This window comes from Butyrivibrio sp. INlla14, assembly GCF_900102515.1.
Lineage (GTDB): Bacteria > Bacillota > Clostridia > Lachnospirales > Lachnospiraceae > Butyrivibrio.
Map to the genome: position 1 here is coordinate 57672 of NZ_FMVS01000003.1, position 115343 is coordinate 173014.

Annotated in this window: 91 protein-coding genes, 2 tRNA genes, 1 pseudogene and 1 other annotated feature (2 of these 95 cut by a window edge); of the genes and pseudogenes, 20 read left to right on the forward strand and 74 right to left on the reverse strand. The window is 39.0% G+C overall.

Translation table 11 applies throughout. The features are described 5' to 3' along the window. The 3 genes from BLO53_RS01585 to BLO53_RS01595 form a co-directional block, all read right to left on the reverse strand. On the reverse strand, positions 1-589 hold the 5' portion of the coding sequence (locus BLO53_RS01585) for a sensor histidine kinase (RefSeq protein WP_242875268.1). Its footprint begins 329 nt before the window's first position; 589 of the gene's 918 nt are visible here — the first part of the coding sequence; its start codon is at positions 587-589; its stop codon lies beyond the left edge, outside the window. Then, complete coding sequence (locus BLO53_RS01590; protein ID WP_092058884.1) at positions 576-1253, reverse strand: response regulator transcription factor; 678 nt, start codon at positions 1251-1253, stop codon at positions 576-578. Before BLO53_RS01590 ends, BLO53_RS01585 begins: the two co-directional genes overlap by 14 nt. 105 nt (positions 1254-1358) lie before the next feature. Continuing rightward, positions 1359-2651, reverse strand: a complete 1293-nt coding sequence (locus tag BLO53_RS01595; RefSeq protein WP_176757113.1) for an erythromycin esterase family protein — start codon at positions 2649-2651, stop codon at positions 1359-1361. A gap of 271 nt (positions 2652-2922) precedes the next feature. Between BLO53_RS01595 and BLO53_RS19425 the strand changes: the two genes are divergently transcribed. The 3 genes from BLO53_RS19425 to BLO53_RS01610 are packed head-to-tail and all read left to right on the forward strand — an operon-like array spanning position 2923 to position 4510. Continuing rightward, a complete protein-coding gene (locus BLO53_RS19425) occupies positions 2923-3636 on the forward strand; it encodes a hypothetical protein (RefSeq protein WP_207648454.1) in 714 nt (237 codons plus the stop codon). A 9-nt stretch (positions 3637-3645) separates the two neighbouring features. After that, positions 3646-4110 (forward strand): LytTR family DNA-binding domain-containing protein, encoded by a 465-nt coding sequence (locus BLO53_RS01605; RefSeq protein WP_092058608.1) that lies wholly within the window; start codon positions 3646-3648, stop codon positions 4108-4110. Next, complete coding sequence (locus tag BLO53_RS01610; protein ID WP_092058610.1) at positions 4097-4510, forward strand: DUF6608 family protein; 414 nt, start codon at positions 4097-4099, stop codon at positions 4508-4510. Before BLO53_RS01605 ends, BLO53_RS01610 begins: the two co-directional genes overlap by 14 nt. A gap of 935 nt (positions 4511-5445) precedes the next feature. Here the strand turns inward: BLO53_RS01610 and BLO53_RS01620 are convergent. The 17 genes from BLO53_RS01620 to BLO53_RS01700 all read right to left on the reverse strand — a co-directional run bounded on the left by BLO53_RS01620 (position 5446) and on the right by BLO53_RS01700 (position 26147). Beyond that, positions 5446-5519, reverse strand: a tRNA-Pro gene (locus BLO53_RS01620). A 66-nt stretch (positions 5520-5585) separates the two neighbouring features. Further along, positions 5586-6824: an AAA family ATPase gene (locus tag BLO53_RS01625; protein WP_092058614.1), complete on the reverse strand. Its 1239-nt coding sequence runs from the start codon at positions 6822-6824 to the stop codon at positions 5586-5588. Beyond that, on the reverse strand, positions 6817-8472 hold the full coding sequence (locus tag BLO53_RS01630; RefSeq protein WP_092058616.1) for a DUF5722 domain-containing protein: 1656 nt from the start codon (positions 8470-8472) through the stop codon (positions 6817-6819). The genes BLO53_RS01625 and BLO53_RS01630 overlap by 8 nt, the downstream gene beginning before the upstream one ends. Positions 8473-8499: 27 nt before the next feature. Beyond that, a complete protein-coding gene (locus BLO53_RS01635) occupies positions 8500-9696 on the reverse strand; it encodes an FprA family A-type flavoprotein (protein ID WP_092058618.1) in 1197 nt (398 codons plus the stop codon). Between the two features lie 71 nt (positions 9697-9767). Next, positions 9768-12863 (reverse strand): ATP-binding protein, encoded by a 3096-nt coding sequence (locus BLO53_RS01640; RefSeq protein ID WP_092058620.1) that lies wholly within the window; start codon positions 12861-12863, stop codon positions 9768-9770. 12 nt (positions 12864-12875) lie between these two features. Continuing rightward, the gene (locus BLO53_RS01645; RefSeq protein WP_092058622.1) at positions 12876-14210 is read right to left on the reverse strand and encodes an ABC transporter substrate-binding protein; all 1335 of its coding nucleotides are present in this window, start codon (positions 14208-14210) and stop codon (positions 12876-12878) included. Positions 14211-14240: 30 nt separating this feature from the next. Next, the gene (locus BLO53_RS01650) at positions 14241-14747 is read right to left on the reverse strand and encodes a flavin reductase family protein (protein ID WP_176757114.1); all 507 of its coding nucleotides are present in this window, start codon (positions 14745-14747) and stop codon (positions 14241-14243) included. A 26-nt stretch (positions 14748-14773) separates the two neighbouring features. Further along, a complete protein-coding gene (locus BLO53_RS01655) occupies positions 14774-15277 on the reverse strand; it encodes a GreA/GreB family elongation factor (protein ID WP_026489497.1) in 504 nt (167 codons plus the stop codon). 73 nt (positions 15278-15350) lie between these two features. Beyond that, a complete protein-coding gene (fba, locus tag BLO53_RS01660; protein ID WP_026489496.1) occupies positions 15351-16214 on the reverse strand; it encodes a class II fructose-1,6-bisphosphate aldolase in 864 nt (287 codons plus the stop codon). A gap of 85 nt (positions 16215-16299) precedes the next feature. Next, the gene (locus BLO53_RS01665; RefSeq protein WP_092058626.1) at positions 16300-18390 is read right to left on the reverse strand and encodes an alpha-glycosidase; all 2091 of its coding nucleotides are present in this window, start codon (positions 18388-18390) and stop codon (positions 16300-16302) included. Between the two features lie 204 nt (positions 18391-18594). Next, complete coding sequence (gene ftsH, locus BLO53_RS01670) at positions 18595-20454, reverse strand: ATP-dependent zinc metalloprotease FtsH (RefSeq protein WP_092058628.1); 1860 nt, start codon at positions 20452-20454, stop codon at positions 18595-18597. Positions 20455-20480: 26 nt separating this feature from the next. Then, positions 20481-21005: a hypoxanthine phosphoribosyltransferase gene (hpt, locus tag BLO53_RS01675; RefSeq protein ID WP_026489494.1), complete on the reverse strand. Its 525-nt coding sequence runs from the start codon at positions 21003-21005 to the stop codon at positions 20481-20483. A 15-nt stretch (positions 21006-21020) separates the two neighbouring features. Further along, positions 21021-22427 carry a tRNA lysidine(34) synthetase TilS gene (gene tilS, locus BLO53_RS01680; RefSeq protein WP_092058630.1) on the reverse strand — a complete coding sequence of 469 codons (1407 nt, stop codon included), beginning with the start codon at positions 22425-22427 and terminating at the stop codon, positions 21021-21023. Positions 22428-22502: 75 nt separating this feature from the next. Then, a complete protein-coding gene (locus tag BLO53_RS01685) occupies positions 22503-22814 on the reverse strand; it encodes an FtsB family cell division protein (RefSeq protein ID WP_026489492.1) in 312 nt (103 codons plus the stop codon). A gap of 70 nt (positions 22815-22884) precedes the next feature. Then, the gene (locus BLO53_RS01690; protein ID WP_026489491.1) at positions 22885-23124 is read right to left on the reverse strand and encodes an RNA-binding S4 domain-containing protein; all 240 of its coding nucleotides are present in this window, start codon (positions 23122-23124) and stop codon (positions 22885-22887) included. A 1-nt stretch (position 23125) separates the two neighbouring features. Continuing rightward, entirely contained in the window at positions 23126-24793 is a 1668-nt protein-coding gene (locus BLO53_RS01695; RefSeq protein ID WP_092058632.1) for a PEGA domain-containing protein, read from the reverse strand. A 10-nt stretch (positions 24794-24803) separates the two neighbouring features. Continuing rightward, positions 24804-26147 (reverse strand): CCA tRNA nucleotidyltransferase, encoded by a 1344-nt coding sequence (locus tag BLO53_RS01700; RefSeq protein ID WP_092058634.1) that lies wholly within the window; start codon positions 26145-26147, stop codon positions 24804-24806. Positions 26148-26247: 100 nt separating this feature from the next. Here BLO53_RS01700 and BLO53_RS01705 point away from each other — a divergent pair, with 100 nt between their 5' ends. After that, positions 26248-27972 (forward strand): GGDEF domain-containing protein, encoded by a 1725-nt coding sequence (locus tag BLO53_RS01705; protein ID WP_092058636.1) that lies wholly within the window; start codon positions 26248-26250, stop codon positions 27970-27972. Then, positions 27965-29650 (forward strand): GGDEF domain-containing protein, encoded by a 1686-nt coding sequence (locus BLO53_RS01710; protein WP_092058638.1) that lies wholly within the window; start codon positions 27965-27967, stop codon positions 29648-29650. The genes BLO53_RS01705 and BLO53_RS01710 overlap by 8 nt, the downstream gene beginning before the upstream one ends. 77 nt (positions 29651-29727) lie before the next feature. Here the strand turns inward: BLO53_RS01710 and proS are convergent, their stop codons facing one another. Continuing rightward, complete coding sequence (gene proS / locus BLO53_RS01715; protein WP_092058640.1) at positions 29728-31158, reverse strand: proline--tRNA ligase; 1431 nt, start codon at positions 31156-31158, stop codon at positions 29728-29730. Between the two features lie 98 nt (positions 31159-31256). Then, positions 31257-31525 (reverse strand) — a binding site (T-box leader). Between the two features lie 190 nt (positions 31526-31715). On the opposite strand from proS, the gene BLO53_RS01720 reads away from it, so the two are divergent. Beyond that, a complete protein-coding gene (locus BLO53_RS01720; RefSeq protein WP_092058642.1) occupies positions 31716-32897 on the forward strand; it encodes a hypothetical protein in 1182 nt (393 codons plus the stop codon). A gap of 656 nt (positions 32898-33553) precedes the next feature. Here BLO53_RS01720 and BLO53_RS01725 read toward each other — a convergent pair. The 4 genes from BLO53_RS01725 to murI all read right to left on the reverse strand — a co-directional run bounded on the left by BLO53_RS01725 (position 33554) and on the right by murI (position 38615). Next, complete coding sequence (locus BLO53_RS01725) at positions 33554-34576, reverse strand: sugar kinase (RefSeq protein ID WP_176757115.1); 1023 nt, start codon at positions 34574-34576, stop codon at positions 33554-33556. A 146-nt stretch (positions 34577-34722) separates the two neighbouring features. Continuing rightward, positions 34723-35271 carry an anaerobic ribonucleoside-triphosphate reductase activating protein gene (gene nrdG / locus BLO53_RS01730; RefSeq protein WP_092058646.1) on the reverse strand — a complete coding sequence of 183 codons (549 nt, stop codon included), beginning with the start codon at positions 35269-35271 and terminating at the stop codon, positions 34723-34725. Between the two features lie 114 nt (positions 35272-35385). Next, positions 35386-37617, reverse strand: coding sequence for an anaerobic ribonucleoside-triphosphate reductase (nrdD, locus tag BLO53_RS01735; protein ID WP_092058648.1), 2232 nt, complete (start codon positions 37615-37617; stop codon positions 35386-35388). Between the two features lie 179 nt (positions 37618-37796). Next, entirely contained in the window at positions 37797-38615 is an 819-nt protein-coding gene (gene murI / locus BLO53_RS01740; RefSeq protein ID WP_092058650.1) for a glutamate racemase, read from the reverse strand. A gap of 49 nt (positions 38616-38664) precedes the next feature. On the opposite strand from murI, the gene BLO53_RS01745 reads away from it, so the two are divergent. After that, a complete protein-coding gene (locus tag BLO53_RS01745; RefSeq protein WP_092058652.1) occupies positions 38665-39114 on the forward strand; it encodes a hypothetical protein in 450 nt (149 codons plus the stop codon). Between the two features lie 9 nt (positions 39115-39123). Here the strand turns inward: BLO53_RS01745 and BLO53_RS01750 are convergent, their stop codons facing one another. From BLO53_RS01750 to trmB, 3 genes are read right to left on the reverse strand one after another with little or no spacing between them, the layout of a single operon-like run. Next, positions 39124-39909 carry an SH3 domain-containing protein gene (locus tag BLO53_RS01750; protein WP_092058654.1) on the reverse strand — a complete coding sequence of 262 codons (786 nt, stop codon included), beginning with the start codon at positions 39907-39909 and terminating at the stop codon, positions 39124-39126. 31 nt (positions 39910-39940) lie between these two features. Continuing rightward, positions 39941-40261 (reverse strand): thioredoxin, encoded by a 321-nt coding sequence (gene trxA / locus BLO53_RS01755; protein ID WP_026489300.1) that lies wholly within the window; start codon positions 40259-40261, stop codon positions 39941-39943. A 3-nt stretch (positions 40262-40264) separates the two neighbouring features. Next, positions 40265-40915 carry a tRNA (guanosine(46)-N7)-methyltransferase TrmB gene (trmB, locus tag BLO53_RS01760; protein WP_092058656.1) on the reverse strand — a complete coding sequence of 217 codons (651 nt, stop codon included), beginning with the start codon at positions 40913-40915 and terminating at the stop codon, positions 40265-40267. Positions 40916-40996: 81 nt separating this feature from the next. Here trmB and BLO53_RS01765 point away from each other — a divergent pair, with 81 nt between their 5' ends. Further along, positions 40997-42442: a D-alanyl-D-alanine carboxypeptidase family protein gene (locus tag BLO53_RS01765; RefSeq protein WP_242875269.1), complete on the forward strand. Its 1446-nt coding sequence runs from the start codon at positions 40997-40999 to the stop codon at positions 42440-42442. Here the strand turns inward: BLO53_RS01765 and BLO53_RS01770 are convergent. Continuing rightward, entirely contained in the window at positions 42439-43374 is a 936-nt protein-coding gene (locus BLO53_RS01770; protein ID WP_092058660.1) for a 3'-5' exonuclease, read from the reverse strand. The two genes, BLO53_RS01765 and BLO53_RS01770, sit on opposite strands and share 4 nt — an antisense overlap. A gap of 143 nt (positions 43375-43517) precedes the next feature. On the opposite strand from BLO53_RS01770, the gene BLO53_RS01775 reads away from it, so the two are divergent. Continuing rightward, complete coding sequence (locus tag BLO53_RS01775) at positions 43518-44060, forward strand: glutathione peroxidase (RefSeq protein WP_092058662.1); 543 nt, start codon at positions 43518-43520, stop codon at positions 44058-44060. 137 nt (positions 44061-44197) lie between these two features. Here the strand turns inward: BLO53_RS01775 and BLO53_RS01780 are convergent, their stop codons facing one another. From BLO53_RS01780 to BLO53_RS01865, 17 genes are all read right to left on the reverse strand, one after another. Continuing rightward, entirely contained in the window at positions 44198-45007 is an 810-nt protein-coding gene (locus tag BLO53_RS01780) for a YlmH/Sll1252 family protein (RefSeq protein WP_092058665.1), read from the reverse strand. An 82-nt stretch (positions 45008-45089) separates the two neighbouring features. After that, positions 45090-47567 carry a clostripain-related cysteine peptidase gene (locus tag BLO53_RS01785; protein WP_092058667.1) on the reverse strand — a complete coding sequence of 826 codons (2478 nt, stop codon included), beginning with the start codon at positions 47565-47567 and terminating at the stop codon, positions 45090-45092. A 162-nt stretch (positions 47568-47729) separates the two neighbouring features. Continuing rightward, positions 47730-54380: a family 43 glycosylhydrolase gene (locus BLO53_RS01790; protein ID WP_092058669.1), complete on the reverse strand. Its 6651-nt coding sequence runs from the start codon at positions 54378-54380 to the stop codon at positions 47730-47732. 254 nt (positions 54381-54634) lie between these two features. Next, positions 54635-55690, reverse strand: a complete 1056-nt coding sequence (locus tag BLO53_RS01795) for a LacI family DNA-binding transcriptional regulator (protein ID WP_092058671.1) — start codon at positions 55688-55690, stop codon at positions 54635-54637. 25 nt (positions 55691-55715) lie between these two features. After that, complete coding sequence (locus BLO53_RS01800) at positions 55716-57497, reverse strand: glycoside hydrolase (RefSeq protein WP_092058673.1); 1782 nt, start codon at positions 57495-57497, stop codon at positions 55716-55718. Positions 57498-57630: 133 nt separating this feature from the next. Further along, positions 57631-58758, reverse strand: coding sequence for an aldo/keto reductase (locus tag BLO53_RS01805; protein WP_092058674.1), 1128 nt, complete (start codon positions 58756-58758; stop codon positions 57631-57633). 139 nt (positions 58759-58897) lie between these two features. Beyond that, positions 58898-60025: an SGNH/GDSL hydrolase family protein gene (locus BLO53_RS01810; protein ID WP_092058676.1), complete on the reverse strand. Its 1128-nt coding sequence runs from the start codon at positions 60023-60025 to the stop codon at positions 58898-58900. Between the two features lie 97 nt (positions 60026-60122). Beyond that, positions 60123-61085, reverse strand: coding sequence for a hypothetical protein (locus BLO53_RS01815; protein ID WP_092058678.1), 963 nt, complete (start codon positions 61083-61085; stop codon positions 60123-60125). A gap of 97 nt (positions 61086-61182) precedes the next feature. Beyond that, on the reverse strand, positions 61183-63501 hold the full coding sequence (locus tag BLO53_RS01820) for a hypothetical protein (RefSeq protein ID WP_092058680.1): 2319 nt from the start codon (positions 63499-63501) through the stop codon (positions 61183-61185). A 689-nt stretch (positions 63502-64190) separates the two neighbouring features. Continuing rightward, on the reverse strand, positions 64191-64757 hold the full coding sequence (locus BLO53_RS01830) for a GNAT family N-acetyltransferase (RefSeq protein ID WP_092058684.1): 567 nt from the start codon (positions 64755-64757) through the stop codon (positions 64191-64193). A 17-nt stretch (positions 64758-64774) separates the two neighbouring features. Next, positions 64775-65719: an adenosine deaminase gene (locus BLO53_RS01835; RefSeq protein WP_092058686.1), complete on the reverse strand. Its 945-nt coding sequence runs from the start codon at positions 65717-65719 to the stop codon at positions 64775-64777. A gap of 65 nt (positions 65720-65784) precedes the next feature. Then, the gene (locus BLO53_RS01840) at positions 65785-66624 is read right to left on the reverse strand and encodes a S66 family peptidase (protein WP_092058688.1); all 840 of its coding nucleotides are present in this window, start codon (positions 66622-66624) and stop codon (positions 65785-65787) included. Continuing rightward, positions 66621-67433 carry a hypothetical protein gene (locus BLO53_RS01845; protein WP_092058690.1) on the reverse strand — a complete coding sequence of 271 codons (813 nt, stop codon included), beginning with the start codon at positions 67431-67433 and terminating at the stop codon, positions 66621-66623. The genes BLO53_RS01840 and BLO53_RS01845 overlap by 4 nt, the downstream gene beginning before the upstream one ends. A 15-nt stretch (positions 67434-67448) precedes the next feature. Next, positions 67449-68132, reverse strand: coding sequence for a dihydrofolate reductase family protein (locus BLO53_RS01850; RefSeq protein ID WP_092058692.1), 684 nt, complete (start codon positions 68130-68132; stop codon positions 67449-67451). Between the two features lie 40 nt (positions 68133-68172). Then, entirely contained in the window at positions 68173-69732 is a 1560-nt protein-coding gene (locus tag BLO53_RS01855) for an ATP-binding protein (RefSeq protein WP_092058694.1), read from the reverse strand. 47 nt (positions 69733-69779) lie between these two features. Continuing rightward, positions 69780-70457, reverse strand: coding sequence for a sigma-70 family RNA polymerase sigma factor (locus BLO53_RS01860; protein ID WP_092058695.1), 678 nt, complete (start codon positions 70455-70457; stop codon positions 69780-69782). After that, positions 70454-71308 (reverse strand): helix-turn-helix domain-containing protein, encoded by an 855-nt coding sequence (locus BLO53_RS01865; RefSeq protein ID WP_092058697.1) that lies wholly within the window; start codon positions 71306-71308, stop codon positions 70454-70456. Before BLO53_RS01865 ends, BLO53_RS01860 begins: the two co-directional genes overlap by 4 nt. A gap of 514 nt (positions 71309-71822) precedes the next feature. Here BLO53_RS01865 and BLO53_RS01870 point away from each other — a divergent pair. The 4 genes from BLO53_RS01870 to BLO53_RS01885 all read left to right on the forward strand — a co-directional run bounded on the left by BLO53_RS01870 (position 71823) and on the right by BLO53_RS01885 (position 76400). Beyond that, on the forward strand, positions 71823-73064 hold the full coding sequence (locus BLO53_RS01870) for a hypothetical protein (RefSeq protein WP_092058699.1): 1242 nt from the start codon (positions 71823-71825) through the stop codon (positions 73062-73064). After that, positions 73064-73696, forward strand: a complete 633-nt coding sequence (locus tag BLO53_RS01875; protein ID WP_092058701.1) for a CHC2 zinc finger domain-containing protein — start codon at positions 73064-73066, stop codon at positions 73694-73696. Before BLO53_RS01870 ends, BLO53_RS01875 begins: the two co-directional genes overlap by 1 nt. Then, complete coding sequence (locus BLO53_RS01880) at positions 73653-75008, forward strand: virulence-associated E family protein (protein ID WP_242875270.1); 1356 nt, start codon at positions 73653-73655, stop codon at positions 75006-75008. The genes BLO53_RS01875 and BLO53_RS01880 overlap by 44 nt, the downstream gene beginning before the upstream one ends. A 108-nt stretch (positions 75009-75116) precedes the next feature. Continuing rightward, a complete protein-coding gene (locus BLO53_RS01885) occupies positions 75117-76400 on the forward strand; it encodes a tyrosine-type recombinase/integrase (RefSeq protein ID WP_143003191.1) in 1284 nt (427 codons plus the stop codon). Between the two features lie 14 nt (positions 76401-76414). Here the strand turns inward: BLO53_RS01885 and BLO53_RS01890 are convergent. The 22 genes and pseudogenes from BLO53_RS01890 to rpmH form a co-directional block, all read right to left on the reverse strand. Continuing rightward, a tRNA-Arg gene (locus BLO53_RS01890) sits at positions 76415-76488 on the reverse strand. A gap of 230 nt (positions 76489-76718) precedes the next feature. After that, positions 76719-77807 carry a hypothetical protein gene (locus BLO53_RS01895; RefSeq protein ID WP_092058707.1) on the reverse strand — a complete coding sequence of 363 codons (1089 nt, stop codon included), beginning with the start codon at positions 77805-77807 and terminating at the stop codon, positions 76719-76721. Beyond that, positions 77794-80175: a PEP/pyruvate-binding domain-containing protein gene (locus tag BLO53_RS01900; RefSeq protein WP_092058709.1), complete on the reverse strand. Its 2382-nt coding sequence runs from the start codon at positions 80173-80175 to the stop codon at positions 77794-77796. Before BLO53_RS01900 ends, BLO53_RS01895 begins: the two co-directional genes overlap by 14 nt. A gap of 7 nt (positions 80176-80182) precedes the next feature. Then, positions 80183-81082 carry a UbiA family prenyltransferase gene (locus tag BLO53_RS01905; protein ID WP_092058711.1) on the reverse strand — a complete coding sequence of 300 codons (900 nt, stop codon included), beginning with the start codon at positions 81080-81082 and terminating at the stop codon, positions 80183-80185. Then, positions 81076-81939: a phosphatidylserine decarboxylase gene (locus tag BLO53_RS01910; RefSeq protein ID WP_092058713.1), complete on the reverse strand. Its 864-nt coding sequence runs from the start codon at positions 81937-81939 to the stop codon at positions 81076-81078. Before BLO53_RS01910 ends, BLO53_RS01905 begins: the two co-directional genes overlap by 7 nt. After that, positions 81936-82478 carry a CDP-alcohol phosphatidyltransferase family protein gene (locus BLO53_RS01915; RefSeq protein WP_092058715.1) on the reverse strand — a complete coding sequence of 181 codons (543 nt, stop codon included), beginning with the start codon at positions 82476-82478 and terminating at the stop codon, positions 81936-81938. Before BLO53_RS01915 ends, BLO53_RS01910 begins: the two co-directional genes overlap by 4 nt. Positions 82479-82501: 23 nt before the next feature. After that, the gene (locus BLO53_RS01920; RefSeq protein ID WP_092058717.1) at positions 82502-84316 is read right to left on the reverse strand and encodes a PEP/pyruvate-binding domain-containing protein; all 1815 of its coding nucleotides are present in this window, start codon (positions 84314-84316) and stop codon (positions 82502-82504) included. Between the two features lie 9 nt (positions 84317-84325). Continuing rightward, a complete protein-coding gene (locus BLO53_RS01925; protein ID WP_207648455.1) occupies positions 84326-84967 on the reverse strand; it encodes a CDP-archaeol synthase in 642 nt (213 codons plus the stop codon). 107 nt (positions 84968-85074) lie between these two features. Continuing rightward, on the reverse strand, positions 85075-85785 hold the full coding sequence (deoD, locus tag BLO53_RS01930; protein ID WP_026489278.1) for a purine-nucleoside phosphorylase: 711 nt from the start codon (positions 85783-85785) through the stop codon (positions 85075-85077). Between the two features lie 113 nt (positions 85786-85898). Then, positions 85899-86786: a DUF3881 family protein gene (locus BLO53_RS01935; protein ID WP_092058718.1), complete on the reverse strand. Its 888-nt coding sequence runs from the start codon at positions 86784-86786 to the stop codon at positions 85899-85901. A gap of 28 nt (positions 86787-86814) precedes the next feature. Then, on the reverse strand, positions 86815-88107 hold the full coding sequence (serS, locus tag BLO53_RS01940) for a serine--tRNA ligase (protein WP_092058720.1): 1293 nt from the start codon (positions 88105-88107) through the stop codon (positions 86815-86817). A 117-nt stretch (positions 88108-88224) separates the two neighbouring features. Then, positions 88225-88749, reverse strand: a complete 525-nt coding sequence (locus BLO53_RS01945) for a DUF4446 family protein (protein ID WP_242875271.1) — start codon at positions 88747-88749, stop codon at positions 88225-88227. Positions 88750-88767: 18 nt separating this feature from the next. Next, positions 88768-89667, reverse strand: a complete 900-nt coding sequence (locus BLO53_RS01950) for a ParB/RepB/Spo0J family partition protein (protein ID WP_026489274.1) — start codon at positions 89665-89667, stop codon at positions 88768-88770. 48 nt (positions 89668-89715) lie between these two features. Continuing rightward, positions 89716-90480: a ParA family protein gene (locus tag BLO53_RS01955; protein ID WP_092058724.1), complete on the reverse strand. Its 765-nt coding sequence runs from the start codon at positions 90478-90480 to the stop codon at positions 89716-89718. 300 nt (positions 90481-90780) lie between these two features. Beyond that, entirely contained in the window at positions 90781-91521 is a 741-nt protein-coding gene (gene rsmG / locus BLO53_RS01960) for a 16S rRNA (guanine(527)-N(7))-methyltransferase RsmG (RefSeq protein ID WP_092058726.1), read from the reverse strand. After that, positions 91508-93436 (reverse strand): annotated as a pseudogene (mnmG, locus tag BLO53_RS01965) (tRNA uridine-5-carboxymethylaminomethyl(34) synthesis enzyme MnmG); the annotation flags it as partial. The pseudogene mnmG and the gene rsmG, both read right to left, overlap by 14 nt. A 3-nt stretch (positions 93437-93439) precedes the next feature. Continuing rightward, entirely contained in the window at positions 93440-94876 is a 1437-nt protein-coding gene (gene mnmE, locus BLO53_RS01970; RefSeq protein ID WP_092058729.1) for a tRNA uridine-5-carboxymethylaminomethyl(34) synthesis GTPase MnmE, read from the reverse strand. A gap of 124 nt (positions 94877-95000) precedes the next feature. Continuing rightward, positions 95001-95777 carry an RNA-binding cell elongation regulator Jag/EloR gene (jag, locus tag BLO53_RS01975; RefSeq protein WP_092058731.1) on the reverse strand — a complete coding sequence of 259 codons (777 nt, stop codon included), beginning with the start codon at positions 95775-95777 and terminating at the stop codon, positions 95001-95003. A 15-nt stretch (positions 95778-95792) separates the two neighbouring features. Next, positions 95793-97106, reverse strand: a complete 1314-nt coding sequence (locus BLO53_RS01980) for a YidC/Oxa1 family membrane protein insertase (RefSeq protein WP_092058733.1) — start codon at positions 97104-97106, stop codon at positions 95793-95795. 20 nt (positions 97107-97126) lie between these two features. Beyond that, positions 97127-97336, reverse strand: coding sequence for a membrane protein insertion efficiency factor YidD (gene yidD, locus BLO53_RS01985; RefSeq protein ID WP_092058735.1), 210 nt, complete (start codon positions 97334-97336; stop codon positions 97127-97129). Then, on the reverse strand, positions 97333-97683 hold the full coding sequence (gene rnpA, locus BLO53_RS01990; protein WP_092058737.1) for a ribonuclease P protein component: 351 nt from the start codon (positions 97681-97683) through the stop codon (positions 97333-97335). Before rnpA ends, yidD begins: the two co-directional genes overlap by 4 nt. Positions 97684-97740: 57 nt before the next feature. Beyond that, positions 97741-97875, reverse strand: a complete 135-nt coding sequence (gene rpmH, locus BLO53_RS01995; RefSeq protein ID WP_013282343.1) for a 50S ribosomal protein L34 — start codon at positions 97873-97875, stop codon at positions 97741-97743. A gap of 571 nt (positions 97876-98446) precedes the next feature. Between rpmH and dnaA the strand changes: the two genes are divergently transcribed. From dnaA to BLO53_RS02030, 7 genes are all read left to right on the forward strand, one after another. Continuing rightward, positions 98447-99847, forward strand: a complete 1401-nt coding sequence (gene dnaA / locus BLO53_RS02000) for a chromosomal replication initiator protein DnaA (RefSeq protein WP_092058739.1) — start codon at positions 98447-98449, stop codon at positions 99845-99847. Positions 99848-100163: 316 nt separating this feature from the next. Further along, the gene (gene dnaN / locus BLO53_RS02005) at positions 100164-101273 is read left to right on the forward strand and encodes a DNA polymerase III subunit beta (protein WP_026489264.1); all 1110 of its coding nucleotides are present in this window, start codon (positions 100164-100166) and stop codon (positions 101271-101273) included. Between the two features lie 40 nt (positions 101274-101313). Beyond that, positions 101314-101529, forward strand: coding sequence for an RNA-binding S4 domain-containing protein (locus tag BLO53_RS02010; RefSeq protein WP_026489263.1), 216 nt, complete (start codon positions 101314-101316; stop codon positions 101527-101529). Next, a complete protein-coding gene (recF, locus tag BLO53_RS02015; protein WP_092058741.1) occupies positions 101526-102644 on the forward strand; it encodes a DNA replication/repair protein RecF in 1119 nt (372 codons plus the stop codon). Before BLO53_RS02010 ends, recF begins: the two co-directional genes overlap by 4 nt. 54 nt (positions 102645-102698) lie before the next feature. Continuing rightward, entirely contained in the window at positions 102699-104639 is a 1941-nt protein-coding gene (gene gyrB, locus BLO53_RS02020) for a DNA topoisomerase (ATP-hydrolyzing) subunit B (RefSeq protein WP_092058743.1), read from the forward strand. A 100-nt stretch (positions 104640-104739) separates the two neighbouring features. Next, the gene (gene gyrA / locus BLO53_RS02025; RefSeq protein WP_092058890.1) at positions 104740-107289 is read left to right on the forward strand and encodes a DNA gyrase subunit A; all 2550 of its coding nucleotides are present in this window, start codon (positions 104740-104742) and stop codon (positions 107287-107289) included. A 33-nt stretch (positions 107290-107322) separates the two neighbouring features. Further along, a complete protein-coding gene (locus BLO53_RS02030) occupies positions 107323-108774 on the forward strand; it encodes a GGDEF domain-containing protein (protein ID WP_092058745.1) in 1452 nt (483 codons plus the stop codon). A gap of 132 nt (positions 108775-108906) precedes the next feature. Here BLO53_RS02030 and trpA read toward each other — a convergent pair whose 3' ends face one another. The 6 genes from trpA to BLO53_RS02060 all read right to left on the reverse strand — a co-directional run. Beyond that, on the reverse strand, positions 108907-109674 hold the full coding sequence (trpA, locus tag BLO53_RS02035; RefSeq protein ID WP_092058747.1) for a tryptophan synthase subunit alpha: 768 nt from the start codon (positions 109672-109674) through the stop codon (positions 108907-108909). A gap of 56 nt (positions 109675-109730) precedes the next feature. Beyond that, positions 109731-110921: a tryptophan synthase subunit beta gene (trpB, locus tag BLO53_RS02040; RefSeq protein WP_092058749.1), complete on the reverse strand. Its 1191-nt coding sequence runs from the start codon at positions 110919-110921 to the stop codon at positions 109731-109733. Positions 110922-110966: 45 nt separating this feature from the next. Next, positions 110967-111617: a phosphoribosylanthranilate isomerase gene (locus BLO53_RS02045; protein ID WP_176757117.1), complete on the reverse strand. Its 651-nt coding sequence runs from the start codon at positions 111615-111617 to the stop codon at positions 110967-110969. A 29-nt stretch (positions 111618-111646) separates the two neighbouring features. After that, positions 111647-112426 (reverse strand): indole-3-glycerol phosphate synthase TrpC, encoded by a 780-nt coding sequence (trpC, locus tag BLO53_RS02050; RefSeq protein WP_092058753.1) that lies wholly within the window; start codon positions 112424-112426, stop codon positions 111647-111649. A 25-nt stretch (positions 112427-112451) separates the two neighbouring features. Continuing rightward, a complete protein-coding gene (gene trpD, locus BLO53_RS02055) occupies positions 112452-113471 on the reverse strand; it encodes an anthranilate phosphoribosyltransferase (protein ID WP_092058755.1) in 1020 nt (339 codons plus the stop codon). 598 nt (positions 113472-114069) lie between these two features. Further along, on the reverse strand, positions 114070-115343 hold the 3' portion of the coding sequence (locus tag BLO53_RS02060) for an ABC transporter ATP-binding protein (RefSeq protein ID WP_092058757.1). Its footprint extends 508 nt past the window's final position; the window shows 1274 of its 1782 coding nt (coding positions 509-1782); its start codon lies off the right edge, out of view; the stop codon is at positions 114070-114072.

Sequence of the window (115343 nt, forward strand, 5' to 3'; positions counted from 1 at the left end):
CCAGCGCAAAAGAAAACCACTTCTCGTCTGTTAGTATCTCTTTATCAAGATCTTCAAGTTCCACTGTCAGATGCTGATAAATAAAGATTGTTGAAAACTTTTTTACCACCTGTTTGATAAGGGGCTCAAGCTGGCATTTCTCGAGGACCATATCCCCTGACATGTCCTCAAATCGCAGATAATTAAGAGCCATGCTGACATAGTTTTCTATTTTAAAGAGTTCTCTTTTACAATCTCCGATAGAAGGCTCTTCGTCCTGGAAAAGGAGCTTAAGAGCTGCGATCGGAGTCTTTATCTGATGAGCCCACAGAGCAAAAAAGTCCTCTTTTTCCCGCATCTGTTCCCATCTGGTATCCCTTATATCCTCTGTTTCTTTGTCTTTAGTATTAGTATCAGAAATATCTTTCTTATTCTTTCTATAACTAATTACAGAAGCTACAACTGTAAGCAGAAAAAGAAAGCTAATTTCATAAAATAGAAATTCGCTTTCTATGTTGTATAAAACGCCTGCAATTATGAGTACCGCTGCCAGTAATGCATTGGTTACTATGAGCACTTTATTCTTTTCCCAGAATTTATTCTTCCCCAACAATGTATCCCATTCCTCTCTTGGTAGCTATGAAATCCTCAGCTCCGGCAGCATCGAGCTTTTTGCGGATTCTGGTAACGTTGACAGTTAGTGTATTATCGTCAACAAACTCATCTGCTCCCCAGAGCCTCTCCATGATTGTTTCTCTTGAAACCACTTTTCCCTGCTGCTCCATCAGGGTTTTAAGAATCAGGTATTCATTTTTGGTAAGATCCAGTCTGTTGTTCCCTACGTTTGCGGAAGTATCGTCCAGGTTTAGTCTTACATTTTTTACCTCAAGCTCATGAACTGCAATGCTCTCTCCATAACTCCTGCGAAGGATTGCCTGGATCTTGGCTGTCAGAACCTGCAGGTCAAAGGGCTTGGCAATAAAGTCATCCGCTCCCATATTCATGGCCATTACTATATTCATGTTGTCATCAGCTGATGACAGGAACACAATGGGAACCTGGGATATCTTCCTGATCTCGCTGCACCAGTAAAATCCGTTATAGGCAGGAAGTTTTAAATCCATAAGAACTATATCGGGCTGCGCTTTCTCAAATTCCCCAATGATATTCTGAAAGTCCTGAGCCTTAAATGACTTCATCTGCCAGGTTTCAAGGTGCTTGGCAACCTGCCCTGCTATTATTTCATCATCCTCAACAATAAATACTTTTCTCATACACTCGCCTTTCATCATCTAGTCTTCTTCGATTCTAATTCGAAAAACGATTGTTGTCGAGCATAGCAAAACATACATATCACTGGAAATATTTTTTTTGCACACTTAGTACTGTGGTGAAGTCGCAGAAACGCTATAGTAGTAGATCATTCCATCATAGAGGTCAGCTGGTGCCATCTCAATTCTGTAAGCAAAATGCGCAAGATAATACATATCTGATACTGCCTCTCCAAGAGTTCCCATTGATACATTAGAATGAACCAGGCCATAAAGTTCCTTGTTATCCTCAGAGGAAATGCTCTCAAAATCCAGATAAAATCTCTTATCTTCCATGTACTTGGCCTGATAAGCTATAGGATCAGCTGTAGTAAAGAAAAAGTCCTTTCTCTTATACTCATCAGAAATCATGCTTTCTACTCTTGCATTTGTTTTCCCTTTGAAAAAGTCTGTACCAAGGCTGTAGTATGCATCACCAAATTTTTCTTTAAGTAGGCCTCCCATTGTTACAGATTGCACCATACTATGTGGCTTTTTGGAAATATGTCCATCATGAGCTGCAAGCATGATCTTACCTGCTCCGATTTTCTTTTCAAGCTCAAGAATCCATGATACATTGTCAGCCATTGCCCTATCTCTTGCTGCTAATGTAGCCTTATCAGCAAACACATAGTCAACACATGTAGCAATATTATCGGCAGCTTTAGTAGCGAAAATGACATCTAAGTCCTGATCATTTGCAGCTGAAGAAGTTACCTCTTTTTTGATATCTTCAAGCTCTTCTTTAACCTTTTTAACATGATCTTCTGTCATGGACTCAGTTCTGTTCTCATCAATAAAATAGTCAATTTCTGAAGTCTCTTTGACAGTAATGTTGTTGTTCTTCATGTAGTCATATAGGTACTCTACACTCTTTTCCGGATTCTGCATGTCAAAGCCGTAAAATCTTATCTTCTTATCTTCTGAAACAGAAGCGTTATACTCTCTCATCCAATCAAGAAGATCTGCCATCTGCTGGGTGTGATATATATTAAAACTTAGATTATTAGCAATTTCTCTGGCATCACCTTCTCCGCCCTGAACAAATTCATTGGCTCTAAGGCAATCTCCGAAGTCTGCTTCAAGGCAGAACGCACTATATTCCTCTTTTTCCACAAGCATTTTGAAAACATCAAGCTTGGACTCCTGAAATTCCACGCTTCCATGTGTTGCCTCTCCAAGACCTACAATCTGCACGCTGTCAGGTATGTCTATTTCCGATACAGCTACTGCGCTTTCAACCACAGTTTTATTCTTATGCATAGCAAGGACTGTCTTATAATTTAGTCCTACAACCAGCAATGCGCTGATCACTAATACAATAATCAATGATACTTTTCCAATCTTTTTTAACACTTTCATTTTCATACTCCTTTTTAACGTGTCATCAGGAATATTTTCCCGCACGTATTATGTTGACTTAACATTTTCCGACAATGAAATGGTAACAAAAAAGGAAATGCCCTGCCTTTTATTTGCCTTACATTTCCTGTCAGTTACCTTACATTTTTGTAAGGGATTGCAACTTAAACACTCCTGATTGCAACTTAGCACCCAAATTATTGTAACTAAGACCCCTACTTGGTAATGTGTGTATATCAAATGAAACCACTACTGAAAAGGAGTTTTTACCATGAATACACAAACACTTACAAAGAAAAGAAACAGATTTTTCCAGGGACTTGATTTCCTCGGCTACTCTTTATCGACTTTTGGTGTAATCGGCTTTGAGCTTTTACTTACTTATGTTATTGAATTTAACATATACGGATACAGTGATTGGAAGAGTTATGCTCCATGGCAGAACATTCTTCACTGGATACTGACCTGCATCGTATGGGGCCTTGGCGGAATGTATGTTGTCAAAGATTGTGCTCGCAAATCAGATGTGAACCTTATCAAGGACTTTAAACAAAAAAGCCTGTTACAGGGCGCAAAAGAGATGTCTCTTTTGCAGTGGGTTCTTCTCGTTACAGGAACAGTACTCATACTAATATCTACTTGGATCGACTGGGACGGCAGCAAGGTCCTTAAAGAATATAGTAGCAAGGGAATAGTTCTTTTTACATTCCAGTATATTTACTACCTTTTCGAGGTTTTCCTCGTGCTTCTTATCATTGTTTTTGGCCAGTATGCGTTTGAAAAATGGTTTAAAAATGATAAGATTCCCTATGGAGGAATTGTAGTAGCACTTACATGGGGACTTGGCCACTGGCTCACAAAGGGATCTCTGATGACAGGAATTTATACAGCATTTGGTGGCTTCGTATTCGGTGGAGCATATCTTCTCACAAAAAGAAATCTGAAGCTTTCCTACTTATTCCTCTGCATCATGTTTATTTTATAAGGGGTTACAATGAAGTTTCTTAAGACCAAAGAGGAAAATCTTGACGAAAATTACCTAGAATTACATTACGATGAGATAGATAGTGAAACGGCCGCAGTTCTTGAAAGACTGCGGCCTGCACTTAAATACATAGAAGGAATCTCTGATGGGAAGAGGGTGACATTTCCTCTTTCTTCCATTTTTTATTTTGAAACTGTGGACCGCAAGACCTTTGGCTACACCAGTAACACCTATCTTGAGGTAAAAGAGACACTTCAGAATATCATTGATGACCATAAAGAAGCTGGATTTGTGCGCATCAGCAAGTCCTGCATAGTTAATCTCTACAAAATAAAACGCCTTCAGGGGGACCTCAATATGAGGACTCTTATATATCTCAAAAACGACGAGTGCATCGTTATGAACAGAGGCTACAGGGCAGAATTCTACCAGGCTCTTAAACACATACAGGAGAAAAAGCATGAAACTAATTAACAAAAATAATTTTATATCCATCGTCTGTGTAACCTTCACACTTATAGTATGTGGAAAACTTATCCTTGAAAAGATTACAGGCTTTGTAGATAAGAATTACACAGAGAATATATTTATGTGTCTTGGAATTTCTATTCTTGCCACATTTATTTTATCGCTCCATTATTATCTGCAGCGTTTTCCTTTTATCCCAGTGGTCATCGGACAGTACCTTGCGCTTATTGGCTTCGTCTTTTTGGGCATATGGATATTGGGACATTTTACAGAAAACTCCCCATCCGCTTACCACGACATGTTTGTCTCTGTAACTATTCCCTATGTTATTGGCGCTGTAGTTTATTACATAAGCTACTTTATGGAGATAAAGAAGGCAAATGAAGTATTCAAGAAGCTGAACTAGCGGCTCTGCAATTATAACACCTACGGTAATGAACCATCTAATTACCTCAGGCGTTATTTTTTTGTACGTAAGTTTTTATTTTATTAAATGAAGGCTCGTTAACGAGTGACTGGGGCCTTTTAGAATTGAATTTACATCTATTTTGCATTTTTTAGAAATCCGGATAAGGTAAAAAAATTCCAATACATCTAAAATTCTCTTTCTAACAAAAAAGTTGTAACAAAAAGTTGAAATCTCCGTTACTGCACCTGTTCACGCTAATACTCTTACATCTTTTTTATTTGTTTTTCACGTACAGATGTAGTTTTGCATCGAAGATGCCTGGATAAATCATTGTTCACCTTCAATTGCTACAACTTTTTTGTCGAAAGCAAAATTAAAGATGTACTGCAAAAAATTGCACTCATCTTTTTTGATGAAAATAATAATCTAGATGTACAATACAGAAATATAGCCCCCGTAAAGACCCGCAAAGGCCAAATGCCTGCATCATCATATGTTCCGAATTAAATTTATGACAGGTATCAAGTATCTGTTTCAGTTTTTCTTTCATTCCGGTCCTTTCTTCTCCAATGCTTATATGAAATACCTTCTGTTTTATGAATTCTAGACTTTTTTCAGAATTCAGACTCATTTTCCTTTTTGCTTAATATGAGTCATTAAAAATTCTACCGTGCAATGACTCATATTCTGGTTGTTTGTGTTTTGAGTCAACACATTTTGAGATTTTAATTGACCGCAATATGAAAATATAAAAAATAGGTCAAGCAAATAGCCGTAGACGATTGACTCCTAATGAAACTTTCGGATAATGAGTCAATGGTTTACCTGATTTGATATGACCGCAAGTTGCAAAATAAGAAATTGAGTCAATCATTTATCATTGCTTACAGACATTGGTAAAAAAATAGATAGAAAAAAGTTAGAACTGAGAATCGAGGCGACAAGATTCGAACTTGCGACCTCTGCGTCCCGAACGCAGCGCTCTACCAAACTGAGCCACGCCTCGATAAAGATGCTGATGCATGTTAATATGCATCAGCACTGAAAATTGTATTATTTTATCACAAGATTGTCAAATAGATGTATTTTCCTCTGTCTCATCGACAGTCTTCTCAACAGCCTGTTCTTCCGTAGTCTTGGATATTACAGACAAATCCTCCAGATCTTCCCTCAGAATTGTCATCATATCATCTCCAGTAGGATTCTCTATTCCGGAGATTCTGCGGGCCTGATTAGTTATGATTTCTTCAAAGAGATTACGGATCTCTCTGGCATTAGCAAAGTTCTCGATGTTCTCCATCTTCTTGGCTGTAATAAGAGCTCTGATCTGATGCTTAACATCCTCATCAACCTTGTAATCGTACTTGTCACAGTTCATGTAGAATATCTGCTCAAGCTCATCGATGCTATAGTCTGAGAAGTCTATATATTTGTTGAATCTGGACTTTAATCCTGGGTTAGACTCTATGAACTTCTTCATAGGCTCTGTGTATCCCGCTACGATAACAACAAAGTCATCACGGTTATCTTCCATAGCTTTTAGGATAGTATCAATTGCTTCCTGACCGAAAGCGTCGTCCTTCTGTGAAAGAGCATATGCCTCATCAATAAAAAGAACTCCACCCTTTGCCTTTTTGATCTGCTCCTGGGTTTTGATAGCTGTCTGTCCTACGTAACCAGCTACAAGTCCTGATCTGTCTACCTCTACAAGCTGTCCCTTCGAAAGAACTCCAATCTGCTTGTAAATCTTGGCTATAATTCTAGCAACTGTGGTCTTACCTGTACCAGGATTACCAGTAAACACAAGGTGTAATGATACTGGAACTGACTTAAGTCCCTGGTCCTGTCTAGCCTTCTGAACCTTAACAAAGGCCGTAAGCTCTTTTACATCATCCTTGATCTTGTCAAGTCCTATAAGCTTATCCAGAGTTTCCATTGGGTCTTCCTCTGGCTCCTGCTCCTTGGGCTCTTCTTCCTGCCTGGGCTTTATGCCGGCAATCTCCGGATCAGACTTAAGAAGATTCTTGGCTTCATCAAGAGCGCTGTTAGCGTTCTTAATTGCATCTCCAAGGGAATCAGCCGCATCTCCTATTGCTTTCTCCTGTTCGATCTTTTCAGGTGTCTTTTCTTTCTCTTTCTCTGGAGCATTCAGCTCGAATTCCTTGTCAAATACAGATCCATCAATGCTGTCAGCATTAACTTCTGATGCTGCTTTGAAAAAATCATCGTAAACGCTTCCAAGAAGGTTTTTCTGCATGTTAGTAATCTTATTAAGTGTCTCTAATTCTTTATCTAAATCTTTATTAGTCATTTAAAAACCAGCCGTTTCTGGTAAGGAACGTTCTATTTGCAACCATTGAATTAACGTCAGCCCCGATTATAGCTGAAGCCTGAGCCTTGTAAGTCTCCTGCTGTGCAGTTCCCATAGCCTTGTAGTAGTTATAAGCCATCTTGGGCGTTCCGTCAAGGTTTTTAAGCCCCTGTGCAATATGGCTCTCCATTTCGTGAGCATTATCAGTTTCCCTAAAGAGGATAAAGCTCTTGATATAAGGATTATTGGCAGCCATTGTATATGCATATACGATAGAAGCGGCCTGAGCATCCTCACCAAATTCAGAAGTATAGCCAATCTCTGTAAGAGCAACGTTGCGGACCTGTCCTGCAGGATTTAAGAACGCTGGCTGGCTTATGTAGTCAGTAAATACATAAATGTTCTCCATTGTGATGTACTTACTTGATACATTATTGCTAACGTACTGAGCCTGCTGCTTCCAAGCATATGGGTCAAACAAAGGTGCATTGTATGGATGAATAGAAACAGACCAGTCGATGTTTCCTTCTCTTACCATGTAGTAGTTGAATCTATCAAGGAAGTCCTTGGAAAGTGAACATCCAGGATTTGATTTTCTCTGCCACTCCTGATCAATAGAGTTGTAGATTCTGGCATTGGCATTAACTGCCTTGATCTCATTGTAGAAGATTCTAAATGCCTTCACATACTCGCTGACATTGAGCTCAAGATTTGTTGAGTTCATGTAGTACCACTCTGTTCTGGCATTAACCTCATTACCAATAACCCAGTTATCAACTGTACCGTAGGCACCACCTGAATATCTGTTAGCCAAAAAAGCTGCAATAGCCTTAAGATGCTGAGTTCCGCCATCTTCCTTGGTGTTCATCGCATAGCCTGGGCATACATGTGAATCCCTTGAAAGAGGATGAATAAGATCTGCTCCAGCGGCTGTCTTGTTATTTAAGATTGTAAGTGTAAGCTGGAAATTGTTGCTACGGCAGAAGCCCACAAATGCATCATATTGAGCCAGGCCTGCACTGCTGAAATAATAGTCAACACCATTGTAATTAAACAAGATTGCTCCTGGATCTGTTGCCTGGCAGACAATATCCCCCATGTAGAGGTTGTAAACCATCTGCGCAATACCAAGATCCTTGAATGTTGCTGCGTTTGCATCATTTGGAAGAATACCCTTGATGCCGTGATCATTTCTGGCAACTGTCTTGTAGGCGTTTCCCTCAGGGTTTGTGATGTAGTGCTCATCACTTACCTGAATCATTGATCCGCCGCTCTTTACAGCAACCAGGAACTTTTTAGACAGATTTGATTCTCCTGAATTATATCCAAGAGGAAAAGAAAAAGTGGCATTATTCCCCCTGTCTGCAGAAGCCACGATCTTGCCAACGGTTCCATCCTGATACACTTCATCTGAATACAAATAGAATTTGCCATCATCTGAAGCAGGGACATTTGAACAGGATACGTTAACCACAACATTGCCGCCCTGGATCACGCAGGATGTGATGCTCACAGGTCTTCCTGCTGCCTCTGATACAAGTCCTGCGCCGCCGGAAACGACAAGAGCTCCCTTTATGCCGCAAGCAATCGCTGCCGCCATAGTGACTACAGCGACTACCTTCTTAAACATACTTATACTCTTTTTCACACTCTACCTCCAAAAATAAATTTGTTATCAAGCCCCGATGATTGCATCTGCAAAGCGTTCAAGGCTCTCCTGATCATTTTTATGAAGTGCACTTTTTATTGTAAGACTCTCATCTACAATTGTCACGTTTTTAAGTGTAGAAATCTTCTCAGTCATGAGTTTAACTGTAACCGGAGCCCATGTGCCGTTCTGGGCCAGCGCAAATACTCTGTTCTGCACTCCAAGAGCATTCATATCTGATAAAAAGCTCTCCATTGGTGGATAAATTCCGTTGTTATAAGTCGGGCACATCAGTACAAGCTTTTTACAGCGCCATACTTCGCCAATAAGGTATGATACATCTGTTCCTGAAACATCAAATACCTTAATATCAGCATTTGTCTTTTCCCTGATGCATGAAGCAAGGGCCTGCGCAGCACTTGCAGTGTGTCCATATAAACTTCCGTATATAATTGCAATATCGTCAGTCTCTGGCTCATAGGTGCTCCACTTCTGGTACTTATCGATAAACCAGGCAATATCTTTTCTCCAGACTGGTCCGTGAAGAGGCAGAATCATCTGAATATCAAGTCCTGCTGCCTTCTTGAGTACTGCCTGAACCTGCATACCATATTTTCCAACAATATTTGCATAATATCTTCTTGCTGAATCCAGAAAATCTTTTTCAAAATCATACTCATCGCTAAAGATTCCGCCATCAAGTGCGCCAAAGGTTCCAAAAGCATCGGCGCTTAGAAGAGCCTTGCTAGCTGTATCATAAGCAAACATAACCTCTGGCCAATGCACCATAGGTGCGTTTACAAACTGGAAGGTATGTTTTCCAGTAGAAAGCGTATCTCCCTCTTTTACTTCTAGTTTGTTATAAGAAGCTGATTCAGGGAAGAACTGCTCCATAAAGGTAAATGTCTTGGCATTACCAACGATTGTTACCTCTGGGAAAAGACCTGCCACAAGGCTTATAAGTGAGCAGTGATCAGGTTCCATATGAAGAACCACAAGATAATCCAGCTTTCTTCCATCAAGACTGTCCTTTAAATTTTCAAGATACTGATCTGACACTGTAATATCTGCTGTGTCAAAAACAGCTGTCTTTTCATCATCAATAAAATAGCTGTTGTATGATACTCCCTCTGGTATAGGAAAAATATTTTCAAAGCGCTCAAGTCTCTTGTCGCTTCCACCAATCCAGAATATTCCGTCCGTAATCTTTTTTACGCCCTTCACAATTCCACCTCCGCCAATTTATTTTTTCAACATTATCAATATTTTCTCACATTTATGACTTAAATCAAACCTTACTTATTCTTAAATTCAAGAATTGTTTTTTCCACAACCTTTATGTCTATAGGCTTTGTTACATGTGCGTTCATTCCGGCATCAAAGGCTAGCTGTACATCATCTGCATATGCATTGGCTGTCATGGCTATAATAGGGATTCTCTGTGACCAGTCTGTACCAAGTGCCCTGATAGCTGCTGCCGCTTCATAGCCATTCATTACAGGCATCTGGATATCCATTAGGATCATGTCGTAGTCTCCCTCATTGGCTGCCTTGAACATGTCCACAACTTCCTGACCATTACATCCTCTAGTGACCTTGGCTCCGCACATATCCATAAGTTCTGTCAGGATATCCGCATTAATATCATTGTCTTCTGCTGCCAGGAATCTCATTCCTTCAAGAGGATTCTTTGCTTCTTCTTTGACTTCATTAAGCTTTGTAATATCATCAATAGCCTGTCGCAGATTAACCTTGAATACTGGTTTTTGAAGTACCTCATTACAACCAGCTTCTCTTATTTTATCCGCCAGCTTCTCATAGTTATCCACAACTGCAATGATAAGACTGTTATTTCGTTTGTCTTTTCCACGTATATTCTTTATTAGCTCAACAATATCAATATCTTCTACAGTCTCATCCACCAGAATAAGGTCATAGTTCTTATTCTCCGCAGCCATATCATCTATCATCTTTATGGCTTCGAAGCCAGAATATGCGCAATCTGCAGAAAATGCATCCTTCTCATAGGCTTTTCTGTGCTTGGCATCCTCTTCCATACCACTGTTAATAACAAGCATAGAGTGAATTCCATGGCCGCTCCAGAAATCCACATCCTTACTTTCCACAGCCTTGAGCCTTAGGTTTACTGTGAAGGTGCTTCCCTTTCCCTCCTCAGATTCAACTCTGATGGTTCCACCCATAAGTTCTACAAGGCTCTTTGTGATAGCCATTCCTAGCCCTGTTCCCTGGATTGTCTTGGTTGCACCCTTCTCCTCTCTTGAGAATGCATCAAATATCTTATCCTTATACTCTGCCTTCATTCCCATTCCATTGTCTTTTACTACAAAGGTCACATTCTGGAATCCTTCTGAAGAAGAAGCAGACTCACTTATATTAAATTCAATCTTTCCGCCTTCTTGCGTGTACTTTATAGCATTTCCAAGGATATTCATTAGGATCTCATTTATCCTCTTCTTATCTCCTATGAATATCTCATGCTGCATGGCTCCTACAGTTACCACGTACTCCTGATTCTTGGCCTTTGCCTGGAAGCTTATAACGGAGTTTATCTCCTCCAGTAATAGTCCCAGTGGAAGCTCAGCTATATCAAGGGTGGTCTTACCGCTTTCAATCTTGCTCATATCAAGAACATCATTCAGAAGTGACAAAAGATTCTGTGAAGCAAGGCTGATCTTGTGGGTATATTCTTTTACCTTATCAGGATCATCAGAATGTTTGTCAATAAGAAGGTTAAAGCCTGTAATAGCATTCATAGGTGTCCTGAAATCATGGGACATATTGGCCAAAAAGCTAGTCTTTGCCTTATTAGCAGTTTCTGCTGCGCTAAGTGCTTCCTGAAGCTGGTGATTTCTCTTGAATTCCTGAGTTCTGTCATAGAGGGCCAGAGCAATTCTCTTTCCACCATCATCTATTGTACATACTATAATTCCTCTGTAATACAGGCGGTCACCGGTCTTTTCATTTTTAAACACTATCTCATCCAGTATTATTTCTTCGCCTTTATTACGGCAATTTTCTATGATACTTTCAAATGTATCGTATTTGTCCTCTTCTATAAGGTGCGCCTTCTCTATATTCCTTATATCATCCTGTATTTCACTTAATGGTATACCAAGAACATCCTCCACATTAGCTGTTACAAAACTTGGTTTCATGCTGTCTTCATCAATGATTGCCAGGATATCATTATTTTTTTCAACTACAAAGTCAAACAGCCATTCTCTATAATGGATATCATTTTCCTTCATCTGAAGGTCTTCTTCGTTACGTCTGTTGATTTCCTCAACCATCTCGCTTAACTGGCCTGCCATTCCTACCATTGCTGTGGAGAGGCTACCAATCTCATCATTGGTTCCATCCTTGTCATTTACTGCGAAATTGCCCTTCCTGATCTGGCCAGCTATTTCATTTAAATTCTTTATCCTGCGGCTTAGCTTTTCAGAATAAATCGATGCAACAACAAATGACAGCATGAACAATATCGCCGCTATCACAACGTCTGACATCAGGATTGATACTACATCTGAGGTGATCTCATTTCTATCTACATAGTAAAAGAGCTTCCAGCCATTAGTCAGTTTTCCAGAAGAAGCCATAAAATAGTCGTTCGTATTTATGAACTGGTTATCCATGAAATCAAGTCCATATCCCATGGCAACCTGACATATTTCTGTATCAAGCTTTTTATCGTCTATAGCTTTATGTATTATGATATTTCTGTTTTTATCTAAGATAAGAATACCATTATCCAAGTATCCAGCGTGATTTATAAGGGAAAAGAACTCATTATTGCTTATCTTTACTACAACCATACCAACAATCTTTGAGGAAGTAGCTATATCTACTAGTGCCTTTATCGCATAAACCCCTCCGGCGTCGTCAGTTACCCACATTATGCTATAGTCATTTCGGCAAAGCTCATACCATTTTTTCTCATGCTCAGATGCAGGCTTTTTTAAAAAATCTCCAAGATGATCCGCAGGAATAAGCTCTGAATACACAATAATTGACTCGATACTACTATCACTACTAAGGTAGTACCAGATAAGAGGTTCGATATTTATATTTAGCTCTTCAGACAAGGCATAAGGATTGCTGCTTGCATGCTCAAGTGTTTCTCTTAATCGCTCTTCAAAAGTTAAGAAGTTAATTACATCATTTTCTTTTTTGCAATTGCTCTCCAGACCATTAGAGATAACTTCTGTATCTCCCTGCATGGCTATCTGAGTCTGCTGGATAAGGTTATTTCTAGCTACTACATACATATAAATGCCCAGTATCACGATAGGCACCACAATAAGCACAGCTATGATTGCTCTAAACTGCGTCTTTATACTAAAACTCCATCGACTTTGCTTTTTTGCACTCATAAAAACGACCTCTTAGTTTTCTTTGAAAATACTGCCAGCCCTATCATCAATCGACTTAAAAGCTGAATCAAGACTCTTATCACCCATTACAACTCTCTGAAGTTCCTCGCCAAAAACTTTATAAATTTCACTACTGTGATCTCCCCAGCTGTTCCATGGCATTACCATTCGTCCCGAATCCTCCAATGGTCTTATGGAATCAAATTCCTCTGGATTGTCAAAAACAACTCCTTTTAGATACGTCTGGCTTCCCTGTCTGTCCTGCCACAAGGCTCTCTGACCTTTTTCTGTAGAGATAGACTCAACTACCTCCTTGGCAATCTGTATGTTGGGTGCAAAGCTGTTTACAGCAAAGCCGCAGTTACATCCACCAATAAGAGCCGCTCTTCCTACAAAATCACTATACACAGCCATTGTGCCCATTTTAATATTTGGATTAGCCTCCACTATTCTGTTGTAGTCATATAGTCCGCCCATGTACATAAAACTCTTCCCAGAAGCAAATTCATCTATTGCCGCTGCTTCATCCATAATGCACATTTGCCTTGTATAAACCTTATGTATGCAAAGCTCCTGCCACTTGGACATATACGGCCTTATCTCATCATAAAATGACGCCCTTCCATAAGCCAGGCGTCCTCCAAATTTCTTGCCTTCATTTGAGGTAAAATACCCCGAAGCCAAAAGAGCCAAAGCAGTATCCGCAACTTTATCTGTGTCCTTTAACCCTGCCGACATAGGCTTTATGCCCATTTCATAGTTCATAAAGTCGCACAGTTCCACAAAGCTTTTAAAGGAAACCGGAAGCTTTTGCCCACTTTGATCTAGTATTTCTTTATTGTAAAAAATACACTGAAAATCGCTTGTGCAGGGAACAGCGTAAACCTCATTTCCATACATAAAGGCATTACGGCCTTCATCAGTAAAGTCCTGACAATACTCAGAGAGATCTTCTATATACCTGTTCTTTGCATGCTTTTTAGCCATGGTGGGTGTCATCATGACAATGCTTGTGGCAGTCTTTGAAGCCAGTTCAGCATCTATTATTGGTTCGTAGCTGTTTTTAGATATATATTTGTATTCAAATGTATAATCCGGGTGTTCTTCGGCTAGAAAAGCCATTAGATTTTTGACACAGGACTCATCGAGCCATCCTGATATCTGCACAGTTTTATCTGGGTCAAAGAATTTGAGTTCCTCAGATATACTGTTCTCATAGTCTTCTAAAATGTGCGCACCTTCCTCAAAGCGTACATAAGGATTTCCACATCCTGATAGTACACCAACTAAAAGCACGCAAATGCTGGTCAAAACAGAAAAGATATTTCTAACTTTTTTTGCTATCATATGCCCCTCAATAAGCACATTTTAAACTAGTTATCTTATCAATACCTTCTTGATTTCCCCAACGTAAATTACATAATCCGCTATTTCTTTTTCCTCTACCTCTGGGAGAATGCTCTTTATAAAGCCCTCCACACCGATTTCTTTCTTATAGAGCACTCTGCATATAATAACATTGCTGGCTTCCTCAATAAGTGGAACCCCCTGATAATATCCCACATTGAGTCTTGCACCCTTTATTTTGTCCTCATCCCTGCCTGAAACGGCTACGAGGTACTTCATAGCACCTCTATATTGCTCATTATCTAAAAAGCTAAGCGAGTATTCGCCGGAAGCATCAATGAGTTCCTTGGTGTATCTGTCTTTCCTGACACAAATAAAAGTGACGCGTTTCCCCCACATCTGGCCAACTCCACCATTTGAGGTTGCTGTAGTGTTGACCTTTGTTCCGTCTCCTGCAGTTACAAGAAATCTTCTGCCACTAAAGACATAAGCGCCCTGCTCAACTTCTTCCGGGTTAAAGTCCTGAAATACTCGCATATACACCTCCAGAAACAAGGAAAACATCAGAAATCTCTAATCTTATCGTCCTCTGTGAGACCTGTGTTTTCAATTTTAGTTATCGTTATTTTATAACTATAATTATCGCTTACTTTTATAGTAACACGGTCTCCTACTTTATGTCCAAGTAATTGTTTTCCAAGTGGTGATTCTATACTAATAAGACCTTTTAGGGAATTCTGACGCATTGTTGTAACAATCTTGTAGGTTTCATCAACATCATCTTCCTCAACATGTACAGTGACTGTCTTATTCATTCCGACCTGATCTTCTGTAGTGTTGTCATCAATAACCTTGGCGGTCTTTATCATTCTCTCTAAAAAGCGGATACGGCTTTCATTCTGATTCTTGGCCTTTTTAGCTGCGTAATATTCAAAATTCTCAGACAAATCTCCCTGAGCTCTTGCTTCCTTGACATGCTCTAAAAGCTCTTTTCTCACAACGATCTTGCGGTGCTCGATCTCTGCCTCCATATCCTCAATATCTTTACGTGTAAGTTCATTGTTCATTGGTTTCGCCCCCCTAAAAATTAAAGGGCGAAGCCATTCGGCCTCGCCCCAATTTGATCTAGTTCTGATCGAATCAAGCCTTTCCAACTGATCCGAAGAGTTCCATCTTCTCCTTAACTGTAGCCTTGATAGCTTCAGCGCCTGGAGCAAGAAGCTTACGAGGATCAAATCCCTTACCCTCAAGGTCCTTACCAGCCTCAACATACTTACGTGTAGCTTCTGCGAATGAAAGCTGGCACTCAGTATTAACGTTGATCTTGGATACACCAAGAGAAATAGCTTTCTTGATCATATCTGCAGGAATTCCTGTGCCGCCGTGAAGTACGAGAGGCATAGCTCCTGTCTTCTGCTGAATAGCATCAAGAACGTCAAATCTAAGTCCTGGCCATCCCTCTGGATACTTACCATGGATGTTACCGATACCAGCTGCGAGCATATCTACGCCGAGATCAGCGATTCTCTTACACTCTTCTGGATCAGCACACTCGCCCATTCCTACAACGCCGTCTTCCTCGCCGCCGATTGAACCAACCTCAGCCTCGATAGAAATACCAAGCTGGTGAGAAACGTTAACGAGCTCTGATGTCTTAGCAACGTTCTCTTCGATGTCATAGTGTGAACCATCGAACATGATAGATGTGAATCCAGCCTTGATGCACTTGTAACATCCGTCATATGTACCATGATCAAGATGAAGTGCTACAGGAACTGTGATTCCAAGGCTCTCGTCCATAGCCTTTACCATTGCTGCAACAGTACCAAAACCTGTCATATATTTACCAGCACCCTCAGATACACCAAGGATAACTGGGGACTTAAGCTCTTCTGCTGTGAGAAGGATTGACTTTGTCCATTCCAGGTTATTGATGTTGAACTGACCAACTGCATAGTGGCCTTCTTTTGCTTTTACAAGCATGTCTTTTGCGGATACTAACATTGTTCTTCTCCCTTATTCCGTTGAATTTATAGATAAGTACATTATATACTCGTTGTCTGAAAAAATAAAGTTAATCATTTCACAATCAGCCAAAATCAAAGAAGTTATCTGCCCAGAATTCATCATCTGACACAGGTGCAAAGCTGTTGTATCTAAGCACTATTCCTGATCTTCTTGAAAGCGTAAGAGTAAGAACACCATCCTTGACTCTTACAGTTGATCCGTCTTTGATATAACCTGTATTGTCTGAAGATAAAAGAGTACTGAGATTGGCATCCCTTGGGATTCCTGTCTGCCATACCTCTATCTCTTTGGTAACTTCAAAATCATTATTGTTGATTGCAACAATGACAGCCGCTGTTCTATTAAATCTTCCATAGGCGATAAAATTATTATCTGCCAGAAGTTCTCTGATAGATCCGGAAATAAGCTCAGGGCATTCCTTGTGGATAGCGATCATATCCTTGTGGAAGGCTATCATCTCTTTATCCTCATGGCCCCATGGGTAAGTTCTTCTGTTATCTGGATCTGTAAATCCACATAATCCTGCTTCATCTCCGTAATATATTGTAGGAGCACCAGGCCATGTCATCTGAACAATGACAGCCTCTCTCATAACACCCTTATTGATTCCTGTCTCTGCAGAAGAAGGCATAAGATCTGATACTCTTCCCACCTTCTGAGATGTTCTTGTAAGAAATCTTGAATGATCATGGTTAGACAATTCATTCATAGCAGTGTACAGAGAAGGCATGCTGAAATTCTCGCCTCCACAGTAGTTCATAGTATCAAAGAACTCTCTTGCGTTACCTACTCTTGCGGGCTGAAATTCATCTGAATGTTTCTCCATTCCAGTCAGGAACCAGGTGAGCGGCTCCATGAAGGCATCGTAGTTCATTACAGTGTCCCATTCATCTCCCTGCATCCACTCGCCTGCTGGTCCGTAGTGTTCAGCCAAAATTATAGCCTCTGGATTGGCCTTCTTGACTTCTGCCCTGAATCTCTTCCAGAACTTGTGATTGTACTCTCTGGAGTGGCCAAGATCTGCCGCCACATCAAGTCTCCATCCATCAGCATTGTAAGGTGGAGAAACCCATTTGCGTCCGATTCTTATTATATAATCTTCAAGCTCCTTGGAGCCTTCATAATTGAGTTTGGGAAGGGTATCATAACCCCACCAGCCATCATAATTTCCATTGTATGGCCAGTTTCCTCCGTTAAAAGAGAAGAAGTCATGATAAGGACTGTCGCCAGCCACATAGGCGCCCTTCTTATAATCGCTGGCCTTTTCGTATATACGCTCTTTGTCCAGCCACTTGTTAAAGGAACCACAGTGGTTAAAAACTCCGTCCAGAATTACTCTTATGCCTCTCTTGTGAGCCTCTTCTACAAGCTGCGCAAAAAGGGCATCACTGGCTTCAAGATTCCTCTTACTTGTCACCCTGCTGATATATCTTGTGGACTTTGAATTATCCTCTGAGCCGTCATTGAGTTCACCTTCGTCCTCAAGTATCACTCCAAAATGTGGATCAATATGATCGTAGTCCTGAGTATCATACTTGTGAGAAGATGGAGAAACAAAAAGTGGATTAAAATAGATCACGTCTATTCCAAGGTCCTTAAGGTAATCAAGTTTGTCCATTACACCCTTAAGGTCTCCGCCGTAAAATTCTCCAAAATCCCATTTTGAATCAGGATACTGACTCCATTCATCAACATGAATGCTCTTGTGTCCGTTATAAACATATTCTCCAGTCAGTACATCGTTGGACTTATCTCCATTACAGAATCTGTCAACGAAGATCTGATACATTACAGCACCCTTGGCCCATGATGGTGTAGAAAAGCCTGGAAATATCTTAAACTTCATACTATCAAGGATATTCCTGCTGCAGCCTCTCTTATCGTATATCAAAACATTGCCATCATCAGCACTTATCTCGAAGTAGTACATCACAGGTTCACTTCCTGTCTTCACTTCCACGTCGAAATAAGCAAACTCACCATCAGTTTCACTAAGGCGCATCTTGCGTCTCTCATTCCCCCAAACTAGTGTAGGTTCTACCTTATCCCCTGCGGCAGTTCTAAGTCTTACCTGTGTCTTTCTATTCTTATCTGGTTCCGCTGGTCTTAAATAATCCAGGGTCATATCATGAAATAAAGCTTTTGTGTTCATACTCTTTCCTATACATGCAAAAAAGACAGCTACGACGCTGTCTTTTTAGAGAAGGTATTTCTTTCTTATGGGGTATAGCAAAAAACTATATAATGTATTGGGGGGTTACGCATATTATACTAACATCCACCCATACCCGCGTAAAGACTAATACTTCACAAATTTGTCAAAAACAGCTGTATGTTTTTGTGCATTATTACTAAATTATATTTCTACATCCACGTCAGTAATGATTTCTCTCCCCTCAAAGAGAGCTTCAAATTCTTCTCTGCCAATCTTTTCTTTCTCAATCAGCAGATTCGCACTACTATGGAGTATATCTTCGTACTGAAGTATTATTTCCTTAGCTTTATCATAGCATTTATCGATGATCATCTTAACTTCTTTATCGATTTCCCCCGCCATGAACTCACTGTGCTTTTTGGAATGAGAAATGTCGTATCCGATAAATACATCTTCCTCATTCTCATCATAATTTATGACGCCTATATTCCCCGACATGCCATATTTGGTAACCATGTTTCTGGCCTCAGTAGTTGCCTTTTTGATATCACTTGAAGCGCCAGTAGTAATGTCGCCGAAAATGATCTCTTCTGCAATTCTTCCGCCAAGAGAAACCATGATATCCTCAAGCATTCTCTTTTTGGTAATAAACATTTCATCCTTTTCAGGAAGTGGCATTGTATAACCAGCTGCCCCAAGTCCTGTAGGAATGATAGATATTGTATGTACTGGTCCGACTTCTGGAAGAACATGGAACAAGATTGCATGACCAGTCTCATGATAAGCCGTGATCTTCTTCTCCTTGTCGGAAATGATACGGCTATGCTTCTCAGTACCGATTCCAACCTGGATAAATGCTCGCTCTATGTCCTCCTGTTTGATAACTCCTCTGTTACCCATGGCTGCATTAATAGCAGATTCGTTAAGGAGATTCTCAAGATCAGCTCCAGTAAATCCTGCTGTAGTCTGTGCTACCTTCTTCAGATCAACATCATCGGAAAGTGGCTTATTGCGGGCATGTACCTTGAGAATTTCCTCTCTTCCGCCTACATCAGGTCTGGAAACTGTGATCTTTCTATCAAAACGTCCTGGTCTCATGATAGCTGGATCAAGGATATCTACACGGTTTGTAGCCGCCATAACAATGATTCCTTCGTTGGTTCCAAATCCATCCATCTCAACCAGCATCTGATTAAGAGTCTGCTCTCTTTCATCATGTCCGCCACCCATACCGGTTCCACGTCTTCTGGCAACGGCATCTATCTCATCGATAAAGACGATACATGGTGCGTTCTTTTTTGCATCTGCAAAAAGATCTCTAACTCTTGATGCACCTACACCAACAAACATCTCAACAAAGTCTGAACCTGATATTGTAAAGAACGGAACTCCTGCTTCTCCGGCTATAGCCTTGGCAAGAAGCGTCTTACCAGTACCAGGAGCACCTTCAAGAAGAACTCCCTTAGGTATTCTTGCTCCAACCTTGGTGAACTTGGCAGGATCCTTTAGAAATTCAATGATCTCTGCAAGCTGTTCCTTCTCCTCTTTAAGTCCGGCTACGTCATCGAGCTTGGTCTTATTCTCTTCGCTGGTAGACATTTTGGCTCTACTCTTGCCAAAATTCATCATCTTGGCATTTGTTCCGCCTCCAGCCTGCATTCCAGTCATCATTGTAAAGAAGAACACCATGATAACAAGACCAACTACTATTGGAATAATACCGTTTATCAGTATATTTTCGGAAGGTATGTCCTTGACCTCCAATAACACATCTGTTCCAGTCAAAAGAGCTTCTACCTTTGTGACGTCTGTTGAGTAAAAAAGAACCTCGTCACTTCCGTCAGTAAACAATACTCTTACAGATCCAGTGGGAGTCTCTGCATTTGGCATAATGACAACTTTTCCAACCTGACCAGCTTCTATATCTCTGGTAAGTGTTGTCACGTTGTACACATCATTACTATTATTTAGTAGTCCGCTGCCGTATTCCATAACAACTACAAAAGCAAGCATTATCAGAATAATTATGAACAGCGAATTAAAACTTCTGGACTTATTCAAATTCCCCTTACCCCCTTCAAGGATAATTAATTGAACTCAACTACACCAATGTAAGGAAGATTGCGATATCTCTGGTCGTAGTCAAGGCCATAACCTACTACGAACTCATCTGGGATTTCAAATCCTGTATAATCAACCTTGACATCTGTGACTCTTCTCTCTGGCTTATCAAGTAATGTACAAAGCTTGATGCTGGATGGTCCTCTGTCTCCGAGCATCTTTATAAGATATGAAAGAGTTCTGCCTGAATCAACGATATCCTCAACAATAAGAACATCTCTGTCCTTGAGTGGTTCATCAAGATCCTTGACAATCTTAACTACTCCACTGGATTTTGTAGCACTTCCATAACTGGAAGCTGACATAAAGTCCATAGTTACAGGAACTGTAATACGCTTAGCAAGCTCACACATAAAGAAAACACCGCCCTTTAAGACGCATACCAGGTGAATTGACTTCCCCTGATAATCCCTGCTAATCATATCTCCTAATTCCTGGATTCTCTTATCCACTTCCTCTTCTGTAAGAAGGACACGAACTGATTCAGCCATTATTAAAAACCTCCATTATTCAATATTTATAGCTAATATCCTGCCTGTTGTATCACTGATCTTATAGGCTCCACTCATTCTAACTCCCGGAACCCATAAAACGTTACTACCATCCGTCAAGAGATAAATCTCATCCCGTTTGGATTGTGGAACCTTCTCATCGGTCATAAGCTTGCTTATTTTCTTCTTGTGAAGGCCATCTTCCTGCTCTAGAAGGATGTAATCATCTGGTCTGCGGCATCTAAAAACAGCTCCTTGTATTCTATCATAATCGAACCATTTAGTATACGCTGACGACGGAAACAGTTTCCCACCATTATATTGCAATATACTTATATGTGCCACACCTAAATTTGGAATATCTAATGATATTTTATCACCCACATCCAAATCCCGCGGTATTTCTAACTCTTTGGCCTTATCAGGTATTTTTTTTATGTCCTTTTTTCCTATTGTAAGTTCATCATAACTTCTAAGTGCAACAAGCCCATATGGCAGATCCACAGAGGCACTTCCGGTTGAATCACAAGAAAGAGCAAGTATAGAGTCAACATGGGCTGACGTGATATCTTTTCTGTGAGGTGTGAGTTTCTCAAGACTTTTTAATATAATGTTGGCCTTAATAGCCTCATCGCAGTCTCTAAAAGCCTTCAGATCTATCAAAAGATTACTCTTATTTCCTTTGACTATCTGCTTAAAAGCATCATCAGTCCTATTCTGGATATAATCATCTGCCTTGGCAAACTCAATAGCAGCTCTGCACAAATGCGCTACAGCACTACTATTAACATCTTTTTCCATTTTGGGAATGAGAATATTTCTCACTATGTTTCTGGTATGGATATTCTCATCATTGGTTTTATCATGGCAAAAGAGCTGTCTCTTTGCTTTTAAATATTTCTCAATTTCATCTCGTGTGACGCATAAAAAAGGCCTTATTATGTTTCCTCTTACCGGTCTTATAGCGCCTGCTCCATGAAGCCCGCTCCCTCTTAGAAGATTCATAAGAAGTGTCTCAGCCACATCATTTTGATGATGGGCAACAGCTATACAGTCTGCGCCTTTTCTTTTAGCTGTTTCCTCAAATGCTTCGTAGCGAGCGCGTCTGCCTGCTTCTTCCTCAGTCATTTTCCACTTTTTGGACAGAGCTGGAATGTCTTTATTATAAAAATCACACTCTATATCGTGTTCGGCACAAAAGGCCTTTACAAAGGCTTCGTCCTCAGTTGCCTCTTTCCTGATACCATGATTTACATGCACTGCAACTATATTAATGTTAAGAACCTTTTTTAGGGCGCGCAGCACAAGAAGCATGGCAGTTGAATCGCCACCACCCGAAAAACCCGCAAGCACAGTGCTTCCGGGATTGATCATATTATTAACTTTTATAAACTCATAAACTTTATTTTCAAAATTATTCATAATATGCCTAAGGAATAAAGCAAAGCGCAGACTTCATACGTTTCCTCGTATTGATGCCTGCGCCTTAGTTCATGATCAGTTGTCTTCATTTCTAAAGACAATTTCCCCGGGATATACTAGTCCCAACTTATCTCTGGCTGTATCCTCTATGTACTTACGCGTATGCGTATACTTCTCAAATTCGGCAATCTCTGCACTTCTCTTATTTTCTTCTTCGATCTGTGCAACGAGTGCCTCCTCTCTAGCCTGATATTCATTAGCTTTTTTAACAAGTGAAACACTCGATATAGATACTACCGTGACTAAGATCAACACTACGATACTAGCCCAGATCATACCTGCCGTATTTTGGAAGCGACGCCTTTTATAGCGTGCTCGCCTTGCCATAATTCTTTCCCTCATACAAAAAATATTGATATTTACCTAAATTTATAATAATACAGTTTTTTATTTCGTGTCAAATGTAACGATAAAGCTGACTTACGTCCTCTTTATGGATGGTTTCTTGCACATCTAATACTTCTACATTTACGTCTTTGTTACCAAATCCAATCGTAATCTTGTCTCCAACCTTCACCTCTGCAGAAGCCTTGGCTGGTCGGCCATTTATCTGTACTCTTCCTGCATCGCAGGCTTCGTTGGCAACTGTGCGTCTTTTTATAAGTCTTGTTACTTTTAAATACTTGTCTAATCTCATTTTAATCTCCTGAAGATGCAGAGGCTGTGCTTGCTGCATCGCTTATTTCTGTACTGCCTGAATGTGTTCCTCCATCAGATGATGAGGAAGAAGAACTATCATCAGAGCTTTCTCCTGAACTTGCATCCTTGGAGGAGTCCTGTCCGCCAGAACTGGATTCTGAAGAAGCATCCCCTGATGAATCTGAAGATTTCTCTGATGAAGCATCTGAAGAAGCATCTTTTGATGAACTTGAAGCTGTCGTAGCACTTGATGATGAATCTTCATCAGACTTTATCTTGATCATAGGTGGGAACTTATAATCAAGATCTGTTTTCGAAGTATCTATGTGGATTCTATAACTCTTTGTCTCGTAGCCATCTTTTTTCAGGATAACTTCATGGTTCCCTGAAATCTTGGCTATACTACATGGAATCATTCCAATATAACTGCCATCAAAATAAAGCTCTGCTCCATTTGGTTCATCCACATATATCCTGTAGCCCTCGATTACTTTGTTCTGCGCTGGATTATCAGATGAATTCTGGCTTACTGTTTCTTTTTTCTTTTGCTCAGCCGTAGTTGCTGTGCTTGCGCTCTTATCCCTGCTTGCGTCTTTGTTGCTAAGATCAGAGGATTCCTTATGAGGAAGCGTAGATGCTGAAGCCGCACTACTACTTTCAACTGCTGCAGAATCCTTTTCCAAAGATAAGCTGATAACGGACTTGGGTGTTCCTATTTTGAGGTACTTGGTCTGGGTAATATAGCCCTCCGCTAAGATTTTCAGATTGTGATAACCATACTGGATGCTCTGAGGAACCTTAGTCAGAACTCTCTGACCGTCCACAAAAACTTCTGCTGTTTCCGGCTCAATCTCAAATGTAACAAGGCCTTCCTTGGGCCTTGAAATGTTAACTTCACTTGTATCAACAACTGTCTCCTGATTACGGGATATGTTAACTTCAGTCTGATAATTGGCTCCATTTCCAAGTATCTGAAGTGTGTAGTCCCCTTCAGGCGCACTTAGGAGCATGTTAGGCGAAATCTTGTGAATCACTGCGTTATCAAGCTCAATCCAGGCTCCAACAAGGCTCTGGTTTTCCACCATTTCAGATGATAGACTCACGTAGCCATGCCCGCTCTCTACAACAACGCTATAAATATCATTGTCTATACCACAAACTGTAACCGTGTCTGTTTCAAGGATATCCTCTGCAAGAGCCAGCTGATCTTCGGCTATGATAAGAGTCCTTGGATCAATCTTATAAATGCTGCCATCTACTCTTGCTGTGCCATCATATCTGACAAAATCATGGTCTCTTGTAGTTGCAATAGTCCACGCCTTCCTTGAAACATCCAGCGTTGTGATATGCTTGGTACTCTTTAAAAAAGTAACATCTACAATCTGTCCAACTTCCAAGAGCCTTGGAGAAAGAGCCCTTCCATAGATGTCATACATCATACTGGTATTGTCGTAGCTAAGGGTATAGGTCTTGCCTGTGGAGTGATTTCTAAGTCGTATTTCCTTTTTATCCACATCAATAGACCTAATGGCTGCAGTATCAGCTGAATCATACCTGCCAATAAGAGAAACGTTAACCTTCCCACCGCTTGTAGCCTCTGATACTACTGCGGAATTTGAGGCCATGATCATTACTCCAATTAACAAAAGAGCCAATATCTTTTTCACTTTTATCCCCTCAATGATCCCTCATAAAATCTCTTAGGCGCTCCGGCTCTAGCAAATACTCCCTGGTGTTATGCTCTGGATTGTCCAAAACATCCGAAAGCATATTACTTAGTATATTTCCAATTGTCTTTCCAGGCGTTACTCCAAGTTCTATAAGGTCTTTGCCGTTTACAGCAAGGTCCTTTAGGGTGACACACTCTTTTTCCTTGAGGATTTCCTCGTATAGGGCTCTTATATCATCAATATCTCTGAGCTTATCCTCTCTTGCAAACTCGCTTTGGGCAAGAGTGTCTGCATGTCTGACCTCCAGCCAGTCGTTAAAAGCATCTACGCCTACGCGGTTCATGGCTCTTCTAACATTTCTGGGGGTAGCTTCGAATCTTTCATCGTGGTGCAGGATAAGATTGCAAACCTTATCCATGGTATCTCTGTCAAATTTCAGCCTTCTGAAAATATCCCTGGCCATTTTCACACCTTCCACATCATGTCCGTGGAAGTGGCTTATTCCTTCTTCATCTACTGTAATTGTAGCAGGTTTTGCCATATCATGCATTAGCATAGTGAGTCTTAATACTCTGTCTGGCCTTATTACCTCCATAGCTTTTATGATGTGCTCACCAACGGAGTAAGCGTGATGGATATTGTTCTGTTCTGTTTCCATACATGCATCGAACTCAGGCAGTATAACCTTTGTTATACCAAGTTCATATGCATCTCTCATTTTTTCTGGATGATCTGACAAAAGAAGTTTCACAAGCTCAACCTGTATTCTCTCAGCACTAATCTTCTCAAGAGTAGGCGAAAGCTCTTTTATTGCTTCTTTAGTCTTTTCTTCTATTGAGTAATCAAGCTGAGCTGAAAATCTTATCGCTCTCATGATCCTGAGAGCATCCTCAGAAAACCTCTCTCTTGGCTCTCCTACGCACCTGATCAGACCTTTTTTGATATCTTCTATCCCTCCAAATCTGTCTATCAGGCCCTCTTCTTCGCTATATGCCATGGCGTTAATAGTAAAGTCACGCCTCTTCATATCCTCTGTCAGGTTTTTTGTGAATGTAACCTCGCTAGGATGTCTGTTATCCTCATACTTTCCATCAACTCTATAGGTCGTTACCTCATATCCCTCTTTTCCCATCATGACGGTAACTGTTCCATGTTCTATTCCTGTATCAATGGTTCTTCTAAAGAGCTTTTTGATATCTTGAGGCAGAGCATTTGTGGTAATATCCCAATCTCCTGGTATCCTGCCCAGGACTGCATCGCGGACGCATCCCCCAACCACATAGGCCTCATATCCAGCTTGGTGGATTGTATCTAATATTATTTTTGCATTATCTGGTAAATTAATCTTCATATCTCAATAATAGCTTAAACACCTTTACTTGTGAATAATATGCTAGGCAATTTCTGTTAATGGAAGTATACTAAATATATGTAATTAAGAGGATTTTATTATGAAATATCAAAAGGCGATTAAGATTTTCTTGTTGTCCTTTGCTGTTATTATCCTGATACTTACCGCTATTTTTTCGGTTAAGATGATGGATCTGATAGTAACTCCTCCTGATTCTGTCATCTCTTTAGACGATGATTGGACAATAGGTTGTAAGGGACAGCTTTTCCACTGCGATGATATTTCTGAAGCCGACATTGGAGTAATAAATGAGTTCGAAAAAGTTATTATTTCTAGAACTCTTGATGATGTGGGCTTTGATAATCCATGTCTTTCTTTCTATTCTATCCATGCTCTTGTCTATGTCTATCTGGACGAGAAACTTATCTATGACTTTGGAATGGACTATTACCTGGCCAGAAATACTGTTCCAAAAAAGACTCACTATATCAGTCTTGGTGATGATTACGCAGGAAAAACTCTCACCATTCAGCTAATTGGTGGAAGAAAAGCCTCTTTTTCCGGACTTTCAAACATATTTCTTGGAGAAAGAGATGACATCCTTACTCTTGATTTTCACAAGTCTTCTATCCCTATCGCTGTTGGTGCCTTTTTGTTTACTTTGGGAATCATCCTTATAATCCTGTCACCATATCTTTTTATCTATCACAGTAATGACCTTCGAATTCTCTTTAGCGGGTTAATCTCTATCATGCTGGGCATATATGTTATGTCCTATTACAGGGTTTTCGACCTGCTCCTTGATAACAGCCTTAACAATACAATTTTTGAGTATGCTTCGCTTTATAACATTCCAACTGTAATAGTGGGCTACCTTATGAGTGTATATAATGGAAAAACGAAAAAAATCTTTGCAGGCCTTTTTGTCCTTGATATTGGTTTTTTCCTTTCTTCTATAGTTGTTCATTTTTCTCATATAGCCAGATTCTCAGATTTTACGCATGTTCTGCACATTGTTTCCGGAATAGAATTTGTCATTTCAGTGTTCCTGATATTCCGGGACTATATTGCTCACAGAAATGATAATGTAAAAAATATTTTTGCTGCAGACAACATATTTGTATTTGGCCTTGTAGCTTTCATGCTTTTTTCCGTAATAGATATCGTCAGATACAACATTTTAAAATATGGTCATGGAGGTGGTGAAACCAACGCTTCGCTTACTGGTTTTACCCTTGGAGCCCTGATATTTGTAGTTTGCCTCATGATCAGCTATCTATATTACAGTTTATTTAGTTCAAATATTGCATCTATGCAAAGCAAAATCGCAGATTTAGCCTATACTGATGCGCTTACAGGTCTTTCAAACAGAGCCCGATGTGAACAGGTGATGCAGATGCTTTCTTCCCAGCACAGCACCTATGCCATTATAAGTCTGGACCTCAACAGGTTAAAACAAGTAAATGACACTCTTGGGCACCACGAAGGAGACCGCCTCCTTACGGGTTTTGCCACAATTCTATCTGATTGTTTCTGGGATGCCAATCTTGTAGGGCGCATGGGCGGTGATGAATTCATTGTAATACTGATGGAAGATAGAACTCTTAATCTCACCAAGCGCATTCATGAGCTTTACTCTATCATAAGCGACTGGAATCATAAGGAACAGGCTTTTCAGTATAGCGTTTCCTATGGATATTCCTACAGCTTTGAGGTTCCAAACAGTTCAGCCAATGAGGTCTATATGCTGGCAGACAACAGGATGTATGAGATGAAACGTGAGCATCACGGAAAGGAAGATCAGGAGGTGACGGCTAATGTATAAAAAGAGATCTTTCCTGATCATTGCTGTTATTCTCATGCTGGCAATAATTGCCGGCCTTAGTTTTGTGTTCTCTTTTACCCCCAAATATCCTGTTATTACCCTTGACAAGGGTTGGACCATTTCTTATCGCAATGAACATTATCTAAACACAAACTTAGAACACCTTGGGTCCCAGATAGATACCACCTTTTCAAAGGGAGATATTCTGGCCCTTACTATGACTCAGCCCCTTTTCGACATTGGCGCTCCATTCCCATATCTAATGTTTAAAACTCAGTTCTGTGCATATGAGGTATATCTTGATGACACACTGATAAAAAAGGAATACACAGAGGACACCTCTGGTTCGGCCTTTATCGGCATCGGTTTCCATAGCGTGAGACTTCCGCAGGATTATGCAGGAAAAAAGCTATCGATCATAATGTATATTACGGAAAACGACTCAAGAGCTGATATCTTAAGTCCTCTCCTTGGCAATTATGATGACATTTACAGGATTCTTTTAAATTCTGTTCTTTTCCCTGGCTTTACATCCATTTTTCTAATCCTGTTTGGATTAGTATTCCTTATAATATCTCTTTTGTTCTATGTAAGGACAACTGGGGTATCCTCTCAGGTTGTATGCTCTATACTAAGCTCAGTTACCGGCCTGTGGATGATAAATGCCTATGACGTGATTGATTTTTATGTTAGTACTCCCTTTGCCACATTTTTGGAATACTCCGCAATGTATCTTATTCTGCCCCTGATGTACCTTCTTGTTTATATCCTTCACAAGAGACAGTCCAATTCCGTTACAATCTTTCTGGGATTCTCAAGTTTTATATTTGCCGGACTCTTTATCGCTCTTCATCTTTTTAACAGGGTGCACATCCATCACTTCAGGATGCCATTTTATGCTATGTGCCTTCTGGGACTTGTTCTTTTGATAGTTTATGACATAAGAGATATAAAGGCCAAATCCAAGAATCCATCCACCAGGATCCAGATGCTGGGACTAACGGTTCTGGCACTTTCCTTTACAGTGTATGGTATTATCGGAATGCTAAGCGTCATTGTAGACTATAGACAAAGCTATGTACTAAACTTCCTTGTTCCAGCTGGAAGCCTGTTCTTTGTTATAACGCAGCTATTACATCATTTCATCTTTATGACAAGAACCTTTGCCCAGAGGCAGGAATATGCTTCCCTTACGCAGATAGCCTATATTGACAATCTGACGGATATTCCTAATAGAGTAAGCTGTGATAAAAGACTTTTGGAACTTAATCAATCGGAGGATGACTTCTGTATTCTTAGCCTTGACCTGAACGGGCTAAAAGAAGTTAATGATAACTCAGGTCACCCCGCTGGAGATAATCTCCTTAAATCCTTCGCCACATGCCTAAAAGATGTATTTGAAGGAACCGGCGAGTATTTCCGAGTTGGGGGCGATGAGTTTTTAGTTCTTTTTACTAATATAGAAAAAGAGCTGCTGGATTCCATGCTGATGACTCTTGATTCCAAGCTCCTTGCTCTTGATGAAACAGATCCGGAAGCTAACCACAGCGTATCTTACGGATATGCTTACAGGTCAGAAACCGAGGATAGAGATACCCATTCAGTAGTCATGCTTGCTGATAAAAGAATGTATGAATACAAGCGCAAATTTTATAGTCACCTGATGAAAAGAGATTAAGCAGTATTAGGAAAAAATAAGCAGGAGAACCAAACTTGGCGCTCCTGCTTTTCTTTTGCCTTATAAAACTAATAGAATTAGTATGCTCTTCCCCAGTAAACCATCTTCTTGGCTGGCTGTCCGCATACTACACACTTGTCTGAAAGATTCTCCTGCTCGAATGGAATGCAACGGCTTGTTACATTGTATTCTTCCTTGATCTTGTCCTCACACTCACGGCATCCGCACCACATAGCCTTTACAAAGCCCTTTGTCTCCTTGAAGGCCTCTGCAAACTCTTCCTTGTTGTGAGCTGCAAATGTATGCGCCTGAAGGTGTGCCTTAGCTCTATTGAACATGTCATTCTGGATCTGATCAAGAAGCTCTGCCATCTTGGATGGAACTTCATCAATTGCACATTCAATCTTTTCTCTTGTATCACGACGGCAAAGTACACACTTGCCGGCCTCAAGGTCCTTAGGTCCGATCTCTACACGAACTGGGATTCCTCTCATCTCCTGCTCAGCGAACTTAAAGCCTGGTGTTCTGTCTGTATCATCAACCTTAACTCTGAAATCTGAAAGGCTCTCAGCAATCTTATTAGCTGCCTCAAGTACGCCTTCCTTCTTCTGCTGGATAGGAATAACTACAACCTGGATTGGAGCGATCTTAGGAGGTACTACAAGACCTGAATTGTCGCCATGTACCATGATCATAGCTCCGATTGTACGTGTTGTAAGTCCCCATGAAGTCTGATTTACATAGTGAAGCTGGTTGTCCTTGCCTGCATACTGGATTCCAAATGCCTTGGCAAATCCATCACCAAAGTTATGGCTGGTTGCGCTCTGAAGAGCACGTCCATCATGCATAAGCGCTTCTACAGTATATGTAGCCTCAGCTCCTGCGAATTTTTCTTTATCTGTCTTCTGTCCCTTGATTACAGGAATCGCCATATCGTTCTCAAGGAAGTCAGCATATACATTGAGCATCTGCTGTGTACGCTCTTCTGCCTCTTCAAATGTAGCGTGGGCTGTGTGTCCTTCCTGCCAGAGGAACTCACGGCTTCTAAGGAAAGGTCTTGTCTCCTTCTCCCAACGAACTACGCTGCACCACTGGTTGAGAACCTGTGGAAGATCCTTGTAGGAATGGATCTCATTCTTGTAGTAATCGCAGAAAAGAGTCTCTGATGTAGGACGTACACAGTATCTCTCTGTAAGTGGCTCAAGTCCTCCGTGTGTTACCCATGCAACCTCTGGAGCAAAGCCTTCTACATGATCCTTCTCCTTCTGAAGAAGTGATTCAGGAATAAACATTGGAAGATAAGCGTTCTGAACGCCTGTTGACTTAAATCTTGCATCAAGATGCTTCTGGATGAGCTCCCAGATTGCATATCCTGCTGGTTTGATAACCATGCATCCCTTGATGTTAGAATAGCTTACAAGGTCTGCCTTGATGCACACATCTGTGTACCATTGTGTGAAATCTTCATCCATGGATGTGATTTCTGCTACGAGTTTTTTGTCTGCCATTTTTCTTCTCCTTTTCATTGTTTCTGTGTTACGCAGGTCTAAACCAGCGCGTTACAAAATGCGGGATTGAAGGCATAAAAAAACCTCCTGATCCCTACAACAGGGACCGAAGGTAATCGGCGGTACCACCCTATTTAAATCTGGTCTATGGCAAATATTCCAGATTTCTCTTCATTAACCCTTAACGCGGGATACGCTGTGCTTACATAACCTGTCACTCTCCGAATACGTTTCTAAATATGGCTTGTGATCAGTAATCTCACACAGAACTCCAAGGCAGGTTCACTGTTTTGTCGTAAGAGCCTCGCACCAATAGCCCTCTCTCTGAAACGCCTACGCAGTTACTATTCCTCTTCAACGTCTATAAATATATTTAAAGATGATTTTATTCACATTTCAAATTAATGTCAAGAAATGATTTGGATCAAATAATATGACCAAAATGTAAAACATTAAATATCATCTAAACTAAATCGATCAAACTGCCGATATAAATAGTGATAAGGATTAATGTGCCAAAATGGATTTTTGTGCCAGATGCGTCATGGAGGATGCAAATGTCAGTAGGTATTCTGAGTAATGTAACTTCATACTCAAATATGTACACAGGTAAATCTTCATGGGGCGAATCTGCGTCAAAATCCACCTCTGGTCCAAGCATTGAAAATACTGAAGGTTCCAGTTCTGATATGCTGAGAAAACTGGAGTATAACCGCTGGAAACAGGAAAAGAAATCCAGCGTCGTTGAGCAAAGCGTAAGCTACGCTGACCAGCTTAAGGCCTCCAGAAAGAAATCTAAAGAAATATCTAATGAGAAGAAAAAACTTCAATATAGTTTCAAGAAAATTTCTTCACAAATTATCCGCAGTAAAAACTCGGTCAGTGCAAGGAGCGCCGTTCAGGCTGCAAAGCGCGAAGTAATGCGCCTAAAAAGACTTCGAAACACTGGCGAATACGATGATGAAGAGCTTCAGCTTGCTATAGATCACGCCAAATCAATGGAGCAGGTAGCAAGGAAAAAAGCCGTTCACCTGGAGCAGGAAGAAATGGTAGAGCGTCACCAAAAGGGCTTTGGTGCTGCGCTTGAGGAAATAGAAGATAAAAAGAAAGAAGACGAAGCTGAAAATCCTGAGGAATTGGAAGAACTTGAGGACAGCGAAGAATTAGCCGATGCTGCTAATGATGGTGACCTTGATGTTGATCCCCAATACATTCCAGAGATGGATCTTCAATATGAACTCCAGCAGTCTCTTGAAGAATTATTAGCAGAAAACCAATACGAGCTAGAAGAAATGATGGCATCGATAGCAGAAAATACTGAGCAGGTTGCAGACACATCCTCACAGAGCATGACTGAAATGATGGATCAAATGAATCAGGCCATGTCTGAGATGATGGAAGACCTTGATCTTACTGAATTGTCAGAGACTCTATATGCACCAGACCCCAATATGTCTGAAGATGATCTAAAAATGTTAAAGATCAAACACCGCGCAAAAGAGATGAAAGAAATCGCTGAAGCTGACAAAGAGTATCTCAAAGGCCTCATGGAACATGAGAAATCCAAGGCAGCAAACTCAAGTGCCATTTCAACAGGAAGCTCATCTCCTAGCCCCGCAACTATATTGGGCGGTAGCTCATCAAGCCAGATTACTCCAGTAATATCAATGCCCGGTGCCGCCATGGGCGGAGGAATCACCGCGCCCGCATCTTCTGGAGGTTTCAGTGTATCAATATGATGCTTGATAATAACCTAGAATGTGATATTATAAAGATACAAAAAGAGTGCTACCTGATAGAAGGTTGGCCAGTTTATTTAATCGTTAAAAACGACCGTTTCCTTGGCTTGGGCGGTCGTTTTTACTTATGTATTTTCCTACGGCAACGCCGGCAGAAAAAATCGATATTACAGCTGCAGCTGCACCTATAATCTCAATAATCATAAGCAGGCCCTCCTTTAGCAAGATTTTTGTTGAACAAAAACTCCTTTCTATAGGATATGGCCAACCGCCTACCTGTCATTTCTCTTGGTAGCACTCAACTTCATATTTTATCATGTCATTCCGGCATCGGATATAAATATTATTAAGCTAAAATATATGTATTATTCCGATGTTTGAAGATTTAAGCCCATCTATTCAATGCTGTTATATGTGATTCTTTATCCATGCTACAGACGTTCTGAATATTTTTGTTCTACACTGAAGAACTATAATAAGCAGTGCTGAGCCTATTGTACATATTATTCCCTTTACAAAAAATTCTCCACTAAGCTACTTGCTCTGTGAAGTCTTTTTTATATTAATGACTAAAAGACCTGGTCACCCAGGTCTTTTGTCATTAGAGGTTTTATAAAGGAAATACGTTATGGCGAACGTAAATCGGCATTGCTATGTCAGCGGTTCAACTCACTAGTTGGCCCATCTGACTGGTGGTTTCTGATAATACTATCGATCTCTCTAAGATCGCTTGCTGGAAGGTCTCCAGGAATAGTATTCTTGACGCTTGATGTGGCATTACCATAGGCAAGAGCCTTGGCTACATCGTTGTATTTGAGCATTCCGTACAGAACACCTGATACATAAGCATCTCCAGAACCAATTCTATCTATTACATCAATATCTGTATAAGGCTTCTCAGTAAAGAACTCATCTCTGTCTGCATCATAGATTGTAGATGTAAAGTTATGCTTGCGAGGACTAATAACCTCTCTCTGTGTTGTACATACAATCTTTACAGGATACTCTTTGGTGTAGCTTCTCATGATGTCCTGAAGGTCGCCATCCTTCTGCATCATACGTCTTGATGTTTCCTCAGATACAAAGAGGATATCAACATATGGCAAGATATTCTTGATAGCTGCCCTTGCATCCTCTTCGCTCCAGAGATTTGCTCTGTAGTTACAGTCAAAAGATACTAAGGCTCCGCCCTTCTTAAAGCGTTTTATCATCTCTGTAGCCACTTCGCAGGTATTCTTGTTAAGAGCAAGAGATATGCCGCTTGTGTGGAACATTCTGGTGGAAGTGTAGACGCTTTCTGGAATCTCATCAAGAGTAATTCTGGTTATAGATGAATTCATTCTATCGTAAACAATAGATGGCTTACGTGGCGCTGCGCCATTCTCGTAGTAGTAAATCCCAAGACGAGCCTCAGGTGACTCATCATAGATCAGATAGTCATCTGAAACACCCTCAAACCTTATTCTGTTCTTGATAAAAGTTCCAAGGGCATTCTGTGGAAGTCTGGATATCACACCTGTACGAAGTCCTAAAAGCGCAACTCCTGATGCCACATTAAGCTCGGAGCCACCAGCCCTCTTATCAAACACATCACCACGTGTCATACGTTCATAATTGGGTGGTGAAAGGCGAAGCATAATCTCACCGAAGGTTAAAAGATCAAATCTCTCGTCTCCCATAATGGCCTCCTAGCATAAGTGTTAATACATCCATAAATTCAACGAAATCTTATTGCTTACAATGCACATGATATATCAAAAGATATTCCAATGTAAGTGCTTACATCGTACCAAATATGGAATATTTTGAATTAAAACGTTTAACTTTACAGTCTGGAGGTGTCTTTATCGTTATATTTTGACAGGACTACCTCGCCCTTCTCAAGCGTTGCCTTTACATCTATGACTCGCTGATTCTCAGAACCTCTAAATCTAAGCATCAGATTCTTTTTATCCAGCATAAACTCCCCATCCACAAGTACATCTGTCATTGAGAGGATAGCATCTGTGTCTTCGCTGTGACACCTTTTGTTATCAGGATCAGTGAGCTCCTCCCATAGATATCCTGAGTAAATCCATATGGTAGCCTTGGGAACTTCTCTTTTTATACGCTCTATAAGGGGCTTTATCTCCTTCTGGTTTACAACTTCCATAGGCTCTCCACCAAGGATAGTAAGGCCTGCGATGTATTCAGGCTTTAAGGATTCCACGATATCATCCTCAACCTCTTTGGTATAAGGCACTCCATAATTAAAGTCCCAGGTCATCTCGTTGAAGCACCCCTTACAGTGATGAGTACATCCGCTTACAAACAGAGCTGTCCTACATCCTATGCCGTTAGCTACATCGTTATAATAAACCTGCCCGTAGTTCATATTTCTAGCCTTTCTACAACAAAAGCCGGGGCAACTCTCCCGGCTCTTGTTTCTATTTCAATTTCATAATCCCCCGCGTGTCTACCTACCACGCATTATTTCAAAAGAGTCTTATTAGAGCTTAGGATTGCTCATGTGAAGCACTCTTTCTTTTATCTCCTGTGTACGTCCCTGGTTCCAGTACTGAGTACCGATGTATCCACATGTACGTCTAGCAACGTTCATCTTGTTCTGATCACGGTTTCCGCAGTTAGGGCACTCCCAAATAAGCTTGCCGTCTGTATCTGTAACTATCTTGATCTCTCCGTCATAACCACAGCACTGGCAATAATCTGACTTGGTATTTAGCTCAGCATACATGATGTTCTCATAAATGTACTTCATTACTGAGATTACAGCATCGATGTTGCTGTTCATATCAGGAACTTCTACATAACTGATAGCTCCTCCTGGAGAAAGAGCCTGGAACTCTGATTCAAACTTGAGCTTAGTGAATGCGTCAATCTGCTCTGTTACATGAACGTGGTAGCTATTTGTAATATAGTTCTTGTCAGTAACTTCTGGGATAATTCCAAAACGCTTCTGGAGGCATTTTGCAAACTTATAAGTTGTTGACTCAAGTGGTGTTCCGTAAAGGCTGAAGGCAACATTGGTCTCAGCTCTCCACTTTGCGCACTTGTCATTTAAAAACTGCATAACCTTAAGCGCGAAATCTTTTCCCTTAGGATCAGTATGAGAAACACCCTTCATGTACTTGGTACACTCGCAAAGTCCAGCGTAACCAAGAGAAATAGTTGAATAATTTCCAAAAAGGAGTGGATCAATTACCTCACCCTTCTGTAATCTGGCAAGTGCTCCGTTCTGCCAGAGGATTGGTGCTACGTCTGAAGGAGTTCCAAGGAGCCTGTTGTGTCTGCACATAAGTGCTCTCTTACAAAGCTCAGTTCTCTCTTCAAGGATTTCCCAGAACTTCTCTTCACTCTTGTAGGAAGAGCAAGCTACATCAACAAGGTTGATAGTAACAACGCCCTGGTTGAAACGGCCGTAGTACTTGTGGTCGCCCTCTTTATAGTTAAGAGCATGTGATTTGTTGCCCTGATTGCAAAGGCCCTCAGCATTCTCTTCACTATCTGGTGTCAGGAAAGATCTGCATCCCATACATGGATATACATCACCTTTCTTGAGTTCTTTCATTTTCTTGGCTGAGATGTAATCTGGAACAAGTCTCTTGGCTGTACACTTTGCAGCAAGCTCTGTGAGGTACCAGTACTTGGAATCCTCGTGAATATTGTCCTCATCAAGAACATAGATCAGTTTAGGGAATGCAGGTGTGATAAGCTGTCCCTTCTCGTTCTTGACACCAAGAATACGCTGCTTGAGCATCTCCTCGATCACCATTGCAAGATCTTCTCTCTGCTGTCCCTCTGGAACCTCATCTAGATACATGAAAACAGTGATGAATGGAGCCTGTCCATTTGTTGTCATAAGAGTGATGACCTGATACTGAATAACCTGGCATCCTCTCTCAATTTCCTTTCTAACACGCATCTCTGCGATCTCATCTACCTGCTTCTTGTTGACCTTGACTCCAGCAGTTTCAAACTCAAGAGCAACCTCCTTGCGGAACTTCTGTCTGCTCACGTCAACGAAAGGAACAAGGTGTGAAAGAGTTATGCTCTGTCCACCATACTGTGAGCTGGCTATCTGCGCAATTGCCTGTGTTGCAATGTTACAAGCAGTTGAAAAGCTCTTGGGACGCTCGATCATGGTTTCAGAAATAACTGTTCCGTTCTGGAGCATATCCTCAAGGTTTACAAGACAGCAGTTGTGCATGTGCTGTGCAAAATAGTCTGAATCATGGAAGTGGATAAGTCCCTCTTCATGGGCCTTAACAACATCCTCAGGCAAAAGAAATCTTCTGGTAATATCCTTGCTGACTTCTCCAGCCATATAGTCTCTCTGTACGCTGTTAACAGTAGGATTCTTGTTGGAATTTTCCTGCTTGACCTCTTCGTTATTGCACTCGATAAGAGACATGATCTGCTCATCTGTTGTGTTGGATTTTCTAACAAGGGCGTGCTTATAACGATATGTAATATATTTTCTGGCAACATCATACTTACCAGCCTTCATAAGGCCATCCTCAACCATATCCTGGATTTCCTCAACGCTGGCGGCACGAGTAAGTGTTGCGCATAATTTCTCTACACTTGTGGCAATATCAATGATCTGGCCATGGGTCAGCTTCTTCTCCTCAGTGACCTCGTTGTTGGCCTTCTCAATAGCTGCAATGATCTTGCTGACATCAAATGCAACCTCTTTACCACTTCTCTTGATGATCTTCATAGGAACCCCCTCTAAATAAACTAAAAACTATTATATAAACTGGTTTTTGACCATAAAAAATATGTTTGTCATGCAGAAAGCTGGCATGAAAACATATTTTAATTTGTTTGAAATCACAATATCTTGTAGTTACATTAAAATAATAATACAATATTTTGTTAATTTCAAGTCTATTAATTTCAGAGTTTTCGAACCTCTTCGAGGCGATTATGCAGTCTTTTCAAGTGTTCCAGAGTTTTCTCATCTTCAATAAATTTTTTTGAGAAATAATATTCCGTTTTAGACTGCCCCAACATCTTGTGGTAGTCATCAAAATAGACCTCTGTATCTTGATCTGTATTCATATCAAGTGAAAGAACGTCTGCAAGATGATGAACAGTACCAAAATTACCATCTACCAAAAGCGTATCTGCGCCAAAGAAATCCCTGAATGCTGGCTTGAAATAGTTAAAATGAGTGCATCCTAAAACCAGTGCACTATATTTAGATGCATCATGATCTGCAAATGAGTTTCTAATATACTCAATTACTTCTGGCGTGTCAAACATCTCTTTTTCTGCGAATTCTACTAGCTTTGGCATGGGTTTAAGGTCTACTCTATGCTCCTCATCTACCCTGTGAAGAAGGTCTCTTAATTTATCCTCTCTGATGGTAACTGGAGTGGCTATTACCATGATCCTTTTTTCATCAGTTCCCTCTACAGCTGGCTTGACAGCTGGCTCCATACCAAGGATTGGGATGTCAAAGCGGCGTCTTAGCTCCTTAATAGCAACACTTGTGGCTGTATTGCAGGCTACAACAAGTGCATCTGCGCCTTTATCTATGAGAAATTGAGCGTTATCAATGGCAAAGCCAACTATCTCCTCTGGAGTCTTAGTTCCATAAGGAACATGCTCAGTATCTGCGTAAAATATGTATTCTTGCCCCGGAAGTCTGTGGTAAGCCTCATGTAGTACGGACAGCCCACCTATCCCGGAATCAAAAATTCCTATTTTCATATGCTTTTCCTATCTTTACTTTTTCTTTTAAAACAATTAATCTTAATTTATGAGCGAAAAAAAATTTGATGAATTACAAAAATTATATGATAACTCCAAGGTAGGTTCCCTTGTCCAGGAAATCTGCGAATACTACGCAACCCTTGATGGCTACGAAGATAACTCCTACCAGGATGAGATTGAACCACCAGAAATAGTGGAGTCAGTCTATCTTTTGTTCTGCACTCAGAGTCGTGAACAGATTCTGGATGAACTTGCTATTGTGCAAAAAAAATATCCCGAACTTTATAGATCCTTAAGCGGGATGCACAATACTCTTTTGATCAATATGGATTATCGCTCACTTGAAAAAAGCTGCGGAGAAAGAATCGCGCAGTATGCTCAGAACACTTCTCTGGAAGAGGTCCTTAGCTGCGCTGAATCCTGTTCTCGTACCAGCGACAATCTGTCCGAAGCTGTGGATAAGTTCTACACCTGGCTCCACAGCCGCAGAAGATGATCCATGTCATTATTTTACTTCAAGGTATTTCATTGATGCATATAATCTCTGACCATTGTATTCAACAAGCGCCCAGCTATTATCTGCATTCACTGCAACTCTTTTAAGTTCCGTACCCTTGTTTACAGTTCCCATAACTGTGTCTTTACTGCTGGAATTATCAACAGATCTTAAATTGAGCATCTCAGCTGTAACTACAACTGTGTCATTTTTCTCTGTATATCCGCTAGGAAGCGCCAGTTCTGAAACTGATACCTGCTCTTCATCCGGATCTGGTGCCAGATATCTGTCGTAAACCTTGACCTTTAATACAATTGCTAAAAAGGCCAAAATGATAACTCCAGTGATGATAGAAGAGATTCTTACGAACAGTTCAATTGGGAATCCTCCCTCAGAATCTTCCTCTTCGTCATAGCCCTCATCATATCCATCTTCGTAGTCTTCATCGTAATCGGGATCATAGTCATCTTCATAATCCCTGCCATCATTTCCAGGCAAGTCCTTGTTCCAGGCATTGTCAACTAACTGACTGTAGTCATCCTGTGAATACTGGGGCTGAGGCTGCACTGGCTGCTGATACTGCGGCTGAGCATATTGCTGCGCCGCCTCCTGCATCGGTGGTCTATTCTGTGCCAGCTCTCTTTCCTGCTCCTTCTGCCTCTCCTGATAGAACTCCTCTCGCTCCTCGGCATTAAAGAAGTTCATTGGGTCTTCTATCTGGATATCAATATCTGTTGTATCCCCGACGTTGTCTTTTCTCTTGTAGTCTTCAAATTTAGTAATCTTATCCGCCAACGTTTCTACCTCTAAAGTAAAGTGCTGACCTTTAGGCCAGCACTTTATCAATTATTCCTTGTAATTTAGCCTTATTAAGTGCTCCAACCGCTGTCTCAATAACTTCTCCGTTCTTGAAGAAAGCAAACATTGGAATCGACATAACATTATACTTCTGAGCGATATCAGGAGACTGATCAACATTGATTTTACCAATCTTCATTTCTCCCTCATACTCTCCAGCAAGTTCATCGATAACAGGGGCCATCATCTTGCAGGGGCCGCACCAGTCTGCGGAAAAATCAACGAGTACCGGAATCTTGCTGTTTAAAACCTCTTCTTGGAAATTCTGACTGTTTAAACTGTAGTCCATAAGTTACTTCCCCTTTCTGCTAACAATGTATTTGTAGATTGGATTGCCTTGTGATGAGAATTTCTCTTCATATTCCGTCATTACATTACCCTCATTCATGACTGGGTCGTTATGAAGATCATATGTAACTGCATCCAGGGTCCAGCCTGCTGGTTCTACCTCTTCCACTGCGAAATCAAAAAGGTCCTTGTTGTCAGTCTTGAACTCTACAACTCCATCGCTTTTAAGGATCTTGTCGTAGCGTCCCAGAAACTCTCTGGAAGGAAGGCGCCTCTTGGCATGTCTGTCCTTGGGCCACGGATCGGAGAAATTGAGGTAGATCTTATCAACCTCTGAAGGAGCAAATACATCTGTGATATTCTCAGCATCCATCCTGATAAAAATAACATTTGGAAGCTGTCTCTCCTCCTGCTTCTGAATTGCTCTAAGAAGTACACTGGAATACTTCTCAATTCCAACATAGTTGATATCTGGATTGAGTTCTGCCAGATCCATAAGGAATCTACCTTTCCCCATTCCTATCTCGATATGGATCTTGTGGTCATTACCAAATACTTCTTTTTTCCAGAGTCCCTTTTTTGTTTCTGGATTCTTGACAGTGTACTTACTGTCAGCAATAACTTCTCTGGAACCTGCAATATTTCTTAAACGCATTTCTCATCCTACCTATAAATCTTATAAGAGAATTTTACAACATTTGCGACCACTTGGAAAGTATTGTATTATCTATATACTATGAGACACTTATTTTTCTTTTGCAAAAGAAAAACCAAATACCGCGCGGCTTTAGGCTGTCTTCTTATCTTTATTAGCCTATGGGGGCTCCGTCTGACAGCGCTTGCAGAGACTGTAGATTTCCAGGCAGAGGCAGAAGCCAGAAAAGAGCTGCCCATACAGAGTAATGAGACAAGCGGCTGGCCGGAAGGGCCTGCAATTGGGGCTGAAGCTGCTATACTGATGGATGCCAGGACCGGAACTATTTTATATTCCAAGAACATCCACGAAGAACTTTTCCCAGCCAGTACTACTAAGATAATGACTTGTCTTTTAGCTGTGGAAAATGCCAACCTTGGCGACAAGATCACATTCTCAAATGATGCCGTGTTCAGCGTACCAAGAGATGGTTCCTCTATTGGAATGGATGTAGGCGAGTCGATCACGCTTGAGCAGGCGCTTTATGGAATCATGGTTGGAAGTGCCAACGAGGTTGCCAATGCTGTAGCAGAACATGTAAGCGGCAGCATCGATGAATTTGTTGCTCTTATGAACAAAAGAGCCAAAGAGCTTGGATGCACTAATACTCACTTTAGTAACCCTAACGGGCTTCAGACAGATGACCATTACACAAGCGCTTACGATCTTTCTCTGATAGCCAGAGCTTTTTTTGACAATGAGCTTTTGTGCAAGGTTGGAAATACTCCTAGATATCATTTTACAGCAACAGACACTCAGCCCGATGACTTCTATTTAAACAACAAGCACAAGCTGATCACAGGTGAAGTTAAGTATGACGGAATAGTTGGTGGCAAGACGGGGTACACTGACCAGGCCAGAGAAACTCTTGTAACCTGCGCAGAAAGAGATGGGATCAAGCTTATATGCGTTGTTTTAAAGGAAGAATCCCCTTCTCAGTTTACTGACACAGCAGTTCTTTTTAACTATGGTTTTAATAATTTTGAGGCTATAAATGTTTCCCAGAATGACAGCCGTTATATGCCCAATGATTCTTTATTCTTTGAATCAGAGCATGACGTGTTTGGCAAATCCGGCGCCATTTTAAGCCTTGATGAGAATAGCACGATCATTATTCCTAAGACCTCATCTATAGAAGACACAACCTACACCGTATCCTATGATCTTACACAAAATGATCTGACGGTTAATCCAAATGCTCTAGCCAAGGTTATCTACACTTTTAACGAGGTTCCAATAGGAAATGCGCTTTTGTGCTATGAGGGTAGTAGCTCTGATGGATCCAGAGGCGGCTCATCCCATACTCATACAACATATATTAATGTTAAATATCTATTCGTGTTTGCAGTGGTTTTCGTTTTACTTACAACTTTGATCTGCTCTGTTATCACCAGAGTCCACTTTAGCCACAAATACACCAGTAAGAGCGACAGGATGCGCTATCGCAGAAGAAAGAAAGAATATAAAAAAGGCCACGTGAAGTTTTAATCCACGGGCCTTTTCTTTATTTTTCTCTGTTTTATCTTCATGGCTTCCACATCTTCTGGCTGGATAAACTTACAGGTCTTTACCACAAATAACCTGCCGTTTTCAGCTTTCTTTATCCTGACTTTGGATTTCATAAAACCATGAAGCTCACAATATGCCACAGAATAATAGTGTTTACTGTTTGGTGTAAACCACTTGACCTTACGCCTGATGTTCCTGTGACAGATATAGCATTTGGTGCTCATTATTTCTATATTTTCCAGGATGTCTTCCTTGGTATCAAATTCCCTTGAAATATATTTAAAGTAATTATCAAAGGTAATTTTTATCTCCTGTTTTCTTGTCTTGGGGGTCACATAGGTATCAAAAGAAACCTTCTGCAAAACCTTGTCATTTAGTCTCTTAAAGATTCTGGCTGTATACTCAGCATCTGCTAGCGCTCTATGAAAAGGTATATCTTTTTCCATTCCAAGCTCATCAACAACTGTTGATAAACTCTTTCTGGACTTGCCGTCATCAAATGCAAGTGAGTAGAGCTTCTGAACATCATAAAAGGCTATAGGTCTGTCAGATAAAAGAGGCATGCCAAAGAAATCCAGGTTTCTCTGGAACTCCGTAAGGTCCAACGGTCCCCAGCTGCAAAACTCAGCGCCTTCTCCACACCAGCTTAGGAACTCAGATGCCACTTCCTGGAAAGATCCTCCTTTTTCAAGGTCTTCCATAGTAAGATGGATGAGTTTGCCTGTGATCCTGTGCATCTGCTTGAATACCTGAGGTTTTATAAGTCTGGAAAACTCGCCTACTTTTTCTTTTTTCTCATTAAGTTTTACGGCACCTATTTCTACAATCTCAAATATGAGAGTCTTGCCGTTTTCGGTTACTGGTGCCTCTCCCTGATTCCATTCCAGGTCAAAAACAATGTAATTTTTCATAAGACAACTATAAAATGCTAACTTATTTTTTGCAATATTTTTAAATTTTCTATTGACATTTTAGATTGTGCGCAATATAATTTAAATAAATCGAACGTTGTTAATTATCGAATGTTAAATAGTTTATTTCGGAGGTAATAGAAATGGGATTCTATGATTATTCTGTCACTGATGCTCAGGGCAATCAGGTTTCAATGGAGACTTTTAAGGGCAAGGTTGTTCTTGTAGTTAATACTGCTACAGGTTGCGGCTTTACTCCTCATTACAAGGACATTGAGGCTATGTATGAAGAGTTTAATGAAAAGGGATTTGAAGTTCTTGATATTCCTTGTAACCAGTTTGCTGGGCAGACTCCTGGCACAGATGAGGAGATTCATGAATTCTGCCAGCTCCACTACAATACAAAGTTCCCTCAGATGACAAAATCTGATGTTAACGGCGAGGGCCAGCTTCCTCTTTACAAGTTCCTCAAGGAGCAGAAGGGCTTCGAGGGCTTTGGTAAGAGTCCTGCAGCACTTGCAATGAGCGTAATGCTCAAGAAGATTGACAAGGATTACAAGAATAATCCTGATATCAAGTGGAATTTCACTAAGTTTGTAATAGACAGAGAAGGTAATGTTGTTGCTCGTTTCGAGCCTACAGCAGACATGAAGAAGGTTTCTGAGTGTGTTGCTTCTCTCCTTTGATTTTTGCATTCTCCTTACACATTAATTTACATAAACAATACAAAAAAGAAGAAAGGGTCAGCGTATGGTATTGCGCATGATCCTTTCTCCTTTTTCCATAATTCTTTATAATTTAATAAACTTTCATTAGCATCAGCTCATCTGAATACTCTTGCAGTCACAAAAAGCCTGCCTTTTCTGGTAATATTTGTTGTTCCAAGGTATATGAATTTCCCGTGGCCTCTAACTGACACCCTTGAACCTGCTTTAAGATCGTATCCACCGCTATAAGCCGTCCTTCCATCTATAAAAACAGACTCGCTTTCTATAAGTTTTTGAGCCTCTGATCTGGACAAATGGTACACAAAGGCCAGGATTGCATCAATTCTCTCTGAAGCAACGCTCCCTGATATTTCTTCAAATTTTGGCACTATGTTGCACTCTGCCGCATTTACTATCTCGCATCTTACAGAGGTGTGGCGAATCCTGATAAGCTCTTTTACCATCATTTCAGCAATATCGGGAGTTGCAAAAATGAATGCTTCCTTGTCTCCTGCCAGAATATCACCAATCTGATCACGCTCTATACCTAGATTCATAACACTTCCAAGATAGTCTCTATGATTAAGGTCATCTGCAAATTTGTTATTTAGAGGTGTCACATGAACACACTTACATACGCTGTTTTCAGCATTTTCAGATAGTAAAAAGCTTTCTTCATCCATATAATCCGGCAAAAAACAGATCATTCTCCTCTCTGCATCATCGATACCGCCATAAGCTACGTATCTTGCGCCGCAGTATTCATGAACGTTTGAAGGTACTCCATCTGCTGCTAATATCTGATAAAACATGGCAAGTTCTGACACTGACAAAAAATCTGTGTGAGTCACAAAGCCGTTCATATATGCTCTTCCCGCCAGATCTCGAACCCTTCCAGCCAGAAAATCTTTTGTTTTTTCTTCCACCTTGATACTCCTTCAAAAAATATGCCCAGGGCAAATAACTGTCCTGGGCTTAATTATAATATCTTTTTATCTCATCCTACAATCAATATGTAAGTGTAGGTGTCCAGTATTTCTGGCCATAAATATCTGTGAAGCAGTAGGTTGCATATACCTTGCCTTCGCCTACAGGGAGATTGATTATCTCCATTTCTGACATATCTTTGTCTACTACAACCTGTTCTCCCAGGTAGTAGTTCTGCTGGAAGGATTTATCATAGTTATAGTAATCACATACATAGTCGATGGTGTCGCCCTCTTGAATTTCTGTAAGGTTTTTGGCTATCGTCTCTGTTTCACCCTCTACATAGTCATAGCAGGCTCCGGCAACATAGCCGTCTTCGTTTTCAGAATCAAATACCAGGATAAGGTTGCACCTCTCTCCGTTCAGCTCGCATGGTACGCGACCAGTTATGGCATAGCTACTATCATCGCCCTGAACATCGATCACATAAAATGCAACTATCTGACCATCTATAGAAAGCCAGGTTTTGTCATCTGGTGCCATGAGGTTGCCCTCTTCGTCAAATTCAAAGGTTGTATCATAGCCCAGGTCTATATAGCCTTCTCCATCATCGTAATACAGATTAAGCTTTAAATCCTGTACCAGTTTCCACTGATCAGGTGAAAGAGTTATGCAGGTATAATCTTCAGCATTGGTTGTCCAGATAAGTGCTGAAGGATCAAACTGGTTGGCAGCTATATATTGCGCCGCCTGCTCAACATCCAGATTCTTGCCAATAAAGCTGCTGTTTGATGATGTAAGTCCGGATATGCTACTAAAATCACTTGAAAGGAAGGTTGACAGGAGCTGAGATATCATATCTGCTGATGAAACTCCGCTGCCCTGGCTAAATGTCTGGTCTCCAAAAAGAGATCCCATAGGGCTACCTGTTCCGCCTGCAGCAACCTGTCCTGCGACTTCTAATGATGCAAAATTCTGGATACATTTTGCATATTCCTCATCCATTCCGATGTCCTCATAGGTTCCAACCATAGAATCTACTTTTGAGGCCTTCTTGTATGGGAAGTAGATTGAAAGGCCATATGCATTTGTCATATTTGAGCTTGTTCTATTGTACTTAATGGATCCCTTTAAGGCAGTTGCCAGCTCTTTTGCCTCATCTGTTCCAATCCTGTTGGCAAAATCCACGAGATCTACCTGATCGATTCTGGAGGATGATGCAAACTCTCTTGTACTGCTGCGGGCATTGGATACTGCTGAGTATTCGTTACTCTTTATCATTTCTGAGGTATCCTTGGAAAAATCCGCAAGTTCTGATGGCACTGTCTGTGACAACTCTGCAAGGTCAATAAGTGAAAGTGTTGTCTTCTGTCCTGGGCAGGTCTGAGCACAGGCACTTGTAAAGGAATCAATAATATTTTTGCCTATTTCTATTGTTTCCATGGAAGTATTGCTTCCAAGTGCTGTCAGCCAGTCTGTGTAGTACCAGCCCACACCTGGCTCTGTCTCTTCTGATGCCACAAGGTAATCTGCGTAATTTGATACAACAAGAGCGTTCTCCACTGTAGCCATAAGACAGGTATCAAAGCCAACAAAATCAAAGGTAACTCCACCATCCTTAAGGGCCTTATTTATTCCTGAAAGTGACATTGCTCCTGCTGTAGGGAATTTCTCATCATAGCCATAGCCGCCTGTTGAGCCGCCGCCATGATTCCAGAAGATAAGTTCATATCTGTCTGCGGGAAAACTCTTTGCGCCCCACTTGATAAATCCTGAAAGTGTATCAGGCTTAGTCATAGGAACGCTTCCAAGATTGTCATTTAAGCAAATGAGCTTTCCATCTTTTACCTGATAAATCTGATTTGTAGAACTTGATATCACATTGTTCTGCCACTGCTTGGCTCCACCTGTGTAGAGTATGAGGTTTATCTTATCTCCAAGCCTTGCGGAGAGCATTTCCTGAATATCCTTGGAAGCCATGCCGCTTCTGGACTCGAGGTCTGCTCCACACATATAGACTAGAATAGTGATGGTATCCTGGCCATTTCCCTTTATGACTGTTCTCTTTGCTCGTGCATTTGAGGCAACAGAAGTATCTAGTTTACCTGTGTTTGGTGTATCGCTCCAGCTGGCTGAGGCCATATTTCCACCTGAATAAGGCATGCTTCCACTTCCAAGGAGGGTGCTGAGCATAGAAAGGCCGCTTCCGCCATAACCTGACGTCATATCAGATGTCTGTGTCTGAGTTGTCTGTGTCTGTGTATTGCTATACTGTGGCTGAGCAACTTCCTCATAATCTCCAGAGCCTCCGCCGCCTAAAAGAGATGTAAGGCCTCCGCCTCCACCTAATAGCAAGAATAACACAATTATTATTGCAAACAGGGGACTTCTGCCACCGGATCTGTTCATTCCGCCGCCATTTCCACCAGAAGAAGCGTTACCTCCTGGAAGGCCAGAGTTTGATCCTACCGGGCCTCCTCCAAGGCCTTCGCCTCTTTTATGTACTCCAGAACCGCCTTCGCCAACTTTTTTCTTTCGTCCTACAGGTCGATCTTCCATTTACTGCCTCCTAAATTATTATCTTTAATCTGACAAATCCATATTTTTTCTGACTTTACTGCAAATTTTATTATACTATGTTTTTTCTGCTAGTGGAAAGTGGCGAAAAAATGTCCAGACTGGAATAATTCCAGCCTGGACATCCTTACTTTTTTACTTTTCTTATTTGATCAACTTACCCTGTGCATCGAAGGTGTACTTTTTAAGCCATTTTGTTATTGTCTCATCCTGAGCCATAGTACCATCGCCCTTAGCATAGTACTTATCATCGCCTACGTTGATCCAAGTATTGATCTGAAGTTTACCTTTATCATCAAAGCAATAGGTCTTGCCATCGATAAGAGTAAATCCTGTCTGCATCACACCATCTTCATCAAAGTAGTATTTTGCACTCCACTTTTCAAGCCATCCTGTATGAAGCTTTCCGTCATTTCCAAAGTAGTACTTGTTATTTCCATCCTCTACGAAGCAGGTTTTCTGCATTACACCTTTTTGGCTGAAGTAGTAATATACTCCATCAATCTTCTGCATTCCAGAAAGCTTTTCACCTTCCTTGGTCTCGTAGTAGGTTGATCCCCACTTTGTATACCAGCGGCCATTAGTGTATCCGATGTTCTCTTTTTCTTTATCCATCGAATCCTTTATTACTGCGATAAAGCTAAGTACAGGATCTGGATTTCCAGTCTTGGCTACTCTCACTGTTACCTTTGTGTCAGCTGATACTTCAAAGCTGACTGTCTCAAGCCTTGCACTGTCTGAAGAGCCAAGTGTAAAGTTGTGTCTGGCAAGCTCTTTTCCATCTGCGTCTATAACTGTGATACGTGTAGGTCTTGATGTGTTCCACCACTCCTGATAGCCTGTCGCTACTGTATACTGACCTTCTTCAAGAGTAAAGGTGTAATCGATAGTTTTGTTTCCAGCAGCCCAGAAACCATGTCCCCAGATATCAGCGCCAGAGTTCTTAAATCCAACATCGTAGCTGTCTGCGTTTTCAGAACTTCTAACACCGTTATATCCGGCAATACCTGTTACTGCATAATCTTCATCTGCAGTAGCGTTTCTAAGCTGTTTCTTTAAAACTGCTCTTGCTGATGAAAGGTACTCTGCCTCTTCATCTCCCAGAACATTTCTTGAAGCACAGTCGTAGAAGTAGATCATCTTGTCAGGGATCATGCTGACTGTATGTGTAAAGCTTCTGTTGTAATCAGCAAGGACTCCTGTAATCTCTACATCTCCTACAAGTGCAGCCTTATCTGTATTCCAGGTAACAGCTTTTGTTACCTTGCTTCCATCTGAAAGTGTAAGTTCAACCTCTGAAGGAAGCTTTTCTTCAAGGTCTTCCTTGGAAAGAGCATATGAAGGAAGCTCTGTATTTATCTCGAACTCTCCCTTATTTTCAAGTTCATCCAGTGTCCAGTTTGAATAGCTTCTAAGCGCTATCTTTTTGCCTGATAAAAATTCAACTGGAAGCCATACATATCTTGACTCTGAAAGATCTCCTGAATTCCATCTGTCACCCATGTAAATGAACTTACCTGCAGCTGCATCAACTGGGAATACGCATGTAGACTGTGTTCTATAGGTTGTATTTGCACCAGAGTCTGTACATGGGTTATTTACCTGTGTCCAAGGTCCAAGTGGCGAATCTGCATAAGCATAGCTAGCAGGGTTTGGATCCCATCCTGTACATGCTGATGTGATCATGTAATAGGTTCCATTGTACTTGAACATTGCGGGAGCTTCTCTTGATGCGCCAACAAAGTTTACTGTAAAGTCTTCGCCCAGGACTGCGTGTTCCTGATCCTTGGCAAGATATGTGTAGTCTTCATTGAGCTTTGCAATGTACATGTTGGTATTTCCGTCAGATGAGTACATTACATAGGCTGTTCCGTCATCATCCTTGAAGACGTTCATGTCTCTTACAGATCCCCATGAAGATGGAGCACTATCCCAGCTATGATCTGCATTCTCATCATAGTTGAGTTTGTAGGAACCAAGATACTTAAATGGTCCAAATGGAGAATCTGATATAGCTACACCGGCTTTTGCCTTACCATAGTTAGAACCTGTCGGGTTATCCTTGGTCGTTCCGTCGCAATGCCACCACATTACGTACTTGCCAGTCTTGTCGTTATAAAGAACCTTAGGTCTCTCCATAACTGTTCTGTCTGCCGCAATGTTCCAGTAGAGCTCTTCGAGCTTGCTGTCATAAATAGAATCTGTTGCAGGCTGATCCTTATAATCAGCGTAAAGTGTGCTGAAATACTCATCATTCTCAAAGATTGAAAGATCTGCCTTATAGCCTTCGTTCTTGTAAGTGCCATAGTCCTCATCAGATACAGGAATTGCTCTGAAAGGAACACCCTCATCTACCCAGTTGTAAAGATCAGTTGAAGTATAAAGATGTACTCCAACAACTGGCTGATAATCATATGTCTTGTCTTCACCATACCAGTAGTACTTGGTAACACCATCAATTGTGAACTGCTGGATCTGTCCGCCATGAGCCTGTACAAGGACTCCATTATTGTCGTACAAAGGAGCTCCCTCTACGCCTGTAATTGATGTGTAATTAACTATGTGTGTCTCGACAAGATTATCAAACGCTTCTTTCAACTTCTTGTATGCCTCTTTTATAGCTACAGCGTCTTTTGAATTTTCATCTATGAGAGCCTGTGCTGCTGCTACTTCCGCCTCAAATGCTGCAAGGCTTTCCTTTGTATAGGTCTTTCCTTCCATTGCCTTACGGAGGTTATCAATTGCAGTCTTAAGTGTATCTACAGTGTACTCAGGAACTGCTTTTACAATAATATAGCTAAGAAGTGGATCTACATATGAGCTTGTTCTGTTAGTTGCATAAGCATAAAGATTAAGCTCACCATCTGTTACTTCTACTGTGTAGGTCTTTTCTACAAGTGATCCCTGGCCAAGGCTAAGACCTGACTCTACATTTGCTCCCTCGAGATCATAGCTGATGTCTCTTGCGCTCCAAGGGCTCTTGACACCTATTGTCACAAGATACTCGTTGCTGTTTCTGTCTGGAAGTTCAAAGCTATAGTATAGTCCGCTGACGCCTTTCTTGTAGGTCCATCCCTTATCAGACATATAAATATAGTTGCCTGTAAGTGAACCATCTGCAGAACCGCCTGCTACTCTTACGCCATATTCTGGATCTGACAAATACCCCCAGCTAAGGCCTGTTCCAGCATCTACTCCAAATTCCTGCTCTGTTACTGACTGATAAAGACCAAGTCTGTTGTCATCAGGAACCTGTGTGTTATCTGAGCTACCGCAGTCAACGAGATAAAGAACATAATCGTTTGCTGCAATCTCATCTTCTGAAATCATGTTACCATCTGACTCTACAAACTCAGACAGCTCTTTTACCATAGCATCAATGTCCTGCTGAGTTGTTGCTGCTCTGAGCATAAGTGTCTGTGCCTTTTCTAAAAGAACATGTAGTCTGGACAGCTTAGCTACTGAATAGTTTGTTGTATCTATCTGCTGAGCCTTGACCAGCTGACTCTTTAGCTCACCAAGAGAAAGGTTCTTCTGTACCCTGATAAATGAAAGAACTGGATCAGGGCCGCCATTTTTCCTGACTGAGAAGGTTACATCTGCCTTCTCTGAAAGGCTGTAGCTGTATACTGGTGTATTCCAGTTATTCTTGCCGTTCTTGGAATTAGTGTTTCCAAGGATGTACTCCTCTTTATCTGTTACTGCGTATACAGACATAGGTCTTGACTGATTCCACCATTCCTTAAATCCGAAAGTCAGCGTGTAATCGCCTGCATCTAAAGGAACTGTGTAATCAATGCTCTGATTTGAATATGCATACCATCCATAAGCCCATGGATCATCGTCTGAGTTGTTGTATGCGCCGTAATCCTCAAGTCTTCCCCAGGTTCCATCGTACTTCTGATCTGGAACTTCATTGAAAAGATCTGCATAGGAATCCATTGTCTTGTATGAAGTATGACCTTTTTCATTGTCGTTACAATCGATGTACCATGCCATATTAGGGTCAACAAACTTAATTGCAAAGGTTACTTCATATCCGTAGCCATCGAGAATACCTGTTACTTCGCTGGCACTTGTAAGATCAAGTCCTTCTGTTTCCCAGGTAACCTTGGCATTTATAGTGTTGTTCTTGCTTGTCTTTACGCTAACAGTTTCAGGAAGAACTGCGGCTGTGCCCTTAACTGCAAAAATAGTATTATTGTCTACAGAAACTACTGTCTCTGCGCTGCTGTCATATACAACACCCTCAATTATGTAGGTTGTGATTGAGTTAGCCTTAAGTGTTGCTGTAACATTCTTGGCTTCTGTATCAACTACGATGTTATCGCTAGCTGTTACATCTGCCCAGTTCTCGCCATCAGCTCTGCTTCCACTTGTACGGATTGCAGTTACCTTTGTTCCAATCTGTGAGAAGTCCTGAAGGTTAAACTTCCAGGTCTTGTCATCTCCAGCTGTGTTCACAGCAACAACAACTACCTTGCCTTCCTTGGGATCAAAGGCTGCTACTGTCTGATCGCTTGATCCGATGATAGCGTATCCAGGTCTGATATATCTTGAGAACTGTCCAAAGGCGTAATATTTTTTGCTAAGGATAAGTTCCTGTGTATCATGGTTTGCAATTGCAATACCCCAGAAGCCATTGCCTTCTGCGAGCATTTTTTCTACTGACTCAGCTGTTGCTGTATCATACTGATTGTTTGAATCAATATGGATATCTACTGCATCCCACATGATCCATGCTGATGGCATCATGCCATTTACGTCAGTTATGATTCTCTGCGCAAAGCCAAGTCCAGCCTTCATCTCGCCTGCATTTGTTCCTGCTTCGAAGGTTCCATCAACTTCACTCATCCAGAGATTCTTGCCAGCTTCTTCTGAAAGAGCCTTAAGTCCTGCTCTGTTTGATCCGCTGTAGGTATGAGCATCGATTCTATCCACAACCTCTTTTGCCTCATCTGTAAGTGCGTTAAAAGATGTAATAGCTGTATCAATGCTTGTTTCATCAGAGGCAGAGATAAGGATGTCTATTCCCTTTTTCTCAAGCTCTCTGTTGAGTGCCACAAGGATTCTTGACTGAGACTCACCAATATCAAAGTGGCAACCTTCCTGCTTGTTACTGTATGCGCCCCAATAGTTTGTATATGGCTCGTTCATTGGAGTTGTGGACTGGAAGTTAATAACTCCTTCCTGTGCCCAGTGCTCAATGACATCTGCCATATAGCATGCAAAGGCGTTAACTGAATCTGCTCTAAGGTTATCCTCATTTGCATTCACGTTACCTGACGAACATCCTGATACTGTCATGAAATATGGAGGTGAATTGGAAAATGCTTCGCCAATAAACTCATCTCCCGCAGCCTTGGCTGCCGCAATAAGAACGTTCATCTGATTCTTGTCGGCATCCCAGTTGTAGTTCCAGGCAAAGCCGCAGTCAAAGTCTGCTCTTGCAAAATTTGTCTCATAGTACTGGGCATCATGCTTCTCAAGATTGATCTTTGTTACGTCTGTTGCGTAGCCAGGAACGATGGAGTCAGATCTTCTGATGTGGTCTCCGTGAAGGAAATCGCTGCCTTCTGGAAGCTCGCCTTCTTCACCAGACTTGATGATTGCCATCTTTACATAGTCAAGACACCAGTCTCCATCAGCTCCACCGATATCGATCTTGTTTGTGCCTGCCTTGAGCTCAACATCTTCAAATGTTACAACAAAGAGCATATTGTTGTTGCCAGAAGCTATAACGCCCTTGTTTACGTCATCAGCATGCTGAGTGTAAACCTTTGACTGTGAAGGAACATCTTCAAGAAGTGCATCGCTCTTATCATTCGCAGCGGTAGTAAGTGCCTTGGTCTCTGCTACTTCTTCTGCTGTGTCTTCTGTTTCTTCTGTGCCTTCTTCAGATGAGGCTTGCTTATTTGCTTCTTCTGAAGTTTCCTCTTGCTCTTCCTTTATTTCTCCTGCTTCTAACTTGTCCTCTGTCTCAGATGCTTCAACTGATGCAGCATCAGATGCCTCTGTTTCTTTTCCCTCTAGAATATCGCTTTCTGGAACAAGCTCATCCCCTTCTGTTCCAGCCCCTTCTTCCTCATGCTCATATGTGGTAGCTCCCTCTGTAGTTACCCTCATGCTAACGCCTCTCTTATTGGTTCCAGAGAGTGTAAAGAGCATCTTTACTGTATATGTACCGTCCTCTTCTACGTTTATCAGGTAGTGAAGATTGTCACCTGAGCCAACTTCTCCATCAAGATTATTGACCCATCCGATTGTATCAAAAGAACCAACATTTTTGCCTGCTGTAAATCCAAAATCCGCATCAGATCTTGAAAAACTTACATTCTGAAGGCTGGTGTTGGCAGATGGACTCATCTTAGATCCGGCATAAGTTAGAGCATCCGAAGATGTGTCATAAAATACCGCTTTTTCGTTTATAGATACTTCAGGTGCTTCTCCAACGTTGTCTCCACCACCAACGTTGTATCTGCCGATAGTCATTCCAAGGCCTTCTTCTTTGTCGTAGAATGCTGTCGCAGACTGCTGCGTAAGTTCATCGCTATACCCCACACGATTTGCCCACCAGCATAGGCTCGTTCCAAAGCCCTGGAACTCACCGAATCCGTCGCCATCAGTGTCGTTAAATACTGATGCTTTGGCAGGTGAAAGCTTAACAGTCTTGTCCACCTTAACGTCAGCTGCCTGAGCCTCTATCGACGATATACTCCCGGCCTGAAACAAGGTAGTAACACCCACTGTCACTCCAAGAACCGACGATAGAACTCTCCTCCAATCCTTTTTCATTTACATACCCCTTTCAATTTTTCATACTATCGATTCCCCACATCGATAATCCTGTACATTTTGATTTGTACATTATTGATAAGTCGTCTACGTAAAATTCTAAGATTAATTGTGAAATAATGCTATCTGACATTTTTACTAAAATTTTACTTCAAAAATTTTGCATATTTTTAGCAAGTTTATCCCGGCATGCTTTCATGAATAATCACCAAAAAAGGAGGTCGCTTTCGACCTCCTTAACTGTTCAAAATATTTCACACTAATTTCCTGATACTTCCTCTTTCCATCAAGGTTGTAGGAATCAGTGTAGTAAATGGTATATTCACATAACCATTTATTAATTTAGTAAGAGCCTCTACTGCGGCTCTTGCCATTTCGTCCATATAAATATGAATTCCTGTAATTGGTGGCTGCATATATGAAGCAAGAACAGTGTCATTGTAGCCAAGAACACTTATATCATCTGGCACGGATAGCCCTGAATTCTGCACAGCCTTTATAGCTCCTATAGCTGTCGCCTCATTGTAAGTAAAAAGAGCTGTCACCTTATCTTCTGGCTTTCTCAAATTATTATCAGAAATAATGAATTTAAGTATCTTTTCTGTAGCATCCCTTGAAGTTCCAGAAACATCAATTGTTTCAGGATGCACCCTGCCCTGATATTCCTTGGTCACTGCTTTAAAGATTCTGCGTCTGTCCTCTGGAGCTGTTATGGCTCTTGAATCTCTGGAATTTTCCGGTCCCACAAAAGCTATATTGCTATGTCCCTGCCTCACAAGGTAATCAACTCCTTGCCTTACGCCGGTTTCATAGTTTGTCTTTATTGAGCAAAACCTCTGCTCATCAGGGGAAGAATCAATAAAGACTATTTTCTCAGTCTTTTTCCGCATGGCCAAGACACGCTCGTCTGAAAACTGTCCTATTGCTATGATTCCATCAACAGGACTGCCCATATTTTTATACTCGCCATGCTCTTCATCATACTGCATAGGAATAGCTTCAATTTCTTCTTCCATGCACACTTTTTCTACATTGTTCTTAAGATACATGTAATAGGCATCTTCTATCTGCTCGCCTACACTAAGCATCTCCACTATTCCGACACGAGATAGCTTATGAAGGCCTTTTTTCCTGGCTGCTTCAACTCTTTTTCTCTCTGTTCTTGTCTTGTAATTAAGACGGCCAGCGGTTTCCATTATAAGTTCCCTTGTTGCCTCCGGAACATTTAGAGTATCATCCTCATTTAAAACTCTTGATACCGTAGCTATAGAAAATCCACACTCTGCCGCTATTTCTTTTAATGTAGCCATTATTACCCCCGATACTTAATCGCCATTATCCAATTACAAATGTTGTGATTGAGCTGCCTTTTATAAATGACTTGAAGGTTTTTCCGTCTACTGCTGTATTGCATGTATCTGTTACAGATACAAGATTCTCTCCATTAATGTTTCCGCTTGTTCTTATAATTTCAATTTTTGAAGTATCAACATCAAAATCAGAAAGATCAAATTCCCAGCAAAGATCATCACTATTAGTATTCATAGCAACTATAACAACCTTTTTCTCATCAGGATTGTAGGCCGCTGCAGTAACATCACTTGAAGCCACTAGGCAGTAACCTGGTCTTATATATTTGGAAAACTGTCCCATCGCATAGTACTTCTTACTCAGAAGAAGTTCCTTTGTATCGTGGTCTGCGATTGCAATGCCCCAGAAGGGAAGACCTTCCTGAATGATCTTGTCTGCTTCTTCTCTCTTGCATGTATCATATTTGTTATTAGAATCCACATGACGATCTACGGCATCCCACATGATCCAGGCTGATGGCATAAGGCCATTTAAATCCTGCATGATTGCTTCTGAAAAGCCAAGCGCTGCGCTCATTCCGGTGTCCTTATGTCCTATCGTAAAGGTTCCATCGACTTCGCTCATCCAAAGGTTTACATTAGCATCTTCTGCTGTTGACCTTAACATTTTCCTCATGGTTCCCTGATAGGAATGAGTGTCTATTCTTTTTACGACGTCTTTCGCCTCATTTGTCAGATTCTGATAAGAAGTAATCTGTGTATCAATGCTGGTTTCATCTGATGCGCTGATTATTATATCAATTCCCTTATTTTGCAGTTCTTTATTAAGCGCAACGAGAATCCTTGACTGAGACTCGCCCTGTGAAAAATGGCATCCTTCCTGCTTTTCACTAAAGGCTCCCCAGTAGCTTGTAGCAGGCTCATTCATTGGAGCTGCGCTCTGGAAGTTTACCAGCCCCTCTTTTATCCAATGCTCGATAACATCTGCCATGTAGCATGCAAAGGCATTAACTGAATCTTCTCTAAGGTTGTCCTCTGAGGGTTCCTCGTTTCCTGATGAGCAGCCTGATACCGTCATGAAATATGGCGGTGAATTGGAAAATGCCTCTGCTATAAACTCATCTCCTGAAGCCTTGATTGCAGCAAGAAGGATATTCATCTGGTTCTTGTCTGCATCCCAATTGTAGTTCCAGGCAAATCCGCAGTCATAGTCAACTCTTTCGAAATTAGTCTCGTAATAATCCTTACTATTTGCGTTTAAATCTACTCTTGTCACATCCGTTGCATATCCAGGTACCACAGAATCTGACCTTCTAATGTGATCCTTGTGAAGATATGGGCTCTCCTCCTTCATGCTGGCTGTAACATCTTCTGTTGTCACATTATCTCCGCCGCCTATGTTATAGCGGCCAATTGTCATTCCTATTCCTTTTTCCTTGTCAAAAAAGGCTTCTGCTGACTGCTCTGTCAGTTCCTGGCTGTATCCACATCTGTTTGCCCACCAGCATAGACTTGTTCCAAAGCCCTGAAACTCGCCAAATCCGTCTCCATTTGTATCGTTAAATGTCTGTCTGTCACTTATATCAAGCTTTATCAGTCTTGCTATCTCCATATTTTCCAAGTTTTCCTCTCCTGTCTCTTTTCCTTCTGATGTGGCCTCTGTGCTGATTGTTTCTGCAGACGCACCAGCGCTTTCTTCGCTCACTGCTTCTTTTTCCCCCTGACTTGAGCAGCCGGCAACTGCCCCTGCCAAAAGTGCTGCCAGTACCAGTCCTGACACAGCTCTTTTTACTATTTTGTTTTTCATTTTGTAACCCTACCCATAGTTAAAAAATTTTACTAAATTTTACCACAAAAAAAGTATTACCCAAAACACTTTATGCTCGGGTAATACTTTATATTGCTGCATTTTATTAATTCAGTTATCCTTGGTAAAAAATTTACTCAAGTTCCTCTGCTACATCCTTGAGTAGCATCCTAATTCCAAGGTGCTGAGGACAAACTGCCTCACAGCCACCGCACTCTATACAAGCGCTAGCTGCTCCATGTCCCTCTGCCACCAGTACATTTCTGTAGTACATCTTCTGATTCCAATCATTAAAGATCTTTCTTGTGTTATAACATGAGAACATCTCTGGGATCATGATGTTCATAGGGCAGTGATTCTGCTCTACGCAGTAATGGCATGATGTACATGGGATCATATCAAGTCCCTTATAAATAGCTGTGACCTTGGCTACAGCCTCCATCTCTTTTTCTGAAAGAGGCTTAAAGTCCTTCATGTAAGAAACGTTGTCCTTCATCTGTGCCATGTCGCTCATTCCAGATAAAACTACGCGGATTCCTTCCTGTCCTGCCGCAAATCTGATAGCATAGCTTGCATTTGAAAGACCATCGCCCATACCATCAAATACTTTCTGAGCATCCTCAGGGAGCTTAACCAGACTTCCGCCTTTAACTGGCTCCATTACTATCATTGGCTTATTGTGCTTTCTGCAAACCTCATAGCACTTGCGGCTCTGAACTGATGGGTCTTCATAGTCAAGATAGTTAAACTGAATCTGAACGATTTCCACATCAGGATATGTTGTAAGGATCTTATCCAGAACCTCTGCACTGTCATGGAAAGAAAGACCTACATGCTTTATCTTGCCCTCTTTCTTGAGTTCAAAAGCAGTCTCATATGCTCTGCACTCCTTGTACTGCTCAAAATTTCTGGCATTCTGCGCATGCATAAGGTAAAAGTCAAAATACTCTACGCCGCAGGCATCAAGCTGACTCTGGAAGAAAGGTCTGATGTCCTCTTCCTTGTGGAAATATGAATCTGATAATTTGTTTGTTAAAAGAAATTTCTCTCTAGGATATCTGTCTGAAATCGCTACCTTTATTGCCTTCTCAGATTTGCCATCAATATATCCGTGTGCAGTATCAAAATAGTTGAATCCATTATCAATGAAATAATCAACCATGTCCTTGAACTGCTCAATATCTACTTCTGATCCTATCATCGGAAGTCTCATACAGCCAAAGCCAAAAAAAGTTTTTATCTCTGGAAAAGAATTATCCATCGCCTACCTCCAAACTCATTAGATACAATTAAATTTTGCCAAGATTATTACATATAAATTTTATCATATCCTGAGTTTGAAAACATTTATTTTCTTGTTCTGTTTTGACTTATTTCTGCCTGAACAATTAACCGTGTATTTATTCCCAGTTAAGCTTAGTCTTAAGATAATCCACAAGCTCTTTTGAAGCATTTTCATGTGACTTTCTGCCAGGGTGCATATGAGAACCATAGGTGTCCATTTTTGTGTTTGGAAGCTGGAAAAAGGCTATATTTTGATCGTTAGTTTTTTCTTTATACCTGTTCATTCCCTCTGTGATAACAAGGTTAAGATCGCAGCCCAGCATTCCATAGCACCATACAATATGTGCCTTTGGACTGTGCTTTCTAAGCATTGTAAGGAAGTTCTCTACAGCGCCTACAATCTTAAGCTCATCTTCTCTGTTTCTGGAACCATCTGGATTTCTTCTCATCTTGTAGGTCTTGCCATCATCAGGATTTACAAACTCAGCCTGGTCAAAAGAAGTTGCATCATTAGTTCCAAGGTTGACAATAATAGCATCTGGCTGCCAACTGTCAAAGTCATACTCATCAGCTGCTCCAAGGGCTTTGTTCCTATCACCATTTGCAAGTCCGCAAACCTTCTCGTATACAGAAGGAAGATTATGTCTTACGTCATTGTCCCATCCAACGAATACTCCCCATCCGCCCTGGGATATAAGGTGGTAATCTGCAGAAAGAGCCTTAGCTGTCATTGTGGCATAGTTAACTGAAGCACTCATGTACATTGCAATCCAGTCAACATCTTCAAAAGCTCCGTAGCTTCCTTCTCCAGAAGTTATGCTGTCACCAATAAATTCAAGCTTTCTTTCATATTTAGGAACGCTCTTGAACTCTCCGTTGAGCTTAAATCCTTTTACCAAGAGGTTTACAACCTCGTCATCATTCATGGCCTGAAGTTCTCTGTAGATTCTGACTCTTTTAGAAGCGGCTGGATCCATGCTTCTAAATAGGCAAATACTGTGCTCTCCTGGAAGAAGCATCTGTCTAGCTATAAAGGCACCGTTTATTTCTACAGCCACCCACATTTCCTGAAAATCAGACTCTGTTTCAAGCTCTATCCAAAGTTCAGAGCCTGTTACAACAACCTCTACACCTCCGCCATTAAAGAAGATGGGAAGTGGCTGGCGCTGCTTCCCCATCCTTCCAAGTATGTGAATATTTTCTGCAGGTATATCTTTTATCTCAACGTATCTTAATTCACTCATTTTTTAGCTCCCCGATTTTATTTTTATTCTAAATTGAGCTAATAGCGTGGTGGCTATTAGCTCTAAATAATTATCTTTAATTCTATATAATTCTATCTTAATTCTGAGGTGCCTCAGTACTCTGCTGAATTGGCTTGCCAGTTACTGGGTCAAATTTATATCCGCTATTTACAGGCTGCGCTGGAGTCACTTCTGACTGTACAGGCTGTGGAGCAATTGGCTGAGCTGGAGTTACTTCTGGTTGTGCTGCCTGGAATTGCAGATTAGGCTGAAATGGCTGTGGCTGCTGCACAAACTGCTGTGGCTGTGGATTTGGCTGCATTGTAGGTTGTGGCTGTACTGGCGCTGCCTGTGCTGGAACTACAGTTTCTCCAGCCTTAAGCGCCATACCATAGCACCAGATCACCATAAGTGAACGCTTAAGTGCATCAAATACTGTTGTAATGATAAGATCATCAGTATATAAATCAATAGTAAATGCAAATCTAATTACAAAACAGAGCGCAGCTATTACTGCTGGGATCATTCCAAAAAGAATTGCTTTCTTTCTGTTCTTGATAACTCCAAAAGTTGTGAGAACGCAAAATACCAGAACAGCTACATAAACAAAAACATTTCCAAAATATTCAACAAAGCTATCAGCTTTCATGTATTTGGTTGGGTATCCTAATACCTTGGAAAATTCCGTAACTAACACGTAAACACTGTAAGCAGCTGGAAGTAGTGATAAAAGAAGGCTGAGCCAATTCTTCTTGGTACGCTCAACTATCATTATCATGAGCATAAGTGCAATTGCCAGCTCTACAAGCCATCCACCAATCACCAAACCAATAATTGACTTGTCATCCTTAAATGATGGAATCAGTTGAATGATATAAAAGATTTTTGTTCCAAGAAAAATTACTGCAAATATTCCTACTAAAATTTTGCTAAGAACCACTGAATCCTTTTTTATAATCTTAGCAATAAGTGTTGCAATTCCGCATACTGCAAGAACTGCAGCAAAGGTGATAAGAAGCACAAGCAGTGCTATTCCATATTCCTTGCTAAAAATATTCATTTCAAAAACCCTCCAACAAAACGTTTTCTTTCAATTGCAAAAAGATTATATCACTTCTCCCCAATAAATTGTTATATTTGAGAAAAAAGTTCTATATTTAGTGCTGAAGTTTAATCGATATTTCCTCAGCAGTACTATCTCCTTGAAGTATACAAAGTTCTTTTTTTCCGTCCGTATACCAGGAAAAATATTTTTCGAAGTCTTCCTGTGAGCAGTCTACAATCTCAGGTTCAAATCCGGTGAAGGCACTGTCTCTTTTGTAGGTGTAACTATACACTCCATCGCTGCCTTTTTTTCCATACTTCCAAAGTTCTCCGTATAGATATCTTCCCTCTACATATATTCGATAGTAGCAGGTGTCCTCTGTCCCCGCATTTTCATCACGAATAGTATAACTAAAGAGGTTATCTCCCGGATAATAGGAAAGAGTACCCTCACCGTAATCTTTGTAGGACTGATCTTCCAGAATTGCTATGCTACTTCCATTTTCCATCCTATATAAAGAAAAACGCTCTCCAGGAATTTCTGCAAGAAGCTCCGGCGTTTCTTCATCCGTCACATAAACCAGAGCAAATCTTGCTTTATCTCCATTTTTGTCAGTATATCTCTTTATATCTGCAAGATATGCATCTCTATAATCTGTATAGCCGTAATTATCATTATCAATAGCCGCTACTAGCTCACTGTATGTCATGTCTCCACATAAGAACTTAGTTGCATTAGAAGAACACGCCATCAGATAACTGCTTAGTAGGATGTTGTATTCAGACTCTGTAATCTCAACCTTTTCTCCATCAACGTATTTGAAGTACCCTGGTTCTCCCCAGTCATCATCTGTAGCATTGACACCATAGTAATAGAGAACCGTCTCCATTTTATGAGTTTCTTCGTTGAGTTTTAAATAAGTATCGTAATATGCTGAGCCAGCTCCGTCCTGGTCAAAGTTTTCAATCAGTGCTGCCCTCTCATAGTACTCATAGCCTGCATTTCCTCCTGCTCCATATCCCCAGTCGGAAATAATAGGATACACTTTTCCATCCTTAAACTGATAAACAGATACGCTATAACCGTTATTTCCTGCTACTAACTCAGGAATGTCATCCTCGTCAAAATAGATCAGACTGAATCTTCCGTTATTTAATGTTCCATCGCTACTGCTTGAACCACTATAATTACGAGCAGTATACTTAAACGCCTCTTTGTAATCCGAAAATCCTTCACTATCATGACCATCTGTAAGATAAGCTAATACTTCGTTCGCATCTGGATTTTCAAGTGTATACGAAACATGCCGGGAAAGGCCAAAGTCACATAGATAATATCCATTTGAATTATATCCTTCATCCCAATAGTATAGCTTTACATCATGACCTCCGACTCTATCTGTAATGACTATAAGATCTGTTTTCCCATCCAGGTCATAATCGGCGGCCAGTACTTCATCTACAGTTTTGATAAAGCCAAGATTACCTTTATCTTCATAAAGGTCTATCCAGTCATAAACTTCATTCTCCTGAATAAGCGCTATAGAAAAGCTATGAGTTCCTGTTGGCTTTTTTGTCTTTTTATCTATAACTTTCTCATCATCATAGACGGCAAAAGAAACCTCCCCATCAAACATAGATATTTTCGAGGGAATTACCTTGACTGCCCCTTCTTCCCAGTGAATCTCGTTTGAAAGTACCTGGTATCCCGCCTCACCTTTTATAAGATGAATTTCAGAAACGGCCTGGTGATAATTTGTATAGGCATAGCTCTTGGTCTTAAGTATGATGTTTCCGTCACTTTCAGTTACGTCTGTACAAATAAATTTGTACTGTGGTATTCCGTTATACTTATAATCTGCTGTACGTAAAAAGCTGACATCGCAGTACCATAAGGTATCTTTTCCACCTCTGTACCATACATTTTCCTTCTTGGCCGCTGCCTCTTTTGTAAGTTCATAGGCTGTTCCAACTTTTGCCTCTGTATATGCCCTTATTTCTTCGTCAGTGATAACAAAGACGCCCTTTTTAAGCTCCTCTTTCTCAGCTAGCTCAAGGTATTCATTTCTGTTCACTGGTGGCATTTTTTCTAGTGGTGTTCCAAGGTATCCCCTCATAACCGCTTCATACAATGCATCCTCCCAACAAATGTCCTCTGATGTCGAGAAGGTGTCTAGCAAAAAACTATAGTTTTCTGGCTCATCAATCCAGGTCTGCATCTGCTTTAATAGTTCTTTATTCTCATCTACCGTGAATGCCTCAGAGGCTACATCATCTTCGTCTAATGAAACTGATATAGTAGAGTAGCTTTCTGTCGGAGTATTGGACGCTTCTTCAGCACTACTACCTTTTGTTCCATTACATCCTGTAAGGAATACTGATAGCGCCAATCCAATCATCCACGCATTTTTCCACATTTTCCTATATATCATATCTGCCATCCCCCGCTAGTTTATATTTGATAAATTATCTACTTAAACTCCACTCACTAACATAACAAATGTGGAGAGCATATTATTGCATTGTAAAAAAAAAGAGCCTGAACGAATGGATAATATTCACTTTGTAAAATATTTTTGCCACACAACAATTCTTATTCGTATATATAGTCAGCAAACAAAAATTGCAAAGGAGATTATTCTTGGGTCATTCAGTTCAAACAAATGAAACTTGATATTCTAAGAGAGACAAGAGAAGACTTGAGGGTATTAGGTCTCGAATGGCTGCTTATGAAAATGAACAGGCAGAATGAGAAATTGTCACCCAGTGTCACCCACTTGGGACTACCGCCATGCGCGAACGAAGGAAGCAGAGCTTCCTTCTCCGCGGGCTGTCGCCCTATAAAAAAGGATACATAAAAGCTCTCGCGTGAGGTAAACTCCCGTCGAGCTTTTATGTATCCTTTTTTGCATGGCTTGTAGCCTTCGCGAGTGTTCCCGATGCGATTCGAACGCACGACCTTTCGCTTAGGAGAAGAAAGCTCACTCATAAAATGTAGAAAGGGAGCGCCTTTCCATACCACCATTTTGAAAACTCACTCAGTTACTCACTCACCCGAACAAGAAGCCGGAAACTTGCTATCAATTACTTTTTCTATAAGGTACACCCATTATACAATAAATCAATTATGAATTGTCCAATAATCTTTATATGCGTAGTGGTCTATTGTTCCAACTAAGAATTTTTCGGATTTTCTGAATCCATAATCTGAGAAAGCTTCGATTCTTTCGACAGCATAGATTGGAACTTTTGATATTATTTCTTCACACTCAAACATTTCATATGCTGGTGGCACAATTGCATCAAGGACATTTTTTATGAGAGATGATTTCTCATAGTCACTGCCAAGATCAATTCTTAATACGCCAACTCCATTAAAATCATCATCTGCACATCTGTGGAACAATTCTACAGATCCGATAATGTTTGAAGAGATTTTTTCCACGATTACCCATCTTACAAACCACTTCTTCTGATATGAATCCAGCCAAAAATCAATTGCTGAATCCATCCTTTCTTTTGTAGGATAATAGAAATTATCACCATGACAATTATCGCTATTGAAAAATGGTAATGCGTTTTTGTCACTGTAAATCTTTAATAGTTGTCCTGCATCTTCTTTACAAGCAAATCTTAGCAAAACTTTGTCCGTCTCTATATCTGGACATTTTTCATAAACATCATTCATAACGAATTTCTCCATTTCTATATCTTTTTTAGCCCATTCATTCGTATATCTTCCAGCTCCTGCGCATTCAAGCAACCACTTTGGTACAAACGCAAGTATTCTTTAGATACATCTGAATCAAATATTAGAACATCATCAGAATTGATAGTTACATCAACACCGCTCCGATATAATTCTGCAATGGGGTGCGCCTTCAAGTCTTTAACCCTACCAAGAAGATAATTACTAGAAGGAGTAATGTTCAACCGGATATGATTATCTGCTAAAAAGCGAACAACAGATGGATTATCCACTGCTGCAATTCCGTGTTGCACCTCATCTAGTTCAAGATATTCCACAGCACGACGTACATCATCAGCAGTGCCCCATTCACCTACATGGGCTTTTAACTTAAGTCCTTCCGCTTTTGCACGTCTGTAGATTGACTTAAAATTCTCAATTGGTTGTGCCAGTTCATCTCCATAAAGGTCAATGGAATAAAACGCTTTGCAGCCCAAAAAATGAGAAAGACAATCTTCCAAATAAGCTATATCACAATGCCTGGACATTCCAATCTGTAATCTAAGTTCTATCTCTGGCGCAATATCCTTATGCGTTGTTTCAAATACCTCCACAAGCTCTTCGATATTTCCATGAAAAAATTCGCCTAGCCCCCAGACATCTTCTCCAATTTCTAATATAGAAACACCATCCTCTTTAGCTTGCTCAAAAGTCGCTCTTATCAATATTCTACGACCTTCAGGTGAGTTAAAATAATCACCTATGTTTTTTGAATTCCATGCATGCATTTCATCCATGGATTGGAGAGGCTTTTTAATCGGCTGAATATCCCTTCCTGTGTATTCTTTCAAATAATTTCTGCTCCCTCCAAGCACAAAGTGATTGTGCAAGTCAGACTTAGGTAGCCTGCGGATTGCATTTAGATTTTCCTGTTCCAATGCCTCTATAAATTCAGTATTCATATATGTATTCAACCTCATCAAGTCTAACTACTAAGAATTTCTTAGTACTTCGATAATTTACTACTTCATTTATGAAGTAGTATGTTTTTTCCTATAATTATGGCCTTCGAGTCATTTCCATGTCCAATTTCTCTTGTGCTTGCAACAGGAAGAGTATTATTTATATGCATTTTAAGAAGATCAAATACAGAGAGCTCCAAATCTGCTTTTTCATATTCTGTAAAAGTTCCCAGCAAGACACCAGCAACCTGATCAAAAACACCCATTTGCTCAAGTTGTGAAAATAAAGTAGCTATCTGCCCTGATTCACCACCTAATGATTCTAATAGTAGAATCTTGCCGTTCAAATCTGGCCAATACTTAGTGCCAGCAAGCTTTAATAGGCATCTTATATTTCCACCCACGATAATGCCTTCCATTTGATTTCCCTGAATAAAGTCATAATTAAAATCAAGTAGCTCAGATTCCTTTCCAGACAAGTAGCTAGAAAATCTCTTTTGCTGTAAATCAGATTTGGAATATACCATATTTTTTATTTGATATAAAACGGATGACTTTCCGGTCATTGCAAAAATAGCATTTATCACTGTAGTAAGATCACTATATCCCCAAAACATCTTATCAGACTTGGCAATCAAATCATAATCTAGATATTTGAGTATCCCATTAGCCAAATCACCACCGGATATATCATAAATTGCATCAATGGAATCATCTGTCCAAAACTTCATTAAGTCCGCAGCTCTTTCCTCATCTGTACCACTAAATTCGTCTGTTTTTGACATTATATGTAGTGACAAAACCGCTTCAATCCCCATTATGTTCAGAACATCTACAAGCTGTTCATTCTGCTCTTTCCACTCTTTTCTCTGCCCATTTGAACAAGCTACAATTCCCGCCTTCATCGTTTCTCACCCTTTACAAATTCATAAACTTTCTCTGACCAGCTCCAGATATCCTTGCAATCATTATCAAGATAGAATGTCTTACTCTTTAATTCTTGTGGAATAATTGATTCAAATGACGTTCTCTCCCCTGATGGAATGATAATTGTATCCACCCAATCTGATAGTTTTACCTCATCTTTAACCTTCAATGGAAGTACGCCTTCAAAAGTAACATTTGGATGATTTTTAATCTTTTCATAGCGAAAGAAAAAACGTACTCCAGGAGTAAAATTTTCGCTTAGGTCTTTTTCCGTAGGGAATCGTTTCAGTTTTCTTTCCATAACCAATCTATCACCAGCTTGACAATTCCCCCATGCAAACATCACATAATCAAAGAAGTCTTCTGGATCATTAGCTGCGTTTCGATTTTCTGCTTTTAAAACTGATGCAGGTACTTTTCTCCATTTAGTAGGAGCCTGCAATGCACCACACTTAAAAATACTTATAGCATTTTCGATTGGTGCAGTATGGCAAACATAATCTGTCATGCAGCCCTTATATTTAGGACATGCTACGCACTCGGTTATTTTCTCTGGAACAGTTACTCGTTTACCAGAATCATATATTTTCCTATATTCTTCAATCTTTTTTAAGATATTATCATCAGCTTCTACAGAACAAGCCCTGTCATTTTGTTTTTCGTAATTTATGAAATCATATACTGTCTGGATTTCCCATTCTGTAATATTAGGGTATTCTGAAAGCTTTTTGTAAAATACTCCATCCCAGCATTCGGTACATTCATATTCACCTATCTTGATTATCATTTATAGCCACCATTTCTATGAAACCACTTTATATTTTAACCGTACATAAGACTTTTCCAACACTTCACAACTAATAAGACTCAATACACCGAGCTTGTTAAGATCATTTTCACTAAGTATAGAGCTACCATCAATAAGGGTACTTGTGTTTTTACCACCTATTAGTACAGGCGCAACTACAATATCAACATAATCGAACAACTTTTCACGAAGGAACATTCCATTCAGTGTTCCACCACTTTGGATCGTGATTCTTTCGCAGCCATACTTTTCTTTCAACTCTGCAAGAGCATCTTCAAGAGAAAGAGATTCCTGAGCTATAATATGTAGATTATCCTCATTTACATTGTAAGCAGGATGATTTTTATTCGTTGTTATCAAAACAAACTCTTTTGATTTTGCACAAAAATATCTCACACCATGCTCTGTCAAATGACTGTTATCTAATAGTACAAAAGATACCGGTGTCTTTTCTGGAAAAGGCTTTTCATTTACACCCATCTTTGCTTGTACACGTCCGGTATTAAATGACCACAAGTCTGTTGTCTGCTCAATATCATAATACTGCTGTAGACCTTCCTTCAATCCTTCAATATTTGGAAAATCTTTATCAACATCCAAGGTATCTGATGCACCGGGGCTTATCTTTCCATCTACAGACATAAGCATAAAAAGAGTTGTAATTGGTCTATCGCCCATCAAATAATTCCTTTCAAGTTATTTTTGTTGTTAAGTTCTTTTATATTTCCTCAGTATACTTGAGTCGGTACATACCTTTTCCTTTACCGGTAAGTGCGACTACTACTTCCATATCCTTAAGCTTTAAAATTAAATTTCTAGCCGTTCTTTCTGAGCATTCGACAGTTTTCATTACATAAGTCGTTCCAAAAACCTGATTGGCTTCGACATTATCATATATCTCACATAAATTCTTTATTGTAGGTTCGTTATATCCCTTATTAGCATAGGCCTGCATAAAGGATTCCTTTGATAACTTAGTTGTTTGATCTGAATCGGCAGATTTTTCTACATCAACCGGCAAGTTTTGGTCTGAATCGGCAACTTTTGTAGTGTCAATCGGCAAGTTTTGGCCTGAATCGGCAACTTTTGCCGTTTCAATCGGTAACTTTTGATAAGAAGAACTCATTACAATGGTCTTAAGTATAAAGGTATTGTTATTAAATACCGGATCAGGAAGTCCAATAGCTTCCAGCTCCTTACACATACGGTCAACACCCTCACCATATTCCTTTACATAGTCATAATCCTTGAGAAAAGCAGCAATTTTAGGATTTCTCGAAAAATGCGTATAACGAATATTTTCTTTTTTAACCATGCCTGCAAACGTGCCTGGACTATCTACTTCGAGACGATCATCAAACATTTTTATCTGAATATCAGTTCCTTTAATGCCATAGTCACGGTGAGTTACTGCATTAACTACAATCTCGGTACGTACAAACTCACTGTATTCTTCTTCATTGACAAAAATACCATCATGGCCAAGATACGTCTTTTCTTTCATTTGTATCTTAATGAACTCAACAGCTTTTTCAACCTGATCAAGGATACGACCCTCAAATATAACATCCTTAATAACATTCATATCCTTGCCTACTTTTGCTTCGATGCCGTCATATCTGATAAACCTTATAAATGCCCGTGGGAAATAGTCCTGAGGCTTCTTACCAAATAGCAATATCGCAGCAACAGAAACTCTTTCCTTACCATCTTTTACAGTTATAAACTTTTTATTTTCCCTAAGATATTCCTCAGGTGACTTGGAATACTTTATCTTTTTGCAATAATCTCTGACAAATTCAAGATCTATATCTTCAACAGTAGCATCAGCAACTGGTTCATCCTCATAATAGCGGACTCCTTTTGCATACATCAAAGCCATGCGATCCTCAAACCCCAGCTTTTTACTTTTATCACCTACTCGGATAAATGCATCATCTGCCTGGTTAGAATGAAACTGCGGACTAGCTTCAATATGCATAAGAAGGACATGATCAGGCTTTCCTTCATAATTGACACATTCCACCATCTCTGTAGTTACTGGAATTGTTGGATTACAAAAATCGATTGGAGTACGAAGGATCTCATTTAATTGCTCCGTATAGTAATCAACTCCCTCAATACGTCTATGTTTATCAGAAATGCCTATTGCTACTGTTCCACCATCAGCATTGGCAAAGGCACAAAGAGTGTCTGACAAGTCTGCCGGCTTAATATGGATACTTTTTCTGTCAAATATCTGCTTTTCTTCTTTTGCTAATACTTCATCTATTGTCATTTATCTTGGTTTCTCCTTCTGCTTATATAATATAATTCAAGGACTCCTTAGACTATCTTTCCATCATTCATCCCATCACGCAAAACTCCAAGCGCCCTTGTTTCTATAATCTGCAAATATTTCTCTGTCAGATGGAAAAAAGCTGCTGTTTCTTCGATTGTCTTATATTCAAGAGACTCTATACCGTAGCGATACATAAGAAGTCTGCGTTCACGAGCCGGTAGTAGTTCAAGGCGGTTTCGCATCTTTTGAATCATGACACAAAGTACTGCTTCATCACCTACCGGGTCATGTATTCTTCCATCAGAAATCTTTTCCGCTTCCGGAACACCATCTTCGTCAACAGGATTATCATTCAGAAATACCTGGACAATGCCGTGATTAACCAGTTGCCTTTCAAAGGATGAATCACCCTTCCTACACAAGTCACGCATAGCATTTCCGGCAACTGTGTAAGCATATGTTGAAAACTTAGTCTGGGAATTTAGATCATAGCTCTTAGCAGCTTCAAGTAGAGCAAACCTGCCTTCCTGAAGCAGATCATCCATCTCAATTCCGGCATAATGATTTATATCAATATCATGGGCAACTGCTAGACTCTGTGCAAGCCCCTTTATAAGTCCTTCATTTGCAAGCAGTATCTCTGTTTGCGCAAAAAGGTCATTTTGTTTTGCAAGTTCACAAAGCTTTCGATTGCGACTATCGACTTCATTAATGTTTGTCATTTTTCATTCCATAATTTTGCCATCATAGAAACTGATTGATCAATCAGCGGTTCTATTGTTGCCATCTTTTCATCGCTTATATTCTTATCTATCTGAATACCTTTAATAACAGCATCCTTTAATATCTTAATCTTTTCATCTTCAGGAAGGTTCTGAATGTTAGGAACGGCCAGAGCCTCATTTTTAACCTTTTCAATAATTTCATATTCCAATATGTCAGAGTTGTTATTTATTTCTGCAACTTCATCAACAACTTTCTTTTTTATTTCTCTAATGGAAGCCATCAATTGCCGTTGAATCCTGTCAAGTTCCACATTACCTGCAGGCAACTTAGCTGCTTTTAATGTCTTTTTAGTCTGCTGAATTTCTTTATCATTTGGAACCTTCCCCGTTTGTGTTAACTCATTCAGAAGATCATAGGAAAAATCCAAAAGTTTATTCTGCGTAGCAATGAGTTGTGTGATGGCACCCGAAAAATATGTAGCTATCATCTTTGTTGCCATTGCAAATTTATCATTGACAAGCAGTTCGTTTACAACTCTTGGATCGACTTTTCCTGAATATAAATTTTTGGCAGCTTCAACTGACAGACCAAGCTCTTTAATGTCATATCCTGTGTTTTCAGGAGTATTGGTCAACCCAAGTATGTAATCTGTCGGCACTTTATATAGCTCCGCAAGTTTTATTAAAATATCGCTGCTGATAGTTTTGGTAGAGCCATTTTCAATTCTGCTATATGTGGTCTTATTAACACCAATTGCTTCAGCAAGTTTTTCTCTGGTCTTATAACCGTTTGCTTCTCTAAGTTCTCTTAAACGCTCTTGAAGATTTCCCGGTAAATATTCACCCATCTATTCAGCGATCCTTTCTGTTTATTCATACAAAGAAATAATATCATATTTGGATGCAAATCTGCATCAGAACATTCAATATTTTCTCGAAGTGAATGCTTATTGATGCAATTTGCTATGAAAATGAGGTATTAGTCATTTTCATACGAATAATTAATTAGAGCGGTGTTCAGAGGGCGCAGCTCTTTGATGGATTGTAAAGGCAAAGCCTTACGCAAGGTATTGGAGTAAGACTCCAATCGGGATGCAAGGGCAGAGCCCTGCTGGGGTGCAGGGGTAAAACTCCCGCTCGGGTCCAGGGTGAAGCGCATGGGCAGATCCAAGGTGCAACCTTGGCCCAATGATGTGTTGCATGCGACACATTGTATTGGGTTATATCCTGTCGCGCTACGCTTCGGACAGGGGCGGCTTCGCCGGAAATCCAAAGCAACTTATTAATATTTTTTAGCCACTTGATTTAGAAGGAATCGGATAAAACCGGTTCCTTTTTTCGTGGCAGAAAGGAAGGAAACTAATGAAAAAAGTAAGAGCAACAAGACATAACGGCAGAAAAGGAAAGGAGGGAATTTTTAAAGCCGGCCACAACGACAGGTCTTTTGATCTGGACAATGCAGAGCATATCGATAGAGATAGATGTGCTCTTAATGTCTACTGGGATTGTTATCAGGGATTTAATTTCGCTGATGAAAATGGTAATCGCCCTGAAAGGAAATTTAACTTTGATGAGATTGAACGGGCTTTCTATGAAAATAAATTTGGTGATTCTATCGATGCCCAAAATGAGCGCCACGTGAAATCAAGGCACACTGAAAGAATCCGTCAGGTTGTGGATATCCTGAAAGATCCTAAGACATGTCCTGAAGAAACCATTTATCAACTTGGCACCAAGGATGGTCATGAAGATCCTGCACTGTTTACTCAGGTAGTAGCTGAACTGATTCAGGAAATTGAAAGCCGATACGGTTCGAATATCAAAATTTTGGACTGGGCACTCCACATGGATGAAGGTACGCCTCATATCCACGAACGTCATGTTTTCTTTGCAGATGATAACTATGGAATGAGTTTTCCAAAGCAGGACAAAGCACTTGAAGTTCTTGGATTTGAAAGACCGGATTCTACTAAAAAGCAAAGTAAGCACAATAATCGGAAGATGGCATTTGATGCAAAGATCAGATCTCTTTTCATCGACATTGCAGAAAAGCATGGCATTACGATTGAGGAAATTCCGTTGGAGGGAAAAACCCATTTGGAAAAAAATGACTTCATTATAGCCAAGCAGCATGAAGAGATAGCTGCAAATGATGCTTATATTGAGAATCAATTATTAAAAATATCCGATATTGATGCTTTGGCTGCTGATGTCGCTGAAAAAGCATATGAAAAGGCATGCGAAGTCGTTACTGACACCGTCAAAGAAGAGACTGTCAAATCGGATATAGAGATTATCAGTGCTTATCAAAAATGGTTTACAGCACCTGAACGAAAGAATTCTCAGGAGCATAAGACTCTTGTAAAGAAGGTTTTGGATGTGATTATAGATAAGCTTGCTCGTAACAAAGCCGTTCTTCTTGAAAGAGTCAGAAGCGTCTTAAATTCTCCAGATGTGAAATCAAAAAACAAAACTGAAATCACAAAAACAGCAAAAGAATCTCTTTTAGCAAGACTTCAACAAACCAAAAGTGAAGTTGATAGAAGCAATTCTTCCAAAAATATTATTTCTAAAAACAAGAGAAAAGATATGGAGGAGCGCTGATGGGAATTTTCGATGTTATTCGTGAAAACGTAACAGCCAGGCAGGCGGCTGAGTACTACGGAGTTCATGTCAATCATAACGGAATGGCCTGTTGTCCATTTCACAATGACCGACATCCAAGTTTGAAACTTGATAAAAGATTTCATTGTTTTGGCTGTCAGGAAGATGGAGATGCAGTTGACTTTGTAGCGAAGATGTTTGGACTGAGAACTATAGATGCTGCAATTAAGATTGCTGAAGATTTTAATTTGACTGTTGATTTCCAAAAGAAAGAATCAGCAAAAGAACGTAATGCAAGAATTCGCCTAGCCAAAGCTAAAGAACATGAAAATAAAGTGAGACGTGCTTATGCAGAAGAAATCAGACAGTTTCGATTGAAGCTGTCTGATTTCTTTCAAACCTTCCATTACTGGAATCTTGAATATGCACCAACAGAAGATGAATGGAATGCCGGAACTATCGATGAGAGATATATTGTCGCTGCTAAGTTTATTGATCAAGTTGGCTATATTCTGGAAGTCATTGATTTCGGTAACGACGATGATATTTTTGAAATTTACAAAAAAAGAGAGGAGATAATTAGCAAATATGAACGAGAAATTACCAATGCTCAGCAAAGAGCAGCTAGATGAGGTAGGTAAAGAACTATTACCGGTTGAAAGTCTTAGAGAGACTCTTGAACTAAATGAGAAAGGAAACCCAAAAGCAACCTTGGCAAATGTAGTAAGGATCTTGAAACAGGATCCTTTTTTTATAGGGGCAATTCGACTGAATGAATTTACCGGAAGAATTGATGTTGTTAGAGATCTTGGTTGGAAGCGTGAACAAGATACTTTGGATGACACTGATATGGCATATATCGCTCTTTATATAGAAGAGAATTACGGAATCAGCTATAACAGCGCACTAGAAAAAGCTATTCAGGTCGTGGCTAACGAAAACAGATACCACCCAATCAAAGATATTCTTAACAGTCTTGTATGGGATGGAATGCCTCGCCTAGAAAATATGTTGACTCATTTTTATGGTGTTGAAAAAACAGAACTTGTCACAGAATCCCTGAAGATTTTCTTGCTGGGTGCAGTTAGCAGAGTGTTTACCCCCGGATGTAAATTTGAAATATTTTTATGTCTTGTAGGGGATCAAGGTATTGGCAAATCAACGTTTTTCAGATTCCTTGCAATTAAGGATGAATGGTTTTCAGATGATTTAAGGCGTCTTGATGATGAAAAGGTTGTAGTAAAGCTTCAAAGCCATTGGTTCATTGAAATGGCTGAAATGCTTACTATGCTTAACTCAAAGCATGATGAAGATATTAAAAATTTCTTGAGCCGACAAAAGGACACTTATCGAACGCCTTATTCTAAACATCCCAAGGATCCTAAGAGGCAGTGCGTCTTTGGAGGAACATCAAATAAGCTTGAGATTCTTCCTATGGATAAGAGTGGAAACAGGAGAATCATTCCTATTGAGACTCATGGAGATAAGGCCGAGGTGCACATTCTTGCTGATGAGGAATACTCCAGAAACTATATATTACAGGTCTTGGCAGAAGTTATGGAAATCTACCGAAGCGGCAATTTTTCTCTTACCCTTCCAAAACATCTTGATTCTGAACTGGCTAAGTATCAGCAACGATTTACTCCTGAAGATAATGATCAGGAATCGATAGAATTCTTCCTTTCCAACACTCATGAGAAATATGTATGCGTAAAAATGCTCGCATTTGAGGCTCTTGGATATTCTCAATATGATCAGCTGAAGAAAAGCGATTCTAACAAAATATCTGAAATTATGCATCACAATCCTGATTGGGAAGCGATTGGAACGCGAACTGTATCCAAATATGGACGAGTCCGTGCATGGCGAAGAAAAAATGATTCCATTTCGGATGAATGCTTTATAGAAGCTCCCGAACAAATGGAAATACCATTTAACAACTAAATAATCGCAACTACTAATGTAGCAACCAATTACAGCAACTAACCAAAAAACTTTTTTGGAAGGTTGCTGTTGTTGGTTGCTTTTTTATGTAAAAAAGGAGACAAACTATTGAATTTACAAAATATTAAAGACGATAGACCAATCATTCTTGATGATAATACTACTTTACGTCCGAGGGATTTACAGCTATTATTTAGCTGTGGTATGGAAAGCGCCAAGGTAAATGAAATGATTACAGAGGCGAAACGTAACTATGTAAAGTCAAAACATTCTAGAGCAATTTTCCAGTTACCTCCAAGCAAGAGCTGGAAAAACGGATGTTATAAGACTTACGTGTATGTTGATTCAAAAAGAAAGGAGATCACATCCAGTACAGAATATAAGCTTATAGAAAAGCTATATGATTTCTATTATGAAGAGGAAAATAAGGTAAAAACTCTGGAACAGGTCTTTGAACTGTTTATGGACTATAAGAAGAACTGCTTAAATCGGCGTGATAAAACTATTATTACTGACCGTACCCGTTTTAAGCATGTATCAAAGACGCTTCTTGAAATGGATATCAATGAAATCACTGATGAAGATATCAGAAGATTTATTGTTACTGAGCTTCTTCCCAATAATCCTAAGCCAACCTTTATTAAAAGAATGATTCAATCTCTAGGTGCTGTCTTTGAATATGGTATTAAGAAGAAACTATGCTTTGATAATCCGGTTCGTTATATAGAAGCTCAGGATTATTACAAGCAGTGTGACCAGCATGCCAAGACTGATGAGGAAAAAGCATTTTCAACTGAAGAACTTGCCTTGATAACGGAAGATGCTAATAAGTATCTGGACAATCCTAGAGTTTTAATGTCGCTTCTTGCCAAGGAAACCGGTATGAGAGCCGGAGAGCTTTCTGCTTTGCATGTTGAGGATATAGGGGATGATTTTATCCATGTTCACAGACAGCAGATAAAAGAATCTGAAGGTGATCATAACAGACTGGTTGAGGTTGGATATACCAAAGATGAGCGCATGCATCCTCATAATGGAAGATTTATTCCAATAACAGAGGATGCAAGACGTGTGATTAGCCTAGCGATGGCTATTCCAGGTGAATCACAATATCTTTTTCATGATGCAAACTGCTCCAATATGGTTCCAACCGATGGGTATGTGCACAACCTTAGGAAACGTTGCAAGAGACTTGGCTGTGTACCGACTAATAATCATGCTTTTCGTATGGCTTTTAATTCAAGGCTGATTGAAATGGGCTTTTCTGCTTCTGACAGAGCCCTAATCTTAGGACATGAAGTTCAGACCAATGAAGCACACTATTCTTTGACTGACAAAAGAAAGCTGAACGATATAAAAGAGCGCCTAACACAAAATAAAGAGGAGCCCTGATAGGCTCCTCACAGCGTCCACGAGAGGATTCGAACCTCCGACACCCGCCTTAGGAGGGCGGTGCTCTATCCAGCTGAGCTACGTGGACTTATAAACAAAAGAATACTATGTATTCTTTGTTATCCTTATTTAGTTTTACTCACTCAAACTCACTCACTTGAGCTTCTCAAGATTCCCCTATTTATGCGGTTTTTAGGCCTTTAACTTCCGCTTAGGAGGCGAACGCTCTATCCTGCTGAGCTACGGAAACAAATATATGGCGCGCATATATGCGCGCCTAGTTATTTTAACACAGTCATCTTTAATGTTCAACTTGCTTTATACATTATCCTTGCTTAAAAGCACATACTCGTAGGTGTCTGTCATTAGATTACTTTCGTAAAACTGTGTTATTTTGCCTTGTCTACAGAGGGCTCCGATACTTGGTGTTTTCAGCTTTTTTAGTTCTTCCTGTATAGCGTAGATCAGTGCTGCGCCAAGCCCCAGGTGCTCTTTCTCAACTCCCATATATAGCAGGATAATTCTCTTTGGCTTTTTCCTGTTTCTGAGTAATTTCAGAATATTAGGCAGATTCAGGTGATACACTGTATTTCCGTAGTCTGGAATGTTGACATAGAAGGCTACCGCCTTGCCCTTGTAGTAAACAATCTTGGTCACATCCATGTACATGATTGACTTATATGAATTGAACATCTCCCTAAAGACATCCTCGTCAATATGCTTGTACACAGGAAAAGAACTATATAGCTCTGTGATCAGTCTGTAAACATCACCTATTATCTCATCATAGGTATCCTTGGTAGGGCTGATAATCTCATACCCTTTAGCCATGAACTCATCATATCTTTTTTTGAGCTTGGGACTTACATAATCCTTTTTTATGACTTCATAATCGCTTGAGATATAGCGCTCCGCCACTTGATAGCCATTATCTGTAAAAAGTTTCAGGTAATAGTCCTTATTGTAGGGCTCTCCCGTATAAGGCCTTCCTTCAAATCTATTGACCTTAAGTCTGTACTTGATCCAAAAAGATGCATCAACAGGACCAACTATCTTGTGATATCCAAGCTCTTTGCAGAAGTCATCTGCTTTTTTAAAAAGAAAAGCTGCTACCTGATCATCATCAACGCACTCAAAAAAGCCTATATATGCATTATCATCGTTATCATATGTTGTTATAGCAAAACGGCCAACTACCTTACCAAGAGACTTTTCGTATACGAGAAACTTAGCCAGCCTGAAATCCTTGCTAAGTGGATGCTCTCCGAGCAGTATTTTCCTCATCTGCTCTGGATCTTCCATGTTATCCCTGGAAGAATAAAGTCTCTTGGGAAGACTTATAAAGTCGTTCACATACTTTTTTTCTTTTTCAAATTTAACAAGTTCAAATTTCTTAACTTGCGACATCTTTAACTTCTTTCAGAATCTGTATTTCTCCAGTATTTCCATTCATCGTTATCATGTCTCCTGAATGGATGGCACTAAGAACATTGTCTACACCCACAATAGAAGGAATTCCAAGCTCTCTTGAGATAATAGCTGTATGCGAGAGGATAGAACCTTTCTGCGCAATCACTCCCTTGGCTGTTGCAAGAAGGAAAACCCAGCCAGGATCTGTCATTGCCGTTATCAGTATCTTATCCTTAACATCCTGTCTTGCATTTACATCTGTAACAACCAGCGCTTCTCCCGTTACAACGCCATTTGAGCAAGGCACTCCCTGGAGTTTTTTTCCGTCAAAAGAGTTCTTGTGAAGAGAAACTCTGGCGCACTTTTTATCAAACTCTTTTACCTCAAAGATAATCCTGGTGTAGGCCGGTAATTTTTCAAAGAATTTGTAATCCTCTTTGCGGTTATGGATCAGGTACTTGATACCTGCGCTAGCTTCTGTATTTCCAGCGTTCCTCGTCAAATTCTTCTCTGTGTCACATTCTTCTGATAATGTACCAGAATCACTTTCAACAAGATCCCAGATTTCATCGATTGTAAGGTAAAAGATATCTCTTTGGCTCTCAATAATACCTTTATCGGCAAGATTCTTGCCAATCTGTAAAAAGATAGTTCTTACAATACCAAAAATTCTGGTTCTGTTTAGCCTTGAAGACTCTCTGTTTGCAATGCCAAGGGTGCAGCGTTTTATGAGTTTTGTTGTATACTCATCAAATTTTTCCGTTTCAGCCCATTGTTTTTTGGCATTCATATCCTGATATACATCGAATAGTTTATCTAAATCTTCCCTATATTCGTCAATTCTCTTATCAAGAAGCTCAGGATTAGTCCTAAAGGTCTTACTCTCCAGTTTTAATTCCTCGAGGTTTCTGTCTCCGTATTCAGAAATATAAGCCTGCTTGGCCATCTCATATTGTGAAGGCTCCATCCAGCCTTTATTCATGGCAAGAGCAATCATTTCTTTTATTGGTTTAAGGCTTTCAATATTTGAAATGCCTGAAATATAGGCATTTACACTGTCATCATTTTTCTTATATTTTCTTTTTAGTCTCTTTTTCAAAAGTCCTGTATATACAAAGGCATAAAGATCATTCAAAAGAGTTATATCCCATATATCCAAGAGTTTGATCTTTAATTCTTCATATATAGCTTTCAGCTCTTTTGATGACAGATTATTGATATCTTTTTCATAAAAGCTTTTGTTTATCTTCTCAAACTCTGCAGCAAGATTTTCCATTTGCTGAGGAACTTTTCTAAGCTCTGATAAAGTATTTCGGTATATCTTTGCTCTCATAAATGGAGACTGCTTCACATAGCCTTTATCATAGCTTTTATTTTTTACTCCCAGCATTTCCTGCCAGACTGGAATAATAAAGCTATTAAAGGGAAGGCACTTTAATAGAGCGTACCAATTGCTGATTTTGTAATACACTCTTCCATTTACATGACCTACCATGTTGTTTACGTTTTCTTCAAATTTGGATAATTCCCTGTCGTCTTTGAGAATTCTTTTGCAGACGCCTCTAAATACTCCGCTGTAAACCACGTCAACGAAAGACTCTGTCAGGGGCAGTGATAATCCCGGATAACTTTCCACGATATTACTATTGTCAAAAATAAGAGGCTTTTCCCCTTTTATGGTGGTTATATCGCGGGTTTGAAGAATAAAAATTTCTCCATCTTTTATAGCAAACTCTATATCAAGATAGTCTCCAAATATATCTTTTATCTGGCTAGTTATATCTATGAGTCTTGTTACAAAGTCATATGATAGAAGATTCTCTTTTCCCTCAGAATAATAAATATTATCGGTTAGATTATAGTAATAGGTCACACTATCAGCTTTATCGGCGACAACGCCCTCACCAAGCCCTCTTGAAACACTTATAACAGTTTCGTTTAGTATTCCCTGTGGATTTGCTGTAAAGATAACTCCTGCAAAATCAGCATCAACCATCTTCTGGACTATTACATCCATCTTTATGTTTGATGCAGATATCTTTTTACTCTTTAGATAGCTCTTTACACAATCATTTGTAAGTGACTTGTAGCACTTGGTGATCATTGCATCTATGTCATTCCAAGCCACGTTGAGGTAAGTGTCAAACTGGCCTGCAAAGCTCGCATCCTTATTATCTTCCAAGGAACAAGCGCTTCTGACAGCGTAATACTCGCCCTCTGCATTTTCGAGAAATGGGTTTTTGAAGTGATATTTCTCTACTCCTCCAGCCTTCTTTACCTCGTCATATGAAACCACAACAAAGGGAGGAACATTGATATTCCTCTCCCTCAGTGTGATTAAATTTGCCGCCTTTTTGCTCAGCATATGTTGATCAGATCCTTCCGATAATTAAAAATACAGCAACGGTGATCAGCATAGTTGATTCCTGCAAGTATGTATATCTCTCTACTTTATCAACAACCTTGAACTGTTCTGGATCACGCATGAACTGAATAAATTTTAATGTCATCCATGAGACTAAAATTATTAGTACTATAACAGAAATCTTATTCAAATTAAATACCAAAATAATATTTGTGATAATATCGACAATTGTCAGAATAAGGATAAATCTTGTGCTCTTTTTGTATCCAAACAGCTTTGAGTAAGTAACGTAATCTGTTTCGTCCTTGGGTGCTCGTATTTTTCTTGCAATTTCCCAGATAAGTGCTGGAAAATACAGTGTCCATAGTGTCATGATTGTGTAGATACTGATGGCTCTTACATTGTATTTAAGTACGGTAAAAGAAATAATGTATAGATTTATAAACATCTGGACCGGATTATGTGTAACAAGCGCAAGTGGCAGACATGGCTGTATCTTGGCTTTCTGGAAAAACCATTTGCTCATAAGGTATCCATAAAAATACAGGATAACGAAGAACAGGAGGTTATTCATGAACAGTACATTTAAAATAACAGCTATTGCCTCAACTATTGTGCAGATGATCATTACATCTTTTCTTTTTACTCTTCCTGAGGGAAGCGGCCTGTCTGGAAAAAGGACGCTGTCTGTCTCATAATCCTTGAGGTCATCGGCAATTCTAAGCCATAACAAAAAAGCAAATACCGTATATGCTCCAACAAATTCCTGAATTCCTATGTTAAAGGTAGTTATTCCTTCGTTCAGGAGAATAATAAAATGAATCTCCATAAACACAATGAATCCAAGGATCAGTCTTGGAATAATTGGATATCTTTCCTTAAAATAAATGTGCAGCCTTTTTAACATATCTTCCTCCCTATCACTTCACCACAACGAACTTTTGATTCTATATCATTTCTGCTGTTATCAATGATATCCTGGTGAAGTTCTATCTTTTTATCCTGTACAAGTACAGCAATTGTTGAACCGCCAAACTCGAAAAATCCTTTTTCATCGCCTTTTTTGAAGTTTTCTTTGTTGTTATTTGTCACTTTCCCGATGAACATGGCCCCAACTTCAATCTGAATTATTTCCCCGAAATTCTCTGTATGCAAAAGACTGACTGTTCTTGAGTTTTCTTTATATATTCTGTAATCTTTTGAAATTGACCTTACAGTATGGAGCTTTCCTTGAATTTCAAGGGTTTTATCAAGTCTTCCATCATCAAGATAGATATATCTGTGATAATCATCCACGCATAATCTGAATATCAGGCACCATCCCCCGTTAAAAGAACTGGTGTCTATTTTATTTCCAACAAGTTCAGCAAGATTATATGTACTTCCCTTAATGTCCACCATTAGATCTTCTGTGATCTTATAAGCAAGAAGTTTTGAGTCACATGGAGAAATGAAGCTTTCTTTTTCCATGCAGATTTCCCTTGCTCCGTCAGATAGTTTTCTGGTAAAAAAATCATTGAAGGATGTGAATTTTCTTTTCTCAAAATCCCTCATGTCTATGCCATTATCTGTAATAAATTTATCTATCTTTTTGGCGCTAAAAGAGCTATTGTTGAAAACTCCATAAACCTTTGAAATAGCAGGATTTATTGCCAGTTTAAGAACTAGTCTGCCAAAGGGGTTTTTATATAAAAAATCTAGTGCCTTTTGTCCTGATTCTTTTTCCTCGACATATTGTCCTGATCTTCTGTCATAGTATTTCATAGCACCACCAAATATATTGAGATCATGGCGATTCCAAGCAGAGAAAATACAACATATGAGATTTTTCCTGGCTTAGGAACATTTATGTTTAGAATTTCAAAAAATGCTTTTGTCAGAACGAACAAAACTACAAATACTTCAAATATCTCTTTTGGCATCACAAAGCTGACCAGGTATAAGACAGGAAATATCAGTGCTGAATATGTTACAGGAACACCTGTGAAGTACTTGGCTGGTTTGTTAATATCAGCTGTCTTAATGTTAAAGTAGCCAAGTCTTGCTACTCCACATATAGCAAACACTGCATATGCAGCAATGTGCCATATGCTGTTAAAGCCCATTGAAGTAAGGATAACTATGGGAAAATCCACAAAACAAATGACATCGCACAATGAGTCTTGTTCAACACCAAAGGCTTTTTCCTCGTCATCTCTATCAACTTTTCTTGCTACTGCTCCATCAAAAAGGTCACATATTCCTGAGAGCATAAGGCATAAAAATGCGTATTTAATGTCTGCTCCACTTATAGCCAGTACCATTCCAGTCACTGCTATAGTAAGTCCTATATAAGTAAGTATTCCTGCTCTACCTTTTCCTTGTCATTAACAGGAGAATAAGTATCATCAAGAGCTATTGTATCCTTTATCATCTTAAGGACTGGAAGCGGATCTTCATAATAGCAAGGGTATGTCACATCCAGTTCCCTGCCTGAATGATAGCCATATCTGTCTATTATTTTGGCGGCCTGTTTCATGTACTTGTCTTCTTTTTCATGAAACTTATTTAACAGTTCTTCATCTGATGAGTCTTTCCATACACTCATAGCTTCTGGGTCTAATCTTATGCCTCTTGATAACTCCCATATCTCATAAAAAGGTCTCATGTGAGATACATCCTCAAGATTTCCAAGAAGCGTTAAATACTCACTTTTAGAAACTATTTTTAGCAGCTGGCTTTTGAAAACTGCCTCCTGTACTGTGTTAAGAAAGACCTGCCAAAAGTATGTCGACTCGCTTTTTAGATATGCAGTCTTTGTTATATCGATATACTCAGACTTTATATCTTTTATGCCATGCTCATCATATTTTTTCTTATATTTGTAAAAATCTGTTAGAAGCGCTCCTTTAAGCTTGTCATAATTTTTCGAGCGCTCTCTTTTTACTTTTATATGGCCAAGCGCAATCCTCAGCATTTTTATCCCGGTTTTGGGCGTGAGTCTTGTGATCTTGCCATCACCCTCATACTCACCCTTAATTCCGTATTCATTATCAAAGTCTCTTTCTTTATAGCCAATTACCTGGCTCATAGCTCTTTTTACAGTTGATGTATTCCAATAGCATCTTCCATAAAACCTATTTATTAGCTTCTTATCAATTTCGCCTTTTTGCAGAATCCTACTCTCAATTAGATATTTCCTAAGAGTATATTCCCAAATGTACTCATAAAGACTATACATGTATGGCCTACTTACTCTTGCAGAAACTCCTCCGTCCTTGAAATTGGCTGTGGTCCAGTTTGCTTCCAATCCTGAATATTTGATGCTCGTTATGGCCCTGGCCTGTAGAATATAGAGTTCATCATCTTTTATGGCAAATTCAATATCACAGGGGTATCCGTAAAAGAGCTGTATATTAAGGAACTCTTTTGCATAGTTCTTAAATTTTTCTGAGCTTATAAGTGGTTTTTTTTCTTTTTCTCCCACTTGTCTATTCTCATACCAGTCATAATGGAACTGTTGTGGCCTGTTTTTCCCACTTACGATATTCTCGCCAAGACCTTTTGACACTTCTACCAGCATCTCAGTATCCTTGCCGGTCTGTGGATTTATGGTAAAACAGATTCCACTTAACTCTGAATCAGCCATCTCCTGCACTACTACTGACATCTTTAGGTTTTGTGCATCTAGACCGTTATCAAGAAGATATTTGAGGGTGTTCTCTGAAAACATTGACCTGTAGCAATTTATTATATTTTCTTCAATCTTATCTGTTGTAACATTTAAAAAAGTATCGTACTGCCCAGCAAATGAATATCCCTTCAAATCTTCTTTTGAAGCACTACTCCTGACTGCATACTTTTTATCTGTTTCCAGCAAAAGAGATATCTTTTCTTTAACTATCTTTGAAAGCGCTACTTTGTCGAATAGACAACGTATATTTTCAGAGATTTCCTTTACATTTGATACGCTAAGATTTTTTAGTTGCCTACCTATCTCTGTACTTATTTGACTTTCTCTGATTGTCTTATCGTAAATATCTGTATCAATAATAAAACCCGATGGAACGTTAAATCCTTGTTTTTTTAGTTCTATCAGTGATTTACCTTTATTCCCAAGTTTATTACTTATTTCACTAAAAGCTGATAATTCTACTACCACTTTATTTACCTAAAACATATTTTTTCTTAATTTTATTTTGTATAAAAAAATATTAACTATTATATGGGTAAACGCTCCTATGAGAACGTAGGTTATATACATCGCAAGTCCAAGATCATAGAACATCCACACAACCAGAGCCAGCCCAAAGATTGAATCTGCCTGATCCAAAAAAATGAAAAAGACTTTCTGTGGTCCATTCATTGTTTTCCCTGGAACAATATCCATTCTTCTCTTTATAAAACTATTAGGAAGTTCGAATAACGAATATGCTATTCCAAGTAATAAACCTATCAGAATATTGAATTGTTGCGTATTTGAATGCTGATAATAAAAGAAATTCAGATGCTCAATCTTTAATATATTGCAGATCATCCCCCATATAACATAAAAAATCATATTAAAAAGCAGATAGCCTATCACACCTTTCCAGGTTTTATTTTCTCCAAATACTCTCTTTCCATCCACAAACTTTCGTCCACCATCTATAGGCTTTTTGAAGCTTTTAAAAAGATCAGATTTACAAAATGCCATATTTGCCATGCCTGATAAAATAGGCGGGATGAGCGTAATATACATTTTTAAAACAGTTCTCAACATTATTTTTCCCCTACTCATCTTCGCACAGACATTCCTATTTTCTTGTTCCATGTCCTTACGACCTACAAATAACTTGGTATTCAGACATCCATTAACTTTGCCTGTATTGTGCAACAAAAAACGAGGTGCATTATACACCTCGTTTCGAAAACTGGTTTTTATAACTGAATTGCTGTCTTTAGTGCTATTTCCATCATATCTGTGAAGCTGTTCTGTCTCTCTTCAGCAGAAAGTTCCTCTGTCTTATAAAGATGATCAGAAACAGTAAGAATTGTAAGGGCGTTCTTTTTAGCTTCTGCTGCATTCATGTATAGAGCTACAGTTTCCATTTCTACTGCAAGGCATCCAAGATTTCTATAACGATCTGCCTCATCACAGTTCTTCTTGTAGAAAGCATCTGAAGCAAGTACATTACCTACATGGTATCTTACTTTCTTATCTCTTGCGATATTTACGGCTTTCTCAAGAATATCGTAAGTTGCTGTTGGGCAGAAGGTTCCTGGAAGTCCAAACTGGAATCCGTAGTTTGAATCTGTATGCGCTCCCATTGCAAAAATGATATCTCTAACATTAACATCATCCTGCATTCCGCCTGCACTACCAACTCTAATGATATTATCTACATCATAGAAATTATAAAGCTCGTAGGTATATATACCAATTGAAGGAATTCCCATTCCGTGTCCCATTACAGACACCTCTTTTCCTTCATATTTACCTGTAAAGCCCAGCATTCCTCTTACCTGGTTAACACATTTAACATCTGTAAGGAAATTCTCTGCTATAAATTTTGCTCTTAGTGGATCTCCCGGCATCAAGACTGTCTTGGCAAAATCGCCTTTTTCTGCACTATTGTGTGGTGTTGACATATCTTTGTCTCCTTTCATATTTAATTTTTTTAATCAATATTTCTTTTTTATATTTCCTTATTGCTATAGTCTGCAGTCTCACGACGTTGGCTACTATGTATGTTGTTCTACAATCATTTGGATTCAGGATAATTAATTGCCCCCTGCATCCAAATATTTCCCTTAAATCTACGTCCAACTGCTGGCTCTCCGAGAAGATCAACTTCATTGATAGCTACATCAAATTCAAGTTCATTACAATTGATACGCATAATATGGACAATTTCATCTGTGAATCTGTTTTTAACTTTTTTAGTCTCAGTAATTTCTCCCAAAACTGAGTAGTGATCACACTCTACTCCATAAGGCATGAAATAGGAATCCACGAGACTATATACATCCTGCTTTCTTATTTTCTTAGATAGAGTTGTATAAAGATCCATATCTTCAAGTGTCAGTGATTCTATTGCCGTTTCATCACCTTTTCTTGCATTGTTAATGAGCTTGTTACGGTAACCCATTTTCTTTTTAGCGACTTCTTTTTCTTCTTCGGTCTTGGCAATGGGCATCATTATCTGTCCCTTAGTAGATAGAGCAGACAAACTTAAAGTTGTTCCCCTTATAGGAAATTTCTTCTCATTCTCATATTTGATATAAGGAATCATGTTCTGAAGATAAAAAATAAGTGTCACTCCTACTCTTGGTTCATTGCAAACACCCTCGTAGGAAATTGTTGCTGCGTGCCTTTCAATATTTATATCTTCCTCTGTGCTGACATTTGTTGGAATAAGATATGGATAGTAATATTCATATATGAATTTATCTTCTTCATCAAATTCACCGCATACAGCCAGCCCTATATAATCAGCAAAATCCCTGGTAAATTCCGCAATCATACCATCCTCAGGTGTAGTCACATAATTTCTTCTTGTGGCATCCTGAATTGTGGCTGTTATCAGAGCGTTTAACTCTTTTCTGTTTTTAATTTTAGAAAAGCCCACGGCTCTTAGGAACTTATGCACAGGGATTCTACCTCTTTTATCTATATTATTACTTCTTTTTTGTTGGTACTAAAACTTCTTTTCCACCCATATATGGACGAAGAACCTCTGGAATTCTAACACTTCCATCAGCCTGAAGATTGTTCTCAAGGAATGCGATAAGCATTCTTGGTGGTGCAACTACTGTATTGTTAAGTGTGTGTGCAAGATAGTTGCCATCTTTGCCCTTTATTCTGATCTTAAGACGTCTAGCCTGTGCATCTCCAAGATTTGAGCAGCTTCCTACTTCGAAGTATTTCTTCTGTCTTGGTGACCAAGCCTCAACGTCACATGACTTGCACTTAAGATCTGCAAGATCTCCAGAGCAACATTCAAGAGTTCTTACAGGAATATCCATTGATCTGAAAAGATCTACAGTATTCTTCCAAAGCTTGTCATACCAAGTCTTTGACTCTTCTGGCTTACAGATTACTACCATTTCCTGCTTCTCGAACTGGTGAATTCTGTATACACCTCTTTCCTCAATACCATGAGCACCTTTCTCTTTTCTAAAGCATGGTGAATAGCTTGTAAGAGCCTTTGGCACTTCTTCTTCAGGGATGATCTGATCAATGAACTTACCGATCATTGAGTGCTCACTTGTTCCGATAAGATAAAGATCTTCGCCTTCAATCTTATACATCATTGCTTCCATCTCTGGGAAACTCATAACACCTGCTACTACGTTTCCATGAATCATGAAAGGTGGTACGCAATATGTAAAGCCTCTATCAATCATGAAGTCTCTGGCATATGAGATAACTGCAGAGTGAAGTCTTGCAATATCTCCCATAAGATAATAGAAACCATTACCTGCAACTCTTCTAGCTGCATCAAGATCAATACCGTCAAAGCTCTCCATAATATCTGTATGATATGGAATCTCGAAATCAGGAACTACTGGCTCACCGAATTTCTCAATCTCTACATTCTGTGAATCATCTTTTCCGACTGGTACAGATTCATCAATGATCTGAGGAATGATCATCATCTTATTTGTAACTTCTTCATCAAGTTTCTTCTGGTTTTCTTCAAGTTCCTCAAGTCTCTTGGCTTCCTTGGCTACTTCTTCTTTAAGTGCCATTGCCTCATCTTTTTTGCCCTGAGCCATAAGAGCACCAATCTCTTTAGAAATCTTATTCTTGTGAGCTCTAATTTCATCAGCTTCCTGCTGGTTTGATCTTCTCTGCTCATCCAATTTGATAACTTCATCTACAAGAGGAAGCTTTTCATCCTGGAATTTTTTCTTGATGTTTTCTCTTACAACATCTGGATTCTCACGTAAAAATTTAATGTCGATCATCTTGATCTCCTCCAAGTTATTATTTATTTGAAGATATCCTTTTATTCTTATAGAGTTGATATCTTTACCTAGCTTTTTGATGATACCTTTATTTTAAAAATATCATTTGTTATTGTATTATCTGTTTGTACTTTCTAATGCTTTATCTAATGCTCTTTTTTCATCTTTGCTTAATTCTACATCAGATATTCCTGCTTTTATTTCTTTTGAATAAGAATAGTTCATTCCATCTGAATTGTGAACTGAATTTAAAAGAAATCCATTATCATTTTCATCCAGCATGCAAAGCGCAAAACTTAGTTTACCACCATTCTGGCTAAATGCATCATATTTCTCTAATCCAATTTTCTGGAAAGAATTATTAAGCCTTTTATTTATATTGATAATGTCTTTTCTATTTTTTTCGTTTTCACTTCTGATCATTCTGTTGTCATGGAACAGACCAACAATTTCTTCTTCCAAAGATTCCGCTTCTTTTCCCTGCATGAACTTGGAATACTTTCTTTCCAGGTTCTTAAGTCTTTTCCCCTGAAGAATGATGATTACAAATGCTCCAATCAAAAGAACTAACAACACCAGGAATAAAATCGCAGGATCTAAACCTGCCATTCCTATAGCATTAAATATATTACTCTCCATCATTGTCCCCCGACTATGTATTTAGTTTTCTTTACATATTCTTCCGATGATTTTTTCTAAATCATCATTGTTATAAAACTCAATCTGAATAAGGCCAACTCCATCGCCTTTAGATGAAATCTCAACCTTTGTTCCAAGAGCTTGTTTACATTTTTCAGCAACATCGCTATATACAGCTTCGATACTTGGATTAGTCTTAGAAACTTTTTTCTTGGAAGTTTTTCCTAATCCCTTTACAAGCTTTTCTGTTTCTCTAACACTTAAATTCTCATCAAATACTTTTTGAGCTATCTCAGCCTGTTCCTTTGGATCCTCAATTGAGATAAGTGCTCTTGCATGACCTGTAGATATCAGTTCCTGTATTACCATTTCTTGAACTCTGCTACATAGTTTTAATAATCTGAGAGAGTTTGTTACATATACTCGACTCTTTGATACTATTGCAGCAAGCTGGTCCTGTGTATATGAATACGCATCAATAAGCTGCTTAAATGCAAATGCCTCGTCAATAGAATTGATATCTTCTCTCTGTAAGTTATCAATTATAGAAAGCTCAGCAATTTCTTCATCTGAAAGATCTTTGATTATTACAGGTACTTCTTTTAACTCTAATTTTTTTGCAGCACGCCATCTTCTCTCTCCGGCTACTATCATGTAACCACCATTTTTTCTAGGTGTTACAATAAGTGGATTTATCATTCCATGCTGCTTGATTGAATCAGCCAATTCTAAAAGAGCATCCTCATCAAATGTTCTTCTTGGCTGATTCTTATTTGGTTCTATCTTGGTAGTGCTAAGATTAACTATCTGACCTTCAATATGTTTTTCTTCAATCTTAGTTTCTTTTGTAGTACTTACCTTTGCAGGTATTAAAGTATCAAGGCCCTTCCCAAGACCTCTTTTCGCATTTTTAACTGCCATTGTCTCCTCCAACATTTATCATTACTATAATAATCGCACTTAATTCAATTAAAACTCTCTCTCAACAACTTCATCAGCAAGAAGTCTATAAGCTTCTGCACCTGCAGACTTTGGCTCATATATATTTATAGGTAGGCCATAGCTTGGAGCTTCTGCTAATCTTATATTTCTTGGAATTATTGTCTTATACACATTTTCCTGTATATGTTCCTTAACATTTTCTACTACCTGAAGAGAAAGGTTTGTTCTTGAATCAAACATTGTGAAGACAACGCCTTCCATTTCAAGTTCTGGATTCAGTCTTTCTTTTACAAGGTTTACTGTATGTACTAACTGACTAAGTCCTTCCAGAGCATAATACTCACATTGAATTGGTACTAATACAGTATTAGCTGTAGTCATAGCATTTATTGTCAGCATGCTAAGTGAAGGTGGACAATCTATAACAATAAAATCATAGTTATCTTTTACTTTACTGATTGCCTCTCTTAAGATGTATTCCTTTTGATCAGCATCGATTAGTTCAATTTCTACTGCTGCTAGATTTACATTAGATGGAATAATATCTATTCTCTCAAAGATTTCTTTATGGATAGCTTTCTCTATATCACACTCTCCAATCATTAACTCATAGATAGTATTTTCTAACTCATTCTTATCAAGACCAAATCCGCTTGTTGTATTTCCCTGTGGATCTGTATCAATTACTAAGACTCTTTTTCCTTTTTCTGCCAGAGCTGCAGACAAATTAATAGAAGTCGTTGTTTTACCGACTCCTCCCTTTTGGTTTGCTATCGCTATTACTCTACCCATTTCTCCTCCACAATTTAAACACTAATATGATTTTATCACAAATTAGTTTTTGCGGTTGATACATTTTATAAAACTTACTTATTTTTTACAATTACTATTCAAGATAACTATATCTAGTATGAAGAATTTTCTGACATAATTACACAATTACTTACACGGATTAATGTTTCACAGTTATTTATACTAGATTTTGTGTTTCAATGTTTCACGTGAAACAATTTTTTGTATAATAAACAAATTTAAATATTAATGTTTCACGTGAAACATTGAATAACAAATAAAAGTAAAACACAAGATATATTAAAGCGGAGTTTTGGATGGAACACCAGCTTTACGTGGATACTTTTTTGAGGTAGGTTCTACTTTATTTACAATACATATTGTTCTACTATAGTCAGAATCCGGAAGAATAAATTCATTAGAACTTGTAAGCTTACCACCAAGTAAATGAATAGCACCTTTAGCCTTACCTAACTCCTCAGAAGCTTTCTCACTTTTAAAAGCTATAAAATTTCCTCCTACCTTCACATAAGGAAGACAATATTCACAAAGAGTTGACATATTAGCTACTGCACGAGAAACGGCAATATCAAAAGTCTCCCTCAATGAATCTTTTTTAGTTGAAGCAAAATCTTCTGCTCTACCATGAAGAGTAACAATAGATCCCTGATCATTAAGATCAAGTTTATCAATTACTTCATTCAAGAAATTTAGTCTTTTATTTAAAGAATCAAATAAAGTGATCCTAAGATTTGGAAAAACTATCTTAAGAGGAATACCTGGAAAGCCAGCACCAGTTCCAATATCTATGAGTGAAAATTCATCTGAAGAAAAATCAAAAAACTGACATGCTGAAATACTATCGACGAAATGTAATTTACATACATCTTCAAAGTCTGTAATGGCAGTCAGATTCATAACTTCATTCCATTTTACAAGTAATTCATAATATGTATTGAACTGTTGAAGTTGTTTATCACTAATCTCAACACCAAAAGTATTAAAATCAGCAATCATACTTGCATATTTAACTCTCATCATTATTTCCTCTATTCAAAGTATCTAGATATATTAATAAAACAGATACATCAGCAGGATTAACTCCACCTATTCTTGAAGCCTGTCCTATATTAGATGGTCTAAATTTCTTTAATTTTTGTCTAGCTTCAAGTCTTAAACTAGAGACATCATCATAATCTATATCAGCAGGAATTAATCTTTTTTCAAGTTTTTTAAATTGTTCAACTTGTCTTTCCTGCCTATTAATATATCCTTCATATCTAATAGTTATCTCAACCTGTTCAATAATATCTTTAGTTAATGAAGGTCTATCAGAATCGATAGGGGCCAATTTTTCATATGAAAACTCTGGTCTACATAAAAGTTCTGCAAGAGAAGTCGCAGTCTTTAATGGTGTGCTACCGCTCTCCTCCATAAATTTCTGAATAGTAGCATTAGCACCAACGGAAGTTTTCTTTAATCTTTCAACTTCCAAATTTATGCAATCTATTTTACTGATAAGTTTATTGTATTTTTCATCACTAATAAGACCAACATCATGACCTTTCTTTCTAAGTCTGATGTCAGCATTATCCTGTCTTAACAAAAGACGATACTCTGCTCTGGAAGTCATCATTCTATATGGCTCCAAGTTTTCTTTTGTTACAAGATCATCAACAAGAACTCCAATATAACCTTCTGATCGATCAATAGAAATGTAAGGCTTACCAAGAATCTGCATAGAAGCATTAATTCCGGCAAAAAGACCTTGCGCAGCAGCTTCTTCATAACCACTACTTCCATTAAACTGGCCAGCACTAAATAATCCATGGATATTTTTTATCTCTAAAGTAGGATTTAATTGACCTGGACAAAGGCAGTCATATTCAATTGCATACGCACTCTTAACAATCTTACATTTTTCCAAACCAGGAACAGTTCTATACATTGCAATCTGTACATCTTCAGGAAGAGAAGAACTCATTCCATCAATATACATTTCATTAGTATATGTACCTTCAGGTTCTACAAAAACCTGATGTCTTTCATGATCAGGGAATTTAACAACTTTATCCTCAATAGAAGGGCAATATCTAGGACCAATGCCTTCAATAATACCAGCATAAATAGGTGATCTATCTATGTTATTTCGTATTATTTCATGTGTTTTTTCATTAGTATATGTCAACCAACAAGATACCTGAGGTCTTTGAACATCTTCTGGATCAGTATCAAAAGAAAAAGGAATGACAGGTGTGTCACCAAACTGCTCCGACATTTTTGAATAATCAATAGAATTGCCATCCATACGAGCAGGTGTACCTGTCTTAAATCTTCGAAGCTCAATACCAGCATTTATAAGAGACTGGGATAAAAGATTCGAAGGCTGTAAACCATTAGGACCACTGTATGTAATAGCTTCACCTGTAAGACATCGGCTTTTAAGATAAGTTCCGGTACAAAGAATAACTGATTTAACATCATAAATAATGCCAGAAAAAATCTTGATTCCGACAATCTTCTTGCTATATTCTTCTTCAGAATTATCTACCTTATAATCTTCTACTATAATTTCAGAAACTTCAGCCTGCTTAATTGTAAGATGTTCCTGATGCTCCAAAACTCTTTTCATTTCTTTGGAATATTCCATCTTATCAGCCTGACATCTAAGTGAATGAACAGCTGGTCCTTTGGAAGTATTGAGCATCTTGGATTGTAAAAAAGTTTTATCAATAACTTTTCCCATCTCTCCGCCAAGAGCATCTATCTCTCTAACAAGATGTCCCTTGGAAGACCCACCAATATGGGGATTGCATGGCATGAATGCTATATTGTCAGCACTCATTGTAAATATAATAGTTTCAAGTCCTAACCTGGCACAAGCAAGAGCTGCTTCACATCCAGCATGCCCAGCACCTACTACGGCAACATCATATTTTTCTCTAATATCTAACATAATTTATTTTCCCATACAGAACTTGGAGAAAATTTCCTCTACAAGATCATCTCCAACTTCTTCACCTATTATTTCGCCTAAACTTACATAGGCATCATTAAGATCAACTGTATAAAAATCTTCAGACAACCCTTTTTCAATACTATCAATTACAAGTTTTAAACTATTCAGAGTTTTTTGAAGAAGATTCTTGTGCCTTAAATTAGTAATATACAGCTCCTGCTTTGGAACAAGCTGTCCATTTAAAAACAAATCGGTAACTGCTGACTTTAAATCTTCAATACCATTTCCCTTTAACATTGAAGTTTTGATAATGGGCACTGATTCATTTTCTGACTCCGAAAAAAGAGTACGAACAATATGTTCTGTAATTTTAATATCACTACTTAAGTCATCTTTATTAAGTAGTACTATAGTCTTCTTATTTCTACAAAGACTTATTATCTCTTTATCCTCATCATCAATTTCAGAAGTTGAATCGAGTATATAGAGTACAAGCTCTGCATCATTAACCATTGCTTTTGCTTTATCCACACCAATTTTTTCAATAATATCCTCAGTGTTTCTAATACCAGCAGTATCAATAAGATGCAAAATTATATCACCAAGTCTGACAGTTTCTTCAATGATATCTCTAGTAGTACCGGCTATATCAGTAACTATAGCTCTTTCATCACCTGTGAGCGCATTTAAAAGAGATGATTTACCAGCATTTGGTTTACCAATGATCACAGTCTTAATACCATCTTTTCTGATTTTTCCTTCATCAGAAGTAGCTATTAAAGAATCTATTTCTGTAATTATAGGATTTATTATTTTAATTAAACGATCAGAAAAGCCAGTTAGATCATAGTTTTCAGGATCATCTAATGCAGACTCTATAAAAGCCATTTGATAAATTATCTTTTGACGAATTTCTTTTACTTTTTCAGATATTTTACCTTGAAGCTGATTTCTTGAAGACTCTAGTGCAAAATTGTTCTGTGCACTAATAACATCCATGATAGCTTCTGCCTTCGTTAGATCAATTCGACCGTTCAAAAAAGCTCTCTTTGTAAATTCACCAGGCTCAGCCATTCTACAACCACTTTTTATAAGTAGTTCTAATATCTGATTCATCACAAGCATTCCGCCATGAGAATTAATCTCGATAACATCCTCTCTGGTATAACTATGTGGAGCTTTCATGTATGAAATCATAACTTCATCAATAACACATAAGTCATGATCTTTTGATTCATCCACAATATATCCATAAGTAATGGTGTTAGGTCTATGATCAGGCAAATTGTGTTCTTTTTTTGCTGAAATATATATTTTATTACAGATACTGATTGCATCCGGACCACTTACTCTAATAATACCAATACCGGCATCAGACATAGCTGTTGCAATAGCACAAATAGTATCTCCACTGAAATTATTTAGTACAGAACTCATATTCATCTTCCTATAAATATTTGAACATTATCACAATAACTATAACACAAGAAGAACAAACAATACTTTCAACTTAAAGAAAAAGTCGAGAGGTTATCCCCTCTCGACTTTATAGTTTTAGAAATTATTTCTTAAGTGTAACTACAACGCGTCTGAAAGGCTCATCACCTTCACTGTGAGTTGTTACATATCTGTCGTTCTGAAGAGCTGAGTGAATTATTCTTCTCTCGTAAGGATTCATTGGCTCAAGAGCAACTGACTGTCTTGTCTTTCTAACCTTATAAGAAATATTCTTGGCAAGATTTTCAAGAGTTGCCTTTCTTCTCTCTCTGTAGTTCTCTGTATCAACCTTAACATGAATGTAATCAGAAGATTCTTTATTAACAACAAGAGAAATAAGATACTGAAGAGAATCAAGTGTCTGTCCTCTCTTACCTATAAGAACACCCATCTCAGCACCACTAAGTTCAACATCAAGAATATTATCTTGAGAATTAAACTTAGCATTTACAACAACTTCCATTTTCATTGTTTCAAAAACATCTTTGAGGAAATCATTTGCCTTTTTTACAAGGTCATCACCATCAATGTTAGATGTCTTATGATCTTCAGTTTCAGGTTTATTATCTGAATCAGCGTTAGTATTTTTCTTTTTGGAATCATCCTTTTTAGAAAACTGTTTAGTATCAGTAGATTCAGCCTTAGGAGCTTCTACTTCAACAGGCTTTTCTTCTTTTATCCTTGCCTTGATAACAGCAGGCTTTGCATTGATTCCAAGGAAACCTGCAGAACCACTTGAAACAACTTCATACTCTAATCTATCACTTGTAACCATGAGTTCTTCGCAAGCTTCAGTGATAGCGTCATCTATATTTTTTGCTGTAAACTCCTTAAACTCCATCGTCCACACCCCTCATCAATCTTTATTATAGTTTTCGTTATAATCTTTTACCATGTTAGCCTTAGCAAGGAGAGAATCCTTACGAATCTTGTTATTCTCGTAAACCTTCCTTGAATTAGCAACCTTAGCCTCAACATCACCAGAAACCTCTGTAGAAGCACTCTTAGCTACATTAGTAATATTTCTGGTAGACATATTTGCATATCTATTCATCTGAGGAGAAAATTTCATTTTCTCCATTTTCTTTTTGTACTTCTCAGTATTCTTGGCAATTTCAGCATCAATATCTGTCTTATCAATATGCTTATTGATAACAATCTGTTGAATTGATCTGATAACAGCACCTGCAATCCAGTAAACACCCATACCTGCAGGAAGACTCAAACAGAAGAATGCAGACATCAAAGGCATCATAATATTCATAGTCTTCATAGACTGCTGCATCTGAGCAGCTGGATCATTAGGATCTATCTTAGCATTAGGATCTACATTCTGAGGCATCAACTTAGTGTTAACCCACTGAGTAAATGCTGCAAGAACAGGAACTATAACTCCTCCAAAGAAAAGAAGGAAATTTCTGTTAGCAAATGCAGTCTGGATCATATACATAGGACTATCTGCTATGTTAAGACCAAGAAATGAGTTAAATGCATTAAGAGCTGTATGTGTTTTATCTACAGAAGATGAAAGACTTGTAAAATGCTCAGAAATGCTAGCCCAATCAGATGTTGAAGTCTTATTAAGAATATCAATGTAAGTATTCTCAATAAATTCTACATTACCAGAAGTAAACTGTTCATTGGAAAATCTACTTGAAAATGAAGCTGCACTCTTTAATGTTGAAATGAAATCAGCAGCTCCATCTGCTAATCTAAGTTCCTCAACAAGAGGATAAAACGCATTTCTAACTATAGTAACATAAGCTGGAACATTGCTGATTACTCTATAAAGAGCAAAAAGAATAGGCATCTGAATGATAAGCTGAAGACAGCTACCAGTCTGAGATACACCATACTTGGCATAAAGTTCCTTGGTTTCAGCCTGCATAGCAAGCATAGAATCATTATCTTTTTTTCCTTTATACTTATCCTGAATAGCCTTGAGTTCAGGACTCATCTTAGCCTGAAGCTTAGAAAACTTCTGCTGCTTATAAGTAAGTGGAAGAAGACATAAATAAATAACAATAGTAAAAATGATAATAGCAAGACCAATGTTTGGAATTCCAATAGCATTAAGAACATTAAATATTCCATTCATTACGTGACCAAGAAGCCACGCTACTGGACCAACGATCTTACCGTTATCCTTGGTTAACAAAACTCCTAACAAATTATACCTCCTCTGAAAGTTCACGGAACAGGATCATAACCACCGCTTGAAAAAGGATTACATCTTAATATCCTCCAAACAGCCAAAAGTCCCCCTTTGATTGCTCCGTACTTTTCTATTGCTTCTAGTCCATACTCCGAACATGTAGGAATATATGGACATTTTGTTCTCTTTAATGGAGACAAATACTTTCTATAAAGTTTAATTATAAAGATAAGTATTTTTTTCATTGAATACCGCCATTTTTCTTTATGCGGGCCTTACCTGCCAGGTATAAAAGAGATTCCTGAATATCAAAAAAACTAGCATCTCTCGCACAGGCCCTGGCTACGACTACCATATCCAAACCACTATTGAATACACTTTCCTGTAATCGGTATGATTCTCGAACAAGTCTTGCAAATCTGTGCCTTACAACACTGTTCCCTATTTTTTTACTACATGAAATCCCAAGTTTATTGTCTGAACGGCCATTTTCCCACACATATAGAACAATAAATTTATTAGCATAACTCTTGCCATTCTCATAAACATTACGGAAATCAGTTGTTTTTTTCATTGATTCTGAAAAAAGCATTTTTATTATCCCTTAATTTTTTGAAGAAAAAAGGCCACATTAACTGCGGCCTTTAAATCATGCTGATAATCTCTTTCTTCCCTTTGCTCTTCTAGCAGCAAGAACTTTTCTGCCGCCCTTAGTAGCCATTCTTGCTCTGAAGCCGTGTACTCTGGCTCTCTGGAGCTTATGAGGCTGGAATGTCATCTTCATATGGAAACACCTCCTTCTTATTCAAACTAGAAAATCTCAAATTTAAAGTACGTAACCACCCAAATAAAACATCTAGTTCCATTTAAATGATTAATGATTGCATCCATGTGTGGAAAAAATCTTTATAATTATAATAAATAAAAACACGACAGTCAAGCCATAAACTCCCCTAAATTACGTTACAAAATAGTAAAAAAAATTTTCAATTAATTTTCAACAATATGTGGTGCTGAAAAAAGTTTTCCACATCAAAATGTTGATTTTGTGGATAACATGTTGATTAATATTTTACCTACAAATTTATCCACATTTTTTAATTTTTTGTGGATAACCCGGTTAATTAATGGTTGATAAATTAATGAGAATGGCCATTTTATGCGCTTTGTAACTGTAGATTATTAATAGTGGAAAAACAGGACTTTTTCCACACCGCATTTTTTATAGGGTGTTTTTATACCTAAAAAAATGTGTTTTCCACTTTCCCACAACTTACCCTATGTGGTTTGATATTTAAACCGGAATAATATAAAATAGTTAAAGTCTAAAATTATGCTTTGTTGGGAGTTTTTTCATGCAATCATCAGTAGAAATCACAAATAAACTAAAATCCAATTGGGATGAAATCAAAAAAAATATAAGAATAGAGTCAGGTATAACTGATATCTCTTATAGAACATGGATTGAACCTCTTACAGTATATAAAGTAGAGAATAATACTGTAATGATTCTTATTCCACAGGATAATCCTGTGGCTCTTCAGTATATCAGTAAGAACTATATGGACTTTTTCAAAGTAACAGTTTCCGAGTTCTTAGAAGAAATGGTAGAAATATCTTTCATACTTAATAAAGATATTATTAATAATGAAGAAACTCATGAAAATAAAAATACAGATAATGAGCAAGGCCAGTATTCAGGCAATTCTAACATTGATCATTCAAATCTTAATCCTAAATATAGATTTGATACTTTTGTTGTAGGTAGTAATAACAAGTTTGCTCACTCAGCTTCTCTTGCTGTTGCTGAGTCTCCAGGAATTTCTTACAATCCTCTTTTCCTTTATGGAGGACCAGGTCTTGGAAAGACACACCTTATGCACTCAATAGGTCACTTTGTCATGGAACATAATCACCAGGCCAAGGTTCTGTATGTAACTTCTGAGCAGTTTACAAATGAAGTTATTGAATCAATCAGAAGTGGTAAGGCAGAGAGTATGTCCAAGCTTCGTGAGAAATATAGAACAGTAGACGTTCTCATGGTCGATGATGTTCAGTTTATTATAGGAAAAGAGTCAACTCAGGAAGAGTTCTTCCATACTTTCAATGAGCTTCATCAAGCAGGAAAACAGATTATTCTTTCTTCAGATAAACCACCAAAAGAAATGGAAACTCTGGAAGAGAGATTCAGATCAAGATTCGAAATGGGTCTTATAGCAGATATTCAGTCACCTGACTATGAGACAAGGATGGCAATTCTTCGTAAAAATGCTGAAAACTATGGCAAGCATATAGATGATGAAGTTATCAACTATATTGCTACTAATATTAAATCAAATATCAGAGAGCTCGAAGGAGCATACAATAAGATAATCGCCTACTCAAGACTTAATAATGTAGATATTACTCTTGAGAACGCAATGGAAGCTCTTAAAGATATCATCTATCCAGATAAAACTAAGGTTATTACACCACAGCTTATTATTGATACAGTCTGTGAGCAGTATGGATCCAAGAAGGAAGATATTTTCTCCAAGAGGAGAAACTCAGAAATAGTTCTTCCAAGACAGGTTATAATGTATCTTTGCAGAGAACACACAGATGCTTCACTAGAGGAAATAGGTAAGCTTCTTGGTAAAAAAGATCACACTACAGTAATGAGTGGTATCAACAAAATTAAGAAACAGATGACTTTCGATGAAGAGCTTAATAAAAATCTGGATATAATAATGAAAAAAATAAACCCTTCTTTATAATAGGTAATTCACAAAAACTAAATAGTTATACACAATTGTGGATAACTTTCTTGATAACTTGTGATTTAGCTGGGGATTAATTGTGATTTAAGGTGGATTAAGTTTTTTATAGCTTATTTGTCAAAATTTGGCTTGTTTATAACTTTTTAATTTTCAACATCAATTTTTTTGTTTTCAACAATCAAAAATTTGTAAAAAAGCCGCATAAATTGTATAATAGAATAGGTTTTACACTTATCAACAGCTATTATTAATGTTTTTATTATTAATTAATATTAATTTTATACTTTAGCCAGCGAAGGGAGTATGTGGTTAAATGAAATTCGTTTGTTCTAAATCCAACCTCGTTAGTGGATTACAGATTGTATCAAAAGCAGTTCCTTCTAAAACAACAATGTCCATTCTCGAGTGTATATTAGTAGATGCTACTGAAGGAGTTATCAAATTTATTGCCAACGATATGGAACTTGGTATTCAGACTATAGTAGAAGGTGATATAGTCGAGAGAGGTTATATTGCTATAGATGCTAAGATCTTTGTAGATATTGTAAGAAAGCTTCCAGATAATGCAGTAACAATTGAATCTGATAGCAGCAATAAGGTAACTATTAGTTGTGAAAGAGCCAAATTCAATCTTATCGGTAGGAAGGGTGATGACTTTACTTATCTTCCATCTATTGAAAAGATTGATGGAGTATCTGTTTCACAGTACACACTTAGAAACGTTATACAGCAGACTATCTTCTCTATTGCTGAGAATGATGCCAATAAGATGATGGCTGGCGAATTATTTGAAGTAGATGGCGAGAATCTTAAGCTTGTTTCTCTTGATGGACATAGAATTTCTATCAGAAAAGTTAAGCTTAATGGCAACTATCCATACAAGAAAGTTATTGTTCCAGGTAAGACACTTGGTGAAATAAGTAAAATTCTTGGAGATAGTATCGAGAAAATAGTAAATATATATTTTACAGACAAACATGTTTTATTTGAGTTTGATAATACTACTGTTGTTTCAAGACTTATAGAGGGCGAATACTTTAGTATTGATCAGATGCTCTCTAGTGATTATGAGACAAAGATCAGTATCAACAGAAAAGAGTTTCTAGAGTGTATTGATCGTGCTACTCTTCTTGTTAAAGAGGGAGATAAAAAGCCTGTTATAATCTCTGTTACAGATTCAAATATCGAACTTAAGATCAATTCAGCAATTGGTAGCATGGATGAAGAAATTGAAATAGATAAACAGGGTAAGGATCTTATGATTGGCTTCAATCCTAAGTTTCTTATTGATGCCCTCAGAGTAATTGAGGATGAGATAGTTGATATTTATCTTGTTAATCCTAAGGCTCCATGCTTTATAAGAGACAAGGAATCAACATATATTTACCTTGTTCTTCCTGTAAACTTCACAACTGTAGACTAATACAGGTTTCAAGGCATAAATAAGATATAAGGATTTTGTAATGGAAATAATCAAATTACGTGAAAATGATGATTTTATAAAACTTGGTCAGGCCCTTAAAAAGGCTGGACTTGAGGGGTCTGGAGTGGATGCCAAGAATGACATCCAAGCCGGACTAGTTAAGGTTAACGGAGAAATAGAAGAAAGACGTGGCCGTAAGCTATATGATGGTGACATTTTTGAGTATGATGGCACACAGGTTAAAGTTGAGAAATGATAATCAAATCACTTGAACTAGCTGATTTTAGGAATTATGAGAATCTAAAGATTGATTTCAGCAGCGGTACAAACATACTTTATGGAGATAATGCCCAAGGTAAGACTAACATTCTTGAGGCTATATTTGTTTCGGCTACTACCAAATCTCATAAAGGTAGCAAAGACAAAGAAATAATAAAGTTTGGAAAAGAAGAAGCTCATGTCAGGACAATTCTTGAAAAGGATAATGCAGAATATCGCGTAGATATGCATCTTCGCAGCAGTAAATCCAAGGGAATTGCAATAGACGGACAAAAGATAAAAAGGGCATCAGACCTGATTGGAATGCTCAATGTAGTTTTTTTCTCGCCTGAAGATCTTAGTATCATAAAAAATGGTCCTTCAGAAAGGCGTAGATTCATGGATATGGAGCTATGTCAGCTGGATCAGATATATCTTAATAGTCTTTCAAAATACAACAAACTTGTTGTAGAGCGTAACAAAGTTCTTAAAGATTTGTATGAGCACCCTGAAAATAACGTTTTACTTGATGTTCAGGATAAGCAATTATGCGAATATGGATCTGTCATTATCAAGACAAGAGAAAAATTCATCAGAGATCTTAATGAAATAATAAGACCTATACATGAAAAGTTAACAGGACAGAAAGAACTCCTGTCAGTTTATTATGAGCCAAATGTCAGTGCTGATGAATTTGAAAGAAAATTAAAAAGTGCAAGGCAAAAAGATATGTATGCCAAGCAGACCACAACAGGTCCTCACAAGGATGATTTTTCTTTTGTGATACAAAAGAAAAATGCAGATTCAGAAGGATATGGAGATGGGATAGACATCAGAAAGTACGGTTCACAGGGACAGCAGAGAACTGCTTCTCTCTCACTCAAACTTTCTGAGATTGAGATAGTAAAAAAAGCCAAGAAGGAAAATCCAGTACTACTTCTCGATGATGTATTGTCTGAGCTTGATAGTAACAGACAGAATTATCTCTTAAATACCATCGGAGATATACAGACTATAATTACATGTACTGGACTTGATGAATTTGTTAACAACAGATTTGAAATAGACAAGCTGTTCAAGGTTACAGAAGGAACAGTAAGTAGCGAGAATTAGTAGAAATACTGATAATTGCCAGGAATTTAGAAATAAAAAGAAATGGAGCAAACAATGAGCGAAGAAGCAGTAAACTATGGTGCCGATCAAATCCAGATTCTTGAGGGACTTGAGGCTGTAAGAAAAAGACCAGGTATGTACATTGGTACTACTGCCAGCAGAGGTCTTCATCATCTCGTATATGAGATAGTTGATAACTCAGTTGACGAGGCGCTTGCAGGATTTTGTGATCACATCGAAGTAATTATCAACGAAGACAATACAATTATTGTTCAGGATAATGGTCGTGGAATACCTGTAGATGTCAATCATAAATCAGGACTTACTGGTGTAGAAGTTGTATTTACTATTCTTCACGCTGGCGGAAAGTTTGGCGGTGGAGGATACAAGGTTTCTGGTGGATTGCACGGAGTTGGTGCATCTGTAGTTAATGCTCTTTCTGAGTGGCTTGAAGTACAGGTTACAAGAGGTGGTAAGGTTTATCAGCAGAGATACGAAAGAGGTAAAGTATGCTACCCTCTTAAGGAAATTGGCACAGCTCCAGAATCAGTAACAGGTACAAGAGTATACTTTAAGCCAGATGCTGAGATTTTCAGAGAAACAACTGTTTTTGAGTACAACATTCTCAAACAGAGACTTCGTGAAATGGCGTTCCTTACAAAGGGACTGAAGATAACACTTACAGATATGCGTGTAGAGGAAGGTGAGGAACCTATTGTACAGACCTTCCACTACGAAGGTGGTATCAAGGAGTTCGTTCAGTACCTGAATAAGAGTAAGACATCTCTCTATGATGGAATCATGTACTTTGAAGGAAATAAGAACAATGTTCAGGTAGAAGTATCTTTCCAGCATAACGATTCTTACAACGAGAGTATCTATACATTTGTTAATAACATTAATACTCCTGAAGGTGGTACACACCTTGAGGGATTTAAGGCTGCTCTTACCAAGACATTCAATGACTATGCCAGAGCTAACAAGATGTTAAAAGACAACGAGGAAAACCTCACTGGTGAAGATATCAGAGAAGGTCTTACAGCAATCATTTCTGTAAAGATTGAGGACCCTCAGTTTGAAGGACAGACGAAGCAAAAGCTTGGAAACTCTGAGGCAAGAGGTGCTGTAGCTAGTATAGTTGGTGAACAGCTAACATATTATCTTGAGCAGAATCCTAATGTTGCCAAGCAGATTCTTGAAAAGGCAATCCTTGCTCAGAGAGCAAGAGATGCAGCAAGAAAGGCTAGAGATCTTACAAGACGTAAGTCAGCTCTTGATGGAATGGGACTTCCAGGTAAACTTGCAGATTGCTCAGATAAAGATCCTAAGAACTGTGAAATCTTCATAGTTGAGGGAGATTCTGCCGGCGGATCTGCTAAGACAGCAAGAAGCCGTGCCACACAGGCTATTCTTCCACTTCGTGGAAAAATATTGAATGTAGAAAAAGCCAGAGTTGACAGAATATACGGAAATGCTGAGATTAAGGCTATGATCACAGCATTTGGTACAGGTATCCATGATGATTTTGATATCAGCAAGCTAAGATACGACAAGATCATTATCATGACCGATGCCGATGTTGATGGTGCGCATATTTCAACACTTATGCTCACATTCCTTTATAGATTTATGCCAGAGCTTATCAAGCAGGGACATGTTTATCTTGCCCAGCCACCACTTTATAAGCTTGAGAAAAATAAAAAGGTCTGGTACGCATACTCAGACGAAGAACTTGATAAAATCCTTACAGATGTTGGACGTGATCAGAACAATAAGATCCAGCGTTATAAGGGACTTGGTGAGATGGATCCAGAACAGCTCTGGGAAACAACAATGGATCCTGAGAGACGAGTTCTTTTGAGAGTAAACATGGATGAGGAATCATCATCAGATATTGATGTAACCTTTACTACTCTCATGGGTGACAAGGTAGAACCTAGAAGAGAATTTATAGAGAAGAATGCCAAGTTTGTTAAGAATATTGATATATTCTGATAAAAAGGCAAACAGTAATAAAAAATAAATGGTGGCTAACAAAGCATCATGAAGAAAAAAGGAAAAGATAATGGCAGATAATAATAATATCAACAACGAAATGCCAGATGACGTTTTTGATAAAACAACCACTGACAGAATTAAAGAGGTTGATCTCCAAAAGACCATGGAGTCAGATTATATTGACTACGCTATGAGTGTTATTGCATCTCGTGCTCTTCCGGATGTAAGGGATGGTCTTAAGCCTGTTCAGAGAAGAATTCTTTACTCTATGATTGAACTGAACAATGGTCCTGATAAGCCACATCGTAAGTGCGCTCGTATCGTAGGTGATACAATGGGTAAATATCATCCGCACGGTGATAGCTCTATTTATGGCGCATTGGTAAATATGGCTCAGCCATGGTCCATGAGATACTGCCTTGTTGACGGACACGGAAATTTTGGTTCCGTTGACGGTGATGGCGCTGCTGCTATGCGATATACAGAGGCAAGACTTACCAAAATCTCAATGGAAATGATTGCCGACATCAACAAGGATACAGTAGACTTTGTACCAAACTTTGATGAGACAGAAAAAGAGCCTTCTATCCTTCCAAGTAGATACCCTAACCTATTGGTTAACGGTACTACAGGTATTGCGGTTGGTATGGCTACTAACATTCCTCCTCATAATCTTAGAGAAGTTGTAAATGCTGTTGTTAAGATGATTGATAACAGAGTTCTTGAAGATAGAGAAACTGAGATAGAAGAAATCCTTGAAATAATCAAGGCTCCTGATTTCCCTACTGGTGGTATCATTCTTGGTACAAGAGGAGCTGAGGAAGCCTATAGAACAGGCCGTGGTAAGGTTATTGTAAGAGCTGTTACAAATATAGAGCCTATGCAGAATGGCAAGAACAGAATCGTTGTAACAGAGCTTCCATATCTTGTAAATAAAGCTAACATGATTTCTAAGATTGCTGAACTTGTTAAGCTTAAAAAGCTTGATGGAATCACTGCTCTTCGTGATGAATCAGATAGAGAAGGTATGCGAGTTGTTATTGAGCTCCGTAATGATGTAAATCCTAACATCATGCTCAATAAGCTGTACAAGCATACACAGATGCAGGACTCCTTCGGTATCATCATGCTTGCTCTTGTTAATAATGAGCCTAAGGTTCTTAGTATAACAGAGATGCTCAAGTACTACATCAAGCATCAGGAAGAAGTAGTAACAAGAAGAACCAAGTATGATCTTAACAAGGCAGAAGAAAGAAATCATATTTTAGAGGGATTACTAATCGCTCTTGATAATATCGATGAAGTAATCAAGATTATTAGAGGTAGTGAAACTGTAGCTCTTGCAAAAGAACAGTTGATGGGAAGATTTGGTCTTACTGATGTTCAGGCGCAGGCTATTGTAGATATGAGGCTTCGTACTCTCACAGGCTTGGAAAGAGACAAGCTTGAGCAGGAGCACGCAGAACTCTTAAAGAGAATCGAGGAATTAAAAGCTATTCTTGCAGATAGAAAGGTTCTTCTTGGCGTTATCAGAACAGAGATTACTGAAATTGCTGCTAAATATGGCGATGACAGAAAGTCTCAAATTGGTCATGATGATTCAGATATTGATACAGAGGATCTTATCCCTAATGTTAATACAGTAATTGCCATGACAAATCTTGGATATATCAAGAGAATGTCAATTGATAACTTTAAGTCACAGAACCGTGGTGGTAAGGGAATCAAGGGAATTACTACAATTGACAATGACTTTGTAGAAGATATCCTCATGACAACGACTCATAATTACGTCATGTTCTTTACTAACACAGGTAGAGTATACAGACTCAAGGCATATCAGATTCCTGAGGCATCCAGAACATCAAGAGGTATGGCAATTGTTAACCTCCTTCAGCTTGCCCCAGGTGAAAAGATATCAGCTATGATTCCTGTAAAGGGCTTTGAGGACGAGGATAAGAGCCTGTTTATGGTAACCAAGAAAGGTACTGTTAAGAAGACTCCTATCACAGACTTCTCAAATGTAAGAAAGACAGGTCTTGCAGCTATCAGTCTTCGTGATGATGATGAACTTATCGAAGTTAAGACAGTAACCAAGAATGCAGAAGTATTCCTTGTAACCAAGAACGGTATGTGTATCCACTTTGATGAAGAGGATGTTCGTTCAACAGGAAGATCTTCAATTGGTGTGCGTGGTATGATGCTGGATGACACAGATGAAATTGTTGGAATGCAGCTCAATACACAGGGTGATTCACTTCTTATCGTCTCCGAAAAAGGTTACGGAAAGAGAACAACTCTTGATGAATTCCATAGCCAGTTTAGAGGTGGTAAGGGAGTAAAGTGCTATAAGATCACTGAGAAGACTGGTAATGTAATCGGTGTTAAGGCTGTTAATGATGATAACGAGATCATGATGATCACAAATGCAGGCATTATTATACAGCTTCGCATGGATGAAATAACTATCCACGGCCGTGTAACTTCAGGTGTTAAGATGATCAATCTTGATAAGGGAGTTACTGTAGCTCAGATTGCCAAGGTACGTGAAAAGATTTCTGATGGAGATCACGATATAGATAATATCGATGATGTTCCAGAAGAAGTAGATGAAAAAACAGAAGTACAGGATGACGATGAAGAGTAATACAGTATTTTGATTTCAAAGGATGAGGGGCCTATGAATATCGGACTGTTAATATCAGAATTAGAAGATCAGGAAGTTAAGAAAATATGTATAGGTGCTAGCCAGGCAGCCAGAGATAAAAAGGCAATTCTCTGCATAATGCCAGGCAAGTACCTGATACCAGAAAATGAAAAAGAAAATCCGTATGAGTATCAGCACTCTGCTATTTTTGACTATGCGACGGATTTTGCTTTTGATGTCCTGATAATAGATATAGACAGAATCGGTAGAAATGCTCCAATCCTAAAAAAAGAGTCATTCCTAAAAAAGTTTGGTGACATACCGATGCTCACTTTAACTGAGCAGGAAGGCTTTGATTCAGTTAACTGTGTTGAGACAGACCATGATCAGCATGAACAGTTAGGCTACGAAGCAATATGTGATGCAATTTATTATGTACAGAATAAAAAGCTTCCAGCACCTGAAAATGTGAAGTCTTTTAACTTTGTGGAAAAAGAAGCTTCAGATGCACTATGTGTTATTTCAAAAGTCAGCTATGCTCTACTCCACAGAAAGTATCCTTCAGAAAAATCCTATGATATTTTCGCAGATATCCTTCTGAAAGAAGGTATAAAAGGCTGTTCAGTACTTCTCTATGACAAAAAAATCAGAAATTCTGTTAAATACTGGTGGGAAAAGCCTGAGACAATATGCTGTAAAACCAGGCTTGTAAATGGCATATTAACAGAGTTTGAACCAAATGAAAGAGTTACAGAAACAAACAAGATAATAGAAAGTATATCAAGGGGAAAGCCTGGTATATATATTGCTGGACCTTTATTTGTAGGTGAATATCAGCTAGGTCTTTTTATAACAGAATTTACTGCTAATATGCTTACAGACTATTATTTTGAGAGTTTGCTCAGCGTTGTAACTGGAGTTTCAAGAATATCCTATCTTGAAAAAGAGCTAAAGAAAACAAATGAAGAGCTGTATGAAGTACAAGAAGAACTTGCCAGAGATGATTCCGTTCTTGATCATATTGGTGATCAGGACTATCTTACAGGAGGACTTAATAGGCGAGGATTCTTTGGAAAGGCATATGATCTCCTAAAGGATAACTTCAAACCAGGTAAGTACGCTATAGTGGCTTATATACATATGGAATCTCTAAAGAGAATCAACGATATGTATGGTCATGAAGAAGGTGACAGAGCTGTCAAAAAAGTGGCAGATATTCTTGAAAGTGTATTTGAAGATTGTATTTACGGAAGAATCCGTGGTAATGAATTTGCAGTATTAGAGATTACTGATGAAGAAGGCAAGGCAGAGAGCTTTAAGCAGGAAATGTCTACGCAGAATGCCAAGCTTTTATCTGACTCCAGTAGATACATAAATCACCTGCAGTATTCTATTTGCGAGTTTGGATATGATGAAGATTTATCTCTTCGCGAGATGTTAAAAGAGACAGATGAGAACTTGCAGAGAATAAAACAGATGCAGTAATATAAAAATCCCTCTCTTTTGGATTACAAAAGGGAGGGATTATTATATTGCAGAGCCACTGATATGAAATATGTCAGCTAAGCTGACCAGCGGCTCGCAGACGAGTAGGAAGGCTGACCGCCTTCTACTCGATTATATAGCCGTTTTCATAGATCTGACATAATCTTCTATGTAGGAAGGTGCTGATTTTCCATGTTTTTCAAGAAGTTTTATGATTGCGGAACCTACAATTGCACCGTCTGATATAGAGGACATTTTAGAAGCCTGTTCTGGAGTTGAGATTCCAAAGCCTATAGCGCAGGGAACATCAGTATTTTCGCGAATGACTTTTACGATGGAATCAAGATCTGTTGTAATTGAGCTTCTTGTACCAGTTACCCCAAGGCTTGAAACAACGTAGATAAAACCTTTTGCTTCTTTTGCTATCATAGCGATACGATTAGCGGATGTAGGTGCAATCAGTGAGACCAGATCAACATCATATTTATTGCAGACATCTTCAAATTCCTCTTTTTCTTCAAATGGAAGATCTGGAAGAATCAAACCATCAATATCTATCTCATGACATCTTCTGATAAAATCCTCTGAACCATAGGAATAAACAACATTTGCATAAGTCATAAATACCATAGGAACAGAGACTTCTTTTCTAAGATCAACTACAAAATCAAAGATCTTATCAGTAGTTATGCCACCTTTCAATGCCCTTAGATTAGCACCCTGTATTACTGGGCCTTCTGCGGTTGGATCAGAAAAAGGGATACCAAGTTCTATAAGATCCGCACCGCCTTTTACAGCAGCTTTTACGGCTTCTTTTGTTGTATTTAGATCTGGATCACCGCAGGTTATAAAGGCTATAAATGCTTTACCATTTTCAAAAGCTTTTTTAATATTACTCATAACGTTCTCCTGTTAAATTCAATTAGCAAACGAATTGTTTATATATAAAGATTTGATTACTCTGAAATATTTTCACCACGATATCTTGCAATTGCTGCGCAGTCCTTATCTCCTCTTCCTGAGATGGTCACAACAATAATCTTGTCCTTATCCATAGTAGGTGCAATTTTCATTGCGTGTGCCAGAGCATGAGAAGACTCAATTGCAGGTATGATACCTTCAGTTCTGGAAAGATATTCAAAAGCATTAACAGCCTCATCATCAGTTATAGCAACATATTCAGCTCTATGAATGTCGTGCAGATATGCATGCTCTGGTCCTATTCCAGGATAATCAAGGCCTGCAGAAATAGAATAAACAGGAGCAATCTGTCCATACTTATCCTGACAGAAGTAGGATTTCATTCCATGGAATATTCCAAGACGACCAGTATTGATAGTAGCTGCTGTTTCAAAAGTATCTATGCCTCGTCCTGCAGCTTCGCACCCAATTAGTGCCACAGATTTATCTTCAATAAAATTGTAGAAAGTACCAATCGCATTGGAACCGCCCCCAACGCAGGCTATTACAGCATCGGGAAGACGACCTTCCTTTTCAAGCATCTGCTCTTTGATTTCTTTGGAGATGACAGCTTGAAAATCACGAACAATAGTAGGAAATGGATGAGGTCCCATAACAGAGCCAAGGCAGTAATGAGTGTCATCAATTCTGGAAGTCCACTCTCTCATAGCCTCAGATACAGCGTCCTTTAGAGTCGCTGTTCCGGAAGTTACTGGAATAACTTCTGCTCCTAAAAGCTTCATTTTGTAAACATTAAGAGCCTGCCTTTTAGTATCCTCTTCTCCCATGAAAACAACACATTCCATCCCCATAAGAGCTGCTGCTGTAGCAGTTGCAACACCATGTTGTCCAGCACCTGTCTCAGCTATAAGCCTTGTCTTACCCATCTTTTTGGCTAAAAGAGCCTGACCGAGAACATTGTTGATCTTATGGGCACCAGTGTGGTTCAAATCCTCTCTCTTTAGATAAATCTTGGCACCACCAAGATCCTTAGTCATTTTCTCTGCATAATAAAGGCGTGAAGGACGGCCTGCATATTCATTCAAAAGCTCTGTGAGTTCTCTGTTAAACTCAGGATCATTTTTGTAATGATTATATGCTTCCTCTAGTTCAATTACAGCATTTATCAGTGTTTCTGGAATATACTGTCCACCATGTACACCAAATCTACCCTTTGAATTACTCATATTCTTTCCTACTTTCTGATAAATCTATTATTCTCAAAAACAAATTTATAATCTGACATTTTCTATAAACCGCTTCATTTTAGCTATATCTTTAACTTTGTTTGTCTCAATACCAGAGCTTACATCCACGGCAAAAGGCTTGGCTATGTATATTGCCTCTTTTACATTTTCAGGAGTAAGGCCTCCAGCAAGAAATATAGGCCTATTTAGCTCTTTTAACAGATTCCAGTCAAAAGAACTACCGCTACCCATTCCCGAATCAAGAAGATAATAATCTGGCAGCGAAAGATCAGGATCTGAGCCATTGATGGCATCATATAAACTGCTCTGCTCATGGAGTCTTACAATATCTTCACTTGTTTTTATTATTTCAGCTCTTATGATAAGTGGTGAGTTTAGTACAAAACTCTTTCGTAATTGCCAGATATAATCTGCGTTTTCATGGCCATGAAGCTGGATAACATCAATGATTTTTTCATCAACAAGTTCTTTGATAAAAGAAATATCTTCATCTACAAAAACGCCTACAACAGTTATCTTGGGATCAAGACTTGATTTAAGTCGTTTCGCAGTCTCTTTATCAACACAGCGATGACTCTTTTTGTAAAAGACAAATCCGATGAAATCAGGTTTAACTTCATTTGCAAATTGAATATCTTCATCTCTGAAAAGACCACACATTTTAATCTTTGTCACGATACACCTCCTTTTTTGTTTATATAAGGTTAAGCGTATCTAAGCATTTGTAGAAGGCTCTTTTTATCCGAAGCTTTCATAAGCGCCTCACCTATAAGCACCGCGTCAGCTCCAAAAGCGTTGATATTTCTAATGTCTTCGGCGGATTTTACACCGCTTTCAGAGACAAAGAGAACATCTCTTGGAACTAAACTTCTAAGCCTTTTGCTATTATCAGTATCAACATGAAAATCCTTTAAATTGCGGTTATTGACACCGACAATCCTTGCAGATGCCCTAAGCGCTGTCTCTATTTCTTTTTCATCATGAGCTTCCACAAGAGCAGATAGGCCAAGATCATCGCATATATTTAAGTATTCTCTTATCTGGCTTTCTTCCAGGATAGAGCAAATCAGAAGTACAGCCTTTGCTCCAAGGGCCTTGGCCTGAAAAATCATGTACTCATCGACTGTAAAATCCTTTCTGATACATGGAGTATTCACAGCTTCAGCAATTTCCTTAAGATAGGAATCAGCGCCTAGAAACCACTTAGGCTCAGTTAGAACGGAAATACATTCTGCGCCGGCCTCTTCATACTCTTTTGCTATATCGAGATAAGGAAAATCCTGAGCAATTATACCTTTTGAAGGAGATGCCTTTTTGCATTCGCAGATAAAAGAAATACCTGGTGTAGAAAGAGCTTTCTCAAACTCAAAAGTTCCCTTTGGCATATCCTCAGCTATTCTTCTTATTTCTTCAGTTGATATTTTTTTCTTGGCCTCGGATACTCTAAAGCTTGCGTAAGAAGCCAGTTCATCAAGAATTGTCATCGTGTTTTCTTTCTTTCTAAATAATTTATGTATTGCTTATCTCAATCAGTTTTTCAAGAGTTTCAGTAGCTTTGCCAGAATCAATGATTTCTGCGGCAAGTTTAACTCCATCTACGAAGGTATCAGCCTTACCACCAATATAAAGAGAAGCGCCGGCATTTAAAAGAACAGCTTCACGCTTAGGTCCTCTTTCCTTGCCAGAGAGGATATCCCTTGTGATCTTTGCGTTCTCTTCAGGAGTTCCACCAACAAGCTCTTCTTTTTTGCAGGTCTTAAAACCAAAATCTTCTGGACAAATGGTATAAGATTTGTACCAGCCATCCTTGATCTCGCAGATAGAAGTTGGAGAACTCATAGAAATCTCATCCAGTTTATCCTGGCCATATACAACCATTCCGCGTTTTACTCCAAGGCTAATAAGAACCTGAGCAAGAGGAATGATAAGATAATCATCATAAACGCCAAGAAGCTGCATAGATGGTCTTCCAGGATTTGTAAGAGGTCCAAGAATATTGAAAACTGTTCTAAATCCAAGTTCTTTCCTGATGGCTCCTACATACTTCATGGAAGTGTGATATTTCTGGGCAAAGAAGAAACACATTCCAGCCTTTTCAAGGAGTTCAACACACTTTTCAGGACTCTGATCTATGTTTACACCAAGAGCTTCAAGGCAGTCCGCTGTTCCACACTTTGAAGAAGCAGCTCTGTTACCGTGCTTGGCAACCTTCATTCCACCGGCAGCTGCAACAAGAGCAGATGTTGTAGAAATATTGAAGCTGTGAGCATTGTCTCCGCCAGTTCCTACAATTTCAAATACATCCATTCCTGTATTTACCTGTGTAGCATGCTCTCTCATTGCTGTAGCACATCCAGCTATTTCATCGGTTGTTTCTGCTCTTGCACTCTTTGTTGAGAGAGCTGAAAGAAATGCCGCATTCTGAGTGGGTGTAGTTTCTCCACTCATGATCTCGTTCATTACTGTGTAGGCCTCATCATAAGTAAGGTCTTCTTTGTTTACGATTTTTACGATTGCTTCTTTGATCATTGTAATTCTCCTTTTCTTTTTTGATTTTTGGGTAAATGAAAAAGCGTTCTGACTATCTGCCAGAACGCTTTTCAACGCTTTTTTTAAAGAAAAGTCCCTGACAGAATAATCTTCTGTCAAGGACGAATGTACAATTATACTATCCGCGGTGCCACCTTGAATTCGTAGTAAACTACGCGCTTATTTAAGATACAGATTCTGAATATATCAGACTTCATCATATCTCTGACTACTAACGGGAGTCATCCGTTGCAGAATACTCTGTGCCGTGAACATGCACATTTGACTGCACCCTCGGCGGTCCATTTGAATATGTGTTTCTTACCTATTCTCAGCTTATCAGGCTCTCTGTGAAGGCATCATAGACGTTATCTCCGCTTCATTGGTTTAAAGTATTAAGTTATTAAAATATTACTACTGTACAAATAAGTTGTCAACAACCAAATTTTTTGTTTTTTCATTACATGATTCAGAGTCAGACTCGGAAATTTGCAATTTCCTCGTTGACGAATTCTCGTCAAATGGATAATATCCGAAATACATCTATATAAGCAAGCTTATTATCTGTATTTCGGACATTATCCGCTTGATTCTGAATCTACGCAAACTGCGCCATGTAAAGGTCGTAGTAGGCACCACGCTTTGCTATAAGCTGGTCGTGATTACCACTTTCCATAATGCCACCATTGTTTATAACAAAGATGCGGTCTGCATTCTTGATAGTAGAAAGACGGTGGGCAATGACAAAGCTGGTCCTGCCCTTTAAAAGAGCCTGGATACCCTTTTGAACAAGAAGCTCAGTATGGGTATCTATACTACTTGTAGCCTCATCAAGAATGAGAATCTTAGGCATAGAGATCATAGTTCTTGCAAAGGCAAGGAGCTGTCTCTGACCAATTGAAAGGCCAGCACCACGCTCTTTTAACTCAGTATCATAGCCTTTTTCAAGCTTCATGATAAAGTCATGGGCGTTAACTGCCTTAGCAGCTGCAATCATATCCTCTTCAGTGGCATCAAGATTTCCGTACATAATATTCTCACGAACAGTTCCGTGGAAAATAAAGTTATCCTGAGTCATAATACCCATCTGCTTTCTAAGGCTGTTAATAGTAACATCAGTAAGGTCATGACCATCAACCCTAATCTTACCCTTTTGAATATCATAAAATCTGCTGATAAGGTTTACTATTGTTGTCTTGCCAGCACCAGTAGGACCAACAAGAGCAATAGTTTCACCAGGGTTAACGGTAAAGTTCACATTATTAAGAACCTTAGTCTCAGTTTCTGTGCCTTCGTCGTAGGTAAATCCAACATTCTCAAAGCTTACCTGACCTTTAATTTCGGGCAGCTCTGTCGCATCTTCTTTATCTACTATTTCAGCCTTAGTATCAAGAATATCAAATACCCTTTCAGCTGCTGTGATATTAGTGATCAGCTGATTATAGTAATTGGATAGACCCATGATAGGACTCCAGAACATACTGGAATAGCTTGCAAAAGCAGTGATAAGTCCGATAGATGCAGAAGTATAGCCAAGAAGCCTTACTGCTACAAGATATAAGACCATGCTACTGATAGCCCAGCTCATATCAATTGATGGACCAAAAAGGTCAGCAGCTCTGCAGGCAGATATATAGGCATCTCTGTGAGCATTAGCCAGTTCTCTAAAGGTCTTCTTGGTCTCATCCTCTGCATGAAAGCTCTGTACAACAGAGATACCTGCTATGTCCTCGTGAACATAAGCATTCATATTTGATGATTTCTTACGTACATCCTGCCATCTCTTGTGGTTAACATTACGAATCCAAAAGATACTTACGACCATCACAGGGAGTGATGCAAAGCATCCAAGAGCAAGTCTCCAATCCTTAA

Excerpts from the sequence above, each read along its gene's own strand:
- BLO53_RS01590 (WP_092058884.1), bottom strand. The coding sequence starts at position 1,253 with ATGAGAAAAGTATTTATTGTTGAGGATGATGAAATAATAGCAGGGCAG.
- BLO53_RS01595 (WP_176757113.1), bottom strand. The coding sequence starts at position 2,651 with ATGAAAGTGTTAAAAAAGATTGGAAAAGTATCATTGATTATTGTATTA.
- BLO53_RS19425 (WP_207648454.1), top strand. The coding sequence starts at position 2,923 with ATGAATACACAAACACTTACAAAGAAAAGAAACAGATTTTTCCAGGGA.
- BLO53_RS01605 (WP_092058608.1), top strand. The coding sequence starts at position 3,646 with ATGAAGTTTCTTAAGACCAAAGAGGAAAATCTTGACGAAAATTACCTA.
- BLO53_RS01610 (WP_092058610.1), top strand. The coding sequence starts at position 4,097 with ATGAAACTAATTAACAAAAATAATTTTATATCCATCGTCTGTGTAACC.
- BLO53_RS01625 (WP_092058614.1), bottom strand. The coding sequence starts at position 6,824 with ATGACTAATAAAGATTTAGATAAAGAATTAGAGACACTTAATAAGATT.
- BLO53_RS01640 (WP_092058620.1), bottom strand. The coding sequence starts at position 12,863 with ATGAGTGCAAAAAAGCAAAGTCGATGGAGTTTTAGTATAAAGACGCAG.
- BLO53_RS01645 (WP_092058622.1), bottom strand. The coding sequence starts at position 14,210 with ATGATAGCAAAAAAAGTTAGAAATATCTTTTCTGTTTTGACCAGCATT.
- BLO53_RS01650 (WP_176757114.1), bottom strand. The coding sequence starts at position 14,747 with ATGCGAGTATTTCAGGACTTTAACCCGGAAGAAGTTGAGCAGGGCGCT.
- BLO53_RS01655 (WP_026489497.1), bottom strand. The coding sequence starts at position 15,277 with ATGAACAATGAACTTACACGTAAAGATATTGAGGATATGGAGGCAGAG.
- fba (WP_026489496.1), bottom strand. The coding sequence starts at position 16,214 with ATGTTAGTATCCGCAAAAGACATGCTTGTAAAAGCAAAAGAAGGCCAC.
- BLO53_RS01665 (WP_092058626.1), bottom strand. The coding sequence starts at position 18,390 with ATGAACACAAAAGCTTTATTTCATGATATGACCCTGGATTATTTAAGA.
- hpt (WP_026489494.1), bottom strand. The coding sequence starts at position 21,005 with ATGGCTGAATCAGTTCGTGTCCTTCTTACAGAAGAGGAAGTGGATAAG.
- tilS (WP_092058630.1), bottom strand. The coding sequence starts at position 22,427 with ATGAATAATTTTGAAAATAAAGTTTATGAGTTTATAAAAGTTAATAAT.
- BLO53_RS01685 (WP_026489492.1), bottom strand. The coding sequence starts at position 22,814 with ATGGCAAGGCGAGCACGCTATAAAAGGCGTCGCTTCCAAAATACGGCA.
- BLO53_RS01690 (WP_026489491.1), bottom strand. The coding sequence starts at position 23,124 with ATGAGATTAGACAAGTATTTAAAAGTAACAAGACTTATAAAAAGACGC.
- BLO53_RS01700 (WP_092058634.1), bottom strand. The coding sequence starts at position 26,147 with ATGAAGATTAATTTACCAGATAATGCAAAAATAATATTAGATACAATC.
- BLO53_RS01705 (WP_092058636.1), top strand. The coding sequence starts at position 26,248 with ATGAAATATCAAAAGGCGATTAAGATTTTCTTGTTGTCCTTTGCTGTT.
- BLO53_RS01710 (WP_092058638.1), top strand. The coding sequence starts at position 27,965 with ATGTATAAAAAGAGATCTTTCCTGATCATTGCTGTTATTCTCATGCTG.
- proS (WP_092058640.1), bottom strand. The coding sequence starts at position 31,158 with ATGGCAGACAAAAAACTCGTAGCAGAAATCACATCCATGGATGAAGAT.
- BLO53_RS01720 (WP_092058642.1), top strand. The coding sequence starts at position 31,716 with ATGTCAGTAGGTATTCTGAGTAATGTAACTTCATACTCAAATATGTAC.
- BLO53_RS01725 (WP_176757115.1), bottom strand. The coding sequence starts at position 34,576 with ATGGGAGACGAGAGATTTGATCTTTTAACCTTCGGTGAGATTATGCTT.
- nrdG (WP_092058646.1), bottom strand. The coding sequence starts at position 35,271 with ATGAACTACGGGCAGGTTTATTATAACGATGTAGCTAACGGCATAGGA.
- nrdD (WP_092058648.1), bottom strand. The coding sequence starts at position 37,617 with ATGAAGATCATCAAGAGAAGTGGTAAAGAGGTTGCATTTGATGTCAGC.
- murI (WP_092058650.1), bottom strand. The coding sequence starts at position 38,615 with ATGAAAATAGGAATTTTTGATTCCGGGATAGGTGGGCTGTCCGTACTA.
- BLO53_RS01745 (WP_092058652.1), top strand. The coding sequence starts at position 38,665 with ATGAGCGAAAAAAAATTTGATGAATTACAAAAATTATATGATAACTCC.
- trxA (WP_026489300.1), bottom strand. The coding sequence starts at position 40,261 with ATGGACTACAGTTTAAACAGTCAGAATTTCCAAGAAGAGGTTTTAAAC.
- trmB (WP_092058656.1), bottom strand. The coding sequence starts at position 40,915 with ATGCGTTTAAGAAATATTGCAGGTTCCAGAGAAGTTATTGCTGACAGT.
- BLO53_RS01765 (WP_242875269.1), top strand. The coding sequence starts at position 40,997 with ATGAGACACTTATTTTTCTTTTGCAAAAGAAAAACCAAATACCGCGCG.
- BLO53_RS01770 (WP_092058660.1), bottom strand. The coding sequence starts at position 43,374 with ATGAAAAATTACATTGTTTTTGACCTGGAATGGAATCAGGGAGAGGCA.
- BLO53_RS01775 (WP_092058662.1), top strand. The coding sequence starts at position 43,518 with ATGGGATTCTATGATTATTCTGTCACTGATGCTCAGGGCAATCAGGTT.
- BLO53_RS01785 (WP_092058667.1), bottom strand. The coding sequence starts at position 47,567 with ATGGAAGATCGACCTGTAGGACGAAAGAAAAAAGTTGGCGAAGGCGGT.
- BLO53_RS01790 (WP_092058669.1), bottom strand. The coding sequence starts at position 54,380 with ATGAAAAAGGATTGGAGGAGAGTTCTATCGTCGGTTCTTGGAGTGACA.
- BLO53_RS01795 (WP_092058671.1), bottom strand. The coding sequence starts at position 55,690 with ATGGCTACATTAAAAGAAATAGCGGCAGAGTGTGGATTTTCTATAGCT.
- BLO53_RS01800 (WP_092058673.1), bottom strand. The coding sequence starts at position 57,497 with ATGAAAAACAAAATAGTAAAAAGAGCTGTGTCAGGACTGGTACTGGCA.
- BLO53_RS01805 (WP_092058674.1), bottom strand. The coding sequence starts at position 58,758 with ATGGATAATTCTTTTCCAGAGATAAAAACTTTTTTTGGCTTTGGCTGT.
- BLO53_RS01810 (WP_092058676.1), bottom strand. The coding sequence starts at position 60,025 with ATGAGTGAATTAAGATACGTTGAGATAAAAGATATACCTGCAGAAAAT.
- BLO53_RS01815 (WP_092058678.1), bottom strand. The coding sequence starts at position 61,085 with ATGAATATTTTTAGCAAGGAATATGGAATAGCACTGCTTGTGCTTCTT.
- BLO53_RS01820 (WP_092058680.1), bottom strand. The coding sequence starts at position 63,501 with ATGATATATAGGAAAATGTGGAAAAATGCGTGGATGATTGGATTGGCG.
- BLO53_RS01830 (WP_092058684.1), bottom strand. The coding sequence starts at position 64,757 with ATGAATGATGTTTATGAAAAATGTCCAGATATAGAGACGGACAAAGTT.
- BLO53_RS01835 (WP_092058686.1), bottom strand. The coding sequence starts at position 65,719 with ATGAATACTGAATTTATAGAGGCATTGGAACAGGAAAATCTAAATGCA.
- BLO53_RS01840 (WP_092058688.1), bottom strand. The coding sequence starts at position 66,624 with ATGAAGGCGGGAATTGTAGCTTGTTCAAATGGGCAGAGAAAAGAGTGG.
- BLO53_RS01845 (WP_092058690.1), bottom strand. The coding sequence starts at position 67,433 with ATGATAATCAAGATAGGTGAATATGAATGTACCGAATGCTGGGATGGA.
- BLO53_RS01850 (WP_092058692.1), bottom strand. The coding sequence starts at position 68,132 with ATGGGCGATAGACCAATTACAACTCTTTTTATGCTTATGTCTGTAGAT.
- BLO53_RS01855 (WP_092058694.1), bottom strand. The coding sequence starts at position 69,732 with ATGACAATAGATGAAGTATTAGCAAAAGAAGAAAAGCAGATATTTGAC.
- BLO53_RS01860 (WP_092058695.1), bottom strand. The coding sequence starts at position 70,457 with ATGACAAACATTAATGAAGTCGATAGTCGCAATCGAAAGCTTTGTGAA.
- BLO53_RS01865 (WP_092058697.1), bottom strand. The coding sequence starts at position 71,308 with ATGGGTGAATATTTACCGGGAAATCTTCAAGAGCGTTTAAGAGAACTT.
- BLO53_RS01870 (WP_092058699.1), top strand. The coding sequence starts at position 71,823 with ATGAAAAAAGTAAGAGCAACAAGACATAACGGCAGAAAAGGAAAGGAG.
- BLO53_RS01875 (WP_092058701.1), top strand. The coding sequence starts at position 73,064 with ATGGGAATTTTCGATGTTATTCGTGAAAACGTAACAGCCAGGCAGGCG.
- BLO53_RS01880 (WP_242875270.1), top strand. The coding sequence starts at position 73,653 with ATGAACGAGAAATTACCAATGCTCAGCAAAGAGCAGCTAGATGAGGTA.
- BLO53_RS01895 (WP_092058707.1), bottom strand. The coding sequence starts at position 77,807 with ATGTCGCAAGTTAAGAAATTTGAACTTGTTAAATTTGAAAAAGAAAAA.
- BLO53_RS01900 (WP_092058709.1), bottom strand. The coding sequence starts at position 80,175 with ATGCTGAGCAAAAAGGCGGCAAATTTAATCACACTGAGGGAGAGGAAT.
- BLO53_RS01905 (WP_092058711.1), bottom strand. The coding sequence starts at position 81,082 with ATGTTAAAAAGGCTGCACATTTATTTTAAGGAAAGATATCCAATTATT.
- BLO53_RS01910 (WP_092058713.1), bottom strand. The coding sequence starts at position 81,939 with ATGAAATACTATGACAGAAGATCAGGACAATATGTCGAGGAAAAAGAA.
- BLO53_RS01915 (WP_092058715.1), bottom strand. The coding sequence starts at position 82,478 with ATGGTACTGGCTATAAGTGGAGCAGACATTAAATACGCATTTTTATGC.
- BLO53_RS01925 (WP_207648455.1), bottom strand. The coding sequence starts at position 84,967 with ATGGAACAAGAAAATAGGAATGTCTGTGCGAAGATGAGTAGGGGAAAA.
- deoD (WP_026489278.1), bottom strand. The coding sequence starts at position 85,785 with ATGTCAACACCACACAATAGTGCAGAAAAAGGCGATTTTGCCAAGACA.
- serS (WP_092058720.1), bottom strand. The coding sequence starts at position 88,107 with ATGATCGACATTAAATTTTTACGTGAGAATCCAGATGTTGTAAGAGAA.
- BLO53_RS01945 (WP_242875271.1), bottom strand. The coding sequence starts at position 88,749 with ATGATGGAGAGTAATATATTTAATGCTATAGGAATGGCAGGTTTAGAT.
- BLO53_RS01950 (WP_026489274.1), bottom strand. The coding sequence starts at position 89,667 with ATGGCAGTTAAAAATGCGAAAAGAGGTCTTGGGAAGGGCCTTGATACT.
- BLO53_RS01955 (WP_092058724.1), bottom strand. The coding sequence starts at position 90,480 with ATGGGTAGAGTAATAGCGATAGCAAACCAAAAGGGAGGAGTCGGTAAA.
- rsmG (WP_092058726.1), bottom strand. The coding sequence starts at position 91,521 with ATGATGAGAGTTAAATATGCAAGTATGATTGCTGATTTTAATACTTTT.
- mnmE (WP_092058729.1), bottom strand. The coding sequence starts at position 94,876 with ATGAGTTCTGTACTAAATAATTTCAGTGGAGATACTATTTGTGCTATT.
- jag (WP_092058731.1), bottom strand. The coding sequence starts at position 95,777 with ATGGAGTTTAAGGAGTTTACAGCAAAAAATATAGATGACGCTATCACT.
- yidD (WP_092058735.1), bottom strand. The coding sequence starts at position 97,336 with ATGAAAAAAATACTTATCTTTATAATTAAACTTTATAGAAAGTATTTG.
- rnpA (WP_092058737.1), bottom strand. The coding sequence starts at position 97,683 with ATGCTTTTTTCAGAATCAATGAAAAAAACAACTGATTTCCGTAATGTT.
- rpmH (WP_013282343.1), bottom strand. The coding sequence starts at position 97,875 with ATGAAGATGACATTCCAGCCTCATAAGCTCCAGAGAGCCAGAGTACAC.
- dnaA (WP_092058739.1), top strand. The coding sequence starts at position 98,447 with ATGCAATCATCAGTAGAAATCACAAATAAACTAAAATCCAATTGGGAT.
- dnaN (WP_026489264.1), top strand. The coding sequence starts at position 100,164 with ATGAAATTCGTTTGTTCTAAATCCAACCTCGTTAGTGGATTACAGATT.
- BLO53_RS02010 (WP_026489263.1), top strand. The coding sequence starts at position 101,314 with ATGGAAATAATCAAATTACGTGAAAATGATGATTTTATAAAACTTGGT.
- recF (WP_092058741.1), top strand. The coding sequence starts at position 101,526 with ATGATAATCAAATCACTTGAACTAGCTGATTTTAGGAATTATGAGAAT.
- gyrB (WP_092058743.1), top strand. The coding sequence starts at position 102,699 with ATGAGCGAAGAAGCAGTAAACTATGGTGCCGATCAAATCCAGATTCTT.
- gyrA (WP_092058890.1), top strand. The coding sequence starts at position 104,740 with ATGCCAGATGACGTTTTTGATAAAACAACCACTGACAGAATTAAAGAG.
- BLO53_RS02030 (WP_092058745.1), top strand. The coding sequence starts at position 107,323 with ATGAATATCGGACTGTTAATATCAGAATTAGAAGATCAGGAAGTTAAG.
- trpA (WP_092058747.1), bottom strand. The coding sequence starts at position 109,674 with ATGAGTAATATTAAAAAAGCTTTTGAAAATGGTAAAGCATTTATAGCC.
- trpB (WP_092058749.1), bottom strand. The coding sequence starts at position 110,921 with ATGAGTAATTCAAAGGGTAGATTTGGTGTACATGGTGGACAGTATATT.
- trpC (WP_092058753.1), bottom strand. The coding sequence starts at position 112,426 with ATGACAATTCTTGATGAACTGGCTTCTTACGCAAGCTTTAGAGTATCC.
- trpD (WP_092058755.1), bottom strand. The coding sequence starts at position 113,471 with ATGATCAAAGAAGCAATCGTAAAAATCGTAAACAAAGAAGACCTTACT.